This is a genomic window from Anaeromusa acidaminophila DSM 3853 (assembly GCF_000374545.1).
In the GTDB taxonomy this organism is placed as follows: domain Bacteria; phylum Bacillota; class Negativicutes; order Anaeromusales; family Anaeromusaceae; genus Anaeromusa; species Anaeromusa acidaminophila.
In genome coordinates this window covers 57,050-146,821 of the sequence record NZ_KB894590.1, presented here as the reverse complement: position 1 = coordinate 146,821, position 89,772 = coordinate 57,050, and the positions used below count along the sequence as shown (strand labels likewise).

Below are 89,772 nucleotides of genomic sequence, written 5' to 3'. Positions count from 1 at the left end.
CACTGCGCCCTTTCGAGTGCTTATATAGATTAACATGAATATTTCCACTTGTCAATCTATCTTTGCTTATTCCGTTTCGCTCTTTCGCTTACGCGTTTTGCGCTCCGGCCTCTCGCGGCGACAGGTGTTATAATACCACTTTGCCCTTATCGTGTCAACGCCTTTTTACAAGGAATTTTACGGTTTACCAAAATCGCTTCACTTCATCGTGTGCGGTTTGGGGAAGAAAACGAATACAGAGCAACAGCAACGCAAAGGGAAAACATAAGATACAAGGGGATTGAACAAGAACGTACGACGATGGCCCATGAGACGCTTCATGGAATATAAGCCTACCGACCTGTAGAAACCTCAAATAAGGGACGCCTGCAGAAATACCGCCGCTCTTTTAAGCGGCCCTAACGTAGTCTGACGGCAAAGAACCTTCCTGTCATATAACAGGATTCAATTAGTGGCTCTACAAAAAAATAAAAGGGGCCGGTTCCAAAGAACCAGCCCCTTCTATTTTCGGCGTTGCTTAGCAGTATGTTTCGATGTATTGTTCAGTCAGTTCGTCCAACGTTTGCCGCAATTGAGAAATGGTTTGTGCATTGAAAGAATACTCGTGCAGATCTGCGCTGTGAACCAGCGATGAGACTTTGCGAATACGTGCCAACAATTCGAGTTTTTCCATTTTCTTCTTTCACACCTCGTTTGAATTAAATCAAAAAAGTAAAATCACAACGTTTTTGATTTTAACAAGGTTTTCCAGCAATGTAAATGCCTTTATCAATTCACGCAACTGCAAGTTTTTTCAAAAAACTCCAAATTTCTTAGACACGGCGGCGCCGTTCAAATAATGGCAGCAATCCCCCTGCTGCAACCCCCGTTCCTTCATAGTTGCATGAATCTCATCGCGAATCTTCCACCAGCCAGTCTGCCAATTACTAAATAAGGTATGGCTCTCCGGCGCCCGCCCCAGAAGACGCTGCACTACTATATCGGGATGCAGATATTGCAAAAATAAAATGACCCTCTCCATATATTCTTCCATAGAACATAATTGAATGCTTCCTTCTTCATACCACTGAGCCATTTGCGTCCCTTTAACAATATAAAGCGCATGCAGTTTTACCTGTTCCACCCCCAGCGCCGATAACACCTTCGCATTCTCCACCACATCCCGCCGCTCATCCCAGGGCAAATTCAAAATCAAATGAGTACAGCATTCCAAGCCAAAGCGGTGCAGTCGGCAAACAGCATCCAAATACTCTCCCAACGAATGGCCGCGGCCAATTTTATAAAGGGTATGATAGTTCACGGTTTGTAACCCCAGCTCAACGCTGATATCTACGTGATACGCTTCTTTAATATCTTGCAGCACTTCCAGGTGCGCGTCGCTGACGCAATCCGGCCTGGTCGCCAAAGCCAAGGCCACCACGTCGTCTTGGCATGCTTCGATTAAATAGCGCCGCAGTTCTTCAGGCGGTAAATAGGTATTACTGAAATTTTGAAAATAGGGTATGAATTTATTGGCTTTATATTTGCTGGAAATATGCTCGCGATTGGCCGCCAACTGCCGCGCTACCGTCCAGTCCGCCGGCAAATTTTCATATCCAGCGCCAATAGAACCGCAAAAAACGCAGCCTTCGTTGCCGCAAGTCCCATCACGATTGGGGCAAGTTACAGGCAGGCTAACGGGCAGCTTATATACTTTTTCGCCATAACGTTCTTTTAGATACTGCGAATAGCTGCGATAAGGCAATTCATTCTGCATCCAATTGCACCTCCTGGGCTGAGCTTCCCGCTGGAAGATCGTAGCGAACTAACCAATTAAGCCGTTCCATTCGCCCGTCAGGCCCTGAAAAAAAGAGGAATTCTAAATGGTACTTTCGTTTCAGTTCCCTCCAGCTGCCAAAGGCATACTCCGGAATATATCGCCGTACCGCTTCTTCATTACGCCAAAAAGCCTGTTTTTCATCTTCCCACTCGGGACCATTCCACTTTAATTCTGGCGGCCGTTGCTGTCCGCCATCGCTAAGCAGCGCATCCAGCCGCAGCCACTCGCGCAATACAGCTTGCTTTTCTCCCCCCCAGCGCCATTGGGCGTAAGCCAGCAAATTCCGGTACCAACCGCGTACGCCCATCGCCGCCAAATCCAAGCGCTGCTCATCCCAGTATTCGGCCATATTGCTAAAGCAGGCAAAAGCGTCTTGCTGCCAACAAGCAAGCAAATAGTTCAGAGCCTGCTGAAAACGTCCTCCATTATATACATGCTCTACAATGTCCTCCATCAGGTGCAGCTTGCGAATTTCTTCCGCCGACATGGCATTGCTCGCCAACACCGTATATGGCGGTTTTTGCAAAAAGCGATATTGGTAGGCTGCCGCCCTCTGCCGCAATCCAGAAGCAGGCAGCATTTTCAAGAAACCCATTTGCAGCATATGCGGCCGTAAAGCAAACACTTCATTAAAAGAGCGGTGGAATTCCCGCCATCCCTCATACGGCAGACCTACAATCAAATCCAGATGCAAGTGCATATTGTTTTGTTTGCGTAAAAAAGCCACGGCCTGCTGCAGTTTTTCCCAATAATTACGCCGTTGGATTTCCTCCAGCGTCGGTTCATGGGTAGATTGCACGCCTATTTCAAGCTGAAACCGTCCTACAGGCACAGAAGCTAAAAACTCCAAGTCTTCCTGTTCCAGCAAGCCCGCAGCAATTTCAAAATGAAAATTGATGTCCCCTTCCAAAGAAGCCAACCACCGCCACAATGGCCGATAGTGATCTTTGCGAGCATTAAAGGTGCGGTCTACAAATTTAATTTGCTTGACGCCGTGACGCAAGAAGAACAAGATTTCTTCTTTTATGCGAGCCAGCGGCAAATACCGAACCCCGTCCTGGGCGCTGGAAAGACAGTATTGACAGGAAAAAGGACAACCGCGCGTTGTCTCGTAGTACAAAATCCGCCCTTGGAGCGAAGCCATTTCTTCTTCTTGGTAAGGAAAAGGAAGCTGCGCCAAGTCCGTCTGCGCTTGCGGTCCGCCCTGCACCACAATTTTCCCTTCCTTGCGCCAAGCTACTCCGGTTACTGTTTCCGCTTCGCGTTTTCCCGCACAAACCTCCAGCCACTGGGGAAAAGCCGTTTCGCCTTCCCCTAAAATAACGGCGTCCGCTCCAGGCATAGCCTCCAAGGCTTCTTGCGGCGTAAAGCCCACTTCCGGTCCGCCCAAGACAATCTGCGCCTGCGGCAAAACCTGCTTCAAACTATCAACTAACTCCTCCACTAAGGTTCGGCTCCAAATATAACAGCCAAGAGCCACCACATCCGGACGTTCACGGCAAATATCCCCTAAAACCGTCAACAACTCCTGATTGATGGAGTATTCCTTTAAGACCACATCATACCCCAATGCTTTGCTGCACTCCCGCAAATACCGCAGGCCTAAGGACGTATGAATATATTTTGCGTTTAACGTTGTTAAAACGATCTTCATTGCGTTCACCTCACCCTGAAGTGTATCGCAAATCAGCACAGAGAGCAAACCTTCCCTCTAAGCAGGACTTTTCTCCGCAAGAAGAGAATGAAATTCGAAGACTATCCTTTGAAGGAGTGAACTCATGAAAATGAAATTAGTATCTTCTCTTTTACTTGGCTCTTCCTTGTTTTTCAGCGCCGCAGACAGCGACGGTATCGCTCTCGCCGCCTCAGAACCAACCTCCGCTGACTGGCGCTGGAACCTTAACGACATCTACGCAAACGAAGCCGCTTGGCGCCAGGACGCCGCCGCCCTCAAGGCCCTCTTGCCAAAGCTGACCGCTTATAAAGGACATTTGCAAGATCCTGCTGATTCACTGTCGGCAGCATTGCAGCTTAAAGATGAAATTGGCCAAAAAAGCAGCCGTCTTTACGCTTACGCCCGCCTGCATAGAGACCTGGATAACGCAGACAGCCGTTATCAAAGCATGACCAGCGAAATGGAAGCGCTCTTGGCCGAAGCTGGCGCTGCCAGCGCTTTCATCGAACCGGAGCTTCTCGAATGGCCCGCAGGAGCATTAGAGAAAAAAGTGCAAACCGATGCTCGTTTAGCCCCCTATGCCTTTGGCCTGCGGGAACTGGAGCGGCAAAAGCCTCACGTCCTCAGCCAAAAAGAGGAGGAACTTCTGGCCCGTTTTCAAGAATCCTTTGCCACACCTGCCACGGTTTTCAATATGCTGGCCCGCGCGGACATGCGCTTTCCAGAAACGTTGACAGACTCTGGCGAAAAATTACCCTTAAGCGAAGCGCGTTACAATACCCTCATTCGCTCTCCGCAGCGCGAAGTACGCAAGGAAGCCTTCGAGGCGCTGTTCACTACCTATCGTTCCTACCGCAATACGCTGGCTAGCACCTTAAGCGGCACCATCAAAAACCATGTGCTAAACGCCAAAGCGCGCCATTATGATTCGTCGCTGGATGCTTCTCTTGCACCGCATGCCATTCCGGCCACTGTATACGACGGCTTAATTAGCACCATCCACGAGCATTTACCAGCGCTGCACCGTTTCATAGCGTTGAAAAAGCAAGCCCTGGAGTTAGAGGAAATTCACATGTATGACCTCTACGCTCCGGTTGGTGCATTGCCGCCGCGCAAAATCACTTACCCGGATGCACAGCAGCTCGTCAAAAACAGCTTAACCGTCATGGGACCGGCGTATCTGGAGCAATTGGATCAGGCGTTTACCTCGCGTTGGCTGGATGTGTCGGAGGGAAAGAACAAGCAAAGCGGCGCGTATTCTTGGGGCATCTACGGCGTGCATCCTTTTATTCTGCTCAATTATCAAGGCCGCAGCGAAGATGTATCTACGCTCACCCATGAACTGGGCCACGCCATGCACAGCTATTACAGCCAAAAACATCAACCCTACGCTACTTCCGCATATACCATTTTCTGCGCAGAAGTCGCCTCTACTACTAACGAAATCCTTTTGCTTAATTATCTTTTAGCGCAAACCACAGATCGTCAAGAACGCATCGCCTTGTTGCATCAGTATTTAGAGCAAGTACGAGCTACTGTCTTCCGTCAAACCTTGTTTGCAGAATTCGAACGCACGGTGCACAAGCAGATGGAACAAGGACAGCCGCAAACAGCAGACTCCCTTTCCAAACTCTGGCTTAATCTTAACCGCCAATATTATGGCCCCGATCTGGTTCTGGACGAATGCTTGGACATCGAATGGGGACGCATCCCTCATTTCTATCGTCCTTTTTACGTTTACCAATACGCCACAGGCTACGCTGCCGCTACAGCGTTAGCGCAAGGTCTAAGCAGCAACGACCCGCAGGCGCAGACGCGCTACCTGGCTTTCTTGCGCAGCGGCGGTTCCGATCATCCTGTAGAACTGCTCCGCCAAGCCGGCGTCGATATGAGCACCCCGCAGCCTGTAGCAGTAACCATGGCCCAATTTTCTTCCCGTCTGGCTGAGCTGGAACAGCTTTTAAGCCAGCAGCCTTAAACATGAGATTACGAAGGATCAAAAAGGAGAATCGAAATAAAACTTTTTTGCGTCTTTCATGTATTTCGCGGTTCGTTATCATAGTCCCTACAATATATTATCCAACCGCGGAAATCGCGAAAAGCACGAAATTATGAATTTTAAAATGGAAAAAGAGCAGTCTCGAAGGAGACTGCTCTTTTCGTATGACCTTTTCTATGCAGTTGTGATCCATATGCCTGACGCTTACAGAGTAGGTCCTGCGGCAATAATTTCCGCCGGCATCGCACCGGAAAACTTGTGAAAATTATCTTGGAATCGCTCTGCCAAACGACGAGCTTGTTTATCATAATCAGCAGCATATTGCCAGGTTTTTCTGGGGTCCAGCACAGACTCCGGAACTCCGGGACAAGAAAGAGGAATCTCCAGATGGAAGATAGGATCCGCTTTAAATTCCACTTCATCCAACGTTCCTGAAAGGGCCGCCGAAACCATCGCTCTCGTATAAGCCAATTTGATACGATTTCCCACGCCGTAAGGACCGCCGGACCAACCGGTATTAATCAGATAAACACGAGTCTGATGCTGCTCCAGCTTTTCACCTAAAAGCTTAGCATATACTAAGGGGGACAAAGGCAAAAACGGAGAACCAAAGCAGGTGGAAAAAGTAGCCTGCGGCTCCTTAATCCCCCGTTCTGTTCCTGCCAGCTTGCTTGTATAGCCGGACAGGAAATGGTACATCGCCTGCTCTTTAGTCAAGCGAGAAATGGGAGGCAATACGCCGAACGCGTCTGCCGTTAAAAAAATCACCGTATTCGGATGACCCGCCACGCCGGGGATCAGCGCATTAGGAATATAATCGACCGGATAGGCAGTACGACTATTTTCTGTCAGCGAAGCATCATCATAATCTGGCAAATGAGTCTGCGCGTCTAGTTTTACATTCTCCACCACACTGCCGAAACGAATGGCCCCCCAAATTTCCGGCTCGCTTTCAGGTGTTAAATGAATGCATTTTGCATAACAGCCGCCTTCAATATTAAAAATGCCATTTTCATCCCAAGCATGCTCATCGTCACCAATCAATTGTCGATGCGGATCCGCGGAAAGAGTAGTCTTGCCTGTACCGCTCAACCCAAAAAAGAGAGCTGTATTGCCGTCTTCTCCGGCATTCGCGGAACAATGCATAGATAAAATGCCTTTTTGCGGCAGCCAAAAATTCATGACCGAAAAAATAGCCTTTTTCATTTCCCCTGCATAATGGGTACCGCCAATCAAGACTACATTTTCATGTAAATTAACAAGGATAAACGCTTCCGAATTTGTCCCGTCAATGGCAGGAATAGCCCGAAAACCCGGAAGACATATTACCGTAAAATCAGGCTCTGCTTCAGGCGCTCCTTCTTCTGGTCGTATAAAAAGCTGATGTACGAAAAGATTCTGCCAAGCCAGCTCATTAATGAAACGAACTGCTAAATGGTGCCCTGCATCAGCGCCAGCAAAACCATCAAAGACAAAAACGTCTTTGCTTTGCGCATAAGCTAGCATGCGTTGATACAAACGTTCAAAAGCTTCCGGCGAAAACGCGGAGTTGTTTTCCCAGTCAATTTTCCCATGTACTTCCGGGCAATCTACCACAAATTTATCCTGCGGAGACCGTCCCGTATATTTGCCGGTAGTCACGCTCAAAGCCCCGTTTGCCGCTAAAACTCCCTCGCCGCGACGTATGGCTTCTTCCACAAGAGCTGCCGGAGCCAAATTACGATGCACACGCCCTACCACCTGTAAAACTTCCACACTGTGTTTCATCTTTTTACACCTGCCTCGTCAGTATAGTGTTGCGTCTAGTTCCCTCCCCATTTTCGCGAGAAAAACGTTTTTATAACACTATATCCATTCGGCAAAAATACATAAAACACCTTTTATTTTTATTTTTTTGTAAGAAAAACTTATTTTATCAGCAACTTATAGACCATGCTTTCCATTTCGGCTGCCGGACATTCCTGAGAGTGCCTGACAGCCTTGGCACGCAAAGAAGCAAGCCCTTCGGGAATTGCAAGCCCCGTTTTCGTCGCCAGCGCCTCTAATAAAGAAAACTCATCGGAAGCACCGCGCAACGTCTCCGGCGCCAATGCTTCCAGCACGCTGGAATTGAACTTGAAGGGGCTGGCGGTAGAAACTACTAAGAGCACTCGATTATCGCCCGTTTCCTCCTGATAGCGCTCCGCCACCTTCCAGGCAACGGCTGAATGCGGATCCAATACATAGCCATGTTGTGCATATACCGTTTTTATGGTGTCTTGCGTGGCCGCATCATCCACCCAATCCGCCCAGAATACGTCGCGAATGCCGTCCCAAGCTGCGCCATGGACATCATACAAGCCTTCCTCTTGCAGCGATTTCATCCACGCTGCAACTGCCGCCGCATCTTGACCTGATACATGGTATAGCAATCGTTCCAAATTGCTGGATACCAAAATATCCATAGACGGAGAAATGGTTTTGTGGAAGGGACGCCGCCGATCATAACGGCCTTCCCGTAAAAACTCGGTCAATACATTATTATTATTGGAAGCGCAAATCAACTTGCCTAACGGCACCCCCATCAAGCGAGCGTAATAAGCGGCCAAAATATTGCCAAAATTACCGGTCGGCACAACCACGTTGATTTCTTCTCCGAACTGCACGTTCCCCTGCTTGACCATATCTAGGTAAGCGCTTACGTAATATACTACTTGCGGCACCAGGCGTCCCCAATTAATGGAATTAGCCGAAGACAGACGAATCCCCGCCTTTGCTAATTTGGCCGCCGCCTCTTTATTTCCGAAAATTTCCTTGACGCCGCGCTGCGCGTCGTCAAAATTTCCTTCTACGGCGACCACATCCACATTGCCGCCTTCTTGTGTAACCATTTGCAGGCGCTGCACTTCGCTCACACCGCCTTGGGGATAAAAAACAATCATAGCCGTATTCGGCACGTCTTTAAATCCCTCAAGAGCCGCCTTGCCGGTATCGCCGGACGTAGCCACCAAAATTGCTACGGTATCGCGAATATTGGTCTTTTTCAGAGATGTTGTAACCAAATGAGGCAGCAATTGTAACGCCATATCTTTAAAAGCGCTTGTCGGTCCGTGCCATAGTTCCAGGACGGCTTTTTTCTCCGCCACTTTCACTACCGGCGCAATATCGCAATGCGAAAATTGTCCCTGACCGTAGGAACGACTCACGATCTCTTGGAGTTCCGCTTCGCTAAAATCCGTCAAAAAGCAGCCCAAAACCGCTTTAGCCCGCTCCTCATAGGATGCATTCTGCAAAGCCCTCAACTCGTCGGGGCCTAATGTCGGCAGTCTCTCAGGTACAAATAGTCCTCCATCATCGGCCAACCCTTGGCAAATCGCCTCCGCGGATGTAACCCGGATGTCCGCATTTCGTGTGCTTTGATACATCATAAATTGTCTTCCTCCTCTATTCTCCTGCATCCGGCAATATCCGCCTCTATTCAACAGCGGCAATACCTTTTTCTACCAGTATGCCTCCATTATACCTCATCAGCATTTCCGCCGTAAAATCAAGCATAGCTGCTAATTCTTCCTTGCTTTCTTCCTCATCGGCATAAATAACGCAAAGCAGCCGTTCAGTGCTTAATGTAACAGCCGTTCTCCGGCTGTCACTGCTTGGGTTGCCAAATATGTCGTCAGCGTCGCATAAGTAAGGCCTGTGCCCGGCTTGAATCGTATGACCCGCAATATTGGTATACGCCCCTTCGCCGACAATCCGATACATCACGCAGTCGCCTGCAATTTTATCTAAGTCATACAACCCAAAGGGCAGCAAATATTTTAATGAGCAAAAGTTGTTCACATCTACTGCACTATTTACAAAGTACAAAGAGCGATTCTGAAGCACCCGTCTCACCAGCGCCTCCGATGCGGGACGATAGCGAGACGGATCCACCGACAGTTTTTTATACATATTGCGCACCGCCATGATTTTAGGCACTTGCGGCAGCACATTCATCTGGTATCGTTCCGCCATTTCCGCCTGTAGCTGTGTAATCTCCCTGCTCAGGGCTGGAGGCGTTCCCTTGACGCTAACGCCATTCAGTATCAAATATCCCAATTGGCAATACGGCAAACGCTCGCCAATCGTTTTGTCAATTTGTATTTTCATTAGCCCCTCCGCACTCAACTCTCCGTTGCAATACGGCATACCGCCGCCTTGGTTGCCAAAATCAGATCCTGCGGCGTTAGAATCATCTGACAGCCGCGCACACCAGCGCTGACAGCAATTTTCTCTTGCTCCACCGCTGTTTCATCTAAATATACCGGATAGTTTTTTTTAGTTCCCACAGGCGAGACTCCGCCGCGAATATAGCCTGTCAGTCCCTGCACTTCTTTTAGCGGAACCATTTCCACCCGTTTATTACCGCTCGCTTGGGCCAACGCTTTTAAGTCCAACTCCGCATTGGCGGCAATACAGGCCAACAGGACACCATTTTTATCGCCTCGCGCTACCAAGGTCTTAAAAACCTGTTGCGGCGCCATGCCTACTTTGGCCGCTACAGAGGGCGCGCTTAAATCGTTTTCATCCACCTCATACGGCTTCAGCTCATAGGAAATATGCTGCTGCTCCAGCAGCCGGACGGCATTCGTTTTTTTTTGTTTCATCTACTTACTTCTCTCCATACAGTATAGCTCTTTTTTCATCACAAAAAAGCAGCAACACAGAAATCCGCGCTGCTGCCTTCCGTTTTCAAGAGCGCTTTTTCTATAAATCCAGCTCCATTGAGTTTACCTTTACCGTTGGAATTTGCAGCAAGTCCTGCGTTAATTGCCGTATAACCGCGTCATCACCGAATAATTGCAGCAAAATCAAGCCTTGATTGCTGCATACGTCAGCCGATGCCTGATGCAGTCCCAACCGAGTTCGAATATGACACCCGAAACGAGTCAGCACTTCCTGTACTTTTGTCGCCGTTTCCACTCGATTTTCCAAAATCACAGCCATCACGCTTGTCTTCTCAGCCATACTCTGACCTCCTTGCAGTAATTGCTTTCGCATATACTTATACAATTCCTCTCGAAATTCCTGCCTTTTTCAAAAGAAAAGTCGTTCCTTATAGCGAATCAGCAGGACATCTTTCCGCGACAGCGAAATTTATAGGCTATGTTAGAACAGAAAGGAGCCTACTTACGTGCCTATTATCGCCCTTGCACAAATGCAGGTTCACCCAGGACATCCGGCTAAAAACCTCGCATGTATGCTGCAGCTTATTAACGAAGCCCGTCAAAAAGGTGCGGCTCTCATTGTATTCCCTGAAATGTCGCTCCCTGGATATCTGCTGGGAGACGTCTGGGAACAGCCCGCCTTTCTCCGCGACTGTGAAGCTTGCGGCGCCGAAATTATCGCTGCCAGCCAAGATATCACTGTTGTCTTCGGCAATATAGCTATCGATTGGCAGCGTCGCAACGAAGACGGCCGCCCGCGCAAATATAACGCTCTTTTTGCAGCTAAAGACGGTCGCCTGATAGCGCCGCCGCATTCTCCCTACCCTTTTGTCATTAAAACACTGCTTCCTAATTACCGCGAATTTGATGATAGCCGTCACTTTTTTGGTCTCCGACAGGTAGCGGAGGAACGAGGCCTTCCTTTAGAGGAGCTAGCTCAGCCGCTTTTATTGCCTATCGGGGATCGCATCTTTAACACCGCCTGCCTCATCTGCGAAGACGGCTGGGATGCAGATTATGCGGTTCAGCCTTTGCAACTGCAGCAGCGCTGCGGCAAGCTTGATCTTATTATCAATATTTCCAGCTCTCCCTTCACCCTGGGCAAAAACAACAAGCGCCACCGCGTTTTCGGAGCTCAGGCGGCAAAATATGAAGCGCCGCTTCTCTATCTTAACCAGGTCGGCCTGCAAAACAACGGTAAAACTGTGTATACTTTTGACGGCAATAGCAGCCTTTATGACGCTCAGGGACGTCTTCGTTATAGTGCGCCTGCTTTTGAAGCAGGTTTGCACATCATTTCTTTAGAAAATCTGCCCACTCAATTTCCCGCTATGACACCGGATGATACAGGAACGATTGTACAGGCTTTGCGTTATGGCATTCGTCAATTCCTGCAGCAAACCGGTATTTCCCGCGTAGTCATCGGCGCTTCCGGCGGCATCGACTCTGCTGTCACCGCAGCTCTCTATCGCTCTGTGCTAGAACCAGAGCAATTGTTTCTCATCAATATGCCCAGCCGTTTTAATTCGGCCACTACGAAAGATTTAGCCGCCCAATTGGCGCAGCGCCTGGGTTGTTATTACGCTGTCATACCGGTACAGGATTCCTTAGAGTTAACAATGAAGCAATTCAGCTCGCTCCGCTGTCAGAACAGTCCCTTGCCCTTGCCGGATCTAACCCCCTCGTCCTTTGTCCAGGAAAACATTCAAGCCCGAGACCGTTCCAGCCGCATCCTGGCAGCGGCCGCAGCCGCCTGGGGCGGCGGGTTTACTTGCAACGCCAACAAAAGCGAGCTTACCGTGGGTTACTCAACGCTGTACGGCGATCAAGGCGGCTTTCTCGCCATATTAGGCGACTTATGGAAATACCAAGTTTATGATGTCGCTCGTTTCCTTAACGATTGCGTCTACCAACGGGAAATCATCCCTCAGGCCACCATCGACCTGGTCCCCAGCGCCGAGCTGTCTGCAGCGCAAAACGTAGATGAGGGCAAGGGAGATCCTCTTATTTATCCCTATCATGACCGTTTGTTTCACGCTTTTATGGAACGTTGGCAGCGCGCCACGCCGGAAGATGTATTGGCCTGGTACATTGATAATACGCTAGCCGAACAACTTGGCTGCCCTACAGAATTACTTAAATTGCATTTCAGCAACCCTGCCGTTTTCATTGCTGACTTGGAACGTTGGTGGAATCTTTACAGCGGCATGGGCGTAGCCAAGCGCATTCAAGCGCCTCCCGTCTTGGCCATCAGCCGCCGTGCGTATGGCTTTGATCATCGTGAAGCGCAAAACGGCCCCTACTATACCCGTCGTTATTACCAACTAAAAGAACAATTATTAAAAGAAAGAAGGTAATACACATGCTTCGTGGACATCGAGTCACCTTGCGCCCCATCTGTGAAGAAGATTTGTCTCTGCTTTGGCGCCTTGGCAATGATATTAATGCTAAAGGCAGCTATTGGCCCGCTGAAATCTATACCGAAACCGAATTGAAGCAAAAATTTAATGAGCATGGCCTCTGGCAAGATACTGCCGGAACCATGCTCATCATAGACGCTCAAACCGACCGTCTGCTGGGCGAATTATACTATTTTAAAGGCCTCCTCTACCAAGCTGGCTTAGAAGTCGGCTATCGCCTATATCGCCCAGAAGACCGTGGCAAAGGCTATATGACCGAAGCATTGCAGCTTTTCATCGCCTTTCTCTTTGCATCTCGTCCTCTGCCCCGGCTGCAGCTAAATGTCTTAAAAGGCAACCAGGCCAGCCGCATTGTGGCCGAGCGCTGCGGTTTTCAGTACGAAGGCACGCTGCGTCAAGCGGTCTTCCATATGGGAACGCATCTGGATCTGGAAATGTTCTCTATGCTTCGTACTGAAGCGCCTTCGCTGGAAGCCCTCCTAAAAGACTTGGCCGCTAAAAAATAGCGCTTAGGACTTACCGCAGCCGCAGAAAGAACCACCCCAGCAAGGAAGCAATCAATACAATAAAGAAGACTGGCAATAAAAATACAAATATCGCCCCCAAGGCGACTATCGCCAGCAAAGCCTTCCACCACCAGCCGCCGCCAAACAGCCGAATCTGCTTCACATACACGCCAGATGGCCGGCTTTGTTGATAGGAGGAGCGTTGCTCCTCTCTTGCGGCGCCGTCATTGCCGATCTCAATAGTTTCTCCTGCAAAAGATCGCCGCTCCTGTCGGCTCAATACGCGCACATCGCCTTGTCCGCACTGCGGGCAAGGCTTATTTATATCTTCTTTAGGCGCTCCGCAAAATTCACATACCGTCACAGCACATCCTCCTAATCCTGCTCCCAAGCCTCGCCTGCTACAACAGACACTAACCCCTGTTCATTGAGATAGCGTACATCATAGCCAGCAAGCTCCAAACTGTGGCATAACTGTTCATAATTTTTTTTCAGCAGCGTATGAGATACATCCAAAAAATCGCTAATCATTCCGGCCTGAATATGATCGAAATCATTAATGCCGCCAAACGCTAAAAGCAATGCGCCTCCCCAGCTTTCAGGGCGTCGATAGCGAGGCTGTCCCTCTACCAGGCAGTAATGCCGCCACATTGTTTCGATCATTTCTACATCATAATGCGACAAGCCAAAAATCGGGGCCACTTCCTTGACAATTTCCACTACTGGCGATGTTTCCTCCGTCTCCGTTGCAACCGGAAGTTTTGCATGTCCCGTCAGCTCCGGCAATACCTGAAATCGTTCTCCATTCGCCATCTGCATAACTAATTGGCGCACCGCCGCCGCATGGCGGCAAAGGAAGGCGTCCATAGAGTCAGCTTGATTCTGACAAGAACACCACTCTTGCATACGCTGCACCTCAGTTTGAATGCGTCGCTGCAAAGCGCGGCTTGTTTCATAAGAAGTGAAATGACAAACATAGTTAGCCATTGATGCTGCTCCGGTCCGCACATGTCCTAAAAACAGAAACCCTTTCCAATCTAAGCCAAAGCCAGGCATCGGCATATGAAACGTCGTTTCCCTCAATAAGTCAATGCATTCTACTGTTTCCGCATCGACCACTCGATTTACATAAAAAACAGTAAATTGCGATTGCGCCATATCCTCAAGCAGCGCCACTTCTTCTGCTGACAAGTTGGCTTCGTTATGGATTAAAAAATGCCGAATCGGCTGCCGATCATTACGCAGTAAATGATAGTCAAAAAGAAAAAAATCCCAAAACGAAGTCCAAAAAGCATCTCGCTGCGGCCCCTCTTCCGGAGCCAGCATGGACTCGCCTCCATATAAGAACACCGCTCGGTTAATATCTTCCTGAAAGACTGCATTTTGGAAATAGCCGCTCATACGCGTATAAGCCCTTTCCAACAGATCGGCGACACGCTGGGCTGTTTCCGCCAAGCCAAACTGTTGCTGGTTGCGCCGCACGACTTCAACAATATCTAAACCTTTCGCTTCCGCAAAGCCCACCGCAGGCAAATCCAACAATTGCAGGCGTCCGCCTTCAACCATGCGCTGCGCCGCCTCCCGAACGCCTGGGGCTCCATCAATATATTTCTTTCCTTCCAAATAATCGGCCAAATCATACAATGTATTCAGGAAGGGCCGAACAGAGGACAATTTCAAGGTGAACTCTTCCTCTTGCACAGACAGCCATTCTACTGCCAAGCTAACTTGAACCGCCCGCAGATCTTCAAAAAATACAATATCTGCAAACATCATGTATAACAGTAAGCGGCGTACATTTTGCCACTGTTCCATCAACTCGGTTGCATTTTTCCCCTGCCAGGCCAACTGGCGTAAAAATCCATCTACACATTCCTGCGACAACGGAGTTAAATGCGGCGCTTCATCATAAAAAGCTTGAACCTGAGCATATACATTATTCATACGTCGGCACTTCTTTCTCTTAGAGAACCACGGAATACGTACTTACAATTCCCTAAAAATATAGTTACGTTGCCATTATATCACTCTCGTTCCTAAACGAGAAGATAACAATCCTCCGAACAGCATTGGCATCTATTCCCGCAGCAGCGCCAAAGAAAGTTTTGCTCGTAAAACGCGCCGTACCGCTTCATCCAGGCTTCCAGGAGAAAGACGACCTTCTTTAACCGCTTCCAATAAGCCTGCGTATACTTGCTTTTGGTTCTCTGCATGGTGACAAACAAGCAGCACATCCGCTCCTGCCGCCAAAGCCATGACCCCCATCTCACGAAAGGAGTAAAGCGAGGTCATAGCTCCCATTTCTAGGTCATCCGTCACAACCACTCCCTCAAAGCCTAGTTGTCTGCGCAGAACTCCCTTAAGTAAAATTTCCGAAACACAGGCTGGCTTCTCAGCATCATAAGCAGGATACCGCAGATGCGAAACCATAATCAACGGCGGCTGCACCTCAAAATCTTTAATCAAGCTGCGAAAAGGAGCCAAATCCTCTTGCTCTAGTACATCCCGCCCTGCGGTAATGTCGGAAATTTCCTGGTGCGGATCCTTAGGCGCCTTGCCTATGCCCGGAAAATGCTTCAACGTACAAAGCATGCCTTCTTTACGGTAGCCTACTACAGCCGCCCGCGCCAAACGAGTTACTTCAGTCGTTTCATTGGCAAAAGAACGTTCCGCCCCCAGGCCGATATCTACCACAGGTGCAAAGTTTACATTAAACCCCATGCGTATAAGTTCACGCGCATTTTGCGCCGCCCATTCTTCCACCTGCTCGGCACTGCCTTGCAAGCCTAATTGCGCCTGAGACGGCAGCGACAGCACCTGCTCTCTCATGCGTAGCACTCGTCCGCCTTCTTGATCTACACTAACAAAAAGAGGAAGGCGGGGCGATTGCGATAGCGTCTGTTTCTGAAAAGCCCCAATAAGAGTCTTCACTTGGTCTGGATTTTGCATGTTACGATCAAATAAAACAACGCCGCCTGCATGCAATTCCCTCAGTTGTCCTAATGTCTCCGCATCCGCCTCGGTTCCCTCGATGCCGACCCACATCAACTGACCCACTTTTTCTTCCAAGGTCATCCCTTGCAGCAACGCTTCTACTTGCACCTCTTGAGATACAGACTCCTTTGACCCCGCCGCTGTTTCTCCCAAGCCGCCATTCACTACGCCCAAACACAACCACAGCAAAATCGCACCGATTGCTCTGCTACGCTTTTCTTTTCCGCCAAACAAAAGTCCACCCTCTTTCTACTTCATGCAATACCGTCGCATTTCCTCCATAAGAATCAAGACCATAGGACAAATCAACAACAGCAGCAAATTCTCCCCTGGCAACGGTTGCGTAAGAAATACCGCAGCCACTGCCGGAATATAAACCAACGCCATGGCAAGAAGCGCTTCTGTTCCTAAACCGAATAAAATAAGCAAATTACTGCGCAACGGCAGTTCCCATATATGCATTGTTTCTGAGCGACACACCAGGACATTCCCCATCTGGCAAGCAATAATGGCCAGCATCGCCATCGTCGTAGCCTGCTGATATACGGCTGCAAGCTCAGGCACCGCCATATTAGCAAGCAAGGCGGCCATAGCTTGCTGCATATCTCTCATCACATAGCCTTGCTGATACCAAACCAGAAAAAATGCCGCCATCGATAACACGGCTTCAATAAGCCCTAAATAGCAGTACGCATGTAGTACTAGCTTTTGATTCAGTAAATTTTCCGCATAATCAGAAGGCCGTTTCTGCAGAACTCCTTTTTCCGGAGCTTCCGCTCCCAAGGCCAAAGCAGGCACCATATCGGTGCCAATATCAATCGCTAAAATCTGCAAGATATTCAACGCTGGAGGGATTTTTAAAAAAATCATCGCTAAAAAAGGCACCAGCTCTGGAATATTAGAAGCAAGGATATATTTCATGAATTTGCGGATATTGTCATAAATAGCCCGCCCCTGTTCAATTGCTTTCACAATGGTAGCAAAATGATCATCCAGCAGCACTATATCCGCCACTTCCCGCGCCACATCGGTTCCGCCCCTCCCCATGGCAATGCCAATATCTGCCGCCCTTAAGGCCGGAGCGTCATTAACGCCATCACCGGTCACAGCCACCACATGTCCTAATGCTTGATAAGTCTCGACAATTTTCAGCTTATGTTCCGGATTGGTCCGGGAAAAGATGACTGGCTTCTTATTCTGCAGCAGCGCCTGTAACGAAGCTGCTTCCATCGCCGCTAGTTCCGCTCCAGTTACCAGAACCGCCGAATCTTTTACTAACCCAATTTGCCGACCAATCGCTTCCGCCGTCAGGCCGTAATCACCAGTAATCATGGTCACTATAATGCCCGCCTCCCGGCAAGCGCCAATCGCTTCGGACACATCCGGCCTCGGCGGATCCATCATGCCGGCCAACCCTACAAACACCAGCTTCTCTTCGCCTAACGTCTCGCCACTCGCTCCTTCGCGATACGCAAGAGCCAAGACCCGCTGCCCCTCTCGGGCTAACGAGTCATTCATCTTCCCTATTTTTTGCCTTGCCTCTTCGTCCAGCTCCTGGACGCCATCCCTCATCCTCATGTATGAGCAGCATTTCAGAGTCTCCAAGGGCGCTCCCTTAACCATAAGTATCGTTTTCCCTTGGGGAAAACACGCATGACTTAAGTTCGTCCCTTGGGTACTCATCATTTTCCGCTGCGAATTGAACTGCTTGGTTTTCCGCTGCCCAAATTGCTGTTGCAGCAATTTGGGTATTTGCCCATTTTTGGCTGCCGCGACCAACAGAGCTACTTCTGTAGGATCTCCTTTAATCGCCCAGTGGCTGCTCTGGTTTTCATCCTCTTCAATCTGCGCATCAGAGCAAATGCTTCCAATTGTCAGCAGTAGTTCCAATTGTTCCCGTTCACTTTGCCCCTGCATGGTCACTGCGCCTTCTTTTTCATAGCCATTGCCGCTAAATAGCGCGCTTCCCTCCGGCAGCCAGACTTTTTTTACCGTCACTTCATTCATCGTCAAAGTGCCGGTTTTATCGGTGCAAATAACACTTGTTGCGCACAACGACTCCACAGCGGAAAGTTTGCGCACCAATGCATTCTGCTGGGCCATGCGCTGCACACCAACCGCTAAGGACAAGCTCACCGTCGGCAGCAAGCCTTCCGGGACATTAGCGACAATAATGCCAATGCAAAAGATAAAGCTGGAACGCAAATCAATGTCCAAAAGCCATATCGCTAATACAAACACCAGCAGACCCATAGACAAGGCCAGAACCGTAATCAGACGCACTACTTTTTGGACCTGCAGTTCTAAAGCGCTTTTCTGCCGCACAATGCCCGCCGTCAGTTTGGTGACTTTTCCCAGTTCCGTTTGGCGGCCAACAGCATACACCACAGCTATGCCACGTCCAGCGCTGATCATAGTCCCGGCAAACAACCGATTGCCTAATGCTCCTTCACCATCATCATCGAATTTTGCCAAAGCACTGCATTCTACCGGCAACGACTCTCCTGTCAGCAAGGATACATCGACAAATAAGTCTTCCGCTTCCAACAACCTCGCGTCTGCAGGCACATGATCGCCGGCCTCTACAAGCAAAACATCGCCAATGACCAGTTCGTCCGCTAAAATCTGAAGCAGATTTCCATCCCGATATACTTTTACTCGACGCGGCAACATGGCCGACAAAGCGCTAAGGGCTTTATCAGCCCGATATTCTTGCCAAAAACTAAAGACGGCATTTAGCACGATAACCGCCCACGTAGCCCACCCTAGCTCCGGCATATCAACCACAAAGGCCAGAATGCCAGCCAGCCAAAGCAGCAACGCCATAAAGTGAGTAAACTGCTGTAAGAATAATTTTCCCAGCGATAAAGAAGCCGCCTTCGGCAGCTGATTTCTACCATAACGACGAAGCCGTTCCGCTGCTGCTTCTTTTGTCAGCCCGGAGCGACGCGTTTCTAATAGGTTCATGACTTCTTCGGCTTGTAAATAAGACAGTTTATTTACATCATCTACATGCATCATAGACCGCCTCCGTCTTTCAGGCGCGTATCCAAGCCGCCTGCCAAATAAATTACAGTAGATCCACTAGCTGCGGAAACGGCGAAAGAGCCCGCGGCAAAATTCCCTGCAGCGCCGCAATAGCCACACCATAATTGACGATCGGTACTTGTTGCTGCTGCGCAGCCATCATGCGCGCCAGCATGTCCCGCCGATTCAGCATGCAGGCGCCGCAATGAACAACGACCTGATAGGAAGACAAATCTTTCGGCAGTGTAGTACCGCTGGACCAGGAAAATTCAAGCTCGCCCCCAACGTATTGGCGAATCCAGCGGGGAATTTTCACCGTTCCGATATCGTCCTCCACTCGATGATGCGTACAACCTTCGCTCATCAAAACACGATCTCCAGGTTTTAAAGCCAATAAGGCTTTAGCTCCCTTAACCAGTGTTTCCAAATCCCCTTTATAGCGAGCAAAGAGAATGGAAAAAGATGTAAGCAACACGTCGGGCGGCGTATCGGCGTCAGCCTTTAAGAATGCCTGCGAGTCCGTAATAACAATGCGCGGTTTGTTTTTCAAATTACCTAGACATTCTTTAAGCTCCCGTTCCTTGACTACGTAAGCCATGGCATCAGAATCCAAGATATCCCGAATGACTTGGACCTGCGGCAAAATCAGCCTGCCTTTAGGAGCCGCCAAATCAATAGGCGTCACCAGCACCGCCGTATCGCCAGGCTGCAGCAGGTCGCCGACAATGGTCGGCTGTTCAAAAAGCAGCGGCGCTGTTTTGACCATAGCAATCTTCAAATCACCGATGCCTTTTCGCTGCAAAGCGCTCACGGAAACCATCTCCGCCGCCTGCAAAGCCCCTTGCCAAGCCGCCAGTTGTTCTTGCGTAGCCTTTGCTTGGTCTTGCTTATTGATCACCGCAATCACCGGAATTTTCTTCTCTGCGCAAAGAGCGGCAATCTCTTGTTCCGGCTCGCCGCAGCCATTTTCTACATCCATGACAATTAAGGCCAAATCCGTTTTTGCCAAAACCTCCAGCGACTTTGCTACTCGCAAGTCGCCCAGTTCACCAGTATCGTCCAGGCCTGCCGTATCAATAACGACCACCGGGCCTAACGGCAAAATCTCCATAGACTTATACACCGGATCCGTCGTCGTCCCGGCAAGCTCCGAAACAATCGCTAATTCTTGGTTGGTCAGAGCATTGATTAAACTTGATTTCCCGGCATTTCTGCGCCCAAACAGCGCAATATGCAACCGATTGCCTCTGGGAGTTGTATTCATAGCCAGATCTCCTATGCTTTGATTTCTTCGCCCACAATACCGGCATGGGTAAGATGCCTGGCTTGCAGCCACCGTCCCATTTCCTCTTCGCTCAACAGTTCTTGCTCCAGTAAAAGCTCCAATACTTGCCGTCCGCTGCGCCGCGACTCTTGAGCCAAAGCAGCCGCTTTTTCATAGCCTACGAGCGGCGCTAACACGGTAGCTACGGCCGTACTTTTTTCCAAATGCCTCCGGCAGGCTTCCGGAACCGCTTCAATGCCTTCAATGCATTTTTCCGCAAACAAATTCATCCCCTTAGCCAAGCTGTCCAAAGCCGGCAGCAAATTAGCAGCAATCAGAGGATAAAAAGCGTTCAATTCCAACTGTCCGCTTTGAGCCGCCAAGGTAATAGCTAAATCCCGCGCCATGACCTGATACGCTACTTGCGAGATCATTTCCGGCATCACCGGATTGACCTTGCCCGGCATAATGGAGGACCCAGCTTGAAGCTGCGGCAAACGCAGCTCGCCGAAGGGCTCGGAGGAAAGCAGCCGCAAGTCGCCGCTGATTTTCTGGAGTGTTACAGCGCAAGCTTTAAGTAAGCCTGACACTTCTACAAAAACATCGGCGTTTTGCGTTCCGTCTACGCCGTTTTCATCGCGCGCCAGCCCCAAGCCGCTCAAGCTGCGCAACCGTTCAATTACCATATAAATGTACTTGCGCGGAGCATTCAAGCCAGTGCCGACCGCCGTACCGCCCAGATTAACCTTGCGCAGGCGCTCTTCGACTTTATAAAGACGCCAGCGATCACGGCTGATAGCTTCCGCCCACGCCGAAAAAGACTGACCAACGGTAATCGGTACGGCATCTTGCATCTCTGTGCGTCCCAGCTTAAGAATGCCGGCAAATTCTTCTTCCTTGCGCTGCAAGGCCCCTTGCAGGTTGGCGCAAGCTTCCGCCAGCGGCAGCAACAGCCTGATAGCCGCAATACGTAGCGCTGTCGGATAGACGTCATTTGTCGACTGTGACATATTCACATGATCCAGAGGATGCACCAGGCTATAGTCGCCTTTAACGCCCCCTAAAATTTCAATGGCCCTATTAGCTATGACTTCGTTTACATTCATATTAGTAGACGTGCCTGCGCCGCCTTGAAAAGCGTCCACCAAAAAAAACTCTTGCCATTGTCCTGAAGCAACCTCGTCAGCCGCTTGAAAAATGGCGTGTCCCAGGCGTTCTTCCAGCCGCCCCAGCTTCATATTGCTTTCCGCCGCCGCTTGTTTCACGACGCCAAGAGCGCAAATCAGCTCCGGATGCACTTTTTCACCGGATACTGCGAAGTTTTCCATGGCGCGCAACGTATGAATGCCGTAGTATGCGTTTTCCGGCAGCTCCCGTTCCCCTAAAAAGTCTTTTTCCAGCCGTCCCATATTCATTCTCCTCGCAGCAATGTGTTTACTTTCTATGTTACTAGCAACCTTTAACATGTGCAAGAGATTCACAATGAAGAAAGCGGCGCTTGGAATTGTATCCAAACGCCGCCTGTATATATTTTCTTATTCTCTTATTGTACTGCTTTTACGGCCTGCACCATTTCACACACATATTTTGCTACATGAGGCACGCAATCTTGTCCATGCTGAGCTACGATTTTCACAATGGCGCTGCCCACAATGGCTCCATCCGATACAGCGGCCATCGCGGCAGCCTGCTGGGGCGTGGAAATTCCAAATCCTATAGCGCAGGGAATATCTTTTGCTGCTTTGGCCGTCTGAATCATCGTCGACACGTGATTTCCCAGCTCCTGACGCACTCCGGTAACGCCCATGGAAGATACGCAATACAAAAAGCCTTCGGCTTCGTTGGCGATAGTCTGGATACGCTGGTTGGAGGTCGGTGCAATCATGGAAATCAAGCGCACATCGTATTTTTGGCAAAACGGCAGCAATTCCTGCTTTTCCTCATACGGCATATCGGGAACAATCAGCGCATCAATGCCGACAGCTTGGCAATTTTTCAAAAACCGTTCCGCTCCGTACGTAAAAACAGGGTTGATATACGTCATGAAAGCCATCGGTACCTGGCAGGTCTTGCGAACTCGCCCAACCATCTCGAAAATTTTATCGGTCGTCGTTCCCGCCGCCAAGGCGCGAACATCCGCTTCCTGAATGATCGGCCCTTCGGCGACAGGGTCGGAAAAGGGAATCCCCAATTCAATTAGATCCGCTCCCGCTGCCGCCATCTGCAATACAAGCTGTTCCGTCACCTCCAGCGACGGATCGCCTGCGGTAACAAAAGGAATAAAGGCTTTTCCCTTGGCAAAGGCCTGATTTAACTTATTCATAAATTTCTACCCCCTTATAACGTGCAATGGCGGCCACATCTTTATCGCCTCTCCCGGAAAGGCAAATCACCACGGTTTTGTCTTTAGTCAGCGTCGGCGCCAGTTTCATAGCGTACGCTACAGCATGAGAGCTCTCAATCGCTGGAATAATTCCCTCCGTGCGAGACAGATATTCAAAGGCTTCTACTGCTTCATCGTCAGTCACCGGCACATATTCCGCCCGCCCTAAATCCTTCAGATGCGAATGTTCCGGTCCTACGCCGGGATAATCAAGGCCAGCGGAAATCGAATAAACCGGCGCAATCTGCCCGTACTCGTCCTGGCAAAAATACGATTTCATCCCGTGGAAAATGCCGACAGACCCGGTAGCCATCGTCGCTGCGGTTTCCGCCGTATCTACGCCTCGCCCGGCCGCTTCACAGCCAATCAAACGCACATCCTTATCTTCAATAAAATCATAAAATAAACCCATCGCATTACTGCCGCCGCCCACACAAGCCAGCACCGCATCCGGAAGCTTGCCTTCTTTCTCCAGCATCTGCGCCTTGACCTCACGGCCGATGATGCTTTGAAAGTCTCTCACAATGGTCGGGAAAGGATGCGGTCCCAAGACCGATCCCATCACATAATGCGTATCCTCTACCCGATTTGTCCATTCTCGTAATGTTTCGTTGACGGCGTCTTTTAAAGTCTGCGTACCGCTTGTCACCTCATGAACCTTAGCACCCAAAAGCTCCATGCGATATACGTTAAGCACCTGTCGTTCGGTATCTTCTTTGCCCATATAGATCTCACATTCCAGCCCCATTAAGGCTGCCGCCGTGGCTGTCGCCACGCCATGCTGCCCTGCGCCGGTCTCGGCAATAACCCGTTTTTTCCCCATGCGTTTGGCCAAAAGAACCTGTCCCAACACATTGTTAATTTTATGAGACCCTGTATGATTCAGATCTTCTCGTTTGAGATAAATTTTAGCCCCCCCTAAATCTCGAGTCATCTTCGCTGCATAATACAGGCGCGATGGGCGTCCTGCATAATCGTTAAACAACTCTGTCAGTTCCGCGACAAATTCCGGATCCTCTTTATAGTGTTTATAAGCCGCCTCTAGTTCCAGTACTGCATTCATCAGCGTCTCCGGCAAATATTGCCCTCCGTGAAGCCCAAATCTTCCTTTACTCATGTTCTTCATTCTCCTTTTTCTCATAATCGGCAAAAATAAAAGAGCCTTTGTCCCCTAAAAAGGGACAAAAGCTCTAAGCTTCTGCGGTACCACCCAAATTGACGATAAATCGTCCTCTCGTTTTGCATACTAACATATGCACCCAGCTGCTAACGGGCAGGGCCCCCGTAGACGCCTACTCTCTTTCGATTTCGGGCCTCCCTCGCAAGTCCATTCGGAATCATCTTTGCAATCGCATTCTCACCAGCTAGCGACTCTCTGAGTACAACCAATGATTCTTACTCTTCTTGCTCATAGGTTTATCATATTGATTCATATTATTCCACGATCCATCATTTTTGTCAACTTCTAGATCGAATTATTTTTACAAAGATCCATCTCATTTTATACGCTAGAAGGTTTTTCTCGATAAATCCGGAACATATAGTATAAACTCATCGTTATTGCCGCCGGAAAGGAGTATGTCTATGCGCTATTTTTCCATACCGTTTAAACGCAACTCTCTTTTCCTTGCTCTTTTTTTCGTTTTCCTTTTCACCTTAACTTTTGTTTATCTTTGTAATGACGACTGGCTGCTCTTTACAGGCATTTTGCTTGCTTTGCTTTTAACCTTACTTAGTTTCTTTCTGCTGCGAGAGCATCGACGCTTAACCCAAGCCCTCGCCGAAGCCCACAGGGCCAATGAAAAACTTTCTTGCCAGGAATCTCTGTTACGCGCCATTTATGACAGTTCCGGACTCTCCCTCTTATTACTGGACTCGCAGCGCAATATTCTCTATGCCAACCAATGCGTCGCTGATCTATTTCAAAGATCCCCTGCCGAAGTGCTGGGCACCGATTATTGCCTCTACTTAGCCCCAAACATGCGCGAAGAAAGCAAACGAAATTTCGAGCAAGCTTTGCGTCACCCTTATCAACCGGTCTTCGCCGAACGTAGCCATCAACTTCCCAACGGAACCACAATCTGGTATCGCGCAGCCAGCCGCGCTTTTTTAGATCAGGAAGGAAAAGCCAGCGGCGTAGTAATCGTTGTCGAAGACATTACCGAACGTCGCCGTGAAGAAGCTTCTTTACGCCTGGCTCACACGGTTTTCGACACCAGCCCGGTGGCCATCGTGGTAACAGACGCACAACACCGTATTGTCTCCGCCAATAACGCCTATATCCGTATCTCCGGTTACACTTTAGCCGAAGTCCTTGGTGAAAAAAAGATGATGCTCCTTCTGGGTCAGCAAAACAGCGCTTTTTACCGCGATATGCTTAAAATTATCCACCAACAGGGCCATTGGGAAGGTGAAGTAGTCAGCCGCCGTAAAAATGGCGAAGTTTACCCTCAAATGCTATCCATCGCTCAAGTTTTAGATAGAAACAATGAGATTGTTTATTATGTCAGCATGTTCCTCGACATTACGGAACGTCACCAAGCGGAAGAACGAATCCGCTACTTAGCGCATCATGATTATCTCACGAACTTACCAAATCGGGTGCTGTTTTTGGAAAAAGCAGCGCAGGCTTTAATTCTGGCCAGACGTTATCATCGACAATTAGGTATCATTTTCATCGACTTAGATCGTTTCAAACCGATCAATGACAACTATGGTCATGATGCTGGAGACGCCTTGCTTTGCGCCATTGCCCAACGACTCCGAAAGGCCATCCGCAAATCTGATACGGTCTGCCGCCAAGGAGGCGATGAATTTGTTGTTTTATTGCCGGAAATTAAGGACCGCGACAGCCTAGCCGGACTAGCGGAATCACTGCTGCAGCTAATCGAACAGCCTTGCTCCTTTGCAGGGCATCAGCTGCAAGTATCCGCTAGCGTTGGCATCGCCACCTATCCTGAAAACGGCAATGCCGTCGATGAAATCATCCAGAGCGCCGACTCGGCCATGTACGCTGCCAAAGCAGATCCGGAAACGCATATCTGTTTCGCCCCTCCCAAGACGCAGGAAGAGCAGAAGAAGTAAAACGAAGGCAAGCCGGTTTCTCTACCGGTTTGCCTTCGTTTTCATTTACATTCTTTAGGAAATACAAAGCGGTCCAGCGCTCGGTAACTCCTTTTTCCATCTACCTGTTCACTTATCATTAGCGAAAAACCTGACACTTCAAATTCGGGCGGTCTTGGCATCGAAAGTTGAATCTTCCCTTGCGTCAACAGCACCTCGGCCGAAAATACGCAATTACGGGCCAACGTAATATGTGGAACATATGGACGCTCTTCCAAGGGCAGGCCAGCCTTTTCTACGGCTCTTGCAACAAGAAGTTGCAGTTTTCGCAGCGGCTTCAGCTCCCCATGTAAGCTAACCCAAACTACTCTGGCCGGTTTTTCCGTTCCAAAGTAGCGCAGTTGTCTAGCAAAATGCAAAGGAAACGCCTTCCCTAACGCGGCTGCTTCTTGCAAAAACAGCATTAGTTCCTGGACCCGTTCCGGCTTCGTCTCGCCTAAAAAACACAGCGTCAAATGCATATTGCTTTCGGTAAAAAATCGTCCCTTAATCGTTTGCTTGCGCACCTGCTGCTGCACGTTTCCAAGAGCTGTCCGCACCATTTCAGGAAGTTCTATCGCAACAAAGAGCCGCATTGCCGCTCTCCTTTCACCCCTTTTAGGAAAGAGAAATCTGCCCTAATACCTCTCCAATGCTCTCTTGAATCAACAGCTTCGCCTTTTTATCCGAATGCGTCGCGCCCCGATTGATTAGCACCAACTGGCGTCCCCGGTAGTAGTCGATCATCCCGGCTGCCGGATACACCACTAAGGAAGTGCCTCCTACAATCAGCACATCCGCTTTGGCGATAAATTCCATGGAACGCTGCATGGTTTCCTGCGCCAAGCCTTCCTCATAGAGAACCACATCCGGCTTAATCACGCCGCCGCATTCGCATGTAGGAACGCCCGTACTTTGCAGAATAAACGCATCATCGTAAAAGGCATGACAGTTTTGACAATAGTTTCGCTTTACCGAGCCGTGCAGCTCCAGCACGGTCTTACTGCCGGCCATTTGATGCAAACCATCAATATTCTGCGTAATGACCGCCTTCAATTTTCCCGCAGCCTCTAACTCCGCCAGTTTGAAGTGAGCGGCATTCGGTTTAGCCGTAGGACAAAGCAGCTTTTCCCGATAAAAATCATAAAACTCTGCTGTATGCTCCCGATAGAAGGTATAGCTGAGCATAACCTCCGGCGGATATTTATAGCGCTGATTGTATAAACCGTCTACGCTGCGAAAATCCGGAATGCCGCTCTCCGTAGAAACCCCCGCGCCGCCAAAGAAGACAATATTATTCGATGCCGAAATGATTTCTTGCAGTTGTTCAACAGGAAGCATGTTTAGCCCCTCTTTCCACTCATTTTTTCTTTTATCATAGCATATTCGTTAAATCGCTGCGAATCGTCAGCGATTTTGCAAAGCTGCCACCAATTTAAAAATGTACTCTTGGCAGCCGCTCGCTAAGCGCTCGGCTTCCACCGGCTCCCAGGGCTCCCGGGCAGCTTCATTGTTGGAAACAACCCGCACGCAAAGATATGGGATTTGATACGCCGCCGCAATCTGCGCACTAGCCGCGGCTTCCATTTCTTCCCCCAAGGCATTTTCTTTCTTTTGCCAATACGCTATATAATCCAGCTCCCGCGACCAGCGGTCACTGGAAAAAATTGTTCCTTTATGTACCCGCCCTTGGGTATAATCTTTGCTTAAAACCTCTGCCAAGCGTACCAAGCGAGCATCGCTTTGCCAGCGAACCGGACCAAATTCATCGCGCACCGTCCATTCGCGCACTTCAATCCCCTGTCCAGCCTCCCGTCTGGCCACATTAACGGCTCCCGCATTGGTAATGGTTTCTCCAATAATCAAATCCCCCTTATGCAGCCAAGCCGGATAGCCTCCAGCCGTCCCCTGATTGACAATCACCGTAGGGGAAAACCGCTGAATCCCCAGCAATGTCGCCGCTGCGGCATTGGTAGTCCCCACCTTAGTTTGCGAAACCACTACCTTTTGAGAGCCAATATGTCCCTGCCAATAGGTCCAGCCGGCAAGCACTACGGTTTGCGGCTCCTCCAGTTGTTCTACTAAGGTGCGAACCTCCATATCCATAGCCCCTTGAATTAATACGCAAGATTCTTGGGCCCAAGCAGGTGCGGCCGCCGTCAGCCACAAACCTAACACTAAAGCAATGACTTTTCCCAAATACATTCTATACCTCCTTAGGCAACCGCTCTATACTGCTAAGCAGCTTGGCAATTAAAAAACCCGCCAGAATTGCCGCCGTAAACGCAGCCGCCGTGTGACTCCAAAACACGCCGGTTTCGCCCCAAAAAGCAGCGAGAAAATAAGCCATGGGCACGCGGACGCCCAAGGCATGCGTAGCTGACACCGCCATCATATACACCGGACGCTTCAACCCCTGCGCTACGCCCAGCAAAGCGAAAACTACCGTCATAAATACGCCAGCCACGCCGGACGCTCTTAGCGCATAGGAGCCTAGCCTGAGAAGTTCCGGCGTCGGTTGAAACAAAGCCAGCACCGTCTCCGGCAACAGCACAAATAACAGCATAACCGGCATGGCTACAGCCAAGGAAATCTTAAAAAAAGAACGCACACAGCCACGCACTCGTTCATATTCTCTTCGCCCAAGATTAAAGCTGATCATCGTAGCCATCGCGTTCCCCAGTCCCATGATCGGCAGCATGACCAGCATTTCCAAACGTGACATCATATTCCAGGCGGCCAGCGCCGCAGGGCCAAACTGCGCCAGCACTGCATTAAGCAAAAATAGGCCTACCGGAATAATTATATAGGACATGGCAATATAAACACCCTGTCCTAAAATCCGCTTCCATTCGCCTAGCATACCGGCAGCCCAGCATAGCTGCGGCAATTCATAGTCGTAATGCCGCAGCGCCCGATACAAGTAAACGCCTGCCACAATTTGTCCAAAAAGCGTAGCTAACGACGCTCCGGCTACGCCCAGATTGCAGGAAAAAATCAAGATCGGATCCAGCCCCATATTAACTATATTGCCAAGGGCCATCGCTTTCATCGGCGTCAATGTATCGCCGCGAGCCATAAAGAACGCTTCCGCTGTCATCACATAGCCCATAACGAAGAACCCGGGAATCAGCCAAATGATAAAGGCATGAATCATCGGCCAGAGGGCTTCATTCGCTCCTATGGCGCTAAAAAAAGCAGTATTGACCGTCGGAGCCAACAAGGGCAGAAAAACGCACATGCTCAAAGCCATCAGCGGCAGAATGCCGCGCGCGATGCGAACCGCCTGTTCTTCCGCGCCGCCGCCTCGGGCATGACTCATAAGCATGATGCTCCCCATTGAAATTCCCTTGGCCATGGACAAAGAAACATACATCAAGGGAACAACCATGGAAACAGCCGCTAAAGGCACATCCCCCAGCCAAGATACGAAAACCGTATCTACAAAAGCATAGAGATTTTGAAACAACAGCGAAATCATTAGCGGCAAAGCCAGCTGCACCAACGTCCGCCCAACTTCCGGCGAAGCTAAATCCGCCTTCTCCTGCACTTTAGAAAAAATCTTTATCCTCTTCATGTTTCACCATGTTTTCATAAAATGGCCTTTAATGCCTTAATAAATCCTTCCATGACTGGCAGCGTACTCAGCGTAAGCCGGATATGGTTGGGATAACGAAAGCCTGTCATCGTTCGTACCATAAAACCATGCTGCATCAATTTACGGTAAGCCAAGGTATCACTAAGCGGCAGGCGGATCATCATATAATTGCCCTCACCAGCCAGATGATGCAGGCCCATTGCCGTAAGCTCGCAATGCAAAAAAGCCTTCGCTTCACGCACCAACGACCTGGTATTCGCTACATGGTCTCCCTGATTATCCAGCGTAGCCAAGGCCGCAACCTGAGCCAGAGCGTTCACCGAATATACTACACAGGTGCGGCGAATCACATTCACTACTTCCGGCGAGCCTGCCAAGTAACCAATACGCAACCCCGCTAGCCCGTACATTTTAGAAAAAGTACGAAAAACCACCAAATTCGGATATTCATGAAGCAGTTTCATACCGTCAGGAAAGTCCTCCTGCTCCACAAACTCCGCATAGGCTTCATCCAGGACAACTATCTGCCGTCCCCCTACGGCATCCAAAAAAGCCCGAAGTTTTTTCTCCGGCCAGTACGTACCGGTAGGATTATTCGGATTGCACACAAATAAAATTTTCGTTCGCTCGTCAATGGCCTTGAGCATGCTTTGCGCATCGAAGGCCTCCTCGCACAAAGGCACTTGCTTGGCCTGATAGCCTGAAAACTCCGCTACCCATTCATAGACGGCAAAGGTTTTATCCGCAGTAATGATATTATCACCGGCCTGACAAAAGGCATTAATCACAAACGCAATTACTTCGTTAGCGCCATTTCCCACCAGGAAACAGTCCGCATCCAGGCCAAAGTTCTGCGCCAAGCGCTGACGCAGATGAAATGCATCACCGCTGGGATAAATAGCCGCCGCCGCCGGATCAAAGGCAGCAATAGCCGCCTGCGCCTCCTTGGCAGGCCCCAAGGCGTTTTCGTTGTTGTTCAATCGGTGAATTGGCGGGCAATGAAACATATCCCGCAGCACATCATCGGGCTTGCTGGGAATATAGGCCTGAATAGACCGAATATGCGCAGGAACCAGGTTTTCCCATCTGACGGTTTGTCCCTGCATACTCAAGCCTCCTCCGGCAGCGTCAAAAGGAGCAGATCGCCTTGTCCGCCCCATGGCAACACAAACTGCGGCGTAAAACCGGCAGCTAAAATGGCTGGCGCCGCCTCTACCTCGGCCGCTTTGCCTAAATCCAGCTCAAAAAATATGTTCTTGATGTTCTCTTTTCGCAAAGCCGTCACATGCATAGCCAAATTTTCTTGCATGTCTTCGCCAGGCGCCAATACCGCCAGAAAAGCAGTCAGCTTGCGTCGGTCTAAACGAGTAGACAAAATAGAATCCGCCAATTGCTCTTCCCCTTCGTAGATCGCCGGCTGCAGCTTGCGCGGCAATGCCAAAAGCTCATACTGCCGGCGCAAAAACGCCTCAATTGCCGGATTGGCAAAGACACTCATGCCGTTGTCTTCTTCTAATTGTCGATATAACGCCGTATGCCGCTGCGTAACACCGCCAACTGACGTCAAGTCTACTTCTCCCAACGGCTCAAAATAGCCGGCAGGCGCCTGTGCTGTCGGCTGCCGCATGGTCATGCACACAATACCGGAACGAGCCAGTTTGGCAAGAGCCCCTTCTACCAAAGCGACGGCCATACCGCCTTGTTCGGAAAATACATACGGCCCAAAGCCTTCCGCCATTTTACCGCCGCACTGCCAAAGAAAAGCACCGCCCACTTGCCCCTTGCCGTCTTGCATCAATACGGCTCCATATTCACCGCTGCCAAGCATGTCCACAAGCTTACCGGGGTAGTGAAAAAATTCCGGAGCACTGTCTCCATAAACCGCCAGCACCCTTCTGGCAAGCTGCTTCAAAGCTTCCCGTTCCGGCTCAGCCAAAACAAACCCCAAGGAAGGAAGCGCTTCAAATTCCTCTGGAATGGCCTGGGGATATCGTTTTTCAAGACGCAGCTGCAAACCCATGCGATTATCAGATAGCATTTCCAGACAAAAATGATCTACCGTACGAGCTGCCAATAGCAAGCCCATTTCCGCTAACGACGCCTCATCATCCAGCGACATACTAGCGGTCCGGTTAAATACCTTGGTCGGCAGCGCTCGCCTTGGAAACAGGCAGGACGCTTCCAAGTAATAACCGCCATGACGGCAAATAAATTGCATCTCTCCGGCGTCTTCCCGCTGGCCGCTGAGAAAAGCGAATAGCTCTTCCGTCGCCAAGGAAAGACTCAATTGCTCTTCTTTGCCAAACCCAAAGGCTTGCGCGGTGTTCTCCGCACAACATACGATGACCGGCAGCATCTCCTCATGCAATGGTATCTGCAGCTCTACAGACTGTTTTTGCTTCATAACGGCTCCCCTTTTCACCAGGCCGCCCAAATTACGCCGCCTGTTATTTCAATCCCCAATAGCGAAACGCCAGCATAGTAATATCATCCGACTGCTCCGCCCCTGCGGCAAAGTCATTCAGCTCCACTCTTATCTCGCGCAGCAATACATCAGGAGCGGCCTTAGGGCGAGTGCAAAACGCCGTTTCTAAGCGCGCCTCCCCAAAAAGCTCATCCTCCTTAGTAGCTGCCTCGGTTACGCCGTCTGTATATAAGAGCAGCATATCCCCGGTCTCCAACAAACAGTTTCCTTCCGTATAGAGCATCCCTTCCATGCCGCCGATAACCGGTCCCTTAGCTTGATTCAGAAACACTAGTTGTCCTGTTGGTTTAAGCAGCATGGGCGGACAATGGCCGCCGCTGGCGTAGCGGCAGGCGCCGCTTGGCAAGTGGACTGCCGCACAAAACAAGGTGACAAACATGCAGGATTCATTGTTGCGGGATAATTCATCGTTCAGGCGCTCCAGCAGCTCTCCTGGCTCGCGTTTTTCGCGCACCAACGAGCGCAGAAGGGTTCTGGCAATGGCCATAAACAAAGCCGCGCCCATCCCTTTATCCGATACGTCGCCAATCACTAAATATAAGGTTTCCGTCTCCTCATCCTGGAAGAAGAAATCGTAAAAATCTCCCCCCACTTCCCTGGCCGGCTCCAGCAATGCAAAAAGATCAAATTCTCTACGCTCCGGGAAAGGAGGAAATTCTTTCGGCACCAGCCCCATTTGAATGGAGCTGGCGATACGCAATTCGCTGGCAATGCGTTCTTTTGCCGCCACAGTGGCCTGCATCATTTCCATGTAAATTTTCAGTTCGCTGATCATAATCATGAAAGCTTCCGCCAAGCGCGCCACTTCATCCCGCCCGGAAATAGCCGGAATCGTCGCCTCAAAATTTCCTGCCGCCAGCTTTTGCGTAGCCTGCTCGAGTTGGCGCAACGGCCTAGTAATGGAACGGGCGATACCAAGTACCACAAGACAAAGCAGCAAAAAGCCGCCAATCCCTAAATACCATTGGGTGCGACTCAAATCAAAGACACGCGCCATAAGCTCATCACGCGAAAAAAAGATACCCAAAGACCAGCCGGTAGAAGGGATCGGCATATACATCACCCAGCCGGTTTTACCATTTACTTTGCTGGTATGAGAAACATAGCCTTTTTGTCCTTGAATCATTTTTTGCCCCAATTCGCGCAGCCCGACGTCTTGCAAGTCCTCAGCCACGCTGAAAATAGACTCCCGCATGACATAGCCGCTAGTGGGGTGCGCAATAAACCGCCCTTGTCCGGAAATAATAAAAGCGTAATTTTCTCGACCTAACTCCAAGGACTCCAAAAGCTCCGAAAGAATACTCAGGGACATATCCCCTGTTACAATCCCCCGCACGACACCTGGCTCAGACGCAGAAAAAACAGGCGCCGAATAGGTCGCCATTAACACATTGCTAATGCCCTCGTCAAAATAGGGTTCGCTCCAAACAGCGCTTTTCATCTCTACGGGAAGTAAATACCAGTCCTTTGTTTCATAAGCTTGCACCGATCCTAACGAAATCTTCTGCAAGCCCCCATAGGTGCGATACAGATAAGTTCCGATGCCGACCGGATGGCTTTTAGTTGCCCGTAAAGCAACCGCCGTACCAAACACATCCTCTTGGCCTTGCAAAAACTTTTCCATCAACTGATAGGACTGCTCCGTAGAAACCGGCATAACTTCCATTACTGCCGCCAGTCCCTGCGCCATGCCTTCCACGCGCCTTGAAGAAACTTCGATTCGTGAAGTGACCGCTGCCGCTACATGCTGAGCCTCTTTCATCATCTCTTCTTCCAGCAATTGTTTGGCTGAAAAATAGCTATAGCCAATCACCGCTGTCAGAATGGTGCCGACTCCCGCCATAATGAGAACTGTCAGCCGCCATGTAAGGCTCCATTTATTGAACATCATTGCCTATCCCCCGGTAAAAATTTTCATAAGAAGGATTGGTGCGGAGCAAGCCATGCCATTGCAGCGCCTCTACTGTTCGCCGATAATCCGCCTTAGCCAGTACGCCCAACTTCCAGGAAGAATTGCCCTCTGGAATAATGGTCGCCAAAATGGTTTTCAGCATCCAGCGCATATGTGCGCGATTCGTTGGCAAATTGGCCTCTTGGACATGCTTCATCACTATGTCTAGAGCTTCTTCTTCATGCTCGGCCGCATACTGCCAGCCAGCCAGAGAAGCTTCTGCAAACGCCCGACTTTCTTGGGGATGCTCTTTCCAGGTACTCTCCAAGCAATACAAGCCATCTTCCGGAAACCCGCAGCCGTAGTCTTTCATAAAAAACGTACTCAATTGCTGAGCATCAATGCCTGCTTGATACAAAACATGGTATTCGTTGTAATGCATAGCCGAGCAAGCTGCAACACCTCTGTTAATAAACAAGTTCACCGAGTAGTACTGCGGCAAAAACTGCGGCTGAAGTCCTCTCGCGGCAAAAAAACTTTGAAAATCAGCCTGAAACACGCCGCCCCAAAGACTGATCTTTTTGCCATGCAATTGCTGCACGCTTTCGATCCCCTGATCCTTCCAGCCAATAAGCATTAAATTGGATTGATTGACAACTTGCGCCACATTCACTAGCGGCACGCCTTGATCACGCGCCGCTAAGGCGCCTGACAGAAACAGCACCGCAAAGTCCGCTTCGCCTCGTTGTACATAGTCCACGCCGCTTCGATCCGCTCCGCCCCTGATAATGCGGACGTCTAGGCCCTTTTCTCTGTACAGCCCCTTCTCCAAGGCCACATAGTATCCGGCAAACTGCGCTTGCGGCACCCATTGCAGAATCAAGGTAAAAGGCTTCTTGCCTTCACGTTCTTGTTCCTCCGCCACTCCCGGCTTCTGCCAAAAGAGCAGGCAAAGTCCCAGAAGCGCAACCCCGAAAATTACATACAGCCTTTTTTTCATAAGCGTGAAACAGCTACCGCCAAAATATTTTGTCCACCAATTCGGCGGTAATGCACTTCATCGGTCATACGCCGCACGAGAAAAATACCAAGCCCTCCGGCTTCCCGCTCATTTAAGCCTGCTTTCAAATCCGGTTCCGCTGCCGCCAGAGGGTCGAAAGGAATACCGCTGTCTTCAAATTCAATGCCAAATTTATCCTCTTCGCAATAGGTGCGAATCACCACTTCTCCTGGCGGCACTTCATAGGCATAATGGCAGATATTCACGACCACTTCTTCAATGACCAGTTCTAATTGCAAAATCCGTTTCGGACTTACTCCCGCCTGTTCCGCCTGTTCGGTAATAAAGGCAGTAATAGCCGGTACATTTTCATCTTGCGCCGCAAAAATGCGACTCGCTGTAGTCGATGACATAGCACTACCTCCTATGCTATTCTCAAAAATTCGCAACCGCTTCTTCCGCTGTTTCGTACACTGGGAAAAAACTGTCAAAGCCGGATACGGAAAATACCTCCTGCACCAAGCCCGACAAACCGCAAAGAGCCAACGCTCCCCCTGACGCCTTTAGTTTCTTGGCGATCGCCAAAACGCAGCGCAGCCCGGCGCTGCTGACGTACTCCAATGACGTCAAATCCAAAACAAACTTAGTCCCTCCGTTTTGAATAATATCGCCGCACTGCTTTTCCCACTCCGGCGCGGTTCTTGTATCAAGACGTCCTGTTACGGCAATCACTGTACATGTCGCTTCATTTCGTACTGAAATTTCCATAGGATAACCCCTTTCTTTACTGCACAAACTTTTAATTACTGAGACGCAGAAGCAAATTACCTGCCAGTTGCCGTCGGTACGCCGCGCTAGCGCGAATATCGTCAATCGGCGTTACCCCGTCTTTCACCAGTTCTCCTGCACGACGCAACACTTCGTCGTTCAACGGCTTCCCCTGCAAAAATGCCTCTACCTGAGGCAGGCGCACCACCGTGGGGCCTACGCTGCCCCAAGCCAGCTTCATGCAGGCTATGGTTTTATCTGCTTGCAGTTTCCATTGCGCCGCTAAACTGGCAATTGAAATAGCCAAGGCCTTGCGGCGGCCCACTTTAAAATAAGCAGAACTTACTTGCTCCTCAGCCCAAGGAATTTGCACGCCTGTCACAAACTCGCCGGCCGCCAGCCCAATCCGCCCCGGGCCTTCAATAAACTCCTCAATGGGCAAACTTCGCCGCCCTTTTTCTCCTGCCACCTCCACAGAGGCTTCCAACACGTATAGCGGCGGCAATGTATCGCCTGCAGGCGAAGCTGTACAGACATTGCCGACTAAGGTAGCGCTGTGACGTATGGGAGGCGACCCCACAACCGCGATTGCCTGCCGCAACGCCGGAAAGCATTCTTCCAGCTTCGGCAGATCCAGCAACTGCTGATAGGTAACTCCAGCGCCAATGAAAAGACCATGTTTGCGTACTTCAACCTGCTGCAATTCCTCCAAACGTTCCGCGGAAAACAAGACAGGAGGCGCAGGCAGCCTGCGCTGCCGCACCCAAAAATCAGTGCCGCCGGCAATGACACGACCAGTTGGCTGCACCGCCAATAGCTCCTGCATTTCTGCAACAGTGCGAGGAAATAGGATCTCCATTAGCTTGTCCTCCCCTGCAGTTTGGCCGCTGCCATTAAAGCCGCCTCCACGATTTTTTGGTAACCAGTGCAACGGCATAAATTGCCGCTAATCCCCTCTCGCACCTCCGCTTCCGATGGCAGCGGGTTGCGATACAACAGATCGAGTACTGCCAACACCATCCCGGGTGTGCAAAAGCCGCACTGCACAGCGCCGCAGTCAATAAAAGCCTGTTGGACAACAGACAAATTTTCTTCCGTCGCTACGCCTTCGATGGTTACTATGTCCGCACCCTCTAGCTGCGCCGCCGCCATCAGGCAAGATAAGCGGCTGGAGCGATTCACTAAAATCGTACAAGCGCCGCATTCTCCTTCGCCGCAGCATTCTTTCGTTCCTATCAAGCCAAAATCTTCCCGCAGTAAATCAACTACCCTGCGATCCGGCGGCGTATCAATGCTTACTTGTTTACCGTTCAATACAAAAGACACATTCATCGTACCGCCTCCAAACCAGCTTGCCGCAAGGCGGCCAGCACTTTTTCCCCTGTAAGCGTCCCTTGGGCAAGACGATTTCCGGTGATTGAAGCAAGGCCGTTGGCAACCGCCGGCAGTACGCCGTCAATGCTAATTTCCCCCGCTCCCTTCATGCCAAAAGGGCCGTCGTCTTCATAAAGGCTGGCGGTTACTGTTTCCATTGCCGGAAGGTCCAAGGCCGTAGGGAGAATATACGTTGAAAAATCGCGTGTCCTCACTTCCCCGTCCTGTAAGACAAAATCCTCAAACAAGGCGTAGCCGATGCCTTGGGCCGCTCCGCCTTGAATCTGCTGTTCAAAAACCTGCGGATTAAGCACATTGCCCGCATCAATGCAGTTCAAAAAATCGCAAACCTTCACTTCACCGCTCAACGTGTCCGCTTCTAAGCGGACCAATTGCGCTCCGTAAGCGAAAACACGATGAGGAAACCCATGCTTGCGCAGCTTTTTCCCGCTCTCCGGCACTTGCTTATTGACCGGGCAGGTATAGCTATAGGTAACCATTCGCTCACTGGGATCCATAAAGCCAGCCAGCAAAGTCAGCGGCACTTCCCGCCCCGACGGTTGATGAACAATCCTTCCCGGACAAAGTAATAAGTCATCTATATGCACTTGTTCCAAAAATTGAAAGGTAAACAGCATCACGGCCCGCGCCAAGAGGCGTTCCTTCAAGATTCCAGCCGCTCCTTCCAACGCCTTGCCATAGGTAAAAGTCGTCCTGCTGGCTGACGAAGAGCAAGACGGCAGCGTTTGAGACGTATCCGGCAGCACCAATTCCATCTCTTCCATATCTTGAGACAGCAAATGCCCCGCGATTTGCAAATACGTTGAAACGTTGCCCTGCCCCATGTCTGCGACCCCGGCATAGACGCACAGACGGCCATCTGCTTTCATTTCCAGTTTAGCATTAGCATAGTCCGGAATAATCGGTCCAAATCCTACCGCATGATAACAGGCGGCTATGCCCACGCCCCTTCGCTTGAAAGCAGGGGCCTCTTCACGCCATACTTGGCGTTGCGTCCACAACGGATGCGCCGCCAGCTTCTTTAAGCATTCTGTTAAGCCGACGCTTTGGGAAAGCCGTACGCCTGCAGGAGTTATACCGCCCCGCTGTACTGCGTTTCGCAACCGAAACTCCAGCGGATCATAGCCTGCGCATTTTGCTAGCTCATCCATCGCCTGTTCAACGCCGGCTGCCGCTTGGGGTACGCCAAAGCCGCGAAAAGCGCTGGCAAGAGGATTATTAGTATAAACAACAGCACCGGAAATACATGCATTAGGAATGCGATAAGGCCCTCCTGCATGTTCCATGGCCAACGCGAATACTTCCGCGCCCATAGCGGCGTAAGCGCCTGTATCAAATAAAAGTTCACAGTCTAAAGCTTGCAATTGTCCTTCACAATCACACCCCAGGCGATAAGTCATCTGCGCCGGATGCCTCTTAGTACCGGCCACAAAGCGCTCTTCTCGCGTATATTGCATGCGTACCGGCCGGCCATCGGCATGCAAGGCCGCTAACACGAGAAATCCCTGTACTGTAATCCCGTCTTTACCTCCAAACGCTCCGCCAAGATACGGCGCCATGATATGCAGCTTTGTCGGCGGCACTTTGAGGGCTTCCCCCAGCTCCAACCGATCTCGAAAAGGAGTTTGCGTAGCCACCACCAGGGTAATGGAGCCATCTTCCTCTACTTTGGCCATTCCCGCTTCAGTTTCTAAAAATGCATGATCCTGCCAGTTAACTTCAACAGACACCTCTACCGTAAATGTACATTCAGCTAGCGCTGTTGCACCACGACCGCAGCAAATTTCATCGCGCAGCAGCACATTGCCGTCTGCGCGTCCAGGGTGAATCGCCGGGCTTTCCGGCAACAACGCCAGCCTGGAATCTAGAAGCGCTTCCAATTTTTCATATTCAATCCGAATCGCATCCAACGCCCGCTCTAATCCATCCTTGGTTTCAGCTACTACTAAAACGATCGCCTCTCCGTAATAGCGCACAACCTCTTCTGCTAAAATCGGCTGATCTTTTTCAAAAATCCCCAACCGATTGCTTCCTTCTATATCCCGGCTGGTCAATACCGCCACCACGCCAGGCAATTGCAGGGCCGCTTCCACGTCCACTGAAACAATACGGGCATGGGCTTGGCAAGAACGCTTTACTCCGGCCCATAAGCAACCTTTTGGATAATGGTCCGCAGCATACGCCTCTTGACCGGTCACCTTCGTCTTTGCGTCCGCCCGGGAAACGGAACATCCAATACCCGGAGGGGTTCCATAAATCCTCTCGCTTTGCTTCATTCGTATTCTCCTGCATCTGCAAACTAATCTAAACTACTCAAACGTATCCTATATTCTCTTCTATATCTTTTTACAAACCCCTCTAGGTTCTTACTATATTATTCCATCTCCGCGTCTAAAAGAGTATACTATAAGTAAGAAGATATATTTTGCACTAGCATTTAAAAATTTCATAGTTATAGGAGGGGATGACCATGAAACGTTGGCTCAACCGCGCCCTGCGTTCTGCTAGAAATTATTCCCTCGTGGATTTTGGATTTTTAAAACTCACCCTGATCTCACTAGGCATCTTAGTGGGAACGTATTGGTCCGAATATTTTCTGCGCCATACGCTTTTCCTTTGGTGTGTATTTCTTGGCTCCTATCTCTATATCTTATACCGAACCTTTGTCTCGCATCGCTATTAAAAACGCTGAAATCCCTGGGAGATGCTAAGTTGCGCCGCATCGCCCAGGGATTTTCTTTATTCCATGTAAATCATCTTTTTGGTCATGCCGCCGTCAATAACAAGATTCTGTCCGGTTATAAACGAATTTTCAGCATCACTTAAAAATAAACACGCCTGTGCGATATCCTCGGGCCTTCCTACGCGTCCCGCCGGATGCTGCCCGTGGTCAGCCGCCGTCAATTTCTCGTAACTGCGAGTTTCAATCCAGCCCGGACTGATGGCATTGACCGTAAGCTCCTTGGAGCTTAAAGACAAGGCCAAAGCATGCGTCAGCGCCACAAGACCTCCCTTGGAAGCGGCATAGGCTTCGGAATGAGGTTCTGACATTAAATAACGAGTAGAGGCAATGTTAATAATTCTCCCGTATGTTCCCTGCCGGTGCAGCTTAGCAAATTCTTGCGCTGTAATAAAAGAGGCCCGCAAGTTCAAATGGAGTACTTCATCCCATTCCTCCACGCTTAGTGTTTCTATCGGCTTAAAGCAACTCTTCCCTGCATTATTGATGAGAATATCAATTTTCCGATAGGTTTCAGCAAGAAAACGAAAAAGCCCTTGTATAGCCGTTGCCTGGGTCAAATCCAACGCATAAAAAATAATCCGCTCCTCCTGCGCCAGCAGTTGCCCTTTAGCCTCGTCAATATCCGCAATCACTACCGTCGCTCCTGCTTGCACGTACGCCCGGCTGATCGTTTCGCCGATGCCGTTCGCGCCGCCCGTCACCAAGACAATTTTTCCTGTATAATCCATTTTTCTCACCGCCTTTCCCCGGCCCGCTAATCAACGTCACACACAGATGTTACGCGATTCCAAGCCAGTACGGTTATCTCCACTATTTGCTGTAAGCAAAAATTCGCGTTTCACCTTCTTGAGTCACTATTCCAGCTCCTACGACAAAAACCTCTCCGCTCTTTAGAAATCATCAAAACAAAGTAAGCTGTGCAGTTTTAGATGACAGCGTTTTTTTCACCGTCACAACTTCATCTCGCAGGTATCCAGACAGCATGGGACTATGCGGATCATGCTGCTTAGTGAATTGCAAAGCCTTTTCCTCGCTAGTCGTAGCATAGCAATATACACACCCTAAGGAACAACTGTCATAAACGCCTATATCAATGCTCTCACAACACCCGCAAGCGTTTCGTTGATTCGCGTCCTTTTTCGCTGCCAGAGGATAACCTGCAAGCTGCGCGATCAAAGCGGCATCAATACAAGAAGCCGGCTTAATGCCGCAGGCAGCCAGATCGCCTTGCTCAGAACAGCTTGCCACAACAAGCTTATGCTCCTTGGCAATGGCAACAACTCCTTGCGAAAACCGCTTTCGCATTGTTTCCTCGGCTTCTCGGAATCCCATTATTTTCATGCGTCCTCGTATTTTCGCGTACATATCCAAAAAGCTGATTGTACACTGTTTTGTATAGCCTGCAAGAGCTTTACAGATGGCTTCAAATTGCTGCAAATGGTATGCTTCATCAAATTTTTCGCTGAAAATAATGGGATCGTAACGCCAAATCACGCGATGCGGTCCCACTTTGTCGCTCAAGCGCTTAAAGGTTTCTATCAGCTCCGTTTTAGGCGGCAGCCTCTTTTCCAAATTCTGATCATACGGAGTAAGGGTAAACTGAAAATAGTAACGATACCCCATGGCATCCAGAGCAGGCAGCTTGGACAGCATAGCCCGCGGATTCTTCGTCCAGAACACCAAGCAGTCCACGCCAACTGGATCAAGCTCTACTTTCGTCAGGCGCTTCGAATTGCGCGGATTCGGAACATATACAAGCCCTTCTTGAAGACGCCTAAAAAACCACTCCGAATAAAGCGCCGGAATATCCGTCCGCCTGCTGGCGCTGATAATCATTATCCCTCACCCTTTACTATCGCTCGAAAGTTACTTCCGTCTCATGCTGCGGATTTTGATTTTACTCGCTGCATCCACGCGATACGACTCCGTAATTTTTTGCAAGGCCTTATTATACGTAAACGTATCCAGCGGACTGCTTTGCAACGATGCCAAAGTCAGCTCCGGAAATTTCACATAGCATAGCGAAAGCGCCCAAGCCACCGCCATTTTAGCGTAATATCCCTCATGGCGCAGCGCATGCAAGCGAAGCAATAACGAATCGATATATTCTTCCTCGATATAAAAGCTGAGCAACATAACGACGCCAAAGCGAATTTCATATTCTTGTTCCGATACTAGGTACGGCTGTAAAAAGTCCCAAACCCGCTCTTTATGGTTCTTGGTAAATTTCAATCCGTTGCAAAAGCTATCACAAATTGACCAATTATCAATACGCGGCACAAAATCAACGACATACGAAAGAAGCTCTTCGATATCGGCCTTCGCATACCCCAAAATCATGCCTTGCAGCATGGTTTCTTCAAAATAACAAACATCTTCGCTTTTTATATACCTTCTCCAATCCTCTTTTGCCATCTTTTGAGCCAGCTTCCGCAGCAACGGTAGTCGTATCCCCAACAAGTTATCTACGTTCGGCAACAACGACGCGGCAAACTGCTGGTACTTCGGTTCTGCCATTTCCGCCAGCATTTCTCGAATACTATGATTCACAATATTCCCCCTGCAACATGGCTTTCCAGCTTCAGAAGATATTCCTTGGCCTCCAGCCCCCCGGCATAGCCCACAAGTCCCCCAGCCGCCCCTACAATTCGGTGACAAGGAATAAAGAGCAGCAACGGATTGTTGTGATTAGCCCGCCCTACGGCGCGAGCCCCTTTAGGACATCCTACACATACAGCCATGTCGCCATAGGTTCGCGTCTCGCCATAAGGTATTTTCTGCAAGGCCGCCCACACGCGCCGTTGAAAATCCGTTCCCGCCGGAGCTAACGGCAGGGTAAATTCTGTGCGTACTCCTGCCAAATACTCTTTCACTTGCCGTCCCGCTTCCTGCAGCAACGCGGTTTCTCGCAAGTCCGCTTCGTGCGGCAATTCGGTCTTTCCTAAATACGCCTTAGTCAGTGCCTTTCCATTTTCTTCAATGCCCAAAAGGCCCAACTCGGTTTGATAATAAAAAACAGCAGCCATTTTCTTAGACTCCTTTTTACAAGCAAAAATAATTTCCCGAGTTCTTTTTCCTATCCTTGACATGGAGCATACTAAAAGTTGTATTATAAATAGTAAATTGTAATTTCTATTGATTGGCACTAACTACTGTGAGGCAGCATATGAATTCAAATATAGACTGGGAATTAAAGCAACGACAAAAAGAATATTGGAAAACTTGTTTTCTCACCTTGACGCTCTTGCTTATTTTTTGCCTAAATCTAGCAGGTCTCTTTCTAGGCAGCGTAATCTATGAAGAAACAAGCATCCTCTTTGCGCAAATGAAAACGCAAAACCGCCACAACTCTCTTCAACAACTGATGAATAAAGGCACGGCCAGCTACCAGTGGGAGAACATCCATATTTCTTCTCCTTTTGGCTATTCCTTGTCCGGCACCTTCATTCCGAATGCAAAATCAACTGATAAAACAGTCATTTTTCTGCATGGCTTTACGGAAAATCGCACAATCGGCTTATACTATCTGGAAATTTATCTTCGCGCTGGCTTTAATGTGCTACTGGTCGATTCGCGCGCCCATGGCGAGAGTGGCGGAGATTCCGTTACCTGGGGCAGTTTGGAAAAATACGACTTAGATCAATGGGTCAGTTGGCTTGCGCAGCGCATACCGAACGGCGTGATCGGCGTTCACGGGCTGTCTATGGGCGCCGCCACAGCATTACTGCACGCAGAGCTTAACGAAGAAAATAAACGAGTAGCGTTCTATGTTGCCGACAGCTCGTATTCCGATTTTGAAACGCTTCTCTCTCTCTATGTACGCCAGTATCTATCCCCCTATACGGATTCCCTTGCTCCTTGGCTTGCTAAGCTAGATGTAGCCAGCATTCTCTTGCCGTATGCAAATCTTATATCGTACTTTCATTCCCGTTCTACCTTTGACGAGGCTTCGCCGCTGCAATCCGTACGCCACGTTACAACACCCATCCTATATCTCCATGGTGAAGCGGATACGCTTATTCCCGCCTCCATGTCCCTAGAACTACAGCAAGCCACCAAAGGGCCCAGCCAATTGTACCTATTCGCTAACTCCAAGCACGGAGCTGCTATTTTTGACAACCATCGTCAATATAGCCAAGTGATACAACATTTTTTAAAAAGCATCGATGAATTAAGCTAACGCTTAGCTCATTCCTCAAAGTGGTCAGCGCTATTTCTCAAATAACGCTGACCACTTTGCATTATGCTTTAAGACGCACAATTTCCACCACTGTAAGAACGCCCTCGGTTACAATGAATCGAACATCAAATCCAGCAAAAGGAATCCCAAAAATGCGTTCAGAATCCGAAACATACGCTGGTCGCGGATCTTGCTCCAAAACACTGCACAAGCCCTGGCGTAACGACTCCGGAATAAGAGAAAGCCAGCATTCCGGGAAAACCACTTTTAATTTATATGCTTCATGCGGAGCGGCAAAACCAGAGGCCGCCTCTGGATGACTATCCGCATAAGGAAGATATGGCTTAATATCAAAGATCGGCGTATTATCGATCATATCCGCTCCAGACACATGCAAAACAGGTCCCCACTGGGAATGCATCTCAATCTTTTCCAGTTTAACAGAAGAAAGGCCAAGATGATTAGGCCTAAAAGGCGAGCGCGTTGCAAATACTCCCATACGGGTGTTGCCTCCTAAACGCGGCGGTCTCACAGTGGGCGATATTTTACTGCCAACCGCCTCAGAGAACTGCCAAATAAGCCAGATATAAGAAAATCCCTCCAACCCTCGAATGGCGCTAGGATCTCGATATAACGGTTCAAAAACAATAGTAGCCATTAACGGAGTCAATCCGCTTTGGCGGGGAACGCCGAACTTAGTTGGAAAATCCGTATGAATCCTGGCTATATTCTTTATGGTCGCCACAATACCTACTTTGCTCATAATGTATCTTTCCTCAGCTCCAAAAATATTTTCTTTGCAGATCATTTTACACCATTATACAAGAAGCAACCAGCAAATAAAAAACACCATCCAAAACGGACGGTGTTTTTTTGATGTATAAAATTTAGGTAACTGATCAAATTGCGCCGGTCAGATGAACTAGGTCTAACGCTAGAAAAGACAGTGCAATAAATGCAAAGGCTGCTAATCCCATTTTGAAAGCCATCTTCTCATCTCCTTTTATATCTTACCCTGACTATATCCCTTAAGTATTTTCAAACAGTCAGGATAAAACAATATAAGATAATTAAGTAACTAACTTAATTTGATCTATTCTTAGTTTACTGCTACTGCGAAAGTATTGCAACGAAAGAGAAGAGCCATATCGCCCCTAAAATGTCATAGCTGCGGATAAAATTAATTTTATTTTATATTTTTAAAGTAAAATTTGCCTTTTTTCTCCTTTTATCTCTTTTATTCTAAAGAATTGTAATATTCAATTTCTTGATAAAAGGCAAGACTCGCATCTTTCTATTTATTGCAATTGTTCATACTTTTCTAGGCCCAATTTATATTTCATGTATAGCAAAAAAAAAGGGTCCTTGCTCTCGCAAGGACCCTTTTCTCCATTTTAGAATTTTGCCATCCACAAGCCATGCAGATTGCAGTATTCATAAACAATACCGGAAGGCATTTCACAGAACTCCGCTTTTGGTTCTTCCCCTGGTTTCAAGAAGCGAATCGCTACCCGATCTTCGGTTACCAAGGCAACCCACTCAATGTAATGTTCCGGCAGCATCGGATGTAACGTAGAACCTACGGCAACTTTAATTTTGCCGTCTTCTTTAGTCACAACCGGCACATGTTTTTCTTGTGCCGCATCGGTAGAATTAGCCGAAAGCTCGGTCATCGCTTGCCCGCAACAAGCCAATGGTCCGCCTCCATTTTTAATCAGAGCGACAATATTACCACATGTTTCACAACGATAGAAAACTACTTCACTCATCTTGATTACCTCCTTGAGTATTAATGTGTTCTAAGAGTAATTTCTATTTAAGGTTCTCAATTCCTGCTTGAAATCACAATTTAAGCAAAACTTTTCTCCCTTACAAGCTTATCTTAAAAGCAGCCTGACTAAACAAATTGATTTGAACACTCAATTTATAATTGTTAATTTTCTGTTGTCAAAAAGTTAATTTGGTGTTTTTGTGATACACATATGTATTTTCAGTGTATAATTGAATTAAAGAAGAAAGCAACCTAAGGAGGTGAGCACACCATGAAAAAATGGATTAGCGTGATTTGGGAAAGCTTTAAAAAATATGCCGAAACGTTCGCCATGGTGAGAAAATATGTTGATTAGTCAATATGATTTCGAATAAAGGCTCCCGCGTTAAAGCAATTTAACACGGGAGCCTTTATAGTTATGGTAGAACGTCCTTCACTTGCCTCATTGATTTTATAATACAGCAATCCCTTAACAAAACTCATCTCAAATTAATAACTAGCAAACAATTGCACGCCATAAATGGCGCCATCCTCTTTAGTGTACAGCCCTACGCCGGCATGAGTATACCCTGCATTAAGAATGTTGGCCCGATGCCCGGGACTATTCATCCAAGCCTCCTGCATCGCTTCGAGCGAATGATTATAGGCAATATTTTCACCCGCTAAGCGGTAGGAGATTCCATTCGCTTTCAAGCGATCAAAGGGAGACTTCCCTTGTAAATTGGTATGGTTAAGATAGTTCTGTTTTGCCATATCGGCAGCGTGGTTGCGGGCAACTTGCGTTAGCTTAGCGTCTGCCTTAAGCGACGCCAGGCCATTATTGACTCGGTCTTGATTCAATAATTGAAGCGCTTGCATTTCTTGCTGCGTAATACCGCCGCTTTGTCCTCCCCCATTCTGCGCAGCGCTTTGTTTCTGTTGCCGCGCAGCTCCCCACTCTATCGAAACAGCATCATTCTCATCAATAGCAAACTTGTAAAAATGTACTGACCGCGAATTAGGTCCATCTGGGCATTTATTGCCGTCATAGTACTGAAATTGATTGCTTATCACCGTGCGAGTAATATACGGAGCGTCATTGCCGCCGCATAGCTCCGCATTGCCTGCTTTTGCATACATGTACATATGAGAAGTTTGAACCGCTTTGCTGATCGTAAAATTTTTCGTTGCCCCCACAGGCACATTATACCAGCCGCTGCAAGACCAACGTTTGGCTGAACTATCGAAATACACCAACGCACAATTCATGATACGATCTTGATTATTGGTAACTTCTAATTTAAATGCTTCCAACGGCTGCGGAGCATACGCCATGACCCCCAAAAGCAGTAACATACTAAGCGCCATTTTCCAAACGTCTACTTGTTTTTTCACGCTATCGCTCTCCTTTAATTCTTTCAGATTCTATAGCCACATCTGCTAGCCATACGTTAAACAGGAATTTTTATATACGTATTATTGTAGCCCATCACACTCAAACGGCCAATTCTCTCATCATTTTCCAGTTGTAACGATTCCTCCAAGCCGCTGTCGTCACGGAGACGAATTTTTATATGCCCGTCATGTAATAATGCCATAATATCAATGGTTTTTTGCGGATTCTTTTCTTTCTCCACAATATCCATCAAAACTTGGTGCAGTAGCTTTTGGGCCTCTCCTATAGCCTTTGGTGAAATTTGCTTAGCCGCAAAAAACTCTCCAATCATGTCCGTATAGCCAACCGCCTCTTCTTGAGTCGCATAAATTGAATTGCCCATGACATAATCCGGCTGCACCTCATGTATAAAAACACCATGGTACTTGCCATTAAATTTTTTTCCAATGTATTTAGCCGCTAAAATACTCAAAAATAACAAGACTATCTGCGCTGCAATAGTATGGCTCCAAACTCCAATATTCCCCAATGAATATCCAAGCAAATAAATAAAGAAAATTGCCAAAAGCTCCGTTCCCACACTGATGGCAATAGAAAAAAACTTGCGAGCCGTAGTCTGCATATACGTCATTAAGATGTAGCTCAAAGAACTTAATAGAAATCCTAGTGCATAAATTCGCAAGGCTGGCACTCCCATTTCCATAATGGCCGCATCATGAACTCCGAAAAACGCCAATAAATTACCAGGAAGCAATTCAATAAGAAAAATGCTAACAATAACAAAGCCCATAACCATTTTAGTAATGCGCATAGCCACCTGATGCATTGACCACCAATCTCTTTCGCCAAAGAGAGCGCCAACAATGGGAACCATGGCACTGGTCGCAGCATAGCGAAAAGAAGAAATGAAAATAGAGATAGAAGAGCAGACCGTATTTACAACGATGCCGCTTTTACCAGCAATATCCAGAATCACTATATTAGTGCAAAACGTTGTCACCGCTCCCAGCCCTTGCCCCATCGCCGAAGGAAGGCCTGCAATAATAATATTTCCTAAACGCCGAAAATCTTTCACAGCTAGAGGAACAAAAGAAAGAGTTCTTTTTCTGCGCCAAAACAAATACGGCACTAATAGCAAAAATCCAGCGACAAAGCCCGTTATAGTTCCATATGCCGCCCCTTCAATCCCTAAATGCAAGGGTCCAAGGTATAAAATCTTGCTGACAACGCTCACTATATTTACAAATACCATAACTCCTGCCGCAAGTTTAGGCAGGGCATCTACTTTGACAAAATAAGTCATACTGGTAATGCCAATCATCAGCGGCGCCACTACAAACATAATGCCAATATAACGCAACACCAAGGGCGCCATCTCGGCATTTCCACCGCTTAAAGTCAAAGCAATCAGCTCTCGAGCGCCAAGACCTCCAATCATAATCACAATGCTTACCGCAATAAGGGTAAACATGCTCAACGAAAACAACGTATTGGCTTCCTGCTTATTGCCAGCTCCCTTCGCAGCTGAAACCAACACTTCACCGCCAATTCCCAATAGCATATATACCATATTAAACACCATGGTCAGGGGCAAGGCTAAATTGACCGCCCCCATAGCGACTGGGCCTAGCATCTGTCCTACAATCGCAATATCTAGAAACATACTCGCCGTAATAGACAAAGCAGATAACAAACCTGGAAAGTAAAAGGCGTTAACCCTTGCATTCATTAAGCGTCCTTTATAGTCGTACATAGAACCCCTCCGCTTGGTATAGAATAAGCTTACTAGCTACGCAGTCCTCTCAACTAGAGCATGAACTAGCGCCAAAAGTGCAAAAGCCATTTTTTTACTATTCTAGGCAGCTTAGACAATCCCTTTTCGTTTGCAATAGTTTCAGTCCTTGGTCCTATTTTTTGCTTCAAAAAAGACGCAGAAGTGTCAGAACACCCCTGCGTCAGTATGAACTATAAAAATTGTCGCTATGTGGCAGCATTCATCGCAGCACTTCTTCTCCAATTTCACTTTTTCTTTCGATAATACGAACTGTATTGTCAATTTTCCCAAAGATCTTATTCGATAATTCCTCCGCCTCTTGAAGATGCCTAATCGCAGCGCTTTTGTCTTCCAAACGCACAGCTTCTACAACTTTATCACCAATTTTATGAAATTGATCATGTATTTCATCGATCGAAGCCCACTCCGCTTTCACATCCACATGTTCCATCGTAATGGAATGATAAAAATGACCGAAAGCGCAGCGTTTTGAATCCGTTTGGATAGGATATATTTTCATTTCTTCAACAATGCGCTTGAGATTTTTCACCCAATTTCCATGAGCCTCTTTTGCTTTTTTTAAATTGGCCAACAGGTCTTGATTCGAAATAGAATGAATGCCTCCGTTTAATGCGGCAACCATTTCACGCACAACCTCGCTCAATTCCGTATCAATATGAGAAATCTGTTTAGCGTTTTCTTCGCTCTCCACCGCATCCTTATGAATATCTTGCGTCATGCCATGAAGCTTTTCCGCATCAGAAGCAGATAGCATCATCGCCTGATTGACTTGTTGCGCCGATTCCTTAACGTGAACCATCATCTGCGAGATATCATTAACTTCCAATACAGTATGCTTTAGCATTTCCACATTTCCGTGAATCGTTCCTGAAATGGTATCTAGTTTTTCATTCATTAAGTTAGTCGAGCTTAATGTATTGAGCAAGCTCTCTTTACCGCCCTGAGCCGCCACTTGAATATGGGTTACAAAGCCCCTCATATTTTGTAAATTTTCCTTTGTACTATCTGCTAGTTTGCGAATCTCCGAAGCCACAACAGCAAAGCCTCGCCCCATTTCACCAGCTCTAGCCGCTTCAATTGAGGCATTTAAAGCCAACAAATTCGTTTGTTCCGCAATCGCCGCCACTCCATTCACAATCTCGCTAATGTTTTCCGCCATAGTGGTAAGTTCTTCGATTTGAATGCTCATTTTCTTAGTGTCTTCAACAACATGTTCTTTTAAATCTACCAGTTCTCCAATTTGCGTCATACTTTCATCGTTCTTTTGGATCAACGTATTCGAGGAGTCAGATAACTCCTTCATCTTGAATGAAGTCTGCTCCACCGTTTCATTCACATCATTCATACTCGCGGTTATTTCTTCTACGACCGCTAAATTGGATTCACTGACTAATGCCATTTGTTTGGCAAACTGCGATAGCTCATAAGCAGAATGAGTCATTCGGACATCAAATTCGCTTAGCGAAGAAACTGTCGATAGCATGCGCTTACATGAGCTAGACATCTTCTCTTCACTGTTTAGCAATTTTTCAAACTGAGTTAACATTCTCTTATGTATTGGATACTCAACTTTTAAGGTCCCAAAGGCATGGGGCTTTCCTTGTAAGCGTTCCTCAACGTTTTGCAAAATACAAACTGCTTCATCACAGGGAGTCTTTTTTTTAAAAAAATTGATCACTTTTATCACCATCCTACTTTCGAGATCTATGCACATTAAAAACACACCTAAAAATTAACAATTAATTAACAATGATAGTTTTTATCACTAGACTATATAATAATACAACTTTTTCTAAAACACAATAAAAGCCTGCATGTACTCATACAAAATAAGTACCTACAGGCTAACACCATAATTATTTTCACTCTCAACTTTTACAGCGTTTCATATAATACAAACGTATTCTTCCCCTTTTTCTTCGCTGCATAAAGAGCTGCATCCGCTTTTACATACACTTCATCAAAAACAGTTCCGTCATCTGGAACTATACAAATCCCTATGCTTATCGCCGCACTGGCGTTCCCGCTGATGCCTTTAAGCAAGTTATGCATATGTTTGCAAGTTTCTTCCGCTTTGCGCAAAACAATCGACCGATTCTCGACATTTTTCGCAAGCACTAAAAACTCATCGCCTCCAATTCGCCCCACAATATCGGAAGCTCTAAAGGAACGATTCAATTTCTCAGCTACCCTGGACAGCACAGCATCACCAAAAGCATGGCCGAAGTGATCATTAATAAACTTGAAATTATCAATATCAATGAGATAAACTGCATGCATTCCCTGGCCGCCTGTAGAGATCAAAAACTCATCAATGAGTTCCTTCGTAACGATTTTATTATACAAATTAGTCAAAGAATCCCGCTGCGCCTTTTGAAGAATCGCAAGTTCTTTTTCTTTTTTTTGCTGAATGTTCTTCACATGAGAAATAATCCGTATCGTTCCGGTATCAAAAGAGCGATAAATACAAACAGCGGTCTGCACCCACGCATAGGAAATTCCATCGGAGCGCTCAATAAATTCATACTCAAAACTGTTCTGCCCGGAATGGTACAACTTCAGTATAGATTCCCGCGAAAATCTATTTTTGTATTCCTCGCGAAATTCCTCTCTCACTAATTTTGAAACTACCGCTTCAATTATTTCTTCATAGTTATCGGAATTATTTAAGCCAAGTAAATCCGAAAGCTTACGGGCGTTTTCTCCTAAAACCCGATTTTCGCTAATATCTGCTTCCAACACATTGTTGAATAACCCAAAACTTATTTCTCGCAACATCTTTTCTTGAGCAATTTGTTTTTTTTGCACTTCTTGTTTTCGAAAAGCCTGATATTGCAAGAAAAACACATACCAAAAAAGTCCGCCCGCCAAAATTGCGGTCGAATCTGTTAACGCCAACAATAACGGTCCCCCGACCGCCGCCCCCAAAGCAGCCAGCAACATTTTTCCGCTCACGCTGCTTTTTAAGAAATCCATTCTCGCTCTCCTTCCCCAACTCTTAAAATGAAATATAATTACGCGCAAGAAAAGGAGCAACATTGCTATTCCTATGCTTCTATCTTATCAGCAAACAACAGGAGACGTCGACATAGGTTTGTATCGCTTCCTATGTCGACGTCGTTCTATTTTCATTGAAAACTATTATTCTCAGGCAGTTATACTTTAAACTTTCCTATTAGCGATTGCAAGGATTCTGCCATTTTCGCCAAATTTTGACTAGACGAAGCAATTTGTTCCATAGAAGCAGCTTGCTCTTCTGATGCCGCCGATACGGTCTGCGTCTCCGCAGCCGCTCCGCGACTCAAGTTTTCTACGATTTGAACCGAAGCCACAATTTGCTGGCTGCCTATAGCCGCTTCATGAATGGCTTTGGAAATAACCGCCACTTGTTTTGTTACATTTTCGACCATCTCGCCAATTTCTCTAAAATTCCCGCCAGCCACATTAACCAACTCAACCCCTTGATCGACAACTCGTATTGCCGAATCAATCGTGCCAACCACATTTCCAATGCTTGCGTTATTCTTGATAATCAGCTCCGTAATTTTACTGGCGGCTGCTTCACTTTGCTCTGCAAGTTTTCTAACTTCTTCCGCTACCACGGCAAAGCCTCTTCCCGCTTCTCCAGCTCGCGCAGCTTCGATCGCCGCATTTAGAGCGAGAAGGTTCGTCTGCCCGGCGATATTAGAAATCAAATCTACAATTTCACCGATTTGCTGCGACCCTTCCTTCAATTCTTCCGCGGCTTTTTGCGCTTCTTTCGCCTCGCGGCCTACAGAAGACATTTGCAATACCGCCTTATCAACTGAAGTTCCCCCCTGAGTGGTAGTGGAGGACGTTTTCTCGGCAAGCACTGTCATCTCATTAGCCGTCGCAGCCACTTCTTCCAACGTCGCTGAAATCTCTTCCACCACCGCGGAGGTTTCATTCACTGCATTCACTTGTTCTTCCGCCCCGGAGGCAACGGTTTGAATCGAGTGAGCTACATTGGATACCGCTTCTGCTGATTGCTGAGCGCTGGCAGTTAATTCCTCGCTTGACGCGGCCAGATGCTCGGAAGACTGAGCAATATTTTTCAACACATGCTGCATATTTTTCGTCATTTCTTCAAAAGCTCTGCCCATTAGGCCAAACTCATCACTGCGTTTTAGCACCACTTCTGAAACATCTTTAGAAAAATCTCCTTCGCTCATCAGGCGCAAATGTTCTGTTGCTTCTGTTAAGGGTTTTGTTATCATTTTAGTAATCGTAAAAGTAGTAGCTCCTGCAATCACTAGCGCGATGATAAAACTAATCCATGTTGTTTTTTTTGCGCTCTCAATGTCATTCTGAGACTCTTCAAACGAGGTATTAATCTGTTTATTGCGAAATTCAATGTATTCTTGGAGTTTTTGACGGGAAGCAACTGCTGCCGGCGCCAGCTCCGCCGCCATCACTTGCTGCACTTCTTCAACTTTCCCCTCTTTGCGCAAAGGCACTATTTTAGAAAATACAATGGCAGAGTAAGCTTCCTCCAGACTTCGTGCTTCTCTCGTAAATTGTTTGCCCTTTTCGGTAATTGACTTTGCTTCCAGCTCATCCAAAAGCGCTTTGTTCTGATCTACCAGTTTATTATAATCGCCCATAAACGACTGATTCCCGGTAATTACATAGCCCCGAGCCGCCGCTACCTTTAAACCGTTATTAATAGTAACTTGATAGGTCTTTTCTAATAAGACCAGGTTTACGTCCTGCAATGCATCACTAACATTAGCAATTCGATTTAACAAGAAACTACCTAAAATACCGGATATGGCCATTAAGAGAATTACAACTAAAAAACCGCCTGTAATTTTTGCACCAATCTTCATTTTCATTCCTCCTCGAAAAATTTGTATGTACGTTGATGCACAAGCAGATTTTAAATTGTGTTAATTTTCACTTTCTTTATTCTTCTTTTTCTATATTTTTCCTGCTAGCGAATTAGTATACATTAGCTTTTTCTAAAACAAACCAGCGAATCAAAACAGCTCGCCAACACCTGCCACATGCAAGCATTAACGAGCTGCCGCTTATACAATCCATTGTTAGCTTTCCGTCCAACACCAACAGCAATTCCTATCTAGCGAGAACACCGCTTCCGTTGTTCCACCTCTTTATCAAAAATGAACTTTACGATTCGCTCCGTCATTTTTTTATCCATTTCACAAAACTTAATTGACGCAAAGTGTTTTTGCTCTTCTGTTTTAGGATATTCAATCCGCACAAATTCTCCTTTTAGATCTAATACTTCTTCCTCCGTCAAAAACAAATGGACCAGTACGTTAGAACCTTCTGGAGGCACTGAGGGCATAATCGCTTGCAACCCGCCTGCACTAAGGTCTTTCGTATAGGTTCGCATGACTTGCCACTGCATCCTTACATCCATATACTCTAGGACTACTTCCAAAATAGTTTTCGCCCTAACATATTTACGCTGCTGGCTTCGTTGCATACAACAAGGCCATGCCAGCTCCCATAATTTCATTTCTTGCTGATGGTATTTGACGACTTTTGTTTCAAAAAAATAAGCGCATTGTTCGGTCGTAATTCTCGCTTTTAAATACTCTCCAATACAAGCATGCATTTCTTCTTTTTCGCGTTGCGGTACGCCAATAAACAAGGAGTCGTTTTCAATAGATTTAATAAAACTTGAGAAAATCACGATCTCTTTCGTTTCCACATTTTCGCATACTACATCAATCTTTTCTAAGGCGCGAAAAAGACCTTTTTGCATAAACATCCTCCAGTTTGATTATGAATTTGGCAGTTCAGCGCCATTGCTCTTAACGATTCGCCTGGTTTTATGTTCTTTCGGCAACAACGAATAATTTCCTGCATAGAAAAAGCGCCAAGACTTCGGTCTTAGCGCTCCGCTCCCCTTGAGCTACGACAACTTTAAATCGTTTTACCTGTATCGTCTTTCTTTACTCGATAAATCCACGTTCCCGCATGCGGTTCATATCGGTAAAGTAGGCCATACCGGTCAGCATCTTCCGATAGCCCAATTTTTGATAAAAAGCTTCTTTGCCGGGACTTGCATAAAGTATAACATTGATATCGCCTAGCTTTTTATGGAGCTCATCCATAACTAGCTTTCCTAGCTTCTTCCCTTGGTATTCAGGCAAAACGGCGATATCATATACCGCAGCCTGATAAACACCATCAGAAATCATCCGGCCACATGCTATAATCACCCCGTCATGAAAAACAAAGACCACTCGATAGCTGTTTTCAAAAGCTTTTTTCGTTACTTCAACAGGATGGACAGCTAAGCCAGCTTCTTTAATAAGCTCGCACACAGCAAGCCAATCCATCCCTTCGCAATCCGTTTTCACTTGATAGTGCATGGTAGTTCCTCCTTGGTTGCTCAAGGCTTAAATAAGCCATGCCGTTCCACTTTGCATACGCGAGTAGCAAAGCTATCATACCACACATCCGCTCCCAGCTTTTGGGCTTTTTGATGCTGTTCGTTATTTTTCCAAGCAGCAATCGCTTCAAGGGACGTCCAATAGGATACAGTAATTCCTACGCCATTCGCCTCGCGAACGCTTTCCGCCCCTAGAAATCCTTGCTGCTCTGCTCCTAATGCCGCAATATGTTCCGCCATGTTCGCATAGCCTTTATCTTCAGGACCTTTTACAGAAGTAAAAATAACGGCATAGTACGGCGGCTGCGGTGTTTTAGCAATGCTATCCATATAAGCTCTCCTTTCCTAAGTATCACAAACATATATTCGCCTTAAAACCTGCGCTTCCTCTTTACACCTACGTCCATACTACATTTCTTTCTATAAAAAAGGTGCGCCGATATCGCATCGGCGCACCTTTCAAATTTTTATGCAATACCCATTACAGACAATAAGAACCTCATTAACAGCATAGAAAGCATGGCGTCAATAACCGGAATCGCAATCATCAAGGCGTGATGCCGGGCGTTTGTCCCGGCTGTAACTACACAACGAACGAAATGGCCCATAAGCGTCCCCATGGTAATCGTGGCTGGAAAGAGAATGGTTGCTTGCGCAGCGGTAATCACGCCGTCTGCATACAGAGTCGCCGCAGTGGCCGCTCCGGCCGCTTTTGCAAAAAAAGCAGACACGAGAGCGATAACAGCTTCTCCCGGCAGCCCGAACAACGCCATAACTGGTGAAATAGCTTGCCCAATAACGGCCATCAAGCCAGTCATTTTCAAAAACAGAATAATAACATAGGCTAAGATCATGGCAGGCAAGATCCGCTCTACCCCTAAATAGAATCCATTCTTCGCTCCAAAAATAAATTCTTCCAACATCGTTCTCTTAGTAGCGCCTATTGTATTGTCCATCATTGCAGTCCCCTTTCCTTATCAAGCAGACTTAACCTGTACCGATTCAGAAACAACTTCTTTTTCCTCTTGCCACTTCAAGTAAAACCGCACTACATTGGCGCCTACAATTTTCACGAAAATCTCCACAGCCAGGATAAGGCCAATGGGCAGCACTGCAATAGAAAGAAGCGGCGCTCCGCAATCGAAGGTGTTGGTTATAACACCGGAAGCGGCATATTGATAAGCCACAAAAATGCTGCGTTCCTTATCGGTCAATTGCCCTTCTTCGTATAATTGCTTCGTCATAGCCGCGCCGACATCCGTACTGGTCATGCTGCTGACAATAGCAAGGCCTGTAACTCCAGGCAATCCCATGAGCGGGCGAAGAACCGGGCGTATCAATTTTTCCGCCGCTAAAAGAGCGCCTTGCGATTCTACAACGCGGATCATGCCAAGAGCGAACATTACCGTTGGGATCAGCGTCAAGCCGAACATAAAGCCGTCTCGCGCCCCTGTACCGCCTTTGCCAACAAAACTATCCGCCGCGCCAATCTTGCCAAAGCCTCCAATCAGGTTTTGAAAATCCATGGCCCCCAATACGGGATGACTGGCAACAATTCCAGAGAACGAAATTACAATAAAGACAAACGACAACCACCCGCGCCAAGTCAGCTTATGTTCAAAATCCGTCATCATAATTCCCCCTATTTTTTTTGTTATTTATGCCAGCGCAAGCAATACGGCGCATAGCAATTTGGTGCGACTAAATAAAGTCTCTACAATAGCAAATTCTTCAATCGTATGATTGCGTCCCCCCTGCACTCCCATCGCGCAAAGCGTAGGAATTCCAAGGTCAGTGAAATATGCCGAGTCGGATACTCCGCCGACTTCCTTAGGATATAAGGTTCCAAAACCTTCCTGTTCACTGATTTTCTTCACAAACGCAAAGAGCTCCATCGATGCATCCAGTTTCTTCATCGCTTTCGCTTCAATCAGCGGAGTTAGCTTTGTAGAAGTTCCCTCCACATAGGTTTTCTTAACCACTTCCTCAATCGATTGCTTTATTTGAGGCAGCGTATCCGGATTCTCGCAACGCAGATCACACACAATCTTTGCATACGCCGGAGTTGCGTTAGGAACCGTTCCCCCTTCAATCCAGCCAACATTAAAGGTATTTCCTTGTTGCCAATCGGTTAGCGCTTCTATGTCGAGAACCTTATAGGCAATCTCCTTGATCGCACTACGCCCATTTTCCGGGTCATTTCCAACATGCGCTCCTTTTCCGAAAACCTCTACCATAAATTGATACAGGCCTTTGCGTTTTACAACAATGCCCCCATCGACAAAACCCGTCTCAAAATTAAAGGCTGCTTTTGCGCCAACCGCTTCCCTTTGTATAGCTGAAATGGCTGAACTTTTTTGATGCCCCACCTCTTCATCGCCAACAAGGATTACTTTTATCGGATATTTTTCATAGTCGATTTTTTGCAAAGCCAATACTGCGTATAAAAGGATGACAATGCCGCCTTTCATATCCAAGACGCCTGGACCAAAGGCTTTGCCGTCTTCAATTCGGAATGGCCGTTCTTCTGGAGTTCCTTTTTTAAAGATCGTATCCATATGCCCTGTTAAAACAACAAAAGGCTGTGTCATATCTCCGAATTCGCCGATAAGCACGTCTGGCGCATCATCCATGCTAATGCCCCTGGTTCTGCCGCCAATCTTTTCTATAAATGAGGCAATGCGTCTACCTATTGCATCGGTTTCGGTTTTGCAAAAAAGTCCGCTTTCCATAGTAACAAGCTCTTCCCACAGGTGAATCATCTCTTCTTTGCACTCGTCAACGACCTGGTACGCTGCTTTGTTTTCTTTCATATAATGTTTTCCCCCTATGAATTTCTTAGGCAAACAAGCCATAAAAAAACTGCCTTCTCTCTTCTTTGCAGAAGAGGAAAGCAGCGCTGCCGGTGTTTTATGGAATTAGAAAGCGGAGTTCTTTCTTGGATTTAGAGTAAATCATTCCCCTGTCACTGTCAATTCATTTCTGCGAAATTTACGATTGTATCCTGTATACTTTCGAAACATTGTTTGCAAGTTTTGAAATAGGTGCTATATTTAATTCCATGAAGAACACATCAAAAAGCTTAACCAAAACCAAGAGAATCACCATCCCGGAAAGCATTAGCAACCATTTGCGCAAACAAATCCTGATCGGCGAAATTCACGCTGGCGAACCTTTGCGTCAAGAATTACTTGCGCAACAGTTTGGCGTGAGCATCAGCGCTTTGCGTGAAGCTTTAAAAATTTTGGAAGGAGAAAAACTGGTTCGATTCCTGCCGAATCATGGAGCGGAAGTCATTCGCCTGACCGCGGAAGAAGCCCTTGAAATCTATGAGATTCGTATGATGCTGGAAACCGGTATCCTCGCACTTTCCATTCCCAAACTGAAAGAAGATGACTTTCTGCGAGCGGAAAAAATTCTGGAAGAAGAAGCGTCTTGCCACGACCCGGCTCGTTACAACGAGCTCAATTCCCTCTTTCATGAATATCTTTATGAACCGGCTGGCAACCTGCGCCTTTTGGATATGATTCATCTGCTGCATAACAACGTCGCACGGTATCTGGTTTTCTACCTCGACAAAATGGATTTTAAGGACTTTTCTCACGCAGAGCATACCGCTCTTCTTGCCGCCTGCCGCGAAAGGGACGTTCGCAAGGCCAAGCAAGTTCTAAAAAAGCATATGACTAAGGCTTGCAACCTGTTAGTAGAGTATCTAAAGCAACACGAATAATACAAAGGTCTAAAGGAGGAGCTTCTCATGACAACACCTCGCATCGCTGAAATAAAAAAGCAGTACATTGAAACAACGCCTTCGATTAGCATCGAGCGAGCTCGTATTTTTACAGATTCTCACAAAGAAACGGAAGGAGAAACCGTTATCTTGCGCCGCGCCAAAGCATTTCGAGCGGTCTGTAACGCTATTGATCCTGTTATCTTTGAGGGAGAACTCCTCGTCGGCAGCATCGGCGAATTTCGCCGCAGCGGCATTATTTGCCCGGAATATTCCTGGCAATGGGTCGAACAGGAAATGGATACCTTTGCCGAACGCACCCAAGACGCTTATACGATCTCACCGGAAGCCAAAAAGTCTCTGCGAGATGAAATCTTTCCCTATTGGAAAGGAAAGTCGCTGGAAGAAACCTTTTTAGCCCGTCTTGACGAAGATACTGCCCGCGTACTCGTCGATACAGGCATTGTCGACAACGATTCCAAATGGCGCAGCGCCGTCGGCGAGGTAACTGCGGATTATCAGGATCTTGTTTTCCAAAAAGGTTTCGGAGGCTTTCGTGACGAAGCGATTGCCGCTCTACGCAAGCTCTCTCCTACTAATACAGATGAACTGGAACAAATGGATTTTTACCGCAGCGCCATTATTGTATCTGAAGGAATCATCACGCTCGCTAACCGATATGCGGAAAAAGCCGACACATTAGCGGCGGCAACCGCCGATCCCTCTCGCCGCCTTGAGCTAGAGGAAATCGCTTCCATTTGCCGCCGTGTACCTGAAAATCCGCCGCAAACCTTCAAAGAAGCCATCCAGTGCGTATGGTTTACGCAATTGGGCTCTATCCTTTCTGAGAATTCACTGGCTTTAAATCTGGGACGATTCGATCAATATATGTACCCTTTCTATGAAAAAGATATAAACGCCGGTCTCCTCACCCGGGAAGAAGCGCTGGAGCGTATCGAATGCCTTTGGCTCAAATTATCCGAGTGGGTTTGGGCTATTTCCAGCAATACGGCTCAATTTTTTGCTGGCTACAATTCTTTTCAAAACCTCACCGTGGGCGGACGTAAGCGTGACGGCAGCGACGCTACCAACGAAATATCTTATCTTTGCCTGGAAGCGACGGAACGAGTCAAAACGCATCAACCCGGACTTAGCGTTCGCATTCACCCCAATTGTCCTCCCGAATTTTTGCAGGCCGTTTGCAAGCTGGTTCGCTGCGGGACAGGATTCCCCGCTATCCACAATGATCGCGTCGGCTCGGAAATGCTTTTAGCTGCGGGCCTCTCCCCTGAGGACGCCCGTGACTGGAGCAATTGCGGCTGCGTTGTTCCCCATTTTCGCAAAGTCGGAGAATGGACGTCCGCCGTCAATATTAATTTGGCAGCCGCTATGGAATATACGCTCAGCGGCGGAATCAGCCGCATAAACGGCAAACAAATGGGCTTGGCGACAAACCTCGCAGACAGTACCAATTTCGAAGAATTCAAGTCGCTATTCTTTCGCCAAGCGGCTCATTTGATAAAAATCGGCATCATCGGCTCGCTTACCGCACAGAAAGTACATGCTGAAATTGTGCCACGGCCTTACCTTTCTCTCTTAGTGGACGGCTGCATGGAAAAAGGCCGGGATCTCAGCCGGGGTGGCGCCAAATACTGCCTAGGCCCTGTGCTCACAGGCATCGGCCTTGCAGACAGCGCCAATGCTCTAGCGGCCATTCGCAAGCTTGTTTTTGAAGACCAAGCGTACAAATTGCAAGATTTTGCTGCAGCTCTGGAACAGGACTGGGACGGATTTGAAGAACTCCGGCAGGCCGCCTTGCAATGTCCCAAATACGGCAATGACCTGGATGAAGTTGACGCTCTCGCCACAGGAATTTCCGATTTCTATCATAAGGAAATCACGCAATACACCGATATTTTCGGAGCGAAGTTCAACTCAGCCTTTATGGGTATTTCCAACTACATCCCTGCCGGCTCAGTAGTCGGCGCAACGCCGGAAGGACGCAAAGCAGGCACGCCCCTTACCGAAGGCGTCTCGCCGCATGCAGGCACCGATATAACCAGCCCCACCGCCGCCATGCGCTCTGCAGCAAAAATCAACCATGACATTCACAGCGGCGGAACACTCGTCAATGTGAAACTCTCGCCAACTCTGTTAGAGACGAATCGTGGCCTCAATAACCTGGCCTCCTTAATTCGCGCTTATTTTTCACTGGGAGCTTTTCATATTCAATTCAATGTCATTTCTCCAGAGATTCTACGCAGCGCTCAAGAGCACCCGGAAAATTATCGAGACTTGCTTGTCCGTGTTGCCGGCTACAGCACACAATTCGTAAATCTTTCTCGCAAAGCGCAAGACGCCATCATTGAGCGAACCACTTATGAAAGCATGTAACGTCTTTCAAATCCAACGCTTATCGGTCAACGATGGTGACGGCATCCGCAGCACCGTGTTTTTTAAAGGATGCCCGCTTCGTTGCCGCTGGTGCGCAAATCCAGAATCCTGGTCCCCTCATCCAGAATTGATGTTTCTAGCCCACAAATGCACCCACTGCCAACAGTGTGTTTCTCACTGCCCCGCTGGTGCGATTTTTCTGGAAGATAATCAGGTTCGTTTTGCGTCTTCAACCTGCAAGCAATGCTTTACCTGCGTGTCCGTCTGCCTCAATAAAGCACGCCAGAAAATGGGCGAGAGTCAGAGTATTGACGTTCTAATGCAGCAACTAAAAAAAGACTTTCTTTTTTATCTGGAATCCGGGGGCGGCGTCACTTTTTCCGGGGGAGAACCATTCTATCAAGAAGAAGCTTTGCGCGCATTAGTAAACCAATGCCAAAACCTCGGCATAGCTACAGCCGTCGAAAGCTGCGCTCAATTCAACTTCACTAACTGCAAAGATATTATTGAAAAACTAGATCATATCTTTTTTGATCTCAAAGTAATGGATCCTACCAAGCACCGCTACTTCACCGGAATAGACAATACAACCATCCTGCAAAACATCAAAGCGGCCTCCTATTTCAATGACAATATCGTCATTCGCATGCCTGCAATCCGCGAAGTCAATATTGACGATGAAAACCTCGAACAACTAAGCCGCTTTTTGCTTCAGCAAACGCGAGTCCGAAAAATTGAACTCCTCCCCTATCACACACTGGGAAAAGAAAAAATGGAAGCTCTTGGCCTTCCATTTACGAGCTTTACAGCGCCCACAGCTGACGAATTACAGGGGATAAAAGAAAAACTCGCTTGCAAGGGATTAGAGGTTGTCAGTTATTCTTAAAAACAGCTCCAGGGAACTTTCTTTAGAAAAAGAAGTCCCTGGAGCTGTTTTCATTACATGCAATTGGAAGTAGTGAGTCTCACGAGACCATCAAGCAGGAAACTGAAGGCGCTATCACAATTCGTTAAAGATTACAGTTTAAACTGAACCACCAAACTTCCCATCTTGCCTGCAATCTGTTCCAACGATACGGAGGAAGATTGAATCGACTTCATTTTCTCGCTTACTCCTGCCGTGTTCAACGATATCCCTTGCGCTTGTGACGAATTCTCCAAGATCACTTCAGCGACCGATTCAATGACTTGAGATATCTCTTTTACTTCATGAGACACTTGCTGCAATTGAGCGCTAATATTTTCCGTCGTATCAAAAAAAGCTTTTGCATCTTCCTTATATTGTTCTCCTACTTTAACAAAGGAGTTATAATCTTCATTTACGGTTCCATTGATAAACCCTAGTATCTCTTGGCTGCTTTCCACCAATTTTGATATCGTATTTTGGACAGCTTGCGTCATTGACTGAATCTCTCCTACCGCCGTCGCAGACGCTTCCGCCAGCTTTCGAACCTCCTCCGCGACAACGCCAAATCCTTTGCCGCTTTCTCCAGCTCTCGCCGCTTCAATCGCTGCATTCAGAGCCAACAAATTAGTTTGCTTCGAAATAGTTGCAATTACTTCCACCATAGAGGATATTTCTTCAACAATTTTGGACTCATCAATAGAGCGAAGCATACTTTTATTCATTTCATCGTATAACGAAACTGCCCTTGTTCTGGAAGCGTGCGCATTTCCCTCTAGTGTTTCTGCACGCTCTTTGATATTTTCCGCAACACTTCGTCCCTCTTCGGAAAAAAGAGCCATCTTTTCAATATTAGCTTCCACATTTCCAGCAGAAGCGTTTAATTCTTCCGTAGAAGCCGAAAGCATTTCTATCCCTCGTGACACTTGCGACGTAGCATCTGCTACATCATCAGCCAACAATGCTGATTGCTCGGAACTAACTGACAACTCTTTAGAAGCAATAATCAACCCTTCTGACTGTGCGGATATTCTTTGCAAAATATCTCTCATGTGAGCAAGCATTCGATTAATCCCTTTGGAGATACTACTCAATTCATCTTGCGAATGCAGTTCAATATGTACCGACAGATCTCCATTTTGAATTTTTTCTAGATTCTCTCCAATTATAGAAACAGCATTAGTAATGGATAAAACTAATGCAATACATACATACGCTAAGACAGGCAGTGAAACAAGAATAGCAATAATGACTATATTCGCCTGCTGCTCGTATTGCAGTACACGCGCATTACATAAATTCCACAAAGCTCCTCCTATGGAGGCAAACAACTGATCATTCGCGGAAATGGCTTGATCAATGTCTGGAAAATCCAATTGAACATAGCCTTTTTCTTTTTCAAGCTCTTCATCAAGCTTCTTTAAAAATTTGCTTTGGATTTTCGTGAAATCTTTTATTGGAACCCCAATGTCTTTCAGTATACTTTGACCTTTCACCTCATTAAATTCGCTTCCTGTTTGCATATCGGTGTTAACAGTGTCAACCAAAATTGCTAACTGGGAGCTCAAGGCAATTAGTTTTTTCCGCTCACTGTATGATAATCCTTCCGGCGGCTGAGCTGCTACAACTTCTCTAATTTTGTATAGAGATTCCGCAATAGCAAGGCTGCGAAACATCACTACATCCATACAATAATACGAATCCAAGTCCGGATCTAGGGTTAAATTGGAGTTATCAGAGATATTGGTATGCAACGTTGTAAGCGCCGCTGACAAATTTTCATATGAATTCGTATTTCCTTTTTCGACTTTATGCCATAACGCTTCACATTCTTCGATATTCTTTGATACTTGTTTATTTTCTTGAGAAGAATCTAAAACATGTTCATACGTTTGGTCTAACTTTTTCAGCTCGATCAAATCCGCTTCTACAAGGTTAGCCGCACCTTCTTTTTGCAAAAACCAATACTCTTGAATATGCCTAGTTAATCGTTGAGATAATTGAGCATACTCAACCCCATATACTTCTTTTTGTGAAAAATCTTTGCTTGCATAATTCCCCGAAAAAAACTGAAAGAGCGCGACGCTCAGTAACACTACTAAAATTAAGCTCACCATCAAAAACTTAGCCATTAAGCGGAATCGACTCATAATAAAAATTCCTGGTTGAAAAATCCGCCTTACCTTCATCACCATTTTCACCTTCCTTTGAAAAATTCGCCAGTCAGTACCATTTGCAAAATAAAAACAGGTATTTGAAAAAGAATTCCTCTTTCAAACACCTGTCGACATTGACATTCAACATTTCTATTCACTTTTTCTCAAATCCATTTTGAAGAGTATATACTGATACTCTTTAGGATAAAATGCAAATTAAAAACGCCGGTTACTTTAACCGGCGTCGCATTAGTAAGCATTCAAACCGGCAACCTGGCAATCATAGACATTCCGTCCTTAGACCCACGGCTTTGCGTCCTTGCTTTTCAGCAAGTTTGCCTTTTACATCCAATGTTTTTATTCATTTTTTACAGTCTAATCCATTTTTAAACAACAGTCAAACAACGCTTTGCATATTCATACTAATTTATACACTATTTTGCTATTTATGTTCAAAAACATGACTTTAGTCCAAAGCTATACTCTCGAAAAATAGAACAAGAGCATTTCTTTATCAATTCTATTGTTCCCCAAAACAAGAACCCGCTAATACCTAACAAACGCAGATATTAGCGGGTTTTATAATTTGGACAAAATCCGGATTTGATTGATGGAGGGGAACCCTACAGAATCACATGTACAAATTCAATTGAATCATACCGCCATAAATCAAAGTAGGAACCATTAGGGCTTCACTCGCCATTGACTTTCTCAGGACAAGCTTCACAATCCGGTTTTGCAAATTTACCGAACTGTTTCAGAACAACACTGACCTATTCATTGCGCAACTGTTTTGCTATATCTAAGGCAAAATAAGTGAGTATACCATCACAACCCGCACGTTTAAAAGCAAGCAAACTCTCTCCAATAACAATCTTGGGATCAAGCCACTCATTTCGAATAGCAGACATTAACATCGCATATTCCCCACTAACTTGATAGGCAAATGTAGGCACAGCAAATCGAGACTTCACTCGTTGAATGATATCCAAATAAGGAAGACCCGGTTTAACCATCACCATATCAGCGCCTTCCTCTAAATCCATGGCAACTTCTCGCAACGCCTCCTCTGCATTAGCCGAGTCCATCTGGTAAGTCTTCTTGTTATTTTTAAGAGACTTCCCTGAACCCAATGCTTCACGAAAGGGGCCATAAAATCCAGATGCATATTTTGCAGCGTATGACATAATTCTTGTATGAATCATTTCTTCTTCATCTAATGCGCTTCTAATCGCCGCAACACGCCCATCCATCATATCCGATGGAGCAATAATGTCTATACCGGCTTTCGCAAGTAAAAGCGCTTGTTGAGCTAATATATTTACACTTCTATCGTTATCCACATAGCCATTACACAAAATACCATCGTGCCCATGATCTGTATATGGATCAAGTGCAACATCCCCGATTAAACCAATCTCAGGGAAAGCACGCTTAAGTTTCTTCGCGGCTTGGCAAATTATATTATCGGGATTTATTGCCTCACTGCCCATTGCATCTTTTTTATCACCAGGCACAACTGGAAATAGCGCAATTGCCGGAATACCAAGCTCAACCGCCGGCCCCACGTGTTCCACTAACCGATCCAAGCCTACACGAAATTGTCCTGGCATTGATTTAATTTCTTCAGGCTCTCCTACCTCTTCGCGTATGAATATAGGCCAAATCAAATCATCAACCGATAATCGATTTTCAGCAACTAAACGACGATTCCATTCATCACTGCGATTTCTTCGCATACGTACTGTTGGGAACTTTCCTGTAAACATCTCTCCATACCTCCTCAGCAACGACCTTACTATATTTTAGGTCATGAGCTTATCATTTTAACGCAACACTAATTAGTATAACATAAGGATTGTTCTAGGCTAAACGACACCAGCGACACAGGGACGTTCCTTTTTTGATAACATTAACGCGCGTGTTACCCTGTGTCGCTCAATTTGTCATAAACGAGTCAAGTGACTGTTCTCCAACTCATTATTTTACTTTCCAAACTATACTATATTTTTTATTATTCTTTCCGAATCCAACAATACCCTTGTATATATCAACCATTTCTGCTATTTTGGGTAAAATCATCTTACTTGGTAGAGCCATCCGAATCCCAGCAAAAATTACACAGCAAAAAAACCCGCGAAATTCGCGGGTTTCATTAGTTCCGGATTTAAATGGTGGAGGCGAGGGGAGTCGAACCCCTGTCCAGAAGTATCGCCATACAGGTGTCTCCGAGCGCAGTCGTTAATTTAGGTTTCGCCCTTTTGCCGCCCAACGACAGGCTGCGCCAGCGCTATCTCGATAAAGTTTCCCTGTGGGTCCTCCGAGAATTGGACTTCAGGTATCCCGCATTGTGACGAGACAGCTTCCCCGCGGGAGGGAGAAACTGGCCCGTTAGCATTAAGCTGCTAAAGCGTATTCTTCGTTGGCAATTAAAATTGTCCCACCGTCTTACGGGCAGATGGAACCCCGGCTCGCTACCTATACCACAACCACCCCTGTCGAAACCAGTACGCCCCCTGATTTCAACGAAGTTATTATGACTTTACAAATAATTATAGCACGCATGTTCCTCAAACACAATGCATTTGCCGCTCTCTTGCATTTAGAACGGTCTTTTCCTCGCCCTGCCCGCTTTGCCCTGCTTTTTTTCATACATAAGCGCATCGCTATGTTCGACCATTTCGCGTACGCTGCGATATCCTTCATCAAGCGTGGTAAGTCCATAACTAAAGTGGATGGCATACGGGAGCTGACATTCCTTAATGCGCGATTCAATGCGTTCTTTCAAATTCGCTACATATTGCTGCAATACTTCCTGCCGTTCTTCCTCAAGTAAGACCAGGAACTCATCGCCGCCCAACCGTACAGCCAAGCCTTTACCCGCAAACGTAGCCGACAATTCTCGCGCAAAAAGTTGCAGTGCATGATCGCCTTCATGGTGTCCAAAAGAATCGTTAATGCGTTTAAAATCATCCAGATCAATGTTGATTGCCGCCAGGCTTCTGCCGGTTCGCCGACGAAAGGAAGCCAGATATTCTTCATAGGCCATACGATTAGCTAAGCCGGTCAATGGATCTCGTTTCGCTTGATTATGAACAATATAGACATAATTAATGACTAGCGCAATCGTCACGCCGGACCAAATAAAATGCGACAATTGAAATAGAGAAAAAAGCAAGGGAATGCCTGAAAGCAGGCCTAATACCACCACTTCTTCTCGCGTCACTTTCCAGCGACCTACATAAATCACGAGAAGATTTACAAAATAATAAAATCCAGTCGTCAAATAAGAAAAAGACGCTAACAGATTGCTTCGGACTTCTCCATAAGCCACGTCCGTCCCCGCCGGGGACAGGAAGTAACTAACCGTCGCAATCACTAAATTTAGCAACAAAGGCAAACTCAATCTTGACCACTTTCGGTTTTGAGACGAATCATAGCGAAAAACACGTTGTTGCGAATACAGCGAAATACAAAAAGGAAGTAATGGCGCCAAGGCAAAGCCCAGTACTTCTATAATTTTTTGAAGGCCGCCAACTCGTTGATATTCTGGAGCTGCGAAAAAGACACTGAACGTTTCCAAAACCAGAATCAACAAGGTCAACAATAATAACACCAGGAAGAGCGGGTTTCCTCTCTCGCGTCGCTCCAGCTTCAGGCAGGCATGAATCGCAATGCTTACCAATAGCAGCGTCAAGTAAATATTCATTTGTACGGCAAACACCGAATTGATAAGCTCACCTTCTTCCCGCGGCTTTCCGCCTCCACTCATACGCAAGACAGTTTTTGATTATTTTGTATATTATACCAAATAATAACTGACCCGCGTAACCCGTTCACGGAAAATACCTGTAGGACCTTGGTTGCAATTCTGAAACTTATTCTTTTTCCTGATACAACCAAGTATAATGAGATACAAAGATCTTATCGCCAGAAAGGAGTTTTATCGATGCACCCTTGGATTACTACTATCTTTATTTTTCTATCGTTACTGTTTTCTTGGACAGGAACGCCGGCCTCAGCCTCGGCGCAACGGCCGTTAACATTGGCCTGGGATCATGTAAAAAGCCTTTCCGAGACCTCGGAAACAGCACCTGTACGCGAAGGCCTGCAGGTACTATCCCCTACTTGGTTTTCTCTGGCTGACGCTACCGGCTCCGTTCACTCCAAAGGCAGCGCTGGCTATGTCGCCTCAGCTCACCAAAAAGGCTGCCAAGTCTGGGCGTTATTCGACAATGGTTTTGACGCAAACCGGACTCGGCAGTTTCTTGCTTCGGCTGCTGCGCAAAAGCAAGCGATCCAGCAGCTAAGCAGCTATGCCTCTCAATACCATTTAGACGGTATCAATATTGACTTTGAAAATGTAGCCGACGCAGACCGAGATCGCCTTACCCAGTTCATTCGCAGCCTTACAACAGAGCTGAAGAAGCAAAATCTGATTATCTCGATTGACGTGACAGTCCCGAATGAAACTCCCTCTTGGTCTCGCTGCTATGACCGCAAAGAATTAGCTGCGATTGTCGACTATGTTATGGTCATGACCTACGACGAGCAGTGGGCTACCAGCACCCCTGGAGCGCCTGTAGCCTCGCTTCCTTGGGTGGAAAAAAATCTGAAAAAAACCTTGCAAGAAGTGCCGGCAAATAAATTGTTCCTCGGCATCCCCTTTTATACAAAACGTTGGGAACACGCCGAGGAACAAGGTAAAGTAACCGCTAAAGGGAAAACCTTTTTTATGGAGGATGTAAATGCCGTAATGCAGACGCACAATATCCAGCCCCAATGGCGCTCTGACTACGGCCTGTCTTATTTGGAGTATGAAGAAGACGGCAAATATTATCACGTTTGGGTTGAAAACAAAGACTCTCTAGCCTTAAAAACCGCGCTGATCCACACCTACCAGTTAGCCGGAGCGGCCTGCTGGCGTTTAGGGTTTGAAACGCCTGATATTTGGCCTCTGCTGCCATAAAGGAGGAGACATATGAAGACGATACGCCTGCCCCGTGGAAAAATGCTGCACCTTAAGCAAGGCGATATTACCGCCGAAACCGCCGATGCCATTGTCAATCCAGCCAACAGCCACTTACGGCACGGCGGCGGCGCCGCCTTAGCGATTGCCCGCGCTGGAGGTTCTGTCGTTCAGCAACAAAGTCAGGACCTAATTAAAAAGATTGGGATTCTTCCTGTGAGCCACGCCGTCATCACCGACGGCGGTCAGCTGCCTGCCAAGTTTATCATCCATACAGTTGGCCCTCAATGGGGTGAAGGAGACGAAGAACGCAAGCTGCGGCAAGCCGTCGAAAACGTCCTCTTTTTAGGACATCTCTACAATCTGCGCAGCTTGTCCCTGCCAGCCATTAGCTCTGGTATTTTCGGGTTTCCCAAAGACCGTTGCGCGCAAATCCTTTTGGAAACCGTCATTGATTTTTTTCTTCGCCTTGATACGCCTCTAGAAAGCGTCACTTTTTGCAACCATGACGCGGAAACGTGTCAATACTTCCTCCAAGCAGCCGCCGCTGCCAAGCTTATCGAATCATAGGTTTTTGCTTATGGATTATTTACCCATGGCAAAGCCGTATTTTTCAAATACCTTAGCGGCGTCAGGGCTTAAAAGATATTGCAGGAAAGCTTCCGCTTCCTTGGGTTGCTTAGCATTGGCAAGGATAGCCGCCGGATAAATGATAGGCTGGTGGCTTCCTGCGGCAGCAGTAGCAATAATTTTGATCTTCGTACTTATCGCCGCATCGGTCTTATACACGATACCAGCATCCGCATTGCCGCTTTCCACATACGTTAAGACCGTACGCACATCCTTAGCCAACACCATTCTCTCCGCTAGTTTCTCCCAAAGATCTAGCTTCTTCAAAACCTGCTGCGCATACTGTCCAGCAGGCACTACTTGCGGCTCGCCTACAGCCAAACGCTTAACAGCGGGATCTGCCAGCTCCTCAAAGCTTTTTATAGTCAGCTGGGAGTTTTGAGGTACAATCAACACCAGCTTGTTTTCCAACAAATTCTTTCGAGTTTGCTGTTGCAATAGCCCCTTTCCCTGCAATTCATCCATTTGTTTGGGAGCCGCAGAGATGAAAATATCCGCCGGTGCGCCTTGCTCGATTTGCTTTTGCAGCGAACCGGACGCTCCCAAATTAAAGACGAGTTTCACGTTTGGATTCTTTTTTTGATATTGCTGTTGAATTTCTTCCAGCGCGTCTTTCATACTTACCGCAGCAGATACGTTCAACTCTACCGGCGCCGCCCCTTTAGGCTGCTCCCCTCCGCAACCTGCCAATAATAGCAATCCCAATAACAACCCAACCAGCCCAAAACAAGTTCTTTTTCTCACAGTAACTCCCCCTTTAAAAAATAAATGCCAGAAAACGCATGCTGCGTCTCTGACACTACTCCGTATCATTACTATCTTTTTCTTTTTATTATATACGAAGAATTCTCATAGTACAACTTCCAGCCAAAAGGAATTCCACGCAAAGCAAACGCCTCCCGCTTTTGAACGGGAGGCGTTTGTTTATCTTATTTTACGATATCAGCACCAAACCATTTTTGCGAAATTTTCGCAGAGGTTCCGTCTTTTTTCATTTCATTCAGTACGTTCTGCACTTTGTCGCGCAGTTCTTTATCATCCTTGCGGAAGCCTACGCCATAAACGCCGACTTCGCCCAAGGGCTGCTCTATGGCAATATACGTACCCGGTTCTTTGGACATATAATAGCGTCCAAGAATTTCATCGGTCACAACCGCATCCAAACGACCGGTTTTTAGATCCATAAAGGCGGCTACGCAGTCAGGATATTTTTTGAAATCCTTCAAGGTCGCTTTTAACTTTTCATCCTTGGTAACCACTTCTTCGCCAATGCTGGACTGCTGCACGCCAACAACCTTGCCATTCAGATCAGCAGCGCTTTTAATCGGGGAATTAGCCATTACAAAGATCAATTGTTTGCTTTCCATGTAGGGATCGCTGAAAAGCACGTTTTTCTTACGTTCTTCTGTGATATTCATACCATTCCAGAGCGCATCAATACGTTTGCTGTTCAGCTCAGCTTCTTTACTACTCCAGTCAATGCCCTTAAATTCTACCTCGATCCCCAGTCGTTTGGCTGCTTCTTTAGCCATATCGATATCGAAGCCAACAATATTATTCTTTTCATCTTTGAAGCCCATCGGCGGAAAATTGTCATCCAAGCCAATGACAATCTTCTTCTTTGCAGGTTCCGTTTTGGTTGTACTGCCACACCCGGCAAACAACACCCCTGCCATCACCAGCAACAATACTACAGAAATAATTCGTTTCATGAAAACCCTCCGTTCTAGTCTTTTTTATCGGCTCCTTTATTTTACTTTACTTCGGTAAAATAAGAAAGGGGTAAATTGATGATAATCGAAAATAATTTGCATATTTTTTTGACCGTTTTGTGTTTTGACAGTCATCTTTTTGTAACTAAGCTGTAACAAGATTACGCTAAACTAAGATTAATCAAACGCAAGGAGGATTTCATCATGAATAACATAGCAAAAAAAGCAGTCTTTCTAGCTCTGGCAGGAATTATCCAATTTGGCATTGGAGCCGCAACGATTGAGGCTTCTCCAGCGCATCACGACCGTGAGGAAATGAGACAACAAGACGAGCAGTTTGAACATGATCGCCAGGAACGGGAACATCGGGAGCGGATGGAACGGGAACGTCATGAGCGTGAACGCGCCGAACAGCGCCGCCACGAGGAAGCCATGCGACGCCATCATCATGAAAGCGAAGAAGCCTGGCAGGAACGGCAGCGTCTAGAGAACGAACGTCATGAGCATGAAATGAACGCCATTGCCGCTATCGTCGTTGCTGCCGTGTTAAAGTAAACCAAACAAACTCATAAAAAGGCCGTTGAGAAAAGAAAAGTTTTCTCAACGGCCTTTTTACCTATTCATTTGCAATATTTTTTTAAGGAGCAACCGCAACGGGCAGCACATACTGCGCCACCGCCACAAAATGAGCGGCGCTGCCTCCCATGACAAACACATGCCAAACGGCGTGATTGTAAGGAATTCGTTTAAACAGATAAAACACAGCCCCCACAGTATAAAGCACGCCGCCAAAAGCCAGCCAAAACATGCCTTCCGGCGCCAATGCCGCCGCCAAGGGCTGCAAAAAGAAGACAATTAACCAACCCATAAACAAGTAACAAAGAGTGGCTGTTTTTTTAAAACGATTGACAAAGAATAACTGAAAAACAATTCCCACTGCCGCCAGACCCCAGACAATACTAAAAATAGTCCATCCAAGCAAGCCATGCAGCACCACTAGGGCAAAGGGCGTGTAAGTACCGGCAATCAGCAAATAAATCGCCGCATGATCAAATATCCGCAGGCGATGCTTTCGTTTCTCATTCTGAAAGCTGTGATACAAAGTAGATGCCAAATACAACAAAACAAGCGACGCTCCATAAATGCTGAAGCTAACTACATGCCACAAACCTCCGTACACATAAGCCGATACCACTAAAAAAATCAAGCCAGCCGCAGCTAAAGCCGCACCCAAGCCATGCGTAATCGCATTCACACGTTCTTCCACCGGTCTTCCCTCCTTTGGCAGATCCATTCCGTCTTAGGTTCTATTATACCATAGGCCTTGAGGACAGCAAAAAAACGAACAGTAGTGAAAGCTGAACGAAGCGGAGTCTGCGTCTTTGAAAACAAGGATGCAAACACCGCTTCGTTATAAAATTACCGTTTCAGAAAGTGACTGCGCCAAGCTTCAAAGCGCGCCGTGAGTTTCTCCACCACTACGAACAATACGGGAATGATAAAAATCCCCAACGCCGTAGCCATAAGCATACCGCCCACAACAGCCGTCCCCATGGAATTTCTCGCACCAGCGCCTGCGCCTGTGGCAATCATCAAGGGCAAGCAGCCGATAATAAAGGCGAAAGAAGTCATCAAAATAGGACGCAAGCGCAGCTTGGCCGCCTCAATAGCCGCTTCAATAAGCGGCATGCCTTTATCAAAGCGTACCTTGGCAAACTCGACAATTAGAATAGCATTTTTAGCGGCCAAACCTATCAGCATAACTAAGCCAATCTGCATATAAATATTGTTTTCCTGGTTGAAGAGATATTGGAACAAGAAGGCTCCAAAAATACCCGTGGGCACCGAAAGCAGCACCGCAAAAGGAACACTCCAGCTTTCATAAAGCGCCGCCAGACACAAGAAGACGAAAACAAGAGCCAGACCAAACACAACCGGAGCTCTGCCTCCGGAAACCTTCTCCTCGCGACTTTGGCCCGACCATTCATAGGTGTAGCCGCTTGGCAGCACTTCCTTGGCTACTTCGTCTAAAGCAGTCATGGCCTGTCCGGAGCTGTAGCCAACGGCCTGGGTACCGTTGATTTTTACGGCCTTGTAGCCATTATAACGAGTAATATTGGCTGCCGATTTGGTTTTGCGCGGCGTCACCAGCGTATTCAGAGGCACCATCGTATTGTTGGAGCTTTTTACAAAGAGATAACGCAAAGCGTCCACATCGCCGCGAAAAGGGGCCTCCGCCTGAGCAATAACCTTATAACTGCGTCCGTATTTGTTGAAATCGTTAATCTGCAGCCCCCCCAGGAACACCTGCATTGTCGAGAAAACATCATTTACATCAACGCCCATTTTTTCCGCCTTGGCGCGGTCCACCTCAAATTCATACCCAGGCGTATCGGTGGTAAAAGTAGTCGTAGCCGAGGCAATTTCCGGACGCTCCTTTACAGCGGCAATAAAACGCTTTGTAACTGCATCCAGATTTTCCAGAGTACCCCCGCTGCGGTCTTCCAGCATAAAGGTATAACCCCCTACGCTGCCTAAGCCTGGCAAGGCGGGCGGCGCGAAGGGAAGTACATTCCCCCCTGCTAATTGCGCGCCACTGGCAAAGGTTTGCTTGACCAGATTTTTCACCTGAGTTTGTTCGCTGGTTCGCTCCGACCAAGGTGTCAAAGAAACGAAAATAGTACCGCCATTGGCTTTGGCAGTGCCTCCCATCAAATCAAAACCGGAAACTGCCATAACATTGTCCACACCATTCTGTTTGCGAATGACCGATACCACCTCTGACATGAACTCGGCTGTTCGATTCAAGGAAGTCGACTCCGGCAATGATACCGAAACCATATAGCGTCCCTGATCTTCATCTGGAACAAAGGAACTGGGAACAAAGGAAAACAATACCCCCAGCATGCCGATCAGCCCCGCCAGCAGCATAATGCACAAGCGCGCCCGCGGAATAATCCCGCCCAGCCGCCGTCCATAGCCTTCTGTCTTGCGTTCAAACCATTCATTAAAAGCTTCAAAAAACCGGCCCAGTCTTCCTTGATGCGCCTGGGGATCATGGGGTTTTAAAAGCAACGTACATAAGGCCGGCGTCAGCGAGAGGGCGACAATCGCCGACAAAGCCATGGATACGGCAATGGTCAAGGCAAACTGCCTATACAAAATACCCATCATGCCGCCGAAAAAAGCCACCGGAATAAATACCGACGCCAGCACGAAGGCAATGGCTACTACCGGCCCAGATACTTCGGACATGGCCATTTTTGTAGCCTCGACAGGTGAAAGTCCTTTATAGCGCATATGATGTTCTACTGCTTCAATAACAACAATGGCATCGTCAACTACTAGGCCAATGGCCAGCACCATTGCAAACAAAGTAAGCGTATTAATCGTAAACCCAAGCAGCACAAAAGCGCCAAAAGTACCAATTAGCGATACTGGGATAGCCAGCATGGGAATCAAAGTCGCTCGCCAGCTCTGCAAAAAGAGGAACACTACCAATACTACCAGGAACATGGCTTCGGCAAAGCTTTTGGCCACTTCCGCAATGGACTCATCCACAAAGCGCGTATTGTCCACAACGGTCGTATACTTCATCCCTGCGGGAAAGTCTTGTGCCAAACGATCCAGGGTTGCTTTAACTTCGCCCACCGTTTGCAACGCATTAGCATCACTGGTCAGTTTGATGGCAAACCCGGCAGCCGGATGGCCGTTCAATTCGCTGGAAAAAGTATATTCTTTACTGCCCAGCTCGACCCGGGCAATATCCTTCAGCCGCACAAAAGAACCATCCCCTTGGGCCCGAACAATGATATTTTCAAATTCTTTGGGGTCGTCCAAACGGCCTTTTACTCTTGTGGAATACTGATGCTCCTGCTTTCCGGCCATGGGCATTTGCCCCAGGCTGCCGGATGCGGCCTGTTTGTTTTGATTTTCCACGGCGGTTTTTACTTCCGATGTAGAAATTCCAAGGCGCGCCATTTTTTCCGGCTGCAGCCAGATGCGCATGCTGTAATCCGCGCCAAAAGCCATAATATCGCCTACGCCGGAAATTCGTTTCAGTTCATCGATAATAAAAATACTCCCGTAGTTTTTGAGAAAATTACGATCATATAGATTTTCCTCTGACCACAGGGTAAACACCATCGCCGTGTCCTGCGAAGCCTTACGGGTACTCACCCCTATGTCCTGAACGCTTGCAGGCAGCCCAGGCGTTGCCTCCGAGACACGACTTTGGGTCTGTACCGATGCCATATCTGAGTTTTTTCCTGATTCAAATTGTACACTCAGCGAATAGGAACCGGCGTCAGAACTTGTAGAAGACATATAAACCATGCCTTCAGCGCCATTTATTTTGTCTTCCACAATCTGAGCTACAGACTGGTTAACAACGTCCGCATTGGCCCCTTGATACGTTGCACTCACCGATACAATTGGCGGCGAAATATTGGGGTATTGCGCCACAGGCAGCTGCGCTGCCGCCAGCAGACCTGCAATCGTAATGAGTAACGACAGCACGATAGCAAAAATCGGCCGTTCGATAAAAAACTTAGCCATGCTGATTCCTCCTCAGATTATTTCTCAAATGGATTCTGGAGAAAGCAGCGCAACCGATAACTGAGCTCCCTGCTTCACTTTGTCGACGCCTTCCACAACGACCCTGTCCCCTGCAGCCAGACCGGATTCGACAATATACCAATTCCCAACCTTTTCTCCGACCTTAACAGGACGGCTTTCGGCCGTATCAGCAGTGGTAACCACGGTAACGAAGGTATTGTCCAGCATCTCTTTCACCGCACGCTGAGGAACCAAAATCGCCTTTTGACGCAGTTCACCCGGTGCCACCACCTTGGCAAAAAGCCCAGGCAACAGCATATGTTGCGCATTATTAAACACCGCTTTCAAGGTAATCGTACCTGTAGTGTCGTTGATCCCCTTATCCACCTGCTCCAACTGCCCAAGTTCAGGATATACTGAACCATCGCTAAGAACCAACTGCAGCTGACTGCGAAAGGAATCCGGCAAGAGTCCATTCCCCTGGCGCACTAATTTTAAGTACTCGTTTTCGCTCATACTAAACTGCACCCATACCGGATCCAAAGAAGAAACCGAGCCCAGAACAGTAGAACCGGCCACTGCAAACTGGCCGGCACTGACATCATTCACGTCAATGCGGCCGTCAACAGGAGATACAATCAGCGTATCTGCTCGATTTTCCATTGCTTCTTGCAAATTAGCCTCGTTCATCGCCACATCGGCTTCATTCTGATCCACTTGGGAGCGGTAGGAATCCACAGTTTGCTGCGAAACGCCCTGTACCGCAGCCAGACTTTCGTAACGCGCCAGATCGCGCTGTGAATTAATCAAAGTCGCTCGCGACTTGTTTAATGATGCTTGAGCCGCCCGAATAGCCGACTGGTACTGTTTGTCGTCGATTCGGAACAACGGCTGCCCTTTGGTAACAGCAGCGCCTCCCTGTACCATTTTGGCAACCACAACGCCGCTCACTTTCGAAATAATTTTAACTTCTTCCTTGGCTTTAACCTGCCCGACAAATTCATACGCGATCTGTGCATCCTGCTGCTGCACCTGCACCGCTTTAACCGCAATAGCCGGAGCCGCCTGCGTTTTAGAGCCTCCGCCCAGCCAGCCTGCCTTGTAACCAACTAAGCCCAGGCATAGCAGCACCACACCGATAATTACATAATGTTTTTTTGACATGTTTCTTTGCATGACGCACGCAACCCCTTTTTTTCGCTTTTGCTGTTCTATTGTACCAATATTATGTGACAGTTTGGTTACAGTTTTATGCCCCCGCCAGGTCAAGCAAAAAAGAAAAGCTATGCCCCGCAAGCATAGCTTTTCCAGTCTTTACCTCTTATTCCACCGGACGCCCCATGGAATGCTCCAGTTTCGCCTTATTGATATTGTAGTCATACAGCGCTTGAAGGCTGTCTCGTTTAGCTTGATCTAAAGATAATACCGAGTCCCGCAAGTCGAGGTTCGTGCCCACGCCTACTTCATAACGCATTTTTTGAATGCTTAGGCTTTCTTCCGCCTGCTGAATCGCCACTTTATTCGTTTCGATTCGCTTGGCCGCTTCCTGCATGCTCAAATAATATTGGCGCACTTCCAGCAAGACCGCGTCTTCTTCCTTGCCTTTTTGCTCATTAACCATATTCAAGTTGTATTTAGCCTGTTCTACCTGCGCCCCGGTTACACCAGAGTCAAACAAGTTTAATGAAGTAGTCAAAGAAACCGACCAATTACTGTTTTTGGAGCCTGGAAATTGATCATCATTCCAGCCTTGAGATGCAGACAGCGCAACAGTAGGGCGATAGCCGCTTCGCGCTACGTCAATCCCCGTCTTCGCACTGCTCACTTTGGCCTTATACTGGGCAATCTCAGGCCGATGCTCTTTGGCATAAGCCAAGCACTCTTCCAGCGACAACGGATAGACGTCCGCATTAAAGGCATCCTTCAGGTCCAACTCCGTACCATGGGGCAGCTGCAATTCATTGTTCAGAGCCGCCACGGCATTGCGGTAGTTGTTTTCCGCCTGCACCTGGCTGTCTTGCGCTTTCGCCAAGTCTACCTGACTGGTCAGCACATCGAGTTTAGCCACCATACCTGCGGCATATTTGTTTTCCACCAACTTTAAATGATCTTCATAATTTTTGGTTGTATCTTGGCTTACTTGCCAAATTTTATGATACTCCAGAACAGACAAATAGTTGCTTACCACATTCAATTTAACTTGCTGCTGCGCCGCATTTACATCCAAATCCGCAACACGCAAGGATTCTTCGGCTTGTTTAATTTTCCCTTCCAAGCTACCGCCGCTATATACCGGCAGCGTCAGCGCCACTTTATTTTGAAAGCTATTTACGCTTTGCGCCACTGTATCGGTATGAGTAAAAGAAGCGGAAAGTCCTTTGTTATTTTTTGCCTCTTTCAAACTCCAATAGCTTTTTTCCCGGGCTGCTTTTGCGTAGGATAAATCATAATGCTTGGCCAGCGCCATCTGAATGCTTTCTTCCAATGACAATTGCATCGGCGCCGCTGCCGCATGCACCGTTCCCAACAAACTGATGCAAAGCAGAGCGGACACGCCTCCGACAAGAATTTTTTTCATAGGTACCTCCTAAATCCAGACTCCAAAAGCCGTTTCTTGCTCTTTAAGTTTCAATTGCTGTTATTGTATCAAATGTTCGTGACAGATTTGTTACAGTTTCAATTTTCTTTTGTTCTCAAAATGATTTCAGCGCCATGCCTGTGGATTCAGTCCTTGCAGTTCTTCTATAACAAACAGTCCGTCTTTGCGCACTAAGCGGCCGTCAAACCAAATCTCCCCGCCGCCGTACGCCGGCGTCTGCATGCATACCAAATCCCAGTGAATGGCGGAGCGATTGCCGTTGTCTGTGTTTTCATAAGCATTCCCCGGCGTGAAATGGAAGCTGCCGGAAATTTTTTCATCAAATAAGATATCGCCCATCGGCTTGACAATGTGAGGATTTACGCCTAACGCAAACTCACCAATATAGCGCGCTCCTTCATCGGTATCCAAGATCTGGTTCAATTGCTCCGTATGATTGGCGGTAGCCTTCACAATCCGCCCCTGGGAAAATTCCAGGCGCACATCTGCAAACGTAACCCCTTGATACACGCTAGGACAGTTGTAGGAAATGACTCCATTTACCGACTGCTTCACTGGCGCTGTAAACACTTCGCCATCGGGAATATTACGCAAGCCGCAAGATTTGCTCACCGCAACGCCTTCAAGAGAAAAAGCAAGATCGGTTCCTTGCCCCAGGATGCGCACTTCTTTCGTTTTTTCCATAAGTGTACGCAGCGGTTCTTCCGCCTCCGCAAGGCGGGAGTAATCCAAGTTCGTAACTTGAAAATAAAAATCCCGAAAAGCCGCCGTACTCATACCGGACATCTGCGCCATCGCCGCATTGGGATAACGCAGCACGCACCATTTTGTGCGATTGACCCGGACTTCCGAATGTACCGGATGCCACCACAAACGTTGATAAAGCTGTGACTGCTCTTGCGGCAAGTCCGCCATCTCGCTCTGGTTATAGTACGCTCGCAGGCCTATGTATGCGTCCATTTCCTCCATCCGCGCTTTTTCCCAAGCAGCAATACGTTCTACCTGTTCAGAAGAGCACTGCCGCAGCAGTTCCCGCTGGAGCACCATGTTTTTCACGCTGACAAAGGGAACGCCGCCGGCCTTGTACGCTGCCGCTACCAGCTCCTGCGCCAGATCTTCGCCGCCGTCAAACACTTCGATTAAAATCTTTTCGCCCGGCTGCAGTTCCACCGAGTAATTAATGAGATTCCCAGCCAACTTTACGATACGTTCTTCCGCCATGATCGTTCCTCCTGTTTTCCGCAATATCTTAAGGGACGGGTATTACTCCCATAAAAAACAAGCCGCCAGATGCCGTTCCGACTCCACCGCCTGTAACCTAGGCCGCTCAAGGCGGCATCGTTCCATAACTTTAGGACAGCGAGGCGCAAATGCGCACCCTGGAGGCGGATTGGCAGGAGACGGCACATCTCCCTGCAAGACAATACGCTCTCGTTTACGTTTGGGATTCGCCGCGGGAATCGCCGAAAGCAAGGCCTGCGTATACGGATGCAATGGCCGACTGTACAGCTCTTCCGCCGGAGCGCACTCCAATAGACGTCCCAGATACATCACCCCTACGCGATCACTAATATGACGCACTACCGACAAGTCATGCGAAATGAATAAATACGTCAGCCCTAATTGTTGCTGAAGCTCTTGCAATAAATTGAGAATCTGCGCTTGAATGGAAACATCCAACGCGGAAACCGGCTCATCGGCAATAATTAATTTAGGGCGCAGCGCCAAAGCTCGGGCAATACCGATTCGCTGTCGCTGACCGCCCGAAAACTCGTGCGGATAACGATTGCCGTATTCGATCGGCAATCCGCATAATTCGAGAGTTTCCTCCACTTGCCGCCGTAACGCAGCGGCATCCTTCAAGCCGTGAGCCGCTAAGGCCTCGCCGACAATATCAAATACACACATACGGGGATTTAGCGAAGCGTAGGGATCCTGAAAAATCATCTGAAAATCCCGTCGTTTACGACGCAAAGCCGTGCTTCCCAGCTCCGCCAAATCTTCGCCTTCAAAAAAAATCTTCCCTGCCGTAGGCTCCATCAACCGCAGAATCGTGCGTCCTGCGGTTGATTTGCCACAACCAGACTCACCCACCAGGCCGAATGTTTCTCCGGCGAACAAAGAAAAGGAAAGATCATCTACGGCTTTAACTTGTCCTACTACCTTGCCGTTAAGACCACCGCGCACATCAAAATATTTCTTTAGGCCCTTCACTTCTAAAATCGGCGTTTTCAACGCTGCGCTCCCCCCTTTTCTCCATACAGCCAGCAACGGCAATAGCGACCATCCTTCATCCGTTCTAGCAAGGGAGGATATTCTCGACAGCGTGCCTCTGCGTGAGGGCAGCGTGGTTCAAAGCGGCAACCTGTCGGCATGCAATGCAGCGACGGCACCTGCCCAGGAATGGGCTGCAGCTTCTCTTCCTTACGGTCATGCCAAGGTATGGACTGCAACAGCCCGCAAGTGTACGGATGTTGAGGCGCGTCAAATAAAGCCTCCGCACCTGCTTCTTCCACCACCTGGCCCGCATACATAACGATAACCCGGTCGCATAATTCCGCCACCACGCCCAAATCGTGCGTAATGAGTAAAATTCCTACATCCGTCTCGTCTCGCAGGGTACGCAACAGTTCCAAAATTTGCGCCTGAATGGTTACATCCAGCGCGGTTGTAGGTTCATCGGCAATTAAAAGACGCGGCCGACAAGCCAGCGCCATAGCAATCATCACTCTTTGCCGCATGCCGCCGGACAATTGGTGCGGATATTCCGCGCAAATCGCCTGCGGCCGGGGAATGCCTACTTTGGTCAGCATTTCCACGGACAAAGCCCGCGCCTCCTGTCGCGATACTTGGCGATGCAGCAATGACACCTCATCCAACTGCTGACCAATCGTCTGCACTGGATTAAGCGACGTCATCGGCTCCTGAAATACCATGGAGAACGCATCGCCCCGCAAAGAACACATCCTTGTTTCCGACAGAGTCAACACATCCGTTCCGTCTACTAGCACCTTCCCAGATACATGCGCCCGTTCCTCTAAGAGGCGCATGATAGCCAGCGCCGTCACCGATTTGCCGCAGCCGGACTCACCCACTAAGCCCACAACTTCCCCTGCCCGCAGATCAAAGGACAATTCCGCCACCGCAGCAACAGACTGGTCCCCTTCACCAAAGGAAATATTCAAATTCTGAACTTCTAAGATTCTTTGCGTCATTCGTTCTGTATCCCCCGCCTTATTTTGCTATTATGCCTATTCGCTAAATACAACGTCCTTCCCTGCCGTTTTGGCAAGGAACCATCGACTTATTCCACGCTGACGCCGCTTTCCGAAAGAGCAGGCGAAAACAAAAAGCAGGCTGCCAAGGAGGATGATCTCTCTTAGCAAACCCGCTGTCGCTTACAAAATTAATGGATTGCTTTTTTCTTAAAACGCCCGCCCATAACCTCATGGACATCCGAAATGGTTACAAAAGCCGTTTCATCCCACTCGCTGACAATCGACTTGAGTTTCGCCACCTCTAAGCGTGTCACCACGCAGTACAGCACAGGCTTCTCTTCTTTGCTATAGCCGCCTGTAGCATGCAGAATCGTAACCCCTCTGCCAAGGCGCGCCATCAAGGCATCGCGGATGTCTTCCATTTGGTCGGAAATAATATAAACTGCTTTTGATTCATCCAAGCCGCGCAAAGTAATATCGATAACTTTAAAGGCTATAAAATAGGTCACAAGAGAATACATGGCCTTATCCCATGAAAAAACAAAACCAGCCGCTGTCAAAATAAACAAATTGAAGAACATGATAATTTCTCCAATAGAAAAGCTAGTGCGTTTATCCATCAGGATGGCAATCATCTCCGTACCGTCGGTACAGCCTCCATGCCGGATAATAATGCCGATACCGACGCCAATGGTAATGCCGCCGAAGACAGCCGCCAAAAACAAATCGTTCGTCACCTCCGGGATGGGCGTAAATACCCCTACCCAGAAAGCCAAGGAAATAATAGAAAACAAGGTGGAAAAAGCAAAAGTTTTACCAATTTGCGTATATCCCAAGTACAAAAATGGTAAGTTCAAGAGCACCAAAAATACGCTCAGCGACCACCCGGTCAAATAGCTGGCCATAATGGAAATACCGACAATACCTCCGTCAATAATATTATTGGGCACCAGAAATACTTCCAGCCCTGCGGCGGCAATCACCGAACCAATTCCCATAAGCACTATGTTTTTCACTCGCTGCGCAACCGTTATTTTTCTTGTCATATAAGACCTCCCTTATTCGATAACCCTACTTTAGCAGAGAAAAAAGAAAAGCTTGTACCACAATTGCAGCGGTCAAGCTTTTCCATTCTCATTTTTCTTTAAAACAAGCTCACTCGACCAACTTTTTTACAACGTTACTCAAGAGAATTTATGATATTTCTCTTTTTTTGCTCCGCAGATTGGACAAAAATCTTCCGTCTTATCAGTCACTGTATGTCCGCAAATTTCACAGACATACACCTCGCTATACCCTACGTCTTTGCCTTCTTTCGCTGCATCTTGAGCCCCTTTAAACAGCGTTGCATGAGTTTTTTCCGCTTCCAGCGCAAAATGGCAGCTGCGCTCCGCTCCTTTTTCCCCTTGGAACTGCGCTGCATTCAAATACACAGGATACATTTGATGAATCTCATGTAATTCTCCGTCAAGAGCGCCTTGCAAATTTTCAACCGTTTTCGCTGTACCAAAAACAGCTCCCGCAAATACCGCGGAATCTTTGACAACCGCTCCCATTTCCCTAAAATGATTGGTTGCATGAACTTGCTCTGCATAAGCCACAGCCTTGAAAAGATTAGCAATCTTAGGAAAACCTTCTTTGCGGGCGACATCGCCCCACCAGAGATAGCGCATGTGAGCCATGCTCTCGCCGCCATAGGCGGAACGCAAAAACTCCAAGGTCATATCATTTTTCACAGCCATTTCTTTTCCTCCTTACGCTTATTAGCAGGTTCGGTTGTTTCCGTTCCCGCGAAACCGCTTGCGACGCTATAGCGCAAAACAGTCTTACTAACTGGATTCGCCTTAGGCTGAAAAACACCTTTTTTACAACATCCGATCTATGAAAAAAATCATTGTTGTCTATGCATTTTTCCGTTTCGGCTCAGCACAGCCAAAAAAAGTAACAAGCCCGCAGTCAAAAGAAATACAGGCCTTATCCCCCAACTGGCGCTGATAAATCCACCTATTAAAGGCCCCGTCATACAGCCCAATTGATTGGCTGTCGTGGTCAATCCGAACAATCTGCCACGAAAATTTTCATTCGACGATTGGACGGCAATCGTGTTAATCGCCGGAAACACGCCAACCACAAAAAATCCAAATAACGCTTGCAGCACACTGAATTGCACAATATCTGACGCAAAATACTGCAATGCGTTCCAAACCCCGGCTCCTAAAAATGCGATTTGCAAAATAAGAGCAAAGCCTTTTTTCTGTCCCAAACGTCCCCACAAAGGCGCCGCCACAGCACCGGCAATACCAGCGACACTGCAAACAATCCCGGCGGTCAAGGCCACCCCTTCCAGATCTCCCTGAAGTTCTGCAACAAACAAGGCTAATAGAGGCTGCAACACCAATGTAACCAGTTGTACTCCGAACATCAAAAACAGCATGCGCATCAATGTTTTATTGTTCCAGGCTTCCCGGAAATCATCAAGGACACTTCCCTGCCGGGACGTCGAAGTCTGAGGCGGTTCTTTAACCCAAGCCGCCACAGCCAATGTTCCGATAAAAATCACAGCTGCCGCCACCACGAAGGACATCCGCATACCGAACACATGCGACAGCGCTCCGCCTGCCAAGGGACCGGCAATGCCGCCTAAAAGCAATGCCGTTTGCATAAATCCTAAATTAGAACCTAAACGTTCCGGCGGGGAAGTGGAAGCTACAATCGCCAACGACGCCGGTACGAAACCATTGGCAAATCCTTGTAGCAATCTCACTACAAGCAGTTCCCAGGGATTCCGTACGAAAGCTCCCAAAAAATAAACGGCCGCTAGGCTAAAACCAGCCCGTAGCACCATCCGGCGCTTACCGCTGTGATCCGCCCGCCGCCCCCAATAAGGAGCCATAACAGCGGCGACAAAAAAAGTAACCGAAAAAATAAATCCGGTCCACCAATGGACCCCTTCCGCCGTAACCCCTATTTCCAACAAATACAGCGGTAAAAATGGCGTTAACATCGTATAGCTTGCCCCAGAAAACATGCACGCCATAGCTAGCAGCCAAACAGTTCGCTGCCAATGCATAGTTTTGCACCCCCTACACAGCCTTCGACAGCCCTTAGGGACTGCTTTTTATTGTATATTTTAGTCTAGCCTATCTGTCCGCAAAGGGCAATGTCATTATTTTCAAGCTTACTGTGCATGCACAGCAACATAGTTCTTCCACATAAGTCCTAGGCCTATTGCCTCAGTATCCATTGACAATAGACTCTGCAATCTATATACTGTTTTTATAGATATTAATTTTTGCCAAGGCAAACTTCGCGAAAGCGGAGGACGCAAAGCCATGGGTCTACAGGAGGTTCTCCCATGACCGCCAGGCTGCCAAAAGATAGTATTTAGTCTTTGGTTTGCTTCTCCGCGCTCAAAAGTTGCCAGTCGACAAAGGAGCGTTTAGTGTGAAAAATGGATCTACCGCCATGGAGTCATTGCAAAGTTTGGAAACATTCTTCACTAGCATTTGTAAAGATGCCGTTCTTTCGGCTCATGTACAAAAGCATTCGCAGGAAATTCTTGACGCCATGCTGCATATTACAAAAAAGTAAGCTAAAAATCCCTGAGGCTGCCGCAAAACGGCAACCCCAGGGATTTTGCTTTAAGACGGTCTTCTAAAGCACTATTTAGGCTTCCGTAATCTCGGAAAAATAAATAACCGTTACCAGATCTTCCATCGTTAAGGCTTTGTTGTAAATGCTCTCAAAAAAACGCAGCAACGCTTCTACTGAGTCAATATCTGGATTCTGATGCTGCAAATCTTCCATGGTCAACTGAGAAAAGCGTTTGGTTTTCGTCCGATCCACGCTAGCTGCGTACAGCTTACGTTTAGGTCCCATACGCTTCCCCACGGTAATCCAGACTACTGAGTTTTCCGGATATATATTGCGTACATCCCCTAAGCGCACCGTACAATTTTTAGTCCGAGCAATAAGCAGTTTTTCATGATGCGGCGATTGAAAGTTAAGAGCAAACATAAGATCCCCCTTTGCAACATTCACTTCTATTTGTAATCAGTATAGCTTTTTTTGTATGGCATTGCAAAACATTCATTTGCTTTTATACTTCCAAACACGCCACAACTGCAAGCATCTTGCGATTTTGTTTATTCTGATCGCACATTTTTCATTATAGTATATAATTTTTACGTTAACTTACGAAGCACCTCTACCAGACGCATATCACACAAAAATCCTTGCATATTCCCCATATAGCGGTTATGCCGCGCCCGGTCTGACAGCTCTTGCAGCCAATCCCGCCGTTCGCCCAAAGCAGGCCTTCGTACAGTCATTCCTGGCGCCACGCGCTGTGAATCAAAAGTCAGCATGGCATGTTCATACCTCGATAGTACGCCCTCTTGGTACAAACGCGCCGACAAATCACAGAGTTCGCCAAAAGAGGCATCCGTAGGATCATAATCCAATCGTAATTCGTCCCAAAAAGGGGCTTCGCTGTTTCTGCCGATTTCGACTTTTTCCAAAGTAACTTCATATTCTGTATTTCCATTTTGCAAGTCAAGCTGTTCCCACGGCGGCACATTTAATACTGTCTCTTTTTTCTTCACAAACTTCACCCGCCATTCATTATTTGTTTCCTCTATTATTTCTAAACAAAATTCTAAATCCCTCCTATGTTTTACAATTTTTGTAAGACATGGATTGTTTATAATTCGACAGGTTTTTCTAGTAGACAAAGTGAACTTTTTCAGTGTATGATATAAAAAAAGCGTCCAATATGTGACAATTAAAAAATTAATCGGCGATGAAGCCCCGGTGAATTGTTAACAAAAACATTCACTGGGGCTTTTTATTATCTCTGAAAGGACAGGTGATCGCATATGATTCAGTTATCCCAAATCCACAAATATTTTGGCAGCCTGCATGTACTCAAAGGCGTGGATCTTGCCGTTGCCGCCGGAGAAAAAATTGTCATCATCGGCCCCAGCGGCTCTGGAAAAAGCACGCTGATCCGCTGTATCAATCTCTTAGAGCGTCCCACTGAAGGTTCTGTAGTCGTTTCCGGCGAGGATTTAACAGCGCCCAATGCGGATATCGCCAAAATTCGTCAGTCTATGGGCATGGTTTTCCAACAGTTTAATCTCTACCCGCATATGACTGTGCTAGAAAACCTCACACTAGCTCCAGTCCGCTTGCAAGGCGTTTCATTGGCGGAAGCCAAAAAGTCAGGCCTTGCGTATCTGGACCGGGTAGGTCTCAAAGAAAAAGCGGACGCCTATCCAGCGCAGCTTTCCGGCGGCCAACAGCAGCGAGTGGCTATTGCAAGGGCTCTGAATATGCATCCGCAGGTTATGCTCTTTGACGAGCCGACTTCCGCTTTAGACCCTGAAATGATCCAGGAAGTGTTGGATGTTATGACTTCCTTGGCAGATGAAGGCATTACCATGATCGTAGTCACCCACGAAATGGGTTTTGCCCGCAAAGTGGCTGACAGGGTCATCTTTATGGATGACGGCTGCATCCTGGAAGAAAATGATCCGGAAAGTTTTTTTACGAATCCTCAAAATGAGCGTACCCAGTTATTTCTTAGCCGCATTAATCATGCGTAACCATAAAAATTTTAAAGAAACAAAGGAGACGATGTGTGATGAAAAAGAAATTGTTAGGACTTCTTGCTGTCTTTGCTATGTCGGCCGTTCTTTTGACCGGCTGCGGCAGTTCTCCCTCGGCTAAACCAGGCGATGCGGCGGCTGCGCCAGACATCAAGGCCATTAAAGATCGCGGCGTACTTAATGTCGGCGTGAAGGTCGATGTCCCAAAATTTGGTTTTAAAGATCCTCAAACAGGGAAAATCGACGGCATGGAAATCGATTTAGCCAAAAAGATGGCGAAGAAAATCCTTGGCGATGAAAACAAAATTAATGTGCAAGCGGTAACGGCCAAAACCCGCGGGCCTCTTCTGGACAACGGCGAAGTAGATTTCGTTATTGCCACCTTTACGATCACTGACGAGCGCAAACAAAGCTATAATTTTTCCGACCCCTACTTTAGCGATGGCGTTGCCTTAATGGTAAAAAAGAACTCTGGCATTCAAAGCTTGAAAGATCTTAACGGCAAAAAAGTAGGCGTAGCACAAAGCGCAACAAGCAAAAAAGCTCTAATTGACGAGGGTAAAAAGCAAGGCCTGAACATCCAGTATTTAGAGTTCGGAACATATCCGGAAATTAAAACCGCTCTCGACTCCGGCCGTATTGACTGCTTCTCCGTAGACGCAGCCATTCTCTTTGGCTATCTGGATGACTCAACGACCATCCTGCCTGATCGTTACAGTCCCCAGTTGTACGGCATCGCTTCCAAAAAGAGCAATACCGCTTTAGCCCAGTTAGCAAATGACACGGTAAACGAAATGAAAGCGTCCGGCGAACTGGATAAGCTCATTCAAAAATGGGGGCTGAAATAATCATGGGTCCCTTTGCCTGGTTTAAATGGCAGGCGCTTTTTGCCGAATGGCCTGTTTTCCTAGAGGGGTTTGCTATGACAATTCTATTATCTGTTTTAGCGCTGATCCTCTCCCTGACTTTGGGCATCTTTTTCGGCGTTCTCGGTACGGCCCAGTATCGGCCGCTCCGCTGGTTGAACCGTGTTTATGTCGAATTCATTCAGAACACGCCCTTAGTTATCCAGATTTTCTTTCTGTATCATGCCCTGCCCCATTGGGGAATCATGCTGCCCGTCTTTACGGTTGGCGTTCTAGGGATCGGCTTTTACCACGGCGCTTATATCGCCGAGGTTGTCCGCGCCGGTATCCTAGCGGTTTCCAAAGGGCAGCATGAAGCAGCCTATTCCCAAGGCTTTTCGTATTGGCAAGCCATGCGTTACATTATTCTCCCTCAGGCCAAACGCATGGCCTATCCGCCACTGACAAATCAAGCGATCAGTTTGATAAAAAATACCTCTGTCATGGCCATGGTTGCCGGGGGCGATCTTATGTACCAAGCCGATTCCTGGGCCAGCGCCAACCTATATTACGGCCCGGCCTATGTCATCACCGGTCTTCTCTATCTGGCCCTTTGCTTTCCGCTGGCTACCTATGCGCGCCGTATGGAACGCCGCTTGGAGGTGTCACTGTAATGGCTGAGTTATTACAACCCGATATTCTCCGTTTTTTAGGGGAAGGCTTATTGACAACGCTCTATATCGCAGTAGCCTCCATCATTCTCAGCCTTCTCTTTGGAACCTTGCTAGGAGTCGCTCGTTACTCCGGCCATGCCCTAGCTTCACCCTTAGCAGCGACCTATATTGAAGCGGTTCGCAATACGCCTCTGCTGCTTTTCATTTTAGCCGCCCGTTTCATGACTCCCTTGCCTCCCATCCAAGCTGGAGTAACCGCAATGACCGTCTTTACCAGTGCGATTATCGCTGAAATCGTCCGCGGCGGTCTGAATTCCATTTCCAAAGGCCAGTGGGAGGCCGCCTCGTCGCAAGGCTTTGGGTATTGGCAAACACTGCGGTTTATCATTTTACCCCAAGCCTTCCGCAACATGATTCCTCCTCTGGTTTCCCAATGCACCACCGTTATCAAGGATACTTCCTTTGTTTGGGCTGTGGGCATTGAGGATTTGACAGGCAAAGGCATGATCATC

At 47.6% G+C, this 89,772-nt stretch carries 79 protein-coding genes, 1 other RNA gene, 2 riboswitches and 1 other annotated feature (1 of these 83 running past the window's edge); of the genes, 17 read left to right on the top strand and 63 right to left on the bottom strand.

Features of this window, described 5'->3' with window-relative positions; translation table 11 throughout:
* Positions 1-793 precede the first annotated feature (793 nt).
* Entirely contained in the window at positions 794-1,756 is a 963-nt protein-coding gene (mnmL, locus tag C508_RS0108455; protein WP_018703121.1) for a tRNA modification radical SAM protein MnmL/YtqA, read from the bottom strand.
* Positions 1,746-3,473, bottom strand: a complete 1,728-nt coding sequence (locus C508_RS18175; RefSeq protein WP_018703120.1) for a B12-binding domain-containing radical SAM protein — start codon at positions 3,471-3,473, stop codon at positions 1,746-1,748. Before C508_RS18175 ends, mnmL begins: the two co-directional genes overlap by 11 nt.
* Positions 3,474-3,597: 124 nt before the next feature.
* On the opposite strand from C508_RS18175, the gene pepF reads away from it, so the two are divergent.
* Entirely contained in the window at positions 3,598-5,472 is a 1,875-nt protein-coding gene (gene pepF / locus C508_RS0108445; RefSeq protein ID WP_018703119.1) for an oligoendopeptidase F, read from the top strand.
* Positions 5,473-5,697: 225 nt separating this feature from the next.
* On the opposite strand, the gene pckA is transcribed toward pepF, so the two are convergent.
* The 5 genes from pckA to C508_RS0108420 form a co-directional block, all read right to left on the bottom strand.
* On the bottom strand, positions 5,698-7,260 hold the full coding sequence (gene pckA, locus C508_RS0108440) for a phosphoenolpyruvate carboxykinase (ATP) (protein WP_018703118.1): 1,563 nt from the start codon (positions 7,258-7,260) through the stop codon (positions 5,698-5,700).
* A gap of 140 nt (positions 7,261-7,400) precedes the next feature.
* Complete coding sequence (gene thrC, locus C508_RS0108435) at positions 7,401-8,900, bottom strand: threonine synthase (protein WP_018703117.1); 1,500 nt, start codon at positions 8,898-8,900, stop codon at positions 7,401-7,403.
* Between the two features lie 46 nt (positions 8,901-8,946).
* Positions 8,947-9,621, bottom strand: a complete 675-nt coding sequence (locus C508_RS0108430; protein ID WP_018703116.1) for a B3/B4 domain-containing protein — start codon at positions 9,619-9,621, stop codon at positions 8,947-8,949.
* 14 nt (positions 9,622-9,635) lie between these two features.
* On the bottom strand, positions 9,636-10,118 hold the full coding sequence (gene ybaK, locus C508_RS0108425; RefSeq protein WP_018703115.1) for a Cys-tRNA(Pro) deacylase: 483 nt from the start codon (positions 10,116-10,118) through the stop codon (positions 9,636-9,638).
* A 100-nt stretch (positions 10,119-10,218) separates the two neighbouring features.
* Entirely contained in the window at positions 10,219-10,479 is a 261-nt protein-coding gene (locus C508_RS0108420) for a CPF_0552 family protein (RefSeq protein ID WP_018703114.1), read from the bottom strand.
* 166 nt (positions 10,480-10,645) lie between these two features.
* On the opposite strand from C508_RS0108420, the gene nadE reads away from it, so the two are divergent.
* The gene (gene nadE, locus C508_RS0108415; protein ID WP_018703113.1) at positions 10,646-12,535 is read left to right on the top strand and encodes an NAD(+) synthase; all 1,890 of its coding nucleotides are present in this window, start codon (positions 10,646-10,648) and stop codon (positions 12,533-12,535) included.
* 5 nt (positions 12,536-12,540) lie between these two features.
* Positions 12,541-13,104, top strand: coding sequence for a GNAT family N-acetyltransferase (locus C508_RS0108410; protein ID WP_018703112.1), 564 nt, complete (start codon positions 12,541-12,543; stop codon positions 13,102-13,104).
* A 10-nt stretch (positions 13,105-13,114) separates the two neighbouring features.
* On the opposite strand, the gene C508_RS0108405 is transcribed toward C508_RS0108410, so the two are convergent.
* The 8 genes from C508_RS0108405 to trpB form a co-directional block, all read right to left on the bottom strand.
* Entirely contained in the window at positions 13,115-13,468 is a 354-nt protein-coding gene (locus tag C508_RS0108405) for a hypothetical protein (protein WP_018703111.1), read from the bottom strand.
* 11 nt (positions 13,469-13,479) lie between these two features.
* Positions 13,480-15,048: a hypothetical protein gene (locus C508_RS0108400; protein ID WP_018703110.1), complete on the bottom strand. Its 1,569-nt coding sequence runs from the start codon at positions 15,046-15,048 to the stop codon at positions 13,480-13,482.
* 132 nt (positions 15,049-15,180) lie between these two features.
* Entirely contained in the window at positions 15,181-16,332 is a 1,152-nt protein-coding gene (nagZ, locus tag C508_RS0108395; protein WP_018703109.1) for a beta-N-acetylhexosaminidase, read from the bottom strand.
* Between the two features lie 15 nt (positions 16,333-16,347).
* Positions 16,348-19,119: a cation-translocating P-type ATPase gene (locus tag C508_RS0108390; protein ID WP_018703108.1), complete on the bottom strand. Its 2,772-nt coding sequence runs from the start codon at positions 19,117-19,119 to the stop codon at positions 16,348-16,350.
* A gap of 49 nt (positions 19,120-19,168) precedes the next feature.
* Positions 19,169-20,389, bottom strand: a complete 1,221-nt coding sequence (hydF, locus tag C508_RS0108385) for a [FeFe] hydrogenase H-cluster maturation GTPase HydF (RefSeq protein ID WP_018703107.1) — start codon at positions 20,387-20,389, stop codon at positions 19,169-19,171.
* Between the two features lie 11 nt (positions 20,390-20,400).
* Positions 20,401-21,798, bottom strand: a complete 1,398-nt coding sequence (locus tag C508_RS0108380) for an aspartate ammonia-lyase (protein ID WP_018703106.1) — start codon at positions 21,796-21,798, stop codon at positions 20,401-20,403.
* 134 nt (positions 21,799-21,932) lie between these two features.
* Positions 21,933-22,712, bottom strand: a complete 780-nt coding sequence (trpA, locus tag C508_RS0108375; RefSeq protein WP_018703105.1) for a tryptophan synthase subunit alpha — start codon at positions 22,710-22,712, stop codon at positions 21,933-21,935.
* The gene (trpB, locus tag C508_RS0108370) at positions 22,705-23,889 is read right to left on the bottom strand and encodes a tryptophan synthase subunit beta (RefSeq protein WP_018703104.1); all 1,185 of its coding nucleotides are present in this window, start codon (positions 23,887-23,889) and stop codon (positions 22,705-22,707) included. The genes trpA and trpB overlap by 8 nt, the downstream gene beginning before the upstream one ends.
* 57 nt (positions 23,890-23,946) lie before the next feature.
* Positions 23,947-24,193 (bottom strand) — a binding site (T-box leader).
* Between the two features lie 163 nt (positions 24,194-24,356).
* Here trpB and C508_RS18170 point away from each other — a divergent pair.
* Positions 24,357-25,856, top strand: coding sequence for a GGDEF domain-containing protein (locus C508_RS18170; RefSeq protein ID WP_018703103.1), 1,500 nt, complete (start codon positions 24,357-24,359; stop codon positions 25,854-25,856).
* A gap of 41 nt (positions 25,857-25,897) precedes the next feature.
* On the opposite strand, the gene thpR is transcribed toward C508_RS18170, so the two are convergent.
* From thpR to C508_RS0108300, 13 genes are all read right to left on the bottom strand, one after another.
* Positions 25,898-26,470 carry an RNA 2',3'-cyclic phosphodiesterase gene (thpR, locus tag C508_RS0108360; protein WP_018703102.1) on the bottom strand — a complete coding sequence of 191 codons (573 nt, stop codon included), beginning with the start codon at positions 26,468-26,470 and terminating at the stop codon, positions 25,898-25,900.
* A 22-nt stretch (positions 26,471-26,492) separates the two neighbouring features.
* Positions 26,493-27,215, bottom strand: coding sequence for an NAD-dependent protein deacylase (locus tag C508_RS0108355; protein WP_018703101.1), 723 nt, complete (start codon positions 27,213-27,215; stop codon positions 26,493-26,495).
* 66 nt (positions 27,216-27,281) lie between these two features.
* Positions 27,282-28,079 (bottom strand): 5'-methylthioadenosine/S-adenosylhomocysteine nucleosidase, encoded by a 798-nt coding sequence (gene mtnN, locus C508_RS0108350; RefSeq protein ID WP_018703100.1) that lies wholly within the window; start codon positions 28,077-28,079, stop codon positions 27,282-27,284.
* Between the two features lies 1 nt (position 28,080).
* Entirely contained in the window at positions 28,081-29,451 is a 1,371-nt protein-coding gene (locus C508_RS18165; protein ID WP_083928062.1) for an MATE family efflux transporter, read from the bottom strand.
* 14 nt (positions 29,452-29,465) lie between these two features.
* The gene (gene hisC / locus C508_RS0108340; RefSeq protein WP_018703098.1) at positions 29,466-30,578 is read right to left on the bottom strand and encodes a histidinol-phosphate transaminase; all 1,113 of its coding nucleotides are present in this window, start codon (positions 30,576-30,578) and stop codon (positions 29,466-29,468) included.
* Between the two features lie 2 nt (positions 30,579-30,580).
* On the bottom strand, positions 30,581-31,876 hold the full coding sequence (locus tag C508_RS0108335) for a hypothetical protein (protein WP_156817599.1): 1,296 nt from the start codon (positions 31,874-31,876) through the stop codon (positions 30,581-30,583).
* Between the two features lie 43 nt (positions 31,877-31,919).
* On the bottom strand, positions 31,920-33,848 hold the full coding sequence (locus tag C508_RS0108330; protein ID WP_018703096.1) for a SpoIIE family protein phosphatase: 1,929 nt from the start codon (positions 33,846-33,848) through the stop codon (positions 31,920-31,922).
* Complete coding sequence (locus tag C508_RS0108325) at positions 33,835-34,848, bottom strand: ABC transporter substrate-binding protein (protein ID WP_018703095.1); 1,014 nt, start codon at positions 34,846-34,848, stop codon at positions 33,835-33,837. Before C508_RS0108325 ends, C508_RS0108330 begins: the two co-directional genes overlap by 14 nt.
* Entirely contained in the window at positions 34,845-35,261 is a 417-nt protein-coding gene (locus tag C508_RS0108320) for an ATP-binding protein (RefSeq protein WP_018703094.1), read from the bottom strand. Before C508_RS0108320 ends, C508_RS0108325 begins: the two co-directional genes overlap by 4 nt.
* Before the next feature lie 22 nt (positions 35,262-35,283).
* Entirely contained in the window at positions 35,284-35,616 is a 333-nt protein-coding gene (locus C508_RS0108315) for an STAS domain-containing protein (RefSeq protein WP_018703093.1), read from the bottom strand.
* Between the two features lie 31 nt (positions 35,617-35,647).
* Positions 35,648-36,475 carry an FAD binding domain-containing protein gene (locus tag C508_RS0108310; protein ID WP_018703092.1) on the bottom strand — a complete coding sequence of 276 codons (828 nt, stop codon included), beginning with the start codon at positions 36,473-36,475 and terminating at the stop codon, positions 35,648-35,650.
* Positions 36,475-36,948: a (2Fe-2S)-binding protein gene (locus tag C508_RS0108305; RefSeq protein ID WP_018703091.1), complete on the bottom strand. Its 474-nt coding sequence runs from the start codon at positions 36,946-36,948 to the stop codon at positions 36,475-36,477. The genes C508_RS0108310 and C508_RS0108305 overlap by 1 nt, the downstream gene beginning before the upstream one ends.
* Positions 36,945-39,287, bottom strand: a complete 2,343-nt coding sequence (locus tag C508_RS0108300; protein WP_018703090.1) for a xanthine dehydrogenase family protein molybdopterin-binding subunit — start codon at positions 39,285-39,287, stop codon at positions 36,945-36,947. Before C508_RS0108300 ends, C508_RS0108305 begins: the two co-directional genes overlap by 4 nt.
* Positions 39,288-39,481: 194 nt before the next feature.
* On the opposite strand from C508_RS0108300, the gene C508_RS0108295 reads away from it, so the two are divergent.
* Positions 39,482-39,694 (top strand): hypothetical protein, encoded by a 213-nt coding sequence (locus tag C508_RS0108295; protein WP_018703089.1) that lies wholly within the window; start codon positions 39,482-39,484, stop codon positions 39,692-39,694.
* A gap of 56 nt (positions 39,695-39,750) precedes the next feature.
* Here the strand turns inward: C508_RS0108295 and C508_RS0108290 are convergent, their stop codons facing one another.
* The 4 genes from C508_RS0108290 to C508_RS0108275 form a co-directional block, all read right to left on the bottom strand.
* Entirely contained in the window at positions 39,751-40,482 is a 732-nt protein-coding gene (locus C508_RS0108290; protein WP_018703088.1) for an SDR family NAD(P)-dependent oxidoreductase, read from the bottom strand.
* 172 nt (positions 40,483-40,654) lie between these two features.
* Positions 40,655-41,590: a DUF1848 domain-containing protein gene (locus C508_RS0108285; RefSeq protein WP_018703087.1), complete on the bottom strand. Its 936-nt coding sequence runs from the start codon at positions 41,588-41,590 to the stop codon at positions 40,655-40,657.
* A gap of 30 nt (positions 41,591-41,620) precedes the next feature.
* Entirely contained in the window at positions 41,621-42,304 is a 684-nt protein-coding gene (locus tag C508_RS0108280; RefSeq protein WP_018703086.1) for a DNA alkylation repair protein, read from the bottom strand.
* The gene (locus C508_RS0108275) at positions 42,301-42,780 is read right to left on the bottom strand and encodes a methylated-DNA--[protein]-cysteine S-methyltransferase (protein WP_018703085.1); all 480 of its coding nucleotides are present in this window, start codon (positions 42,778-42,780) and stop codon (positions 42,301-42,303) included. The genes C508_RS0108280 and C508_RS0108275 overlap by 4 nt, the downstream gene beginning before the upstream one ends.
* A 140-nt stretch (positions 42,781-42,920) precedes the next feature.
* On the opposite strand from C508_RS0108275, the gene C508_RS0108270 reads away from it, so the two are divergent.
* Positions 42,921-43,934, top strand: a complete 1,014-nt coding sequence (locus tag C508_RS0108270; protein WP_018703084.1) for an alpha/beta hydrolase — start codon at positions 42,921-42,923, stop codon at positions 43,932-43,934.
* Positions 43,935-43,995: 61 nt separating this feature from the next.
* Here the strand turns inward: C508_RS0108270 and tsaA are convergent, their stop codons facing one another.
* The 13 genes from tsaA to C508_RS0108195 form a co-directional block, all read right to left on the bottom strand.
* Complete coding sequence (gene tsaA / locus C508_RS0108265; RefSeq protein WP_018703083.1) at positions 43,996-44,697, bottom strand: tRNA (N6-threonylcarbamoyladenosine(37)-N6)-methyltransferase TrmO; 702 nt, start codon at positions 44,695-44,697, stop codon at positions 43,996-43,998.
* A 631-nt stretch (positions 44,698-45,328) separates the two neighbouring features.
* Positions 45,329-45,703, bottom strand: coding sequence for a desulfoferrodoxin (locus C508_RS0108255; RefSeq protein ID WP_018703081.1), 375 nt, complete (start codon positions 45,701-45,703; stop codon positions 45,329-45,331).
* Between the two features lie 491 nt (positions 45,704-46,194).
* Entirely contained in the window at positions 46,195-47,079 is an 885-nt protein-coding gene (locus tag C508_RS19445; protein ID WP_018703080.1) for a CAP domain-containing protein, read from the bottom strand.
* 56 nt (positions 47,080-47,135) lie between these two features.
* Positions 47,136-48,833, bottom strand: coding sequence for an MATE family efflux transporter (locus tag C508_RS0108240; protein WP_018703079.1), 1,698 nt, complete (start codon positions 48,831-48,833; stop codon positions 47,136-47,138).
* Between the two features lie 241 nt (positions 48,834-49,074).
* Complete coding sequence (locus tag C508_RS0108235; protein WP_215731961.1) at positions 49,075-50,562, bottom strand: methyl-accepting chemotaxis protein; 1,488 nt, start codon at positions 50,560-50,562, stop codon at positions 49,075-49,077.
* 188 nt (positions 50,563-50,750) lie between these two features.
* A complete protein-coding gene (locus C508_RS0108230) occupies positions 50,751-51,851 on the bottom strand; it encodes a GGDEF domain-containing protein (protein ID WP_018703077.1) in 1,101 nt (366 codons plus the stop codon).
* Between the two features lie 179 nt (positions 51,852-52,030).
* Positions 52,031-53,725, bottom strand: coding sequence for a methyl-accepting chemotaxis protein (locus C508_RS18155; RefSeq protein ID WP_018703076.1), 1,695 nt, complete (start codon positions 53,723-53,725; stop codon positions 52,031-52,033).
* A 251-nt stretch (positions 53,726-53,976) separates the two neighbouring features.
* A complete protein-coding gene (locus tag C508_RS0108220; protein ID WP_018703075.1) occupies positions 53,977-54,630 on the bottom strand; it encodes a flagellar brake protein in 654 nt (217 codons plus the stop codon).
* A gap of 190 nt (positions 54,631-54,820) precedes the next feature.
* Positions 54,821-55,243, bottom strand: coding sequence for a GNAT family N-acetyltransferase (locus C508_RS0108215; RefSeq protein ID WP_018703074.1), 423 nt, complete (start codon positions 55,241-55,243; stop codon positions 54,821-54,823).
* A gap of 20 nt (positions 55,244-55,263) precedes the next feature.
* Positions 55,264-55,593 (bottom strand): antibiotic biosynthesis monooxygenase family protein, encoded by a 330-nt coding sequence (locus C508_RS0108210; RefSeq protein ID WP_018703073.1) that lies wholly within the window; start codon positions 55,591-55,593, stop codon positions 55,264-55,266.
* A gap of 137 nt (positions 55,594-55,730) precedes the next feature.
* On the bottom strand, positions 55,731-56,219 hold the full coding sequence (locus tag C508_RS0108205; RefSeq protein WP_018703072.1) for a nucleoside recognition domain-containing protein: 489 nt from the start codon (positions 56,217-56,219) through the stop codon (positions 55,731-55,733).
* Between the two features lie 21 nt (positions 56,220-56,240).
* The gene (locus C508_RS0108200; protein WP_018703071.1) at positions 56,241-56,894 is read right to left on the bottom strand and encodes a nucleoside recognition domain-containing protein; all 654 of its coding nucleotides are present in this window, start codon (positions 56,892-56,894) and stop codon (positions 56,241-56,243) included.
* A gap of 27 nt (positions 56,895-56,921) precedes the next feature.
* On the bottom strand, positions 56,922-58,076 hold the full coding sequence (locus C508_RS0108195) for a M20/M25/M40 family metallo-hydrolase (protein WP_018703070.1): 1,155 nt from the start codon (positions 58,074-58,076) through the stop codon (positions 56,922-56,924).
* A 248-nt stretch (positions 58,077-58,324) separates the two neighbouring features.
* Between C508_RS0108195 and C508_RS0108190 the strand changes: the two genes are divergently transcribed.
* From C508_RS0108190 to C508_RS19835, 3 genes are read left to right on the top strand one after another with little or no spacing between them, the layout of a single operon-like run.
* Positions 58,325-58,993, top strand: coding sequence for a GntR family transcriptional regulator (locus tag C508_RS0108190; RefSeq protein ID WP_018703069.1), 669 nt, complete (start codon positions 58,325-58,327; stop codon positions 58,991-58,993).
* 27 nt (positions 58,994-59,020) lie between these two features.
* Positions 59,021-61,387, top strand: coding sequence for a glycyl radical protein (locus C508_RS0108185; RefSeq protein ID WP_018703068.1), 2,367 nt, complete (start codon positions 59,021-59,023; stop codon positions 61,385-61,387).
* A complete protein-coding gene (locus tag C508_RS19835; protein ID WP_026319438.1) occupies positions 61,374-62,273 on the top strand; it encodes a glycyl-radical enzyme activating protein in 900 nt (299 codons plus the stop codon). The genes C508_RS0108185 and C508_RS19835 overlap by 14 nt, the downstream gene beginning before the upstream one ends.
* A gap of 131 nt (positions 62,274-62,404) precedes the next feature.
* Here C508_RS19835 and C508_RS0108175 read toward each other — a convergent pair whose 3' ends face one another.
* The 4 genes from C508_RS0108175 to C508_RS0108165 form a co-directional block, all read right to left on the bottom strand.
* Positions 62,405-64,486 (bottom strand): methyl-accepting chemotaxis protein, encoded by a 2,082-nt coding sequence (locus tag C508_RS0108175; RefSeq protein ID WP_018703066.1) that lies wholly within the window; start codon positions 64,484-64,486, stop codon positions 62,405-62,407.
* A 225-nt stretch (positions 64,487-64,711) separates the two neighbouring features.
* Positions 64,712-64,797: riboswitch (cyclic di-GMP riboswitch) on the bottom strand.
* Positions 64,798-65,220: 423 nt separating this feature from the next.
* A complete protein-coding gene (gene hemB, locus C508_RS0108170) occupies positions 65,221-66,216 on the bottom strand; it encodes a porphobilinogen synthase (RefSeq protein ID WP_018703065.1) in 996 nt (331 codons plus the stop codon).
* A gap of 403 nt (positions 66,217-66,619) precedes the next feature.
* Positions 66,620-66,964, bottom strand: a transfer-messenger RNA (tmRNA) gene (ssrA, locus tag C508_RS19830).
* Between the two features lie 85 nt (positions 66,965-67,049).
* A complete protein-coding gene (locus C508_RS0108165) occupies positions 67,050-68,219 on the bottom strand; it encodes a GGDEF domain-containing protein (protein ID WP_018703064.1) in 1,170 nt (389 codons plus the stop codon).
* 177 nt (positions 68,220-68,396) lie between these two features.
* On the opposite strand from C508_RS0108165, the gene C508_RS18150 reads away from it, so the two are divergent.
* Positions 68,397-69,416 carry a glycosyl hydrolase family 18 protein gene (locus tag C508_RS18150; protein WP_018703063.1) on the top strand — a complete coding sequence of 340 codons (1,020 nt, stop codon included), beginning with the start codon at positions 68,397-68,399 and terminating at the stop codon, positions 69,414-69,416.
* A gap of 12 nt (positions 69,417-69,428) precedes the next feature.
* Positions 69,429-69,986, top strand: a complete 558-nt coding sequence (locus C508_RS0108155; protein ID WP_018703062.1) for a macro domain-containing protein — start codon at positions 69,429-69,431, stop codon at positions 69,984-69,986.
* A gap of 15 nt (positions 69,987-70,001) precedes the next feature.
* Here the strand turns inward: C508_RS0108155 and modA are convergent, their stop codons facing one another.
* Both modA and C508_RS0108145 read right to left on the bottom strand, forming a co-directional pair.
* On the bottom strand, positions 70,002-70,790 hold the full coding sequence (modA, locus tag C508_RS0108150) for a molybdate ABC transporter substrate-binding protein (RefSeq protein ID WP_018703061.1): 789 nt from the start codon (positions 70,788-70,790) through the stop codon (positions 70,002-70,004).
* A gap of 185 nt (positions 70,791-70,975) precedes the next feature.
* The gene (locus tag C508_RS0108145) at positions 70,976-71,758 is read right to left on the bottom strand and encodes an amino acid ABC transporter substrate-binding protein (protein ID WP_018703060.1); all 783 of its coding nucleotides are present in this window, start codon (positions 71,756-71,758) and stop codon (positions 70,976-70,978) included.
* Between the two features lie 204 nt (positions 71,759-71,962).
* On the opposite strand from C508_RS0108145, the gene C508_RS0108140 reads away from it, so the two are divergent.
* Positions 71,963-72,313, top strand: a complete 351-nt coding sequence (locus tag C508_RS0108140; RefSeq protein WP_018703059.1) for a hypothetical protein — start codon at positions 71,963-71,965, stop codon at positions 72,311-72,313.
* 82 nt (positions 72,314-72,395) lie between these two features.
* On the opposite strand, the gene trhA is transcribed toward C508_RS0108140, so the two are convergent.
* The 10 genes from trhA to C508_RS0108090 all read right to left on the bottom strand — a co-directional run bounded on the left by trhA (position 72,396) and on the right by C508_RS0108090 (position 85,202).
* On the bottom strand, positions 72,396-73,025 hold the full coding sequence (trhA, locus tag C508_RS0108135) for a PAQR family membrane homeostasis protein TrhA (RefSeq protein ID WP_018703058.1): 630 nt from the start codon (positions 73,023-73,025) through the stop codon (positions 72,396-72,398).
* A gap of 152 nt (positions 73,026-73,177) precedes the next feature.
* Complete coding sequence (locus C508_RS0108130; RefSeq protein ID WP_018703057.1) at positions 73,178-76,315, bottom strand: efflux RND transporter permease subunit; 3,138 nt, start codon at positions 76,313-76,315, stop codon at positions 73,178-73,180.
* Between the two features lie 24 nt (positions 76,316-76,339).
* Positions 76,340-77,491: an efflux RND transporter periplasmic adaptor subunit gene (locus C508_RS0108125; protein ID WP_026319436.1), complete on the bottom strand. Its 1,152-nt coding sequence runs from the start codon at positions 77,489-77,491 to the stop codon at positions 76,340-76,342.
* 145 nt (positions 77,492-77,636) lie between these two features.
* Positions 77,637-78,893 carry a TolC family protein gene (locus C508_RS0108120; protein WP_018703055.1) on the bottom strand — a complete coding sequence of 419 codons (1,257 nt, stop codon included), beginning with the start codon at positions 78,891-78,893 and terminating at the stop codon, positions 77,637-77,639.
* Positions 78,894-79,019: 126 nt separating this feature from the next.
* Positions 79,020-80,135 (bottom strand): aminopeptidase, encoded by a 1,116-nt coding sequence (locus C508_RS0108115; RefSeq protein ID WP_018703054.1) that lies wholly within the window; start codon positions 80,133-80,135, stop codon positions 79,020-79,022.
* 42 nt (positions 80,136-80,177) lie between these two features.
* Entirely contained in the window at positions 80,178-81,149 is a 972-nt protein-coding gene (locus C508_RS0108110; protein WP_018703053.1) for an ABC transporter ATP-binding protein, read from the bottom strand.
* The gene (locus C508_RS0108105; protein ID WP_018703052.1) at positions 81,146-82,129 is read right to left on the bottom strand and encodes an ABC transporter ATP-binding protein; all 984 of its coding nucleotides are present in this window, start codon (positions 82,127-82,129) and stop codon (positions 81,146-81,148) included. Before C508_RS0108105 ends, C508_RS0108110 begins: the two co-directional genes overlap by 4 nt.
* Before the next feature lie 191 nt (positions 82,130-82,320).
* Positions 82,321-83,178 (bottom strand): YitT family protein, encoded by an 858-nt coding sequence (locus C508_RS0108100; RefSeq protein ID WP_018703051.1) that lies wholly within the window; start codon positions 83,176-83,178, stop codon positions 82,321-82,323.
* Between the two features lie 138 nt (positions 83,179-83,316).
* Positions 83,317-83,874: a rubrerythrin family protein gene (locus tag C508_RS0108095; RefSeq protein WP_018703050.1), complete on the bottom strand. Its 558-nt coding sequence runs from the start codon at positions 83,872-83,874 to the stop codon at positions 83,317-83,319.
* A 149-nt stretch (positions 83,875-84,023) separates the two neighbouring features.
* Positions 84,024-85,202: an MFS transporter gene (locus C508_RS0108090; RefSeq protein WP_018703049.1), complete on the bottom strand. Its 1,179-nt coding sequence runs from the start codon at positions 85,200-85,202 to the stop codon at positions 84,024-84,026.
* Between the two features lie 219 nt (positions 85,203-85,421).
* A riboswitch (cyclic di-GMP riboswitch) is annotated at positions 85,422-85,507 on the top strand.
* A gap of 69 nt (positions 85,508-85,576) precedes the next feature.
* On the opposite strand from C508_RS0108090, the gene C508_RS20310 reads away from it, so the two are divergent.
* Positions 85,577-85,723: a hypothetical protein gene (locus C508_RS20310; protein ID WP_018703048.1), complete on the top strand. Its 147-nt coding sequence runs from the start codon at positions 85,577-85,579 to the stop codon at positions 85,721-85,723.
* 75 nt (positions 85,724-85,798) lie between these two features.
* Here C508_RS20310 and C508_RS0108080 read toward each other — a convergent pair whose 3' ends face one another.
* Entirely contained in the window at positions 85,799-86,149 is a 351-nt protein-coding gene (locus C508_RS0108080) for an ASCH domain-containing protein (RefSeq protein WP_018703047.1), read from the bottom strand.
* A 167-nt stretch (positions 86,150-86,316) separates the two neighbouring features.
* Complete coding sequence (locus C508_RS0108075) at positions 86,317-86,736, bottom strand: hypothetical protein (protein WP_018703046.1); 420 nt, start codon at positions 86,734-86,736, stop codon at positions 86,317-86,319.
* A gap of 273 nt (positions 86,737-87,009) precedes the next feature.
* Here C508_RS0108075 and C508_RS0108070 point away from each other — a divergent pair, with 273 nt between their 5' ends.
* The 4 genes in view from C508_RS0108070 to C508_RS0108055 are tightly spaced (at most 38 nt apart) and all read left to right on the top strand, a layout consistent with a single transcriptional unit that may run on beyond the window.
* Positions 87,010-87,738 carry an amino acid ABC transporter ATP-binding protein gene (locus tag C508_RS0108070; RefSeq protein WP_018703045.1) on the top strand — a complete coding sequence of 243 codons (729 nt, stop codon included), beginning with the start codon at positions 87,010-87,012 and terminating at the stop codon, positions 87,736-87,738.
* Between the two features lie 38 nt (positions 87,739-87,776).
* Positions 87,777-88,589 carry a transporter substrate-binding domain-containing protein gene (locus tag C508_RS0108065; protein WP_018703044.1) on the top strand — a complete coding sequence of 271 codons (813 nt, stop codon included), beginning with the start codon at positions 87,777-87,779 and terminating at the stop codon, positions 88,587-88,589.
* Positions 88,574-89,260, top strand: coding sequence for an amino acid ABC transporter permease (locus C508_RS0108060; protein ID WP_281167284.1), 687 nt, complete (start codon positions 88,574-88,576; stop codon positions 89,258-89,260). The genes C508_RS0108065 and C508_RS0108060 overlap by 16 nt, the downstream gene beginning before the upstream one ends.
* Positions 89,260-89,772, top strand: partial view of an amino acid ABC transporter permease gene (locus C508_RS0108055; RefSeq protein ID WP_018703042.1) — the 5' portion only. 132 nt of this gene lie beyond the right edge of the window; only the first 513 of its 645 coding nucleotides appear in the window; it begins with the start codon at positions 89,260-89,262; its stop codon lies off the right edge, out of view. The genes C508_RS0108060 and C508_RS0108055 overlap by 1 nt, the downstream gene beginning before the upstream one ends.

Bases quoted from the DNA above. Each gene is read 5' to 3' on its own strand.
- mnmL (WP_018703121.1), bottom strand. From the start codon at position 1,756: ATGCAGAATGAATTGCCTTATCGCAGCTATTCGCAGTATCTAAAAGAA.
- C508_RS18175 (WP_018703120.1), bottom strand. From the start codon at position 3,473: ATGAAGATCGTTTTAACAACGTTAAACGCAAAATATATTCATACGTCC.
- pepF (WP_018703119.1), top strand. From the start codon at position 3,598: ATGAAAATGAAATTAGTATCTTCTCTTTTACTTGGCTCTTCCTTGTTT.
- pckA (WP_018703118.1), bottom strand. From the start codon at position 7,260: ATGAAACACAGTGTGGAAGTTTTACAGGTGGTAGGGCGTGTGCATCGT.
- thrC (WP_018703117.1), bottom strand. From the start codon at position 8,900: ATGATGTATCAAAGCACACGAAATGCGGACATCCGGGTTACATCCGCG.
- C508_RS0108430 (WP_018703116.1), bottom strand. From the start codon at position 9,621: ATGAAAATACAAATTGACAAAACGATTGGCGAGCGTTTGCCGTATTGC.
- ybaK (WP_018703115.1), bottom strand. From the start codon at position 10,118: ATGAAACAAAAAAAAACGAATGCCGTCCGGCTGCTGGAGCAGCAGCAT.
- C508_RS0108420 (WP_018703114.1), bottom strand. From the start codon at position 10,479: ATGGCTGAGAAGACAAGCGTGATGGCTGTGATTTTGGAAAATCGAGTG.
- C508_RS0108410 (WP_018703112.1), top strand. From the start codon at position 12,541: ATGCTTCGTGGACATCGAGTCACCTTGCGCCCCATCTGTGAAGAAGAT.
- C508_RS0108400 (WP_018703110.1), bottom strand. From the start codon at position 15,048: ATGAATAATGTATATGCTCAGGTTCAAGCTTTTTATGATGAAGCGCCG.
- C508_RS0108390 (WP_018703108.1), bottom strand. From the start codon at position 19,119: ATGATGCATGTAGATGATGTAAATAAACTGTCTTATTTACAAGCCGAA.
- hydF (WP_018703107.1), bottom strand. From the start codon at position 20,389: ATGAATACAACTCCCAGAGGCAATCGGTTGCATATTGCGCTGTTTGGG.
- C508_RS0108380 (WP_018703106.1), bottom strand. From the start codon at position 21,798: ATGGGACGGCTGGAAAAAGACTTTTTAGGGGAACGGGAGCTGCCGGAA.
- trpA (WP_018703105.1), bottom strand. From the start codon at position 22,712: ATGAATAAGTTAAATCAGGCCTTTGCCAAGGGAAAAGCCTTTATTCCT.
- trpB (WP_018703104.1), bottom strand. From the start codon at position 23,889: ATGAGTAAAGGAAGATTTGGGCTTCACGGAGGGCAATATTTGCCGGAG.
- C508_RS18170 (WP_018703103.1), top strand. From the start codon at position 24,357: ATGCGCTATTTTTCCATACCGTTTAAACGCAACTCTCTTTTCCTTGCT.
- thpR (WP_018703102.1), bottom strand. From the start codon at position 26,470: ATGCGGCTCTTTGTTGCGATAGAACTTCCTGAAATGGTGCGGACAGCT.
- C508_RS0108355 (WP_018703101.1), bottom strand. From the start codon at position 27,215: ATGCTTCCTGTTGAACAACTGCAAGAAATCATTTCGGCATCGAATAAT.
- mtnN (WP_018703100.1), bottom strand. From the start codon at position 28,079: ATGTATTTGGGAAAAGTCATTGCTTTAGTGTTAGGTTTGTGGCTGACG.
- C508_RS18165 (WP_083928062.1), bottom strand. From the start codon at position 29,451: ATGAAGAGGATAAAGATTTTTTCTAAAGTGCAGGAGAAGGCGGATTTA.
- hisC (WP_018703098.1), bottom strand. From the start codon at position 30,578: ATGCAGGGACAAACCGTCAGATGGGAAAACCTGGTTCCTGCGCATATT.
- C508_RS0108335 (WP_156817599.1), bottom strand. From the start codon at position 31,876: ATGAAGCAAAAACAGTCTGTAGAGCTGCAGATACCATTGCATGAGGAG.
- C508_RS0108330 (WP_018703096.1), bottom strand. From the start codon at position 33,848: ATGATGTTCAATAAATGGAGCCTTACATGGCGGCTGACAGTTCTCATT.
- C508_RS0108325 (WP_018703095.1), bottom strand. From the start codon at position 34,848: ATGAAAAAAAGGCTGTATGTAATTTTCGGGGTTGCGCTTCTGGGACTT.
- C508_RS0108320 (WP_018703094.1), bottom strand. From the start codon at position 35,261: ATGTCATCGACTACAGCGAGTCGCATTTTTGCGGCGCAAGATGAAAAT.
- C508_RS0108315 (WP_018703093.1), bottom strand. From the start codon at position 35,616: ATGGAAATTTCAGTACGAAATGAAGCGACATGTACAGTGATTGCCGTA.
- C508_RS0108310 (WP_018703092.1), bottom strand. From the start codon at position 36,475: ATGGAGATCCTATTTCCTCGCACTGTTGCAGAAATGCAGGAGCTATTG.
- C508_RS0108305 (WP_018703091.1), bottom strand. From the start codon at position 36,948: ATGAATGTGTCTTTTGTATTGAACGGTAAACAAGTAAGCATTGATACG.
- C508_RS0108300 (WP_018703090.1), bottom strand. From the start codon at position 39,287: ATGAAGCAAAGCGAGAGGATTTATGGAACCCCTCCGGGTATTGGATGT.
- C508_RS0108295 (WP_018703089.1), top strand. From the start codon at position 39,482: ATGAAACGTTGGCTCAACCGCGCCCTGCGTTCTGCTAGAAATTATTCC.
- C508_RS0108290 (WP_018703088.1), bottom strand. From the start codon at position 40,482: ATGGATTATACAGGAAAAATTGTCTTGGTGACGGGCGGCGCGAACGGC.
- C508_RS0108285 (WP_018703087.1), bottom strand. From the start codon at position 41,590: ATGATTATCAGCGCCAGCAGGCGGACGGATATTCCGGCGCTTTATTCG.
- C508_RS0108275 (WP_018703085.1), bottom strand. From the start codon at position 42,780: ATGGCTGCTGTTTTTTATTATCAAACCGAGTTGGGCCTTTTGGGCATT.
- C508_RS0108270 (WP_018703084.1), top strand. From the start codon at position 42,921: ATGAATTCAAATATAGACTGGGAATTAAAGCAACGACAAAAAGAATAT.
- tsaA (WP_018703083.1), bottom strand. From the start codon at position 44,697: ATGAGCAAAGTAGGTATTGTGGCGACCATAAAGAATATAGCCAGGATT.
- C508_RS0108255 (WP_018703081.1), bottom strand. From the start codon at position 45,703: ATGAGTGAAGTAGTTTTCTATCGTTGTGAAACATGTGGTAATATTGTC.
- C508_RS0108240 (WP_018703079.1), bottom strand. From the start codon at position 48,833: ATGTACGACTATAAAGGACGCTTAATGAATGCAAGGGTTAACGCCTTT.
- C508_RS0108230 (WP_018703077.1), bottom strand. From the start codon at position 51,851: ATGGATTTCTTAAAAAGCAGCGTGAGCGGAAAAATGTTGCTGGCTGCT.
- C508_RS18155 (WP_018703076.1), bottom strand. From the start codon at position 53,725: ATGAAGATTGGTGCAAAAATTACAGGCGGTTTTTTAGTTGTAATTCTC.
- C508_RS0108220 (WP_018703075.1), bottom strand. From the start codon at position 54,630: ATGCAAAAAGGTCTTTTTCGCGCCTTAGAAAAGATTGATGTAGTATGC.
- C508_RS0108215 (WP_018703074.1), bottom strand. From the start codon at position 55,243: ATGCACTATCAAGTGAAAACGGATTGCGAAGGGATGGATTGGCTTGCT.
- C508_RS0108210 (WP_018703073.1), bottom strand. From the start codon at position 55,593: ATGGATAGCATTGCTAAAACACCGCAGCCGCCGTACTATGCCGTTATT.
- C508_RS0108205 (WP_018703072.1), bottom strand. From the start codon at position 56,219: ATGGACAATACAATAGGCGCTACTAAGAGAACGATGTTGGAAGAATTT.
- C508_RS0108200 (WP_018703071.1), bottom strand. From the start codon at position 56,894: ATGACGGATTTTGAACATAAGCTGACTTGGCGCGGGTGGTTGTCGTTT.
- C508_RS0108195 (WP_018703070.1), bottom strand. From the start codon at position 58,076: ATGAAAGAAAACAAAGCAGCGTACCAGGTCGTTGACGAGTGCAAAGAA.
- C508_RS0108190 (WP_018703069.1), top strand. From the start codon at position 58,325: ATGAAGAACACATCAAAAAGCTTAACCAAAACCAAGAGAATCACCATC.
- C508_RS0108185 (WP_018703068.1), top strand. From the start codon at position 59,021: ATGACAACACCTCGCATCGCTGAAATAAAAAAGCAGTACATTGAAACA.
- C508_RS19835 (WP_026319438.1), top strand. From the start codon at position 61,374: ATGAAAGCATGTAACGTCTTTCAAATCCAACGCTTATCGGTCAACGAT.
- C508_RS0108175 (WP_018703066.1), bottom strand. From the start codon at position 64,486: ATGGTGATGAAGGTAAGGCGGATTTTTCAACCAGGAATTTTTATTATG.
- hemB (WP_018703065.1), bottom strand. From the start codon at position 66,216: ATGTTTACAGGAAAGTTCCCAACAGTACGTATGCGAAGAAATCGCAGT.
- C508_RS0108165 (WP_018703064.1), bottom strand. From the start codon at position 68,219: ATGAGTGGAGGCGGAAAGCCGCGGGAAGAAGGTGAGCTTATCAATTCG.
- C508_RS18150 (WP_018703063.1), top strand. From the start codon at position 68,397: ATGCACCCTTGGATTACTACTATCTTTATTTTTCTATCGTTACTGTTT.
- C508_RS0108155 (WP_018703062.1), top strand. From the start codon at position 69,429: ATGAAGACGATACGCCTGCCCCGTGGAAAAATGCTGCACCTTAAGCAA.
- C508_RS0108145 (WP_018703060.1), bottom strand. From the start codon at position 71,758: ATGAAACGAATTATTTCTGTAGTATTGTTGCTGGTGATGGCAGGGGTG.
- C508_RS0108140 (WP_018703059.1), top strand. From the start codon at position 71,963: ATGAATAACATAGCAAAAAAAGCAGTCTTTCTAGCTCTGGCAGGAATT.
- C508_RS0108130 (WP_018703057.1), bottom strand. From the start codon at position 76,315: ATGGCTAAGTTTTTTATCGAACGGCCGATTTTTGCTATCGTGCTGTCG.
- C508_RS0108125 (WP_026319436.1), bottom strand. From the start codon at position 77,491: ATGCAAAGAAACATGTCAAAAAAACATTATGTAATTATCGGTGTGGTG.
- C508_RS0108120 (WP_018703055.1), bottom strand. From the start codon at position 78,893: ATGAAAAAAATTCTTGTCGGAGGCGTGTCCGCTCTGCTTTGCATCAGT.
- C508_RS0108115 (WP_018703054.1), bottom strand. From the start codon at position 80,135: ATGGCGGAAGAACGTATCGTAAAGTTGGCTGGGAATCTCATTAATTAC.
- C508_RS0108105 (WP_018703052.1), bottom strand. From the start codon at position 82,129: ATGACGCAAAGAATCTTAGAAGTTCAGAATTTGAATATTTCCTTTGGT.
- C508_RS0108100 (WP_018703051.1), bottom strand. From the start codon at position 83,178: ATGACAAGAAAAATAACGGTTGCGCAGCGAGTGAAAAACATAGTGCTT.
- C508_RS0108095 (WP_018703050.1), bottom strand. From the start codon at position 83,874: ATGGCTGTGAAAAATGATATGACCTTGGAGTTTTTGCGTTCCGCCTAT.
- C508_RS0108090 (WP_018703049.1), bottom strand. From the start codon at position 85,202: ATGCATTGGCAGCGAACTGTTTGGCTGCTAGCTATGGCGTGCATGTTT.
- C508_RS0108080 (WP_018703047.1), bottom strand. From the start codon at position 86,149: ATGTTTGCTCTTAACTTTCAATCGCCGCATCATGAAAAACTGCTTATT.
- C508_RS0108070 (WP_018703045.1), top strand. From the start codon at position 87,010: ATGATTCAGTTATCCCAAATCCACAAATATTTTGGCAGCCTGCATGTA.
- C508_RS0108065 (WP_018703044.1), top strand. From the start codon at position 87,777: ATGAAAAAGAAATTGTTAGGACTTCTTGCTGTCTTTGCTATGTCGGCC.
- C508_RS0108060 (WP_281167284.1), top strand. From the start codon at position 88,574: ATGGGGGCTGAAATAATCATGGGTCCCTTTGCCTGGTTTAAATGGCAG.